The following is a 115,343-nucleotide window of genomic DNA, read 5'->3' as shown; positions in this document are numbered from 1 at the left end:
AGCCGATCGCCGAAGACAATCCGCTCCTGCAGCTGGAAAACGTCACATTGCTTCCTCATATCGGGTCAGCAACGGCAAAAATCCGCTTGAATATGTTCAAGCAAGCCGCACAAAACATGATTGACGCCGTATACGGAAAAACACCGAAAAACCTCACGAAGGAATTTCAATGAGATGAAAAATCCCGGCCGTTTCAGCCGGGGTTTATTTTTCACTAGATCAAAAGTACTATTTTAAAATTCTTTCTATTCCTTTCTCTTGATGCTGATACAATGAAAAGGAATCAGCTTCACATGATAAAAATGGGAGGTATTGCTTTGAAAAAACGATTATCGTGGATTTCCGTTTGTTTGCTGGTGCTGTTCTCCGCGGCGGGGATGCTGTTTTCAACGGCTGCCAAGACGGATACATCTTCTCACAAGGCGCACACTGAAGCACAGGTTATCAACACGTTTGACGGGGTTGCGGATTATCTTCAGACCTATCATAAGCTTCCTGATAATTACATTACAAAATCAGAAGCACAGGCCCTCGGCTGGGTGGCATCAAAGGGGAATCTGGCGGACGTCGCCCCGGGGAAAAGCATCGGCGGGGACATCTTCTCAAACAGGGAAGGCAAACTCCCTGCCAAAAGCGGACGGACGTGGCGTGAAGCGGATATTAACTATACATCAGGCTTCAGAAATTCAGACCGGATTCTTTACTCAAGCGACTGGCTGATTTATAAGACGACAGATCATTATAAAACCTTTACAAAAATGAGATAAACACATACAAAAAACGGCTTCCCTGCGGAGGCCGTTTTTTTTGCAGAGAACCTGCGAGCTTCATATAAAATGAGCAGTAAATTTTTCTTCAAACTCTGACCGGTCTATTCTGCTGTTTTCCGCCGTGCCATCGTGTTTTTTTATTGTTATATTGCGTTCAGACAGAACCATGTGCCCTTCCGGTGTCCGCTTTGAAGCAAGCAGGCGTTTGTTGAAAGGAGAGCGTTCATGTTCAAAGATTGTTTGTTTCATAGACTTGAGGTCCTTTTCATCGATTTCTTCAAGCGAAAATGCGTAACCTGTCTGCCAGCCGTCCCCTTTGTTCATTTCAAGCACGTATGCCCCGAATTCCGTCTCTTCTATCCTCACGCGGAACGCTCCGGCCGCTGATACCGTCTCGTCTCCCGACATCGGCACAGGCTGCATGGCGAGATTGAGGCCGAAGCCTGCATCAGCGATGTACTCATTCCCTCCGGCGGAAAGAAGTACGGCCGCATGTGTGCCGGGCAGCGCCCAGCCGTTTTTCCAGACCGTTCCGCGGATCAATTTGACATCCAATCCGGCATCTTTCAGGATGAAATAAAGCAGTCCGTTCAAGTCATAGCAAAGGCCGCCATGAGGTTCCTTCACCATGTGCCGCCACAGTCCTTCTTTCGTGACGTCATATTCTTTTTTGGACAAAACCGCGCGATTTTCAAACGGAAACCGATACGCGAGCGCCTTTAAAAACTCCGGCAGGTTGCTGAAATCGAGGGAATCCTTTTCCCAGCCTATCGTTTGATAACAATCTTTCAGAAACTCATTCATCGTTCCGTCCCCCTTACAAAGTGTTTACACTTCTTCCTGCACATAAGCGGACAACTTTTCCAGCGCTTCCTTTTCATCGTCGCCTTCAGCGATCAGAGTGACTTCCGTCCCCGTACTGACCGCCAGACTCATTAATCCCATAATGCTTTTGGCATTCACTTTCTTGCCGTTTTTCTCAAGAAACACATCTGATGCAAAACGATTTGCCTCCTGTACAAACAATGCAGCGGGGCGCGCCTGCAATCCCGTCTTTAAACGCACTTCCACTTTCCCCTGAACCATAAGATCTCCCCTTTTCTGTACGGTTATTTCAAAGTGATGCTTTGTCCTGTACGCAGCTGTTCTGCGATTTCATCGAGCTTTCTCAGCCTGTGATTGATGCCGGATTTGCTGATTTTCCCGCTTGCAACCATTTCCCCCAGTTCTTTCAGCGTGACCTCCTGATAATCAATCCGCAGCTGCGCAATTTCGCGAAGCTTTTCCGGCAGCGCTTCAAGACCGATCCGTTCATCAATGTATTTAATATTTTCCACCTGTCTGAGAGAAGCCCCGATGGTTTTGTTTAAGTTTGCTGTTTCACAATTGACGAGGCGGTTCACTGAGTTTCTCATATCTCTGACAATCCGCACATCTTCAAAGCGCAGCAGTGAATTGTGAGCGCCGATGACATTCAGAAATTCAGTGATTTTTTCCGCCTCTTTTAAATACGTAATATAGCCTTTTTTCCGTTCAAGCGTTTTGCTGTTCAGATGAAATTCATTCAGCAGCGCGCATAATGAATCGTTATGTTCCTTATAAAGCGAGAAGATTTCCAAGTGGTACGACGAGGTTTCGGGATTATTCACAGATCCCCCCGCCAAAAACGCCCCTCTCATATAAGAACGTTTGCAGCAGCGTTTCGCCACCAGTTCCTCAGAAATATTCCGTTCAAATACAAAGTTCTCTCCGAGGATTTTCAATTCCTCTAAAATCAGCTTTGCATTTTCAGAAAAGCGCACAATATAAACATTATTTTTTTTCAGCCGCATTTTTTTTCTGACTAACAGTTCGACCGATACATCATATTGTTTCTTCAGCAATGTATAAATGCGGCGGGCAATCGCCGCATTTTCGGTTTGAACGTCAAGCACGAGATGGCGGTTTGAAAATGACAGGGAACCGTTCATCCGAATCAGCGCGGACAGCTCCGCCTTGGCGCAGCAGTCCTTCACTTCCAGATTCGTCAGTTCTTTTTTTGTTTCCGATGCAAATGACATATTAGCCACCTCATTTCAAAAGGCCTCTAGTCCCTTAATAAATCGACAAGAAGAGAAGCCACTTTATGTGTATCGTGACGGATTACGCCATTTTTATACGTGATAATCTGATCCCTGATGACCTCAAGCCCCATGGATTTCAGCTTTTCAATATTGAAGTCGACGGGCCGGGCCAGCTCTTTCGCATATTTGCTTTTGATTTCGTCAGGGATCTCCTCATTGTTGATTAAGATCGTGTCGATAAACGGCTGCTCCATATGATCGTTCAGCGCCTTGACATGGTCGGCCGCGCTGTATTGCAGCGTCTCGCCGGGCTGTGTCATGACGTTGCATATATATACTTTTTTGGCCGCAGCCTTGACGACTTCTTCTCCGATTTTCGGCACGAGCAGATTCGGAAGAATGCTTGTGTACAGGCTTCCCGGACCGATAATGATTAAATCGGCCTGACGGATGACGTCAATCGTTTCCGGGAGCGGATCAATTTTTTCAGGCGTAAGAAACACCCGTTTAATCCGCTGGCCGTAAGAAGGGATTGTCGATTCTCCGGAGACGACCTGCCCGTCCTCCATTTCAGCGTGAAGAACGACACTGGTGTTGGCAGCCGGCAGCACTCTGCCGCGCACATTCAGCACCTTGCTCATTTCGGTGACAGCGTGAAAGAAATCACCGGTTATATTTGTCATCGCTGCCAAAATCAAATTGCCGAGCGAATGTCCGGTTAAGTCGCTTCCTTTGTTGAAACGGTGCTGAAACAGATTTTCAACGAGCGGCTCAACATCTGACAAAGCGGCCAGTACGTTACGAATGTCACCCGGCGGCGGAATTTGAAGTTCATCCCGCAGACGGCCTGAACTTCCGCCGTCATCAGCAACTGTCACAATCGCCGTAATATCAACGGGCTTATGCTTTAACCCCCGAAGCAGCACGGACAGACCCGTTCCGCCGCCGAAGATTGCGATTTTCGGCTTCTTATTCATTTCCGGCTTCTCTTTTCAATGTCCCGGTGAGTGACATGAGTATAGAAATCTTTTTTAAAATAGTCAGCCAAATACTCAGCGAGCGTGACGGAGCGGTGCTGGCCGCCCGTACAGCCGATCGCGATGACAAGCTGGCTTTTACCTTCCCGCTTATAAGACGGAAGCATAAAGCCGAGCAGATCAACAAGCTTTTCAATAAACTTTTGTGTTTCGTTCCACTTCATCACATAGGATGACACTTCCTCATCTTTCCCCGTAAGCGGCCTCATGCTTTCAATGTAGAACGGATTCGGCAGAAACCTTACATCAAACACGAGGTCGGCATCTATCGGAAGCCCGTATTTGAACCCGAATGACATTACGTTCACTGTAAATGTTTCACCTTGGTTCGTGGCGAAATGCGCCACGATTTTTTCACGCAGATCACGCGGTTTCATATCCGATGTGTCATAAATCAGCTGAGAGCGCCCTTTCAATTCTTCAAGCAGCTGGCGTTCCAGCGCGATTCCTTCGAGAGGAAGCCCGGTAGCGGCCAGCGGGTGAGAACGCCTCGTTTCTTTGTATCTCGTCACAAGGATGGAATCCTTAGCGTCTAAAAAGAGAATGCGCGGTGTAATCCACGGATTTTCCGCCATTTCATCCAGCGCCTCAATCAGCCTGTCAAAAAACTCACGTCCCCGCAGATCCATGACAAGCGCGACCTTGCTCATTTTTGAACTTGATTCTTTCATCAGCTCCAAAAATTTCGGCAGCAAGGAAGGCGGCAGATTGTCGACGCAAAAATAGCCGAGATCCTCAAAGCTTTGAATGGCGACGGTTTTCCCCGCTCCAGACATTCCCGTAATGATGACGAGCTGAATATCATGGTTTTCATTCATACTCATCTTTCTCCCCCCTGCGGTCTTACTTTTATTTGATAAGCTGCGGATCTAAACGATAGCTGAGCAGCTCGAAGTCCGGCGTATACGTAAAGGTGCCGTGCAAAAGCCCTTGGCCCTTGATCATAAAATCAAGGATATGCCCGTCTCCGGGGGCCATCGGAAGGCTGTGGATATCTTTTACGTCATGCCACTTCAGAACGCCTTCCTCTGATTCAGCGACATTCCGCCCCGTGTACGAGTCGGCGACGAAAGTAAACATCATCCACTCTGACACGATTTGTTCCTGTTCCTTAATAATAAAGGTAAACACGCCTTTTAACTGCGGATTCAGTATATAAATGCCCGTCTCTTCTCTGTACTCTCTGATGACGGAATCTCTGACGGACTCGCCGCTTTCCATCTTCCCGCCGGGCGCGACCCACCAGCCCCGTCTCGGCTTTTGGAGAAGGAGAACCTGATCATCTGTCTGCAGCACACAATTTGTCACTCTTTGCACAAGTACGTCACCTAACCTTCTCAACAAATCATCGTCTCTTCATTATACCGTTTCGGCATGTCTCTCACAATGCAGAGACACCGACATCCTTTTCTTTTATTTGACAGAAAACAGAAAATCGCAAAAAAAGGGCACGGATACTGGAATCCGTGCCAAAGTGTATTCATTAAAAAGGGGGTCAATTACTACATTCATCTTAAAACATCAGTATTTCACCCGTGTTACAGCGTAATTAAAACACAGTAACGATTCAAAAACTGAACATTACAGTGATTATTTAACGGTTTTGAGCGTTTCCTCAAGCTCTTCTACATAATGCTGAACGCTTTGAGCCGCAATACTTCCGTCGCCTGTCGCCGTTACGATCTGGCGGAGTGTTTTTTCACGGATGTCTCCCGCGGCGAAAATGCCCGGAACTTTTGTCTCCATTTGAGCGTTTGTTTCAATGTAGCCTTCTTCATTTGTGATGCCCAAGTTTTCGAACGGTTTAGAAAGCGGAAGCATACCGATATAAATAAAGACGCCGTCAGCTTTGAATTCTTCCTCTTCTCCCGTCACGGTATCCACAAGAGTAAGTCTGCCGACTTTTCCGTTTTCCTCATGGATTTCTTTTACGGTTTTGTTCCATTTGAAGTCAATTTTCTCATTGTCAAAAGCACGCGCCTGAAGAATGCTTTGCGCCCGCAATTTGTCACGTCTGTGAACGATGGTGACTTTTGAAGCGAAGCGTGTCAGATAGACGCCTTCTTCAACGGCGGAGTCTCCGCCGCCGACAACGACAAGCTCTTTATTTTTAAAGAACGCGCCGTCACAAACCGCGCAGTACGATACGCCGCGGCCGCCCAGTTCTTTTTCGCCGGGAACGCCGATCTTTTTGTATTCCGCTCCGGCAGAAATGACGATGGCGCGCGCTTTATATTCTTTTGAACCGGCTTTGACCGTTTTATATTCTTTGCCGTCAACGATTTCTTTAATATCGCCGTACGCATATTCCGCACCGAATTTTTTCGCATGTTCAAACATTTTATTAGAAAGTTCAGGGCCGAGAATGCTTTCAAAACCCGGATAGTTTTCAACATCCTCCGTGTTGGCCATCTGGCCGCCCGGAATTCCTCTTTCGATCATTAATGTGGATAAGTTCGCTCGTGATGTGTAAACAGCAGCGGTCATCCCCGCCGGACCCGCGCCGATAATGATCACATCATAAATTTTTTCTTCTGACACCATGATTCACTCCTTTTCGAAATGGGGCGCACCCTATATGGATAAGAATCCCCATCAATCGTATTCCTTACCCATATCCTATTAAATCTGAGGGCAATTCGCTATTTTTTTGCTCATTTTTCTGAGAAACCATGATTAGTCGGCTCCTGAGCGGGTATACAAATAAAGAAAGAGCCTTCCGGGATAGAAGGCCCTTGTCTTATTCATTATTGCACGACACGTCTTACATTGCCGTTGAATGCTTTCTTCCAGTAAGGATTGCTCATAGAATCAATGGATACACCGTGTGATGTATTATCGTTCAGGAACGTTCCGTTACCTAAGTAGATGCCGACGTGGCCGTTTGTTTTATACGTATTGAAGAATACTAAGTCTCCGCGTTTCATGTCAGACGCGCTTACTGCTTTACCTCTTCCGATTAATGTATCTGTGTTTGTGCCGCTTGCAGGTCCGAGGTTAACGCCTGCGTTAGCATAAGCCCAGCGTACGAATGAAGAGCAGTCAAAAATACGGTTGTTAATATCAGATTGAGTGCGTCCGCCGCCGAATTTGTACGGGGATTGACCCACAAGGCTTGAACCTACGCTGATCGCGCCTTCAATACCGCCTGAATTTGAAATAACAGATCCGCCGTCAGAATCATCTGAACCGCCGCTGTTATGAGATGATCCGCCTGAAGTGCTCTTCGGTTTGCTTGAGCTGTCAGATGAATCAGATGATGCTGTTGAAACAGCCGCTTTTTTCACAGTTTTAACCGCCGGTGCCGGCTGGCTGTCATCTTTTTGGTTTTGGTCTTCAGAAGCTTTTTGCGCTTCTTCCTGTTTTTTGATCAGGGCAGCCGCTGCAGCCTGCTCAGCTTTAATGCGCTTCTGTTCTTTTTCAGTGTCAGCTTTTTCGTTTGCAAGCTTTGATGCTTCTTTTTTCAGATCAGAGATAGCGGAAGCCGCTTTTTTCTGTCCGTTTTTCGCTTCGTCAAAAAGCTTGTCTTTCTGATCAAGCTGTTTATTCAGGTCTTTTTGCATAGACTCGAGTTTCGCAAGATCATCTTGAACTTTTTTCAGCTTCACGTTAAGTTCAGCTTCTGCGTCTTCGAGTTTCGCTTTATCCTGCTCCTGCTGTTTGATCAGCTCTTTATCCGCATCAACGATAGAAGATACCGCAGTCGCACGGGAAATGAAGTCTCCGAAGCTTGTCGCCCCTAAAAGAACATCTATGTATCCTTGAGAACCGCCGTTTTCCTGTAAAGAACGAACGCGTTTTTTCAGGATTTCATTGCGTTTTTCAATACGCGCTTCTGTTTCTTTGATTTCTTTTTTCAAATCAGCGATCTGCTTTTTCGTTTTTTCGTTTTCAGCTTTTTTATCTTCGATTTTATTGCTTGTATCCAACGCTTTAGCGTTAATGTCTTTCAGTTCTTTTTCAATCTTAGCCTGCTTGTCCTGAAGCTTAGACAATTCTCTTTCTTTTGCTTCAAGGCTTGAAGCCACCTCAGATTGCTTGCTTTCGATTTTTGCTTTTTTGCTGTCTAATGTTTCCGCCGATGCAGTTTTTGTAAACGGGATCAAAAAACTGCTTGTCCCGATGACGGAAGCCAAACCAAGTGTTAATAAACTCTTTTTCACTTTTTCTTTCCTCCCTTTTACTTTAAACCTGTTCTCATTTGGAATTCTATTATGAACATCAAAGTTACGCTCCCTCACATACCCGTGAGGCTGATGATTTTTATGTATGAATCTTTAAATCTTTTAAATTGGTATAGATTATACAGCACATGTAAAATAAACTAATCTCTTATGTACGAGACTCATTATACCATCATGTTTCGACAATTTTTATTACAGTTATATTTCAATGTGATTGCAAATCTCATATTTTGCAAAATAAACGGTGATTACAGCCCGATTTCGATTCAAAAAGCAAAAAAATACGTATGAATACCTCTTTTTTCGGCGGTAAAGTTCTGTTTTGCCCCTTTCTGATAAAAAAAGAACCGACTCTTTATATAGAAAGAATCGGTTTTATTCTAATATATCATCTATTTGTCTGATGTATTTCGAAAGTGTTGCCGGCGTTATACCGTAAACGGCGGCCGTTTCTTTTTTCGTCGTTTTTTCGCCGTTTGCTTCTTTCCATACATATGCGATGGCTGCGGCCCATGCCCGCTCATTCTGTACGGCAGCGGCGGCGCGGATGTGCTGAATGACGTGAAAAACCCAGCAGCTCATGACGTCAGTTTTTAAACTGTCGGCTTCCGCTTTCTCCAGAAGCTTGACCGTCCGATACGTGAACAGCGCATCACCGGAAACGCCTGAAGCGCCTTTTTCACCGGAAAGCAGCAGTCTGACGAAATCTTGTTCAAACGGTGAAACGGCGCGTTTTGCCGTCAGAACTTTTTCAAGCTGGTTCCGCTCTCCTTCAGCGCTGCTGATATAATAGGCGGCAAGCCGCTGTTCAAGTGAAGCAGGCAGCGGTTCCTGCCGCTCCGCCCAAGGCGCGGGCCGGTCTGATTCGGGAAATTCGGCTTCGGCCTTTTTCCAAATGGTTTCCGCAAATTCTGTGCGGCCTGTCCCGTAGGCTGAGGCGGCAAGCCAGTAATAAAACGTGTCGTCGCCTTCGAACCCGCTTTTGTAAAGAGAACGGAGCCATTTATAACCGAGATCATGTCTGCCGACAAGCGCTAGCGTCGCTCCCAGCTTATAGCGCTGTTCGAATAAAATCGGATACACGTTGGCGAGTTTTCCGCTCAATTCTCCGACTTTTTCATCTTCCCTCTCGTAATAGCAGAATACAAGGAGGTTGCACAGGGCATGGAGATTGCCTTCATTTTTCTCAAGCACTTCGAATACCGTTTGTTTCGCTTTTGTGACATTGCCTGAGTAAAAGTAAGCGAGCGCCAGGTTGTTGTATGCAGACCAAAGCTCGGGGTAATCGGCCGTAATCTCTTCAAGCATGACAACCGCTTCATGAAGCTGGCCGCTCTCAAGAAGCGTTTTTGCCCGATCCTGCCTGATCAGCAGCTCATCCTGGTCATAGAGCGATTCGTTTTCACCCGCTTCGCCGAAATCCAAAAGCTCCATCAGATTTTCAATCTCTTCGCTGAATTCCCCGTCCGGATCGGCGTCGGAATAAGCCGCTGCTTCTTTGTATGCTTCCTGAAAGAGCCCCAAATGCGCGAAATTATTCGCTTTAAAGTAATGACACTCGGGCATTTCTTCTTTCAGGTTCACCAAAATAAAGTCGAACAGCTCATTTGACTGCTGGTAGTGGCCCATTTCAGAATAAATGACGGCCAGCCGGGACAGCATTTCGGAATCATTCGGCTCGAGGTGGACGGCCCGCTGAATCAGTTTGCTGGCCCGTTTTAAATTCCGCTCTTTATATGCTTTTAAGCCTTTATGAAAAAAATATTGTCCATCCTGAAGCAGCTGGACAATTTGCGCGTGCTTTTTCTGTTCAGAAGTGTGTTTTCCCACAAATATCCTCCGTTTTATACGTATTACCGTCAGTAGTATACCATAAAACGGTTTCGCCTCAATAGTTCAAAAGACAGGATCGGCTTCGTTTTTTACTGGCTGGTTCGACCAGATTTTAGCTGTTTTTTTCACGAGGCTCGGCTGGAAGAATGACGCGGAAAAGGGTTCCTTCGCCGCGCTTGCTCTCAATCTCTATCGAACCGCCGTGCAGCTCTGCGATTTTTTGGGCGATGGACAGACCGAGCCCGCTTCCCCCTGCGTTTCTCGCCTTGTCCGCTTTATAAAACCGTTCAAATACACGCTCCGCCTGTTCAGGCTCCATTCCGATTCCGTCGTCGGCGATTTCGACAGCCGCCGCTCCCGGCAGATCTGCAATTTTAACGGAAATGCGGCCGCCTTCACCGGTAAATTTTACGGCATTGTGAATCAGATTCATCCATACTTGGCTGAGCAGCGCTTCATCTCCGTACACATACGACTCCTGTAAATCAATGAGAAACTCAATCTGTTTGGCGGACCATTCAGGCTCACAGGTCAATATGGTGCGCCGCAGCTGTTTGTCAATGCGGAACGGTTTTTTTTGTATCGGTTCGGTTTGGCGTTCAAGCGCAGTGAGCTTCAGCAGATTTTCACTGATTTTTGATAATCGTTCTGTTTCTGTTTCGATGATGTGTAAGTAGCGCCCCCGCTCCTCATATGATAAATCCGGTTTTTTCAGAAGATGCGCGTAGCCCTTTAATGAAGTGAGCGGGGTTTGGATTTCATGGGAAACGTTCGAAATAAATTCTTGTTTCAGTTTTTCCATTTCACTCAGTTCCGCGGCGAGTGTCGACAGTTCATCAGCCAATTTCGTCACGGGGTGGTTCCTCTCAATCTTCTCCATTTTCCGGGAAGCGGCCGCTGTGAAGTTGCCGCTCGACATTTGCTTGATCGTGGCGGTCAGCGAATCCCAGATCGCATGATGTCTTTCACGTGCTGACTTTGAAAAAATAAACATCGTTACAAACAGCAGGCCGAAAACAAGCCAAAGCGTCAGAATCTGCTCGGCGTACGGCACAAGCAAAATCGGCCATATGAGACCGAATCCCTGAACGATCAGGTGAGCCGCCAGCCATAAGAATGCGGTGACGGTGAGAAGGATGATGATTTTCCCAGCCGTTCTGAAGATCCGTTTCATCCTGTCACCACAAACCGATACCCGAGCCCCCGCACCGTATGGATGGCAAACGGATAGTCTTTTTCCGGAAACCGTTCTCTCAGCCTTTTAATATGCACATCAACGGTCCGCTCGTCACCTTCATAATCAAAGCCCCAAATATCTTCTATTAATTGTTCTCTTGAAAACGTCTTATTCGGATAACCGGCGAGCTTAAATAAAAGCTCAAATTCACGCCGGGGCAGTGTCAATCCCGCTCCGCCGCCGCGCGTTACGGTGCGGGATTGCTTATCTAATGTGACCGTTCCGATGGTCAGCAGTTTTTCAGCGGTGATCCGGTACCGTTTCAGCAATGCTTTGACCCTTGCTTCCAGCTCAAGCGGCTCAAACGGTTTGACGAGATAATCATCCGCTCCGGAAGTAAAACCTTGCACTTTGTCCAGCGTTTCGCCTTTTGCCGTCAGCATCAAAATCGGAATGTCCGTAAAGCTGCGGACGGCTTCACTGACTTCAAACCCGTCCATTTTCGGCATCATCACATCCAGTATGATGAGATCTATAGGTGCTGATTCGATCAGCCGCACCGCCGCTTCCCCGTCTTCCGCTTCTGCGACGTCAAAACCGCTCTGCTCCATCATAAGGCGGACAAGCTCACGGATATGGCGGTCGTCATCCGCAACCAATATGACAGCCATGAAAATCCCTCCTTCTGCTTTTTTCTTTTCATGAATCGACATGATGTCTATAAACCGAATTTTTTCATTGTCTCCTGTACCGGCATACACGCTTATGGCTTGGCTCTTCATCGTTACCGACCGTACACCCGTATGAACAGGATTCCGGCTGCAAAATAAAAAGCAGCTTTTTCAGCTGCTTTTTATTCATAAAGTCTTGCTTTACACAGCTTTGTTTTCTAAGTCGGCATTCAGCTTCAGCTGCTGCTCCGCAAAATCGCGGTACAGCGAATGGGATGCCATTAATTCATGGTGTGTGCCCCGTCCGGTGATTTCACCCTGTTCGACAAAGAGAAGCTGATCTGCATCCACAACCGTGGATAAACGGTGGGCGATCACGATGGTGGTGCGGCCTTCCATTAGAACTTCCAGCGCCTGCTGCACCCATTTTTCAGATTGGCTGTCCAGACTTGATGTCGCTTCATCAAGCATCAGAATGCTCGGGTTGCGAAGGAGCGCTCTGGCAATAGCGATGCGCTGGCGCTGTCCGCCTGACAGCATAATTCCCCGCTCACCGACCTCGGTTTCAAATTTCTTCGGTAAGTCTTCAATAAATTGCAGGGCGTAGGCCATGTCAGCCGCTTGCCTCAGTTCCTCATCAGTCACCTCGCGTTTTAATCCGTAGCAGATATTGTCGCGGATGGTGCCTGACATTAACGGGCTTTCTTGCGACACGTAGCCGATATGCTCCCGCCATGACTCAAGGGAATACGCATCAATCGGTTCATTTCCGAGCAGGATGCTGCCCGCAGTCGGATTGTAGAATCGTTCAAGCAGCTTAAATAACGTTGTTTTTCCGCCGCCGCTCGGTCCGACGATCGCGGTGACTTTGCCGGCCTCAATCGTAGCCGTAATGTCTTTTAAGATGGTTTGATCTGTTTTGTAGCCGAATGAGACTTGTTCAAGCTTAATCGGCTGATCCGCGTTTTCAATGGCTTTTCCGGTTTGGATATCTTCTTCTTTTTCTGCAAGAATATGAATCATCCGCTCCGTTGCGCCGACGGATTTTTGAAGCTGTGTGAAAAATGAAGTGATCTGGCCCATCGGCATAATGATCTGAAACAAATACAGGATAAAGGCAACGAGTGCGCCGGCTGTCAATTCACCGGATGACACCTGCATCCCGCCGTACCCGATGACAGCGACCAGCGCCGCCATTAATACAAGTGTAATAAGCGGGCCTACGAGCGACTGCACCTTCGCTTCACGCAGCCCGAGTTTAAAGAGCGCCATAATGCCTGCTTTTCCGCGTCCGTATTCCGCTTCTTCAGCGTTTGACGCTTTTACAAGCCTGATTTCCGGGAGGATGTGGTTTAATAATCCGGTGAATCTCGCCGTTTCATCCTGTGTTTCCCGAGAAATTTTAAACATTTTCCGGCCGATCGGCACTAAAATCACCGCAGCCAGCGGCACGACGATCAGCACGAGCAATGTGAGCTTCCAGTTCATGAAAAATAAGATCGTCAGTGACCCGATAACGGAAATGATTCCGGTAATAAATCCGCTGATATTGTTTGTGATCAGCTCTTTTACCACCATTGTGTCATTGGTGACACGGCTGATCGTTTCTCCCGTGGCGTTTTTGTCAAAGTAAGAGACGGGCAGTTTAATTAATTTCTGCCACAACAAATCACGCAGTCCCGAGATGATTTTCTGGCCGCTGTAGTTCAGGGCGTAGGTGGCGTAGGCGCTTAATGCGGCCTGTACGATAAACACGGCTGCGATGATTCCGATCTGCACGCCTGACAGCGACGACATGGAAAAGCCGTCAACGAGCTGCTTTGTCAATAGCGGAATCAGCAGGCTGACGAGCGTTGTCACAATACTGAGAGACAGCGCGAAGGCCAGCATACCGTATGATGGTTTTGTTTTTTTGACTAATGAAAAGAATGAGCTGAATTTCCCTTTAGGTTTTGGTTGTTTATTCGGCATATGTTTTCCTCCTATATCACTGTTTATACTATAACGGATGTGCATGAACGGAATATGAACAAAACGTACATTTTTGACAAAAACCAAAATAAACTCTATTAGTCAATATTATCAAATTCATCTGCCTCCGGTTGCGGAAATAAGGAATATTTAATTGAATGTTTAAGTTTGACAGATTAAAAACCTCACGGATCTCTCCGTGAGGTTTGTTTTACTCAGATGCTGAATGGCGTTTCGCAAGGACGTCAAGCACGTCGTCCAAAGGAAGCGACTGCTCACGCAGAAGAACGAGCAAATGATACAGCAAATCCGCCGCTTCCCATTTTAATTCTTCATGGTCGCGGTTTTTCGCGGCGATAATAACCTCTGCGGCTTCTTCGCCGACTTTTTTGAGGATTTTATCGACGCCTTCCCGAAACAGATACGTTGTGTAGGCTCCGTCAGGCATCTCCGCCTGCCGTTTGGCGATTACGCTTTCCAGTTCGTTTAAGATGCCGAAACGACCCTGCGCGTCCGCTTTTTCCGGAGAAAAGCAGCTGTAACTTCCCTTATGGCATGCGGGTCCTGAGGGCTCCGCAAGCACGATGAGGGCATCTTGATCGCAGTCATAACGGATGGCTTTCACCTTTTGGGTATTCCCCGACGTCGCTCCTTTATGCCACAGCTCCTGCCGTGAACGGCTGTAAAACCAGGTTTCTTTCGTTTCTATCGTTTTTTCATAGGATTCACGATTCATATAAGCCAGTGTCAGCACTTCTTTGCTTGCCGCATCCTGTACGATGGCGGGAATCAGTCCGGCCTCGTCAAACCGCAGTTCATCTGCCCGTTTCATCTCACATTCACCCCGTGTTTCTTCATATAATCTTTCACTTCTTTTATAGATGTCTCTTTGTAATGGAAAATGGAAGCTGCAAGCGCGGCGTCCGCTTCACCGATCGTGAAGGCTTCAAGCATATGGCGCGCGCTGCCGGCTCCCCCTGACGCAATGACGGGCACCGGGACGGCACGTGTGACAAGCTGTGTGAGCGTATGATTAAAGCCTGTTTTCTCTCCGTCAGCATCCATGCTTGTCAGCAGGATTTCGCCCGCTCCCCGGCTGACGGCTTCTTTTGCCCAGGCCGTGACTTCCCAGTCGGTTTTCTGTCTTCCGCCGTGTGTGTACACTTTATAGCAATCCGAATCTTCGTCATACTTTGCGTCAATCGCCGCTACGATGCATTGCGAGCCGAAAAAATCCGCTCCTTCCGTAATCAGCTCGGGGCGGAGGACGGCCGCTGTATTAACGGATACTTTATCAGCGCCGGCGCGAAGCATTCGTTTCATATCGCTTAATTGATTAATTCCGCCGCCGACCGTAAACGGAATCGCCAGTTTTGCCGCAACCTGTTCTACGACGTCTGTCATCGTCTTGCGGCCTTCGTGAGAGGCGGAAATGTCGAGAAAAACAAGTTCGTCAGCGCCCTCCCTGTCGTAAGCTTCGGCCAGCTCGACAGGATCGCCCGCATCTTTCAGCCCGAGAAATTGAATGCCTTTGACGACGCGTCCTTCTTTCACATCGAGACACGGAATGATTCGTTTCGTGATCATGCGTCCTTCACCCCGCTGAGCGCTTCAGCCAATGTAAATTGTTTTGTATACAGCGCTTTTCCGATAATCGCTCCCGATACGCCGGCGTCTTTGAAGCGGGCCAGTGCTTTGAGGTCGGCGACTGAGCTGACTCCGCCTGAAGCGATGACGGTTTTTCCCGTTGCTTTTGCGAGCTGAACGGTGCTTTCGATGTTCGGTCCTGACAGCATGCCGTCAGTTGCAATATCCGTGAAAATGAAGGTTTCCGCTCCTTCGGCCGCCAATTCACGGCCCAGATCGGCCGCTCTTACCGAGGATGTTTCCAGCCAGCCTTCCGTCGAGACATATCCGTTCCTTGCATCAAGGCCGATCGCGATTTTGCCGCCGTATTGTTTCAGCATGCTCTTCACAAATGCCGGATCGGAAACGGCCGCGCTGCCGAGAATGACGCGATCAACGCCTTGTGATAAATAACCGTACACATCCGCTTCAGAACGGATCCCGCCGCCGATCTCGACTTTGACATCAAGCTGACGCGCAATGTCAAGAACATGCCTGTCGTTTACTTTCCTGCCTGCTTTCGCGCCGTCAAGATCCACGAGATGAATCCATTCGGCACCTTCTTGTGCAAATTGCGCCGCCATGTCTAAAGGAGAGTCACCGTATATCGTTTCCTTGCCGTAATCGCCTTGGATGAGGCGGACGCATTTGCCGTTTCTCATATCAATTGCCGGATATAATGTAAAAGCGTTCATTTCTTCACCTTCTGTTCCGCTGCCATTTTTGTAAATTGCGTTAAGATCGCCATTCCGGCCGTACCGCTTTTTTCCGGGTGAAACTGGGCACCGAAGACATTGCGTTTCCCGACGATGGCCGGAACACGAACGCCGTACTCAGCGCTTGCCAGAAGATCGCCGTCTTCCATCCCGTCTATATAATAGGAATGGACAAAGTAAACGAAGCCTTCTTCCGCTTCCGAAAGCAAAGGAGACGTTTGGTGAAACGTCAGCCGGTTCCAGCCCATATGCGGCACCTTCAGCTTTTTTCCTTCGGCATCTCTGTCTTTGAGTCTCACAGCTTTTCCGGCTAATAAACCAAGTCCTTTTGCAGAGCCGTTTTCGGTGCTTTCTTCGAAAATGAGCTGCATGCCGAGGCAGATGCCGAGGAGCAGCTTCCCCTCGTCAACCATACGGTGTATGAATTGATCAAGCTTCGTGCTGCGTAAATTGTCCATGGCGTCACTGAATGATCCGACACCGGGAAGAATAAAAGCATCCGCTTTTTCAAGCTCTTCCGGCCGGTCTGATACGACATACGGGACGCCGACGCGTTCCAGCGCCTTCGACACGCTGAATAAATTGCCCATACCGTAATCAATTACACCGATCATTTACAGCATTCCTTTCGTAGACGGCACACCCTTGACGCGCGGATCAATGGATGACGCTTCATCAAGCGCTCTGCCAAGCGCCTTAAACACGGCTTCTATCATATGATGGGTATTCGTGCCGTAATGAACGATGACGTGCAGATTCATTCTCGCTTCCAGCGCCAGTTTCCATAGGAATTCATGTACCAGCTCGGTATCAAACGTTCCGACTTTCGCTTGCGGAAATGCAGCGCGCATCTCAAGGTGCGGCCGGTTGCTCAGGTCTACGGCGACTTGGGCGAGCGCTTCGTCCATCGGCACAAGCGCTGATCCGTACCGTTTGATCCCTTTTTTATCACCGAGCGCCTCCAAAAAAGCCTGCCCTAAACAGATGCCGATATCTTCAGTCGTATGGTGATCATCTATCTCCGTATCGCCTTTTGCGTCAACAGTTAAATCGAATTGCCCGTGCTTTGTGAACAAATCAAGCATATGAGTCATAAACGGCACATCCGTGCTGATATCGGCTTTTCCTTCTCCGTCTATTTCGAAAGCCAGCTTAATATCGGTCTCATTTGTTGTTCTGGCGCGTTCCGCTTTTCTCATCGGTCATTCCTCCGTTTCTCGCTTCAATCGATCTTGCGTGCGCTTCAAGCCCTTCCAGTCTCGCGAAGGCGGAAATGCTGTCTGCGTGCGTTTCAAATGCCTTCCGGCTGTAAGAGATGATGCTCGATTTCTTTTGAAAATCTGTTACATTCAACGGGCTTGAAAACCGCGCCGTTCCGTTTGTCGGCAAAACGTGATTCGGTCCGGCAAAATAATCGCCGACCGGTTCAGCGCTGTATCGTCCTAAGAAAATCGCTCCCGCGTGTCTGATGCTTCCAAGCAAAGCCTCCGGCGAATGCGTCATGATTTCTAAATGCTCGGGCGCCAGCGCATTCACCGTGTCCACTGCATCTTCCATCGATTCCGTAATATAAATGCGGCCGTGATCCTTGATCGACGCTTCGGCGATTTCTTTACGCGGCAGGGTCTGAAGCTGTTTATTCACCTCATCTGATACGGCTTCGGCAAGCTTTCGTGAATCGGTGACAAGCACGCTTGAGCTGAGCGTATCGTGTTCGGCCTGTGAAAGCAGGTCAGCGGCGACTTCTTTGGGCACCGCCGTATCGTCTGCCAGAACCACGATTTCACTGGGCCCGGCAATCATGTCAATATCCACAACGCCGAAGACTTCGCGCTTCGCGAGCGCTACAAATATATTGCCGGGGCCCGTGATTTTATCAACAGGCTGTATCGTTTCGGTTCCGTAAGCGAGCGCGGCAATCGCCTGCGCGCCTCCAACTTTGTAAATTTCCTTTATGCCGAGCTCAGACGCCGCCGCCAGAACGCCCGGCGAAAGGCGGCCGTCTTTTCCCGGAGGACTGACGAGAACGATCCGTTCCACTCCCGCAGCGAGAGCGGGGATGACATTCATTAAAACGGAAGACGGATAAGCGGCCGTCCCGCCCGGCACGTATACGCCCGCGGAATCGAGCGCCGTTATTTTCTGCCCGAGCATCGTGCCGTCTTTGCGATGGTAAAACCAAGAAGATTGCAGCTGGCGTTCGTGATATTCTTTCATATTGGCAATCGCCTGTCTGATCACTTCCAGCAGCTGATCATCAAGCAGACGGTACGCCTCGGTGACTTCCTCTGCGCTCACGGCCATTTGATTCAGGCTGATGCCGTCAAATGTTTTTGTATAGGCCAAAACGGCTTTGTCACCGTTTTGTCTGACGTCTTCAATAATCCCCCTGACGGTTTTCCGCTGCTCTTCGGTTCCGCTGTCGATGGAACGCTTCAGTGAGAACCGCTCGCTTCTTTTTACTGCGGTTATTTTCATTGTGCCGTTTCTCCTTCCACAACCCTGGCCAGCCTGGCCGCCATTTCGTCGATTACATCATCCTTCATGCGGTAGCTGACCGGATTGACGATAAAACGCGATGTGATGTCACAAATATGTTCTGATTCAACGAGACCGTTTTCCTTTAATGTCCGCCCGGTTGATACGATATCGACGATTCTGTCAGCAAGGCCGATTAAAGGCGCCAATTCAATCGAACCGTTCAGCTTAATGATTTCCACCTGCTCGCCCTGCTCTCTGAAATAACTTGACGCAACATTCGGATATTTCGTCGCAATCCTCGGGGCGACCCCGTTCCAATCCACTCCGGGAAGTCCCGCAACGGCGAGATGGCATTTGCTGATTTTCAGATCGAGCACCTCATACACGTCACGCTCTTCCTCAAGCATGACATCCTTTCCGGCAATACCGGCATCAGCGACGCCATGCTCGACATAGGTCGTCACATCCATCGGCTTTGCCAGAATAAAGCGGAGATTTTCTTCAGGAACGTCAATGATCAGCTTTCTCGATTCTTCAAACTCCTCGGGCAGCCTGTATCCGGCCTGCCGCAGCAACCCGGCCGCTTCTTCGAATATCCGTCCTTTTGGCATTGCCATTGTGAGTACCTTACCCATTCCGCTCTTCCTTTCTGGCACCGATAAAGTATGTGACGTTTGCGAATGATTTTGTCATATGATCGATATTTTCAATGCCCGCCAGATCCTGCAGGACGACTTTTCTGCCTCTCGCCCTTTCTTCCTCCGCGAATAAAATGGCCTGCGCCCGCTGCTCCTTGCTGAAAATCACGGCGTCCGCTTCACTTGTTTCTTCCTGGATGCCGAGCGCTTCAATCAGCCTGTCGATACGGAGCCCGAAACCCGTGGCGGGAGCGGGACTGCCGAAATGGCCGAGAAGATTGTTATAGCGTCCGCCGCTTCCGATGACGAAACCGACATTTGCCGCGTACACTTCGAATAAAATTCCCGTGTAATAACTCATATGGCTGACCATATTCAGATCAAGGCGAATATGCTCGGCACACCCGTAATCCTCAAGAACGTCCCACAGGTCTTCCAGCTCCTGAATCAAGCTTTGTCCGGAGATGCCGATGATCTCCTCCGCCTTGGCGCAGATCTCTTTCCCGCCTCGCAATTCCAGAAGTGCGAGCAGCCGGCTTTTGTCTATTGAAGAAAGCGGAAGCGATTTGACATGTTCCCTGTATCCCACGTAATTCTTTTCAAAGAGAAAGCGCCGCAGAACATCCGCCCGCTCGGCATTGCCCAGAACCTCGACAAACAGCTCATCAGCGAGTCCGGCATGGCCGATCGCGATTTTAAACCGGTGCAATCCCGCGTTTTTCAAAGCGCCTGCCGCCAGCGCAATCACCTCGGCGTCCGCGCTTGTTGATCCGTCGCCGATCAGCTCCGCGCCGACCTGTTCGAATTCGGCCGGACGTCCGCCTTCCCGCTCCTGAGCGCGATAGACGCTTGCCGCGTACCCCGCTCTGAGCGGATGATTGTGTTTGTGCAGCTGAGACGCCGCCACCCTGGCAATCGGCCCGGTCATGTCAGGCCGAAGCACAAGCGTTTTTCCGTCCTGATCGAGAAGCTTAAACAGCTGCTGTTCTTCAATAGCTGACTGGACGCCTACTGTTTCATAAAATTCAAGGGTCGGCGTCTCCATAAACTGATAACCCCATTTATCAATTAAATCCGTCAGTGTGGAACGGACTTTTTTCTTGGCTTCGTATAAACCGGGCAGCGTATCTCTCATGCCATGCGGTTTCTCAAACATAAACATTTGCCTTTTACACCTCCGCTTTATCTGAAGGAAAATTCGGAATCCTTTAGTTCGCTAATATGATAATATGTTAGCAGATAAAAGAATGAATTGCAACGCTCAATGTCCGCCTATTCTTTTCCATAAACATGGCTAAAGAATGAACAAACCTGTAAACATACCGGAACGATCGAATCATATTGAGCAGAAGTGCTATAATACATAGAATAGCTTCATCAGAAACAAGGGAGAGTAATAATGAAGACGCTTGGAACATTATGTGTGCTGATTCTGACAGCCATCCTTGTCTATCTCGGGTATAACATCTATACAAACGATATTCATTTGAATTTTTTTAATCAGCAGTCCGACGAGCCTGATGAGAAAACACCGTTAAAAGGGAGCGCGTCACCGCTGAATGTCGTTCTGTACAGACAGATGGATTCTCCCAGACTGTACAATGGCTGTGAGGTGACGAGCCTTGCCATGATTTTGAACAATGCCGGATATCATGTGTCAAAAAATACATTGGCGGATAAAATCAATAAAGTTCCGCTCACATACAGCAGCGGGCTGAAGGGAGATCCGAATGAAGGATTTGCCGGAGATATGGAAAACGGCCCGGGTTTAGGCGTTTATCATGAGCCGATTGATAAACTTGCCAAAGAGTATGCGGGAAACAAAGTATACGACCTGACGGGAAAAGACATTTCTTCAGTGTACCGCCAGCTTGAAAAAGGGCGGCCGGTCTGGGTGATTACCACCACATCCTTTAAGCCGGTTGATCATATGCAGACTTGGAATACGCCGAACGGAAAGATCGACATTACGTTCAGCATGCATAGCGTAGCCGTCACCGGTTATGATCACGATTATGTATACGTTAATGATCCTTACGGCTATAAAAACAGAAAAACAGACCGGTCTGACTTTGAAAAAGCCTGGAAGCAGATGGGCAGCCAGGCCATTGTGATCAAGTCATAAAAAAACCCCGCTGACGTTAATCAGCGGGGTTTTCCATTCGTTTTTTCATTTCTTCGTCCGTATAGATCACCTGCATCGGATTTCCTCCGACAAACGCCCCGGCCGGGACATCTTTGTGCACCAGGGTGCCGGCTGATACAACGGCTCCGCTCCCGATGGTGACGCCGGGCAGAATGGTTGTGTTTGCACCGATCATCACCTTGTCACCGATTGTGACAAAACCGGTCCGGTACTCATGTATTAAGTATTCATGAGCCAAAATCGTCGTATTGTAGCCGATGATGCTGTTTTTTCCGACAGTGATTTTTTCGGGAAACATGATATCCGGCATCACCATCAGCGCGAATGACGTCTGTTTTCCGACATTCATTTTCAAAAAGGTTCGGTACAGCCAGTTTTTCACGCTTAAAAACGGCGTATACCTTGCGATCTGAATGATGATGAAATTTTTCATCACCTTCAGAAAGGGAACCGTCTGATAAACATGCCACAATGAATTTGCACCTGCAACCGGATGGCGGTCTGTTTTTCTCACGGATTACTTCACTCCGGTGATGTGCAATAAATCACTCATTTTCTCGAGCATATAATCGGGTTCATAGGCGGAAAGCGCCTGTGCGCCTTTAATCGTCCACGCGACGCCGGCTGTTTTCGTGCCGGCGTTTTTGCCCGCCATGACATCGTGATAATTGTCACCGACCATTATGGCTTCCGACGGATCGCACCCCAGCCGGCTGAGAGCAAGCCGCACAGGCTCGGGGTCAGGCTTCGGATGCTTAACATCATCAAGCGTGACGACAGTATCGAAAAACGCCCCGATGCCTGTCAGCTTCAATCCCATATTCACTGTATCCCTCAGCTTTGTGGTGACAATCCCGAGCTGATAGCCCGCTTTTTTCAATTCATCAAGCGTTTCATAAACCGTTTCGTACTCCGTGACGAGCTCATCGTGCTTTTCATGGTTGAATGCTCTGTACATGCTGATCATCTCATCGCACTTTTCAGCATTAATGCCTGAAAACGTTTCATACAGAGGCGGGCCGATAAACGGAAGCACATCTTCCCTTTTGAACTGCCCCGGGCAATAATGATCAAGCGTATGAAGGTAAGAAGCGATAATCAGTTCATTCGTGTCAATCAGCGTGCCGTCGAGATCGAATAAAATGGCGGTTACACGTTTATCAGTCATCTTATGTCCTTTCCGATTTCAGGCGTCAGTCCGTGTCGGCATACCGCTTATCGGCATACCCCTTCATGCGTCTGAAAATCATTAAAATAATCGCAAGTACAATCAGCACAATGGAAATGACCTGCGCGATCCGAAGCTGGCTCGTAAGCATCAGGCTGTCCGTCCGCATTCCCTCAATAAAGTATCTGCCGATCGAATACCAGATCACATACGTCAAAAACAGATCGCCCCTGCGCAGGTTCACGCGGCGGAGCAGAAGCAGAATCACGACGCCCGCAAAACTCCACAGCGATTCATACAAAAACGTCGGGTGGTAATATTGTCCGTCTATGTACATCTGATTAATGATGAAATCCGGAAGATGCAGACTTTCCAAAAATGACCGGCTGACCGCTTCACCGTGAGCCTCCTGGTTGATAAAGTTCCCCCAGCGCCCGATGGCCTGGCCGAGCAGAATACTCGGCGCGGCAATATCCGCCAGCTTCCAGAATGAGATGCCTCTTACTTTTGAAAAGACAATTCCCGTTGCGATCGCGCCGATTAATCCGCCGTGAATCGCAATGCCGCCTTTCCAAGTTTTAATGATTACCCCGGGGTGTTCCGAGTAATAGCTCCACTCGAAAAGCACATAATATGCCCTTGCGCAAATGATTGCGATCGGGATGGCGAAAAGAACAAGATCAATAAAAATGTCCTTATTCAGCCCCCGCTTTTCACTCTCCCTCATGGCCATCCAAAGCCCTAATAACGCGCCCGCGCCGATAATGATTCCGTACCAGTGCACGGATAAAGGCCCGAGCTGAAAGGCAATCGGATTGATTGGTGTTCCTGCTTCATTCATATTATTGCCAACTCCTATTCGTCTTGTTCGCCGTCCTCAATGACATCCGCCAGCTTATTCGTGAATTGCTCGGCAGCATTCAAGCCCATCCGCTTCAATCTGAAGTTCATCGCCGCAACTTCGATAATAACGGCGAGATTCCGCCCCGGGCGAACGGGAATGGTCAGTTTTGTAATTTCCGTATCAATGATTTTCATTTTTTCTTCTTCAAGTCCGAGACGGTCGTATTGTTTCCCTTGCTCCCAAAGCTCAAGGTCCATGACGATTGTAATTCTTTTATTGCTTCTGACGGCGCCCGCTCCGAACAGCGTCATGACATTTATAATGCCGAGCCCCCTGATTTCGAGCAGATGCTCAATCAGATCAGGCGCGTTCCCGACAAGGGTATCCTGATCCTCCTGCCGGATTTCAACGCAGTCATCCGCGACAAGACGATGGCCTCGTTTGACAAGCTCCAGCGCCGTTTCACTTTTACCGACTCCGCTTTTTCCCGTAATGAGCACGCCGACGCCGTATATATCCACAAGCACGCCGTGAATGGCCGTTGTCGGCGCGAGACGGCTCTCAAGAAAATTCGTCAGCCTGCTTGACAGCCTGGTTGTTTTCAGAGGGGATCTGAGCACAGGCACGCCGTTTTGCTCGGAAGCTTCTACAAGCTCCGGCGGGATCGGCATATCTCTGGAAAGTATGATAGCCGGCGTCACATCGGTGCACAGCGATTTCATCCGCTGTTTCTTATCTTCCTCGGGAAGCTGATCAAAAAATGACAGCTCCGTTTTTCCTAAAAGCTGCACCCGTTCTCTCGGGTAATATGTAAAATAACCGGCGATTTCAATACCGGGCCGTGATAAATCACTCATCGTAATCGGGCGGTTAATCCCTTCTTCTCCGCTGATCAATTCTAAATGGAACTGCTCCATTACGTCTTTGGTCCGAACCTTTGCCAAGATATGTTCCTCCTGTTCTGGGATGTTCCGAGCTTTGAACAGTTATATTTTATCACTTTACCGTCTGAACCAAAACAGATTTATACAATTCCGGCATAACTGGTCTAGATAACTAGTCTGAAAAAGAGTAAAATAAAACTAACAACTAACCAGAAAGGCGTGTTTTAAAGTGGCTGAAAGCTTGTTAATCAGCGGTGCGGACATCGTAACAGAAGAAGAAATCATCCGAAACGGATTTCTCGGTATAAAGAACGGCATCATTTCTTACGCGGGGAAAACAAGACCGCAAGAAACGTATGAGAAGGAATGGAAGGCGCCCGAGGGTTCATATGCGCTTCCCGGAATGATTGATATCCATATTCACGGCGGATACGGCGCGGATACGATGGATGCTGATGTTGCAGCTCTTGATACAATGTCCGCCCGGCTGCCCGAAGAAGGAACAACCTCTTTTCTAGCGACAACGATCACACAGCAGCACGAAAACATTGAAAAAGCGCTCGTCAACGCCAAAAAATGGGCGTCTTCCTCACCGCAGGCCCAAAAAGGCGCTGAGTTGATCGGCATTCATTTAGAAGGACCGTTTGTCTCTCCGAAAAAGGCGGGAGCACAGCCGAAACAATGGATTACTCCTGCTGATGCCGGACTCTTTCAGAAATGGGAGCGGCTCTCGGGAGGGCTGATCAAAATCGTGACGCTTGCGCCGGAAGAAGATCCTGATTTCAGCCTGATCCGTTATTTAAAAAACCAAAACATCATCCCGTCAATGGGACACACAGACGCGGGAGCCGAGCTTTTACAAAAAGCGGCGGATGCCGGGGCGGTGCATATGACGCACCTCTTCAACGCCATGAGCTCCTTTCATCACCGTGAGCCGGGGGGCATCGGTACGGCTCTCGCCTGCGGCCGCATCACGGCGGAGCTGATCACCGACGGCATTCATTCCCATCCTCTGGCCGTTAAGCTTGCCTATTTGGCGAAAGGAAGCCAAAATCTGATCATGATTACAGACTCCATGCGGGCAAAAGGGCTTAAGGACGGAGAATACGAGTTCGGCGGACAAAAAGTCACCGTTCGCGGGGACACGGCGCTTCTCTCTGACGGGACGCTGGCCGGTTCCATTTTAAAAATGAATGAAGGCGCAGCGCTCATACGCAGGTTTACAAACTGCTCATGGCCGGATATAGCAAATATGACATCGGCAAATGCGGCCCGCCGCCTCGGCATATTCGACCGTAAAGGAAGCATCGCCGAAGGAAAAGACGCCGACGTTGTTCTGACGGACGGACAGTGCGGCGTGCTGGTCACGATTTGCCGCGGAAACACCGCATATATCTCAAGGGAGGCTGATTGGACATGAACGTTATCACATGCAGACATTATGAAGAATTAAGTGAAAAAGCCGCATCGATTATCGCTGAAACAGTGAAACAAAAGCCGGATGCCGTTCTCGGCCTTGCGACGGGGGGCACTCCTGAAGGCGTATACAAAGAACTTGTGCGGATGCACCGCTCAGAGGGCTTGTCATTCCGAAATGTCACGACGATCAACCTTGACGAATACGCCGGGCTTTCTCCCGAGGACAAAAACAGCTATCATTATTATATGAATACACATTTTTTTGCACATATCGACAGCCGAAAGGACCGCCACTTTCTCCCTGACGGACGGGCAGACGATCTTGATGCCGAATGCGGACGCTATGACCGATTGATTCAAACACTCGGCGGAGCGGATATACAGCTTTTAGGCATCGGACACAACGGCCATATCGGCTTTAATGAACCCGGGACGCCATTTGAATCCCGAACCCATGTTGTTGAGCTGAATGAAGAGACAAGACAGGCGAATGCGCGGTACTTTCCGTCAATTGATCAAGTCCCTGTAAAAGCCCTGACAATGGGGATCGGGACGATTTTGTCCGGCAAACGGATTTTGATCATGGCATCCGGAAAAAGCAAGGCCCAAGCGGTGAAGCAGCTTCTGGACGGGCGCATCAGCGAAGCATTCCCCGCCTCCGCCCTGCACGCGCATCCGGATGTGACGGTCTTGATTGATGAACAGGCTGCGGGCGGCGATTGAAAGGATTTGACCTATGCAGATTGATAAACAATCTCCGATTCCGATTTACTTTCAGATTATGGAACAATTAAAAACACAAATCAAAAACGGCGAGCTGAAAGCGGATGCGCTGCTTCCGTCGGAGCGGGAATACGCCGAACAATTCGGCATCAGCCGAATGACGGTGCGCCAGGCGCTTTCCAATCTGGTGAATGAAGGATTTTTATACAGGCAGAAAGGCCGGGGAACGTTCGTCAGCAAACTGAAGATGGAACAGCCGCTTCAAGGGCTGACAAGCTTTACGGAAGATATGAGAAGCCGGGGCATGAAGCCGGGGAGCAGACTTGCCGAATACCAGCTGATTCAGGCGACGGAAGAATTATCTTCTATCCTGGGATGCGGCTATCCGGCAACGCTTCATAAAATCATCCGCGTCCGGCTGGCAAATGATATCCCGATGGCGATTGAGGCATCGTACATCCCGTTTGACAAGGCGGGAAAATTGGATACCTCCCATTTTCAATCATCCATGTATGAGCATATTGAAGCGTACAATCAGATGCCGATCTCACGGGCAAAACAAGAGCTTGAACCGGGAGCCGCTTCCGAGGAAGAAGCTGAGCTGCTCGGCATCCAGCCCGGCGCGCCCGTCCTCTATATCAAGCGGACCACTTATCTGCAGGACGGCACTGCCTTTGAGCACGTCAAATCCGCCTACAGAGGCGACCGCTACACATTCGTGCATTATATGGACAGGGTGAAATGAAACATCTCCAACCGTTACGGGTTGGAGATGTTTTTTTGATCTGCCATTTTCAAATCAAGCCGGTGAATGTTCTCTATGACTCTGTCAAAACGAAGAGGCTGGGGTTCCGGTATCTATTTTTATAAAGAAAAGAGTAATAAAATGCTATCCTCTGTTTTGGACAATATACGGAACCTGCTTTGAAATCAGCAGCAGCGGTTCTTTGTTTTTATGAGCCAATGAAAACATGATTGCGCCTTCAATCATCGAGTTGATTGTCATCCCAAGCTTCTCCGCTTCCTCTTGTTCAAACCCATGCTCAAGAAATTTTGCCGCAAACACATCCGTCCACTTCTTGAACACCTCAACACATGTGCATCTTAACGTTTCATTGATCAGAGCGGTCTCACCCGCCAGCAATCCAACCGGCACGCCCTCAATATTCTGCGGATCATTAAACTGTTCAGCCGTTACATGAATAAAGTGCTGAATCGCTTCTACAGGGTCCGCGGATTGAGACATACTATTCTGTATCTGCTTTTCAACGCATCTTCCCGTATATTTGATCGCCGCAATGGCGAGTTCTTCTTTTCCGTTTGGAAAGTGATGATACACTGACCCTCTGGGTGCTCCGCTCTCTTTTATAATTTGATTCAAACCAGTCGCATGGTATCCCTGAATCTGAAAAAGATATGCAGAGGTTTGAATAATTCTTTCTTTTGTCCCGGTTTTACTGTTCATTATGTTTCCTCCTGCATATTACGAAAACCAATCGATTTTAGTATAGAAAAGGGACATAAAAAAGTCAAAAGCACTTATTACAGCAGGGCGCCGCCATTTACGTACAGAAAAAATCCTGCTGACCGTCAGATTTTCTTCTGAGTGATCAGCAGGCTGTATTTTTTTCGTTATGGGTTTGAGGCATGCCTGAAATCAAACTGATCCGGAGCCGGGCGATACGGCGTATTTCCCGTTTTGAACATCCACAGCGGTGATATTGTTTTGCCGTTGTACGGGTCCTTAACGACGGTGTACCAGTAATAAACGGAATCAGGCTGCAGGCCGTCCCAGATCCAATTTGCGGTTTTTCCGCTTTTTACGTGTTTTTTATGACCGAGCAGTTCGTTCGTATAGACGTTGCATTCAAAATAATCGGTCGCAACCCTTTTCCTCTTCGGCTGTAAATCCATTTCTGCTGAGAATTCGTCTTTATCAGCGAACAGATCGGTGTCATAGTAATTGATGTCATCCGTGTACGGCGAGTAGGAGAACATGTGAACCTGATTGGCGGCCTGATCGAATTGCATCATGCGCATAAAGCCCTGTCCCCCTTCCGGACCGTCCTGGTAGTCGGTCAGAATTTGGTGGACGAGGCGGTCCGGTTTTCCGTCCCCGTCATCGTCAAGCGCATCGGTTTTTTTCATGGCGTTATGGTAATGGCCGCTTAATACCATCGCCACATTGCGATTCGGCTTAACGACTTTTCGATAGATCGTTTCCCCGATCGGACTTCGATTTCCGCTCACAAGCAAGTACTCATGAAAGCATAAGATGGCGGTTCGGTCCGGATACCGCTTTAGCACTTGATTGATCCAGTCAATCTCTTGATCCGTAATGCCCCAGCCCATATAAATCATAATAAAATCGTTCCCGCTTGCCGACAGCAGATCATAATGCCCGCGGTTATTTTTGTATGACCCGCCATAATGCATTTTCTTTTCAAAACGGCGGCTCCCGAAGAAATCCCCGAAGGTTCGGTATGTGCCGTCTTTATGGCCGACGTCATGATTTCCGGCAAGCACTCCGTACGGAATCCCCGCCTTGTCGAGTGTCCGCATGGAGTGATCGGCGTTTTTCCACTGTTTCATCACCATCGAATCATCGACAATATCACCGGTATGAAAGACATATTTAATATTGTGCTTTTCCTTATTTTCTTTGATCCACTCCGTCATTTTGTCAAAAATGTGCGGGTGACCTTGTGCGTAATACTGTGTATCCGACATCCAGACAAATGAGTAATTGCCTTTCGCCGGTATTTGATCCTGCACGATGACATTCATTTTTGAGTTCTTCACCGCATCGGCTGCGGACACGGCGGCTTTTAACGTAAACGGCTTTTTATTTTTGGCAAGGACGCTGTCCGCCTCCTGCCAGCGGCTTGTCCGGTAATTCCAAATATACATGGTTACCTTCCGGCCGGGCAGAGAGCTTCCTTTCCAGACCGCCTCGGCCCGATCCGTTTCGTCAATAGACGGGTCAACGGACACTTCAAACCGGTGATAAGGGAAACGCTCCATGTTTTCCGTCGAGACGGTTTTTCCGTCATTTGCCGAGATGCGGTTCATTTCCGGCAGGGTAAACGGCATTTCATTTTCTTTCATGCCTCTCGGCGGTTCTGTCAATGAGGCGTGCTGATACACTTTCACGCTGCCCGGATTCCGCGCGGTATAACGGAAGCCCCGGTAAAATGATACATTCATTTCATCCTTCGTCGGATCTTTTACCCGGACGGACAGCTTCGCTTTATGGGCGCCGGTTTTTTGGCCGGTAAACTCCGGCTGATTCGGCTCCTCCCGTTTGATGTGGAAGGTGCGGACGGATGTTGTTTCATTTCCCGCAAGGTCTGCCGCAGTGATGGTAAGGGTGTGCTTTCCGGGCTTAAGATCGGCTGATGACGTATGATGCGGGAGCGTGATGCTTTCTCCGTCCAAAAACGCTTTCACTTCTTCTACTTTGCTCCATTTATCACGGATGTCCGCTTTCAGCTCAAAGTTACCTTTCAGTGTCGCGCCTTCTTTGATTCCCGGAACAATCTTCGGCCCCGTATTGTCCACCAGCACAGACTGACTGAGCTGCTCTTCACCGTCGCTCACAAAAATGTGGTGATGCCCTTCAGAAAGCTTCACCGTATTCCATGGCAGAAGCCGCGACGTAAACAAATGATCCGGCAGGCTGAATGAGAAGGTCATGCGCTGATTCGCCCGCTTGCCGTCACCGATAAACAGCTGCTCAGCCGGATCCCGCTCCCCGTTTTTGATCACCGTTCCGTCTGAAAGCACCAGGCGGGCATTTTTCACGATAAAATCATCCCGATTCTCCCCTATGTCATACGGAGAAACCTTGGAGCCCGAACGGATGGAGACTTTCTGTGTTTTGCCCCCTTTTTGCAGCAGACGTTCCGGCAGCAGCACCGAGTACGTTCTGTAGCGGTGTGCCGGATCGTCAAAAATGTGCAGCACCTCGTTTTCCATCATGACGGTGTTTTGGAAATAAAGATTCGTTTTCCGGGCATCGAAAGCGAAGTAAACTTCTTTTTCCAGCGCAGGCCGGGTCTCCTGCAGCTTGCCGTCAATCCACAGCTTGATCTTATCAGCGCTGACGTCGGATGTCGCTTTGAGGAGATAGGTGCCGGATATCGTATCTTCGGGTTCAATGTTCATCCTGAGTCCGTGTGATTTGCTCGTCTGTTTAATGTCAATCATCTTGACGGGCGTTTTTGCTTCATTTTCTCCGTCACCGGCTGCGATGTAATACTCAAGCTGATCCTGGCCGAGCAGTTCCGGGGAATAAAGAATGTGACGATATAACCTGTCGTTGCGGTCTTTTTCAGCCAGAATTCGTTTAAATGGTTTTTTCTCATTGGTCCGGTAATAAAACGCGGCTGTTTTGACAAGGTTTTTGTCTTTTATGTCAGCCTTTAATTCAATGCTTTCAGCGGGCCGGACGGGCTTTCTGTCTGTAAGGTCTTCGATGACCGGTTTTTCCTTGTCGGGTTTTATCACCCTTTTCTGCTCCGGGATCTGCGCCTGAAAAACAGAGCCCGGTGACGGCTTATGTTCGCTCGTGGAAATCTTCAGCAATTCTCCCGTTCCGTTCAGCGGATATTTATAAAGCAAAGAAGTCAGCCGGCGGAACGCGTGTTTTCGATAGTGCGCTGAGGCGATGGTTTTTCCGGTATTTGCCGACAGCACCACCGTCCTCGGCCGGTCGTTGGACATTCCGTCCGTCCCTTCGATGACGGCGAGATGTTTTCCCTCCTTCAGGCGTGTCCCGTAATAGCGGTTGAAATCATCTATCGTCAGTTCTGATGCGGCGCGTCTCAGCCAAAACACGTAAGTCCCGCCTGACGGAATGACGGTATCTTCTTTCGGCCTCCATATCATATCTGATTCCGGCCCTTCCTTCGGATAGCGGTAGCGGATGTGATAGTCTTTAAAATGAATGGGCCTGTCCGTCGTGTTATACACCTCGATAAATTCATAGGCATCAGCGCCGTCTTCATTTTTCGTATCAACCGCAAGCTCCGTAATCATCAGCTCGGGAATATGATTCAAATCGGCTTGATAGCCGTCCAGCTTCAGCCGCTTTTTCTCCGATTCCGCCCGCTGTCTGCCGTTGGTGAAAACGAGGTAATATTCCAATTCTCCATTCCAGATATCCCGTTTTGAAACCTGGGCCGTAAACAGCCGGATTGCGCCTGGCGCGGGCTCCATCGGCACCATTTTAAACCCCAGCTCATTGCTTTGTTTATAAAAAAGAAACGCCGAAAACGCTTGATAGTCAGCATTCCGTACATGAGCCTGTATGAACAGGTTTCTTTTCATTTCCGCCTTTACTTCGATTTGGGGAGGATTCTCCAGAAGCGGTATGTAATGAGGCGGCTGTCCGAATTCCTGCTGATTCACGGGGATTGCCGGTTCTTTGCGCGCCGCATCCGCAGAAGGACTTACACAAAGCAAACAAATCAGAAAAAAGAGCGTCATCACAAGTTTCATCTCATTACCTCCCTATGCATTATGTTGCGTCAGGAGGCGGCCGCTTATGTACCGCACATAAAAAAGCTGCCCCCCTTGGGGACAGCTTCTTTTTTTATCTTTTTCTAAGCGGCTCCAATATGCCTTTTTGAATCAGCAAGTGGAAAACGGACAGCACGACGGATGCCCAAATGGCGGTGCCGAACCCGTCAATCTGAAAGCTGTCTCCCATCAAGGCAGCGGTCATCATCAGCGTGATGGCGTTGATGACAAACAGAAAGAGGCCGAGGGTTACAACCGTGACGGGCAATGTCAATATAATGATGATCGGCTTGATCAGCACATTTAACACAGAAAGAATCACACTGGCGATGACAGCCGCTCCGATACTGCTGATATGGACGGAATCAAAATATCCCGCGATAACGATTAATAATAACGCATTTACTAAAATGCTGACTGCCCATTTGATCATTTATTTCAAATCTCCTTCTAAAGGTACAACAAAACACCAGATAATATATACAATCGGCACGATTCCCGGCATGACAAGCGCTAATACAACGGTGATAATGCGCAAAAGCGACGCATCCATATTGATGTACTCCGCCAAACCGCCGACGACGCCGGCAATTTTACGATTTTTTTCTGAACGGTAAAGTCTTTTCATCCAATCACCTCTGAGTATGCTTGAGCTTAATGGCTCCTGTTAACGATTCTGAGAAAATCGAGAGATGCTGATCATGGCCTTGATTTGATGCCAGCATCAGTTCTTTTTGAATGGTGTCATTCTTTTCCTTTAAAATTTCCGCATCAATCAGCTCATGGCTGAGAGAGCCGAGATTGCTTTTCAGCTCCGCTTTCACCGCCGAATCATCAGGCAGAGCGATCTCCACGTTTCCGGTCGTCGTTTTCGTGTAGATGGAGCGGCAGTGCGGCGCTGTCACGGTAAGCATGATATTGCCGTTAAAGCTTTGAACGTCAATGGATTCACTCGATCCGCGCAAATCAATCAAGCCGTTGATCGTTTCCGCTTCAATCGCTCCGCATTGATGTCCGGCCAGTTTGATTTGTCCGTTAGCTGTTTCCGCCGACGCTTTATCAGCCGTCAAATGAGAAAATGACAGAACGCCGTTTGTCGTTTTCGCCGAGAATTCTTTTACATGTAAATGTTCCCCTCTGATCGGTCCGTTAAACAGCTTCACTCTTATCTTATCGTACTCTTTCTGGGGAACATAAAGCGTGACATTGGTTTTCATCGTTTTCTTTTCCGTGCGGACAAAAAACTTATTGCCCTTCACTTCACACTCAATGTGCTGAAGAAATGCGGTGCGCGCCGCCTCCTGACTGTCCGCCCGGTACACTTTCGCCTGGCACTCCGCTCTGATATCTTCATCCGCCCACGGCACGATATTGACGCTGCCGTTTGCGATCTGCATATCAATGGCCGAGAATTCACTGTCTTTAAATTGAAAAATATGCTGCACTTCGTGTGCGTGGCCGAAATTCAGATCAAGATCCGCTTCCTTCACTTTTTTGACGGCAGAATCAATCCAGTCGAACAGCTTCGCCCCGAGCGACGGCTTTTGGCTTCCTTTTGCCCCGCTTTCGAAATCTTCCGCAGGTTCCTGGACCTCCGCAGATAATGCGGTGATCTGCTCTTCTTTTTCTTTATATTCATGATCCAGTTTTTCAATGAGCGTCAGTGCTTCCTGCGCCGTCAGCATGCCGTCTTCCACAAGCTTTAAAATCCGTTCTTTCTCCTGTTTCATACAAAACTCCTCCCCCGACTTTTCTTACACCTGGCGTAACACCTTAATTCCCTGCACGATATTCCAAATGACCATTCCGATGAGGATCAGAAAATAAACAGCTGCTCCTGTTATCATAACAAAAACGGGCACCATACTCTCCCCTTGAGCCGTAATCAATCCGCCGACAACACCCGCGGTCACAATCAGCAATCCCGCAAACGGAATGATATGGGAAATCAGAGCGCGCATGGCATGCCGCTTCGTCTCTTTTTCATCGACGACAAAGTAAGCCACAATCGGAAGAATGAGCGGCGCGAGAAACACGCTGAAATAACAGATTGATGCGATAATCGCTTGATTTCGGTTCAATAAAAACACTCCCTGTGCCGTAATGTAAAAACCCTTCCTTATACATACGTATGACGAATGGGCGGGTTTCATTTTCATGCTAAGGACATGCTTCGTTATACGTAATTTTTGATTTCAGAGATTTCACTATAGAATCTTTTCCCCGAACCGATTACAATATGTAACAAAGCCTGACCGTATGCAAGGAGGACATACAAATGGAGAAAGATCCCGAAAACGCCCAAGTAACGGAAGAGAGTCTTCGAAATTTAATTCGCGAACAGAAAAGAATGAACAGCGAAATGCTGGCTGAATTGGAACAGATCAAAGCAGCCCCTCTTCCCATTTCCCATGATATCCAATATATAAAAGTGCTGCTGGACAGCAGCAGCACCCATATTCTGCAGGACTTAATGCATTTAAGCAGACAGCTTCCCCAACAGAAAAAAAGCCTGTAACAACAACAGCCCAAAACCGATGAGTTTTGGGCTGTTTTTATTGATCTATTACGTGGCTGCCGTTTCTTTTTCGGCCAGCAATGTTTTCATCCGTTTTCTATCACGTTCCATTACCGGTTTCAGATAGCGGCCTGTATATGATTCTTTCACTTCGACAACTTCTTCAGGCGTCCCGGAGGCTACAATCGTGCCGCCGCCCGCTCCGCCTTCAGGTCCCAGATCGACGATGTAGTCCGCCGTTTTAATGATATCGAGATTATGTTCAATGACCAAAACGGTATCTCCGTTATCGACGAGTCTTTGAAGCACAACCAAAAGCCTTGCGATATCATCAACGTGGAGGCCTGTCGTCGGTTCGTCCAAAATATACAGCGTCCGGCCGGTGGAACGCTTATGGAGCTCGGAAGCAAGCTTGACGCGCTGCGCTTCTCCGCCTGACAGCGTCGTCGCCGGCTGGCCGAGCGTCACATACCCGAGTCCGACATCGGCAAGCGTTTGAAGCTTGCGTTTGATTTTCGGGATATTTTCAAAGAAAGACAGAGCATCTTCCACCGTCATATCCAGAACGTCAGAAATGCTTTTTCCTTTGTATGTGACCTCCAGCGTCTCCCGGTTGTAACGTTTGCCGTGGCACACTTCACACGGAACGTACACGTCAGGAAGGAAGTGCATCTCAATTTTAATGATGCCGTCGCCGCGGCAGGCCTCACAGCGCCCGCCTTTTACATTAAAGCTGAACCGGCCTTTTTTATAGCCGCGCACCTTTGCTTCATTTGTCTGCGCGAATACATCGCGGATATCATCAAACACGCCCGTGTAAGTTGCCGGGTTTGATCTCGGTGTCCGGCCGATCGGCGCCTGGTCGATGTCGATCACCTTATCAAGGTGGTCAAGGCCTTTGATTTCTTTATGGCTTCCCGGTTTCGCTTTGGCTTTATGAAGCTTTTGCGCAAGCGCCTTATGCAGAATTTCATTCACAAGCGTGCTTTTTCCGGAACCGGACACACCTGTCACCGCCGTAAAAGTGCCGAGCGGGAATTTGGCGTTCGCTTTTTTCAGGTTATTTTCTGAAGCGCCCTTAATTTCAATGAACCGGCCGTCAGGCTTTCTTCTCTCCGGAGGCATCGGGATGAATTGAGCCCCTGACAAATAGCGTCCGGTCAGAGAGTCCGCATCATTCATCACTTCTTCAGGCGTCCCCGCCGATATGACGCGGCCGCCGTGAATGCCGGCACCCGGACCGATATCTATCAAATAATCGGCAGCCATCATCGTATCTTCATCATGCTCCACGACAATCAGTGTGTTGCCGAGATCCCTCATGTTTTTCAGCGCGCTGATCAGACGGTCATTGTCACGCTGGTGAAGGCCGATGGACGGCTCATCAAGAATGTACAGGACGCCTGACAAACGGGAGCCGATCTGCGTCGCAAGCCTGATGCGCTGGGCTTCTCCGCCTGACAGCGTTCCCGCCGCCCGGCTCAGCGTCAGGTAATCAAGACCGACTTTATCTAAGAAGCTGAGCCGCTCCACAATCTCTCTTAAAATTAAATCGGCAATCTGCATATCTTTCTCAGACAGCGTCAGGTTTTTGAAAAATTCCAGCGCATCGCCGACGGAAAGCTCGGTAATGGTCCCGATATGGCGCCCGTTGACCAAAACGGCAAGCGCTTCTTTCTTCAGCCGGTAGCCTTTGCACGTCGGGCACGGCTTCTGTGACATGTACTGCTCCATCTGTTCACGGATATAATCGGAGCTTGTCTCCTTATACCGTCTCTCGATATTGCGCAGCACACCTTCAAATTCAATTTCATTTTCGCGCACTTGTCCGAAATCATTCTCGTATTTAAAGTAGATCCGTTCATCGCCGCTGCCGTACAGCACTTTATCAAGCTGATGCTTCAGCAGGTCTTTGACCGGAGTCTCCATATCAATGCCGTAATGGCGGCAGACCGCCTGAAGCAGCTGCGGATAATATTGTGAACTGATCGGCGTCCACGGCGCGATGGCGTGTTCTTTTAATGACAGCTCAGGATTGGGAATGACGAGCTCAGGGTCCACTTCCAGCTTCAAGCCGAGACCGTCACAAGTCGGGCAGGCGCCGAACGGGCTGTTAAACGAAAACAGCCGGGGTTCAAGCTCTCCGATAGAAAAACCGCACAGCGGACAGGCATGATGCTCGCTGAACATCAGCTCCTCCTGACCGATGATATCTATCATGACACGGCCTTCCCCTAAGCGGAGCGCGGTTTCCAGTGAGTCGGAAAGCCGGGCGGCAACCCCTTCCTTGACGACAATCCGGTCAATGACTACTTCAATGGAATGCTTTTTGTTTTTTTCAAGTTCAATATCGTCGGAAAGCTCGGCCATTTCTCCGTCAATCCGCACCCTTACGTAACCTTGCTTTCTGATTTGGTCAAGCACTTTGACATGGGCGCCTTTTCTGCCTGAGATGATCGGCGCAAGCACTTGAAGCTTCGTCCGCTCCGGATATTCAAGAATCCGGTCAACCATCTGTTCAATCGTTTGCGACGTAATTTCAATGCCGTGCTCCGGGCAGTGCGGCTTCCCGACCCTCGCGTACAGCAGCCGGAGATAATCATAAATCTCCGTTACCGTTCCGACGGTTGACCGCGGATTGCGGCTTGTTGTTTTCTGGTCAATGCTGATCGCCGGAGAAAGCCCTTCGATCGCATCAACGTCCGGCTTATCCATCTGCCCTAAAAATTGGCGCGCATAGGCAGAAAGCGATTCAACATACCGCCTCTGTCCTTCCGCGTAAATGGTGTCAAAGGCAAGGGATGATTTTCCCGATCCGGACAGGCCCGTCACGACGACGAGCTGATCCCGGGGAATCGTTACATCAATGTTTTTTAAATTGTGCGCCCTTGCGCCTTTCACCTCGATCCGGTCAATTGCCATGTGTTCATCATCCTTCCGCTTTAAGCTCTAACAGTAAATCACGAAGCTCTGCCGCCCGCTCGAAATCAAGCGCTCTGGCCGCTTCTTTCATTTCGTGCTCCATTTGCTCAACGACTTTCTGGCGTTCTTTCTTCGTCATCTTCGCCAGTTTAGGCGCGGCTTTTGTTTTATATTCTTCTTTATCCTCAGCGGCCTGCGTCGCGCGGATCACATCGCGGATTTCCTTATTGATCGTTTGCGGCGTAATGCCGTGAATTTCGTTAAAGCGCTCCTGCTGTTCCCGGCGGCGCTTCGTTTCATTAATCGCGATTTCCATCGAATTCGTGATTTTATCGGCATACATGATGACGCGGCCTTCCGCGTTTCTGGCCGCCCGTCCGATCGTCTGAATCAGCGAACGTTCAGAACGGAGGAAGCCTTCTTTATCCGCATCGAGAATGGCGACAAGTGACACTTCCGGAATATCAAGCCCTTCCCTCAGCAGGTTGATGCCGATTAACACATCATGTTTTCCGAGGCGGAGGTCACGGATGATTTCAATCCGTTCAAGCGTCTTAATCTCGGAATGCAGATAATTGACCTTGATGCCGATTTCCTTGAGGTAATCGGTCAGATCCTCTGACATTTTTTTCGTTAAAGTCGTCACGAGAACGCGTTCATTCCGTTCAATCCTCGCCTGAATCTCGCCGATCAGATCATCAATCTGTCCTTCGATCGGACGGACGTCAATGAGAGGATCGAGGAGTCCCGTCGGTCTGATGATCTGCTCGATCATTTCCGGCGTATGCTCAATTTCATACGGTCCCGGAGTCGCCGACACGTACACGATATTGTGCATATGTTTCTCAAATTCCTCGAATCGGAGCGGACGGTTGTCAAGCGCTGACGGCAGGCGGAACCCGTGATCGACAAGCACCTGTTTTCTCGCCTGGTCACCGTTGAACATGCCGCGCACCTGCGGAATCGTCACATGTGATTCATCAACGACAATCATAAAATCATCCGGAAAATAATCAAGCAGCGTATACGGCGTAGAGCCCGGCGGTCGGAGCGTCAAATGTCTTGAATAGTTCTCGATCCCTGAGCAAAAACCCATTTCCCGCATCATTTCAAGATCATATCTCGTCCGCTGCTCAAGCCGCTGCGCTTCAAGGAGCTTGCCGTTTTCGTGCATCACTTTCAAGCGCTCCTCAAGCTCCTGTTCAATATTCAGAATCGCTTTTTCCATCTTTTCCGCCCGGGTGACGAAGTGGGAAGCCGGGAAAATCGCGACATGGTCACGGTCGCCGAGAATTTCTCCGGTCAAAGCGTCGACCTCTCTGATCCGCTCAATTTCATCTCCGAAAAATTCCACTCTGATACAATGTTCGTCACGGGAAGCCGGGAAGATTTCCACAACGTCTCCGCGCACGCGGAACGTCCCGCGCTGAAAGTCGATATCATTGCGGGCATACTGGATATCCACAAGCTTTCTCAGCAGCTCGTTCCGCTCAATCTCCATTTCCGGTCTGAGCGACACAACCATTTCCCGGTATTCTTCAGGCGAACCGAGACCGTATATGCATGACACACTCGCGATAATAATGACATCTCTCCGTTCAAACAGAGAGGATGTCGCGGAGTGTCTCAGTTTATCAATTTCATCATTAATGCTTGCGTCTTTCTCTATAAAAGTATCCGTTTGAGGCACGTACGCCTCCGGCTGATAGTAATCGTAATAGCTGACAAAATATTCGACAGCGTTGTTCGGGAAAAACTCCTTAAACTCGCTGTACAGCTGTCCGGCAAGGGTTTTGTTATGGGCAATGACCAGTGTCGGTTTATTCACTTCTTTAATCAGATTGGACACGGTAAAGGTTTTGCCCGTCCCTGTCGCACCCAGGAGAGTCTGGTGTTTTCTGCCTTCCTGTATGCCTTTGACAAGCTTCTCAATCGCTTGCGGCTGATCTCCCTGGGGCTGATATTTCGAGACTAACTCAAAACGATCTTTCACAAAAAAGCCTCCGTTTCTTTACGAAATCTTCCTATTGATATAGTAACACAATGACGGGCAAAATCACTAAAATACGAACTAAAGTTCGATGGTTTGTTTTTACCAAGTCAATTTTTGTATAAAAAACCTGCTTTTATGGCGTAAAAGCAGGCATTCTATTTCATATTCACCATGTCAGGCATTGTCTTTCTTTTTGTCTGCTTCTTTTTTGGCCATGTACAGCCCTCCGGCCACCAGCGATACGACATCCAATCCAACGATAAAATACGTTTCGGTGTAACCCTTTAAATAGGATGCGAAAAGCAGTGCGGCTGTGAGAGCGATCGCCACATAGTGGTTAAACGTGACGCGCGTAAAAAGGACGACCAGCATAAAAGGGAAACATAATGCAAAAACGGCTTTTGTAATCACAAAAACCCTCCTCGGGAATTCTTCATCTCATCTGATTATAGTAAAAAATGAAGAATCGGACAATCATTCCCCTGCTATCACAATACCCTTTTTCAGCAGTCTTCAATCATCTGTCAAAAAAATTGTGAATATAAATCCATTGAACCATTAACCAGATGAATCGAATTACCTTTCTTCAGCCGAAAGGATGAGAAGGTTTAGGTCTTTGTATCTTTGACAGTTTCTTCCTCCCTCTTTACAATGTAATGATAGTGTTTACTATCATTTTCTTGGATGAGGAAAAAAAAGGGGGTCATACCGCATGTATTCAGTGCGATTTCAAAAAGCGGAAGAATCGAGCCGCTCTGCAGGAGCAAAAGGAATGAACCTGATTAAACTGACGAAAAACGGGCTGCCCGTTCCCGGCGGTTTCATCATTCAGACGAATGCCCTGACACGTTTTATGGAAGACAACGGGCTTCAAGCAGATCAGGAACAGATGGAGCGCGCCATTATGAACGGCACGTTTTCAAAAGAGCTTCGGGAGGAACTGACCGCGTTGTTTTATGAATTGAGAGAAACATACGCCTCTGTCGCCGTACGTTCCTCCTCCGCGTCTGAAGATCTTGAAGGCGCTTCTTTCGCTGGCCAGTACGAAACCTATTTAAATATCAAAACAGAAGAAGAGTTTCTCGGAAAAGTGAAAGAATGCTGGGCTTCCTTCTTCTCGGCGCGGGTCAGCGGTTATAAAGAGAAAATGAACAATGACACCGCAGAACCGTTAATGGGCGTTGTCGTGCAAGGTCTCATCAATTCCGAGGTTTCAGGAGTCATTTTCAGCCGCAACCCCGTCACACATGATGACGGAGAGCTGATGATCAGCGCGAGCTACGGTCTCGGAGAAGCAATCGTCTCCGGCAGCGTGACGCCCGACACATTTATCGTCAATAAAGACACATTTCAGATTGAAAAAGAAATCGGCTTAAAAGAAATGTATATCGTTTCTAAAGACGAAGGCGTGACGGAAAAAGAGACGACCGCTGACATGAGAAACCGCTTCTGCCTTGATGACGAGAGCGTCAAAGAGCTTGCCATGCTGACGATAAAGACGGAAGAACTGTACGGTTATCCCGTGGATCTCGAATTCGGATTTGCCGAAAATAAGCTGTATCTGCTTCAGGCCAGGCCGATTACAACAATCGCGCAGGATCAGAAAGCGGCAGACGAAGAACGGGAATTTATCATGACGCCCCGGGATCAGAAAGATTTTTGGCTCAATATGGAGGCCAATATTGAAGGCCCCGTCAGCCCGTTATTCGCCTCACTCATTGTGCCGGCTTTGGAATACGGCCTCAAAGAGAGCACAAAGGCATTCCCAGTAATGGGCATCGAAATCGAGCGTGTCAAACTTCATCAGGGCCGTGTTTTTTCCAGACAGCATAAGACGGACGACAAGCTGCCCGCAGAACAATTAGAAGCGCTTTTCCCCGTCTTGGCTGACCGCATGTACGATATTATTCAGGAAACCTTTCTGCCTTTTTATCAAAAGCTGGACGAACTGGCGCATACAGACCATACGCCGGAGACTGCCCTTGATGCGTTCCGAAACCTGCAAGACTTCTATTTAAAAGGATACGCAGAACATTTCAATATTGTCTTTCCGCAGGTTGCGTTAAACATGATACTGGAATCCATGTACGGACAGGTTGAGAAAGAAAACACCTCCCTTCTGTACGAAATGCTGGCTGGCGTCATGAATAAGTCATTGGAGACCGACAGACAGCTCTGGCTGCTTTCCGGACAAGTAAAAGACAGCCCTGAGCTGCGGCGCGTCTTTACGGTTTCTCATGCCGATGAGCTGCATCAGACGCTTCTGCAATCAAATGAGGGAAAACGCTTTCTCGAACAAGTCGGTCAATTTTTACAGGAATACGGCTGGAGATCCGTGAAAAGCCATGATCTCATTGAAGAAACTTGGGCGGAAAACCCTTATTTCGCTTTGGCCAACATTCAGAACTATGTCCGGAACGGATACGATTTTGACAGTGAGTTTCATAAAACGATAGAAAAACGAAAACAGCTCTACGCCGACTTTATGGATAGAATTGAAGATGACGGCTTCCGGGAGACGTTTGACCGCTATTATCAGTGGACATTGTCTTCATCCGTCATCAAAGATGATCACCATTTTTATATTGATGCGATGCTGGACGCCAAAGCGCGCCTTTGCCTTCTGAAAATCGGCGAGCTGCTTCAAAAACAAGGCGTAATCGATGATCGGGAGGATATGTGGTACTTATACAGCGATGAAGTCGAGAAAGCGCTGGTGTCGCCGGTTCCGATGCAGGAAAAAGCCGCTGAACGAAAACAGCTCTTCCAGCAATATCAATTGCTTGAAGCCCCCGCTTATCTCGGGACTCCGACTTCGGAACAGCTGAAAACGGCTGAACAGATTACCGGCTCCATCACAGAAGATGAAAAAAACACTGAACATCAAATTTACGGACTTGCGGCGTCAAGCGGAATCGCAAGCGGCCCGGTGAAAGTCATTCGTGACGCAAGTGAATTTTCCCGTTTTTCAACAGGAGACGTGCTTGTCTGCAAAATGACGACACCGCTGTGGACCAGTCTGTTCCAGGATGCAAAGGCCGTCATTACGGACACGGGCGGCATCCTGTCACATGCGGCGATCATCGCGAGAGAATACGGGCTCCCGGCCGTTCTCGGCACACGTGCCGCGACTGACAGGCTCAACGACGGAGATATCGTCACGGTGGACGGGACAAACGGCAAGATTACGATTGTCAAACGCGCTTCATGCTAGGTTTCCCTCTTTATTGACGGGCAGGGCGGGTGTATACTTGTCCTGCCAGTATTTACGCGAGGTGAAACATGTTGAGAACGACGAACAAGAGAATTATTGACGCCGCGATGAATCTGATCATCCAAAAAGGATACCGCGCAGCGACAACAAAAGAAATCGCAGAAAAAGCAAAAGTAAGCGAAGCAACGATTTTCCGTAATTTTAAAAACAAACAAGGATTAATGAAAGCCATGATTGAACAGCAGACGCCGGCTCCGGAAAGCATGATCACCAAGGCGGAAGGCGATCTGTATGAGGATCTTCTTCATTTCGCCACGACCCTTCTGCAACAATTGGAACAAAAAAAAGAAGTGTTCCGCATCTGCCTGCGCGAACCGGAACTATTCGAAGACGTCCTGCAGGATATTGTCGTATATCCGCAATCCGTGAAAAAGCATTTAATCGTTTACTTTAAGGAGCTGACAAAGAAAAATATGATAAGCCCCGGCAGCGAAGAAGCTAATGCAGACGTCTTTATGACGATGATTTTCGGTTATTTTATACACCGGCTGCAGCTGGGGAAAAGAGTCATTACTCTCTCTGAGGAAACGATGCTGAAACACAGCACTGAGATTTTCATGAAAGGCATTACCGGCCGGTCACTTTCCGGCTCCAAGGAGGATGAAGGATGGGTTCAAAGAAAGAATGGGCGCTGATCGTTTCGCTTTTGCTGGGAGCCATACTCGTTCCCATCAATTCTACGATGATCGCAGTCGCCCTTTCGTCCATTTCCCGCTCATTCAGCGAATCAATTGCCAGCATCACATGGGTAGTGACCGTGTATTTAATCGTGATGGCCGTGACACAACCCATTGCCGGCAAACTCGGTGATATGTACGGAAACAAAAAAATGTATTTATGGGGTGTCGGCCTTTTTCTCATCGCATCATTGGGGTGCGCCCTCTCGCCAAGTCTTTTCTTATTGATTTTCTTCCGGGCGCTTCAGGCTGCCGGCGGCGCTTTGCTTACGCCAAACAGCATCGCCATCATCCGCCATGTCGTGTCTGAAAAACGGCTTCCGAAAGTATTCGGCTTTTTCGGCCTCGGTGCCGGGCTGGGCGCGGCTCTCGGTCCGTTTATCGGCTCTCTTTTAATTGAGAGCTTCAGCTGGCATTCGATCTTTTGGGTCAACATTCCGTTTCTTGCGATCGCACTCGTGACGGCATTAGTGATGTTTCCTAAATATAAAGAAGAAACGTCTGACGCTCCGCTTGATATCATCGGGTCCGTTTTGCTTGCCGGAAGCATTGTATCTATAATTCTTCTGACGAAAAATGAAAGCTCTTTGGGCTATTGGGTGTACGCGCTGCTCATTCTCGTATTTGTTCCGCTATTTTTCAGGCGGGAGCTGCGCACGAAACATCCGATTATTGATTTTGATCTGTTTAAAAATACGACCTTTACGAGCGCCAATCTGTCGGTTCTGTTAAGCAATTTAATGATGTACGCCGTGTTATTGATTATGCCGCTCTTTATGACCGGCCACTTCAGCATGAATACGTCGCACAGCGGCATGGCGCTGTCAGTCTTTTCTGTTTTCATGTCCGCCAGCAACTGGGGCGGAGCTCAGCTGCATCAGAAATGGGGCGCGCGAAGAATGATTTTTCTGTCCTTCGGGCTGATGGCTGTAGCCAATCTCTTATTTCTGCTTTTGGTTTATTCCCATTCCGTTCCGTTTCTTATGGCATCGCTTATTGTCGGAGGCATCGCGTCAGGTGCGGGGCTGACGAGCATGCAGGTATCTTCTCTTGCGACGGTAGAACCGGGCATGTCCGGCATCGCATCCGGGATTTTCTCCACCTTCCGTTATTTCGGAAGCATTATTTCTTCAGCGCTGATCGGTTTAATCTCCGGGTTTCATATTCTGTTTATCATATTGATCGGAGTTTCTGTGATCGGCTTGTTCGTATCACTTGGTATCAAGTCCAGGGAAACCGTTCAGACGAAAAAAAGCCATTCGGCATAACGAAAAAGGTTCCGTAAGCATCTGCTTTCCGGAACCTTTTCTAGTTTTAGAATCTTTTTATTTAAAAGAGAAAAGGGAAATGTAAATCGCTAAGAGCTCAGATCAAGTTCGGCCGCTTGCGCCGTAATCCGGCCGTGAAAAAAGCCCGGCCGCCGTGTTGTTAGCGGCACCGGGCTTAAAACTGAAAGCTTATTATTTCCAATGTTTTTTCTTAATTTTTTCCATAATTCTCCTTACTAAAACCTACCTAAAACAATTATTGAATATTACTTTTATAATTAAGCAAAATTAAGTAACAATCATTGAAGGATTCTCAGACTGATAAAATTTATTTTAAATATAATATTTCAAAACACATTCAAACTGTACAAAGAAAAGAAAGTCTAAATTTTTATTTTTGGAACTTGATTGGGACAAGAAAGTCTAAACCAAAATCTTTTTAGATTTATATAATAACACGTCTGTCGATTATCTAAATTCTACCAAAAAATGAATGCGAAAGAGAGATTCCTCTTGTACAATGTAAGTTACCACACCAACATTGACGAAACGAGGAATCTCTCATGAACAAGAATAAGTCTCTGTATCTTTAACAATAGTATTTACAATATCATTAGGATACCGATTTAAAAAAAAATGTTCTCCTTTAAACTTATGAAATTTCACGTTTCCTTCAACAACTTCACTCCATTTATGCATTTCATTGATATGAGTCGAAAAATCGCTATCCGCATAAAAAACGCTTACTCCACAACTTATTTTTTCTGCTTTGGGCTGAAACTTATAATTGTCCAAAATTATAAAATCTGCTCGCAAAATCGGAAGAAACATATCCATAATCTCTTTTGTATAAAACTCCTCTGGTATTCCCCCATATTGTTCCACCTTTGTCAAGAAAGTTTCATTAGTCATATTTTCAATGTCTTCTCTCTTTTCAAAAATATGTGGAGCATCTCGCCCAGAAAAAAACAGATGCCTTGGTTCCTTAGTTCCCATTTGCTTAAGTTTATAATATATCTCATAAGTCAATAAGGCTCCCATGCTGTGTCCAAATATAACATATTCATCGTCATATTCTAATTGTTCACTTATTCTTTTGGCGATATCTTCACTTGCTTCACCAACAGACTGGTAACAAGGCTCTGTGAATCGAGTTCCTCTTCCAGCCAATTCACATATACACAATTCATATCTATCCGGCAGTAGTTTTTTCCATTCATAATATGCATTTACCGACGCTCCAGCATATGGAATAGGAAATACTTTTATTTTATTTATTTCACTCACTCCTATGTTCAACTTGAGCCCACTATCATTACTATATAAACCTATAAGTATTCAAGATACATTTAATTGTACTTCTCTATCTCTCGCTGCTCTGCCAGCAATAAATTCACCATATCACTATAGCTATTCAAACCGTCTGTCTGATTATTTGCCTTCAGATATACGTCATTTACATTTCTTGAAATACTTGAAATAACACCCTCATACTTATCCCGGTACTGCTCATTTTGTTCTATATCATGCCGCACCGCTTTGGACAGACTGGACATTATATCAGACGCCTTATCTGGATCCACTTTCTTTAGCTCAGATATAGAATAATCAAATGCCAGAAATAAACCACTGTATAGTATCATTGGATCATCCTGCTGCTTACATGCCAGATAAGCTATAAAATTAGCCTCATCCTCATGCATGAAACCACTCTGATGTGCCAATTCATGCGCCATAGTAGCAGGCACCAAAAAAACTGGCACATTAACATTGATATTGGATTCATAAGTAAAAGGGACAAAAATACCATGTATCCCTGCATGCGACATTAGTTTTGACATCACCACTGGTTTTGGTGTTGAATATGAATGCTCCAAAACAGGATATTTCTTTGATAACATTTGCATCGAGAACACTGCGTGTTGTGCATAATAATCAAAAACCTCTGGTACATGAGCCAAAAGATCAGTATCCGCTAACTTTTCCCTTGCCAATTCCATTTCAACGGCAAGTGACTTACTCAATTTGACCAGTTCCTCCTTGCTGTAGTTCTCTTCTTTATATTCGGTATAAGACAAAAAAGAATATCTGTAATAGTTTATTCCACCCAAAATAGTATAACAAAAATATATCACGCTACAGATCGTAACGATTCCTAGAGCACCACGATAAACTACCATCCTACGTGCACCTTTACTCATGATGACCTTGCGCACATAATAAACGATATAAAATAGAAATAGTAACACAACCAACACTACGAGCCATTCACTAACAGAAAATGTGACCCAAGAAGGTACAAGTCCTACTGTTTTTGACAATAACGGATATACAGACCTACTGTATTTCTCCGCCCAATCCTGATGGTTCTGCGTGTATTTTGTCAGTATATAAGCTATAACTCCAAGTGAGATCAACGGCAATCTCTTAAGTAAAAGCTTTTTTATAATGTACTCCTCCTATCCAACATAACGATTATAATCAGTTATTCTTAATATATATCCTGCTAAAGATTCATCTTCTAAAGGTTTTGGAGTTAGCAATAACCTTTCCAATAAGCCATACCTCTCCTTCATTTATTTTTTTATTATTTCAAAATAAAACAGCTAAGAAAATATAATTTTCTTAGCTGTTTTACTTTCTAGCTGATTTTGAAATCTAGTTTAGGAGTTCTTGAAACTATTCCGAATAATTATGAAAAATCACATTATAATGCTGTCATTTCTTCGTGCTCGTGTTCATCCTGCACGAATAAAATACCTAATTCATGATGTTCGCCTTCATAGGACGCGCGCTGATCAAACCGGATCTCACCGTTCAGGCCGATGATCTCCATTTTTACAAATGCGCGGTTTTTTTGAAGTGCTTCATAAAAATCCGATACATGCTTCACGGGGATGCCGTTTACTTTCGTAATAATCTCACCGATCTTCAGCTCAAGATCGTCCGCGGGTGTGTTCGGAATGATGCCGAGCACCATTAAGCCCTGATCCCGCTTAGAGAAATAAAACGGAGCCGCGTTATCGTTCAGCCGCTGTCTCAATGATAAAAACAGGCGTCCGAGCACCGCAATACAAGCGGCAGCTCCGGCAAGCGGAGTCCACCAAAGGGCCGCTGCCCCGAATACGGCCACGATAATCCCGAGAATCATGACACGTTTCGCCGTTATCCTTATGCTGACTTCCGGAAGTGACCCCTGCACACGCTGTCCGAAGCCGGCGATATAAGGAATCCAGATCAAATGGAAAGAGCCGCCCGGCACGGTAAAGACAGGCCACCAAGAAAGGTGGGACTCAAGCCCGCTGCCCGGCACCAATAAGAAAAGCGGAAGCAGCCATGCGCGATTCGCCAATTGTCGGCCGATGGGCAGGCCTCTGCTGCTGACGACAAGCGCCGGAGATGTTTTCAGATGCGCTGAACGGCAGGCAGCCGCTCCCTCCGTGATAATCAAAAGGCCCATAAACACGGCCGCCGACGCCCAATTCACACCGAATGCCTGCGGAAACCGATCCGCAAACGGCACTGTGTGGGTATACTGAAGGATAAACGCAATGAACATGCCGGCGCTGACAATATAAGCTGAGGACAGCCAATTCATACGGAACGTCAGCGAAGCCAAAGCCGTCACGGCCGCGATTATGCCGAGAAGACCGAATGGAATCGAAATTCCCAGTCCAAAAAATAATATGGAGAGAAGAATACCCGGTATAAGTCCTTTTATGTATGTAAAGATAAGCTCGTCATACATATCCGCGATTTTTGTATGAAACGTATGGCGTTCACGTTTGATCCGCAAATATCCGCATGCGAGACTTATGATGATAAAAAACCAGAACATCGGGTGCAAAAAAAACAGACCGATACTTTTCAGAAGTTCAATTCCCCATTGAACAGACACTGCTTTCACCGCCTCAAGCCAAACATTTTAATTCTATTCTACCAAATAATCATTGGCTTGAATATCTCAAACGTCTATCTCTCTTCCGTCATCCACAGCGTTACATTTGAGAGAGAGAAATCTTTCAGATAGTGGTCAACCTCCACCTCGATCACGCCGCTGATCAGAAGCATGGACCGCTTAATATCCGTCAGATTGATTCCTAAACGTTTATGGTTTTTCATTAAGTAAGTGAAATAATGCTTCGCACACTCTTCATTGATTTCGTGAACGCATTCAACATTTGTGTAATTGACCAGGTATCTGCTGAACAGCATAAGAAGACTTAGTGCTTTTGTTGATGAAAATGTAACGTCTTTTGTTCTGTCTTTTAGTTGTTCCACTAATTCATAATATTTTTTTTCACGCACAATACTTGCCCTCTTCAATTGTGAACCCCCATTTTTTTATCCAGATAAGCACGGGTGATTACAGCTGCCGTGCTGAAGCGCCGCAAACACTTCTGCTTTCGATACTGAAATGCAGCTGCCAAACTAAAACTGTTCTCTATTAGAACCTTCTTTTATTGTAAGAACTAAAACTGACTGAGGCAACTTTCAAAAGTTTCATTTTGAATACATATTAACTCGGCATAAAGTCTCTCTTCTCTATAAATATCGGGTAATGTTTGTCCTTTATAAATGTTTAAATGTGAAAATTTTTTTAATATCTTGTCAAAACCGTCATAATTATATGTCTTTTGGTTCATTTTTTACGAATGACAAAAGAAATAGGAGACGCAAAAAACGCCTCCTTTTCATTTATTTTACAAATAATGATTTTAACGCCATTTGCAGCTGCAAATCATTTTTTTCGTCAGATTTCTTCTCATTCATCAGCTGATTCATTTTTTCCGCTGTCTTTTTATCAATGACTGCTGTTTTATCAAGCTTGTACCGGTCTTGAAACGCCAGAACGGCTTTTTTCATTGTTTTGCTGAAATAGCCGTCCGCTCTGCCCGGGTCGAAGCCTAGGCCTTTCAGCAGGATTTGGGCGTGTTTGACATCCGCGCTGTTCATATCAGGCTGAAGCGGCCGTTTCAGCTGAAGCGGTCCCGCCGCAAAATAATCCGGCTGGCTCACGGCGATTGTCGGAGCAATGCCTTTTTTGTGAATCCAATTGCCTTTCGGTGTCAGCCATTTGTAAAGCGTCAATTTAATGTTGCTCCCGTCTCCCATAGGCACGGCCTGCTGAACCGTTCCTTTACCGAAAGAAGTGTCACCGACAACGTCATAATGTCCCGCTTCTTTTAACGCGCCCGCAAGAATTTCTGAAGCGGAGGCGCTTCCTTTATCTGTTATAATATTGACGGGATACGGCTTCTTATGTTTTAAGGTTGAGAAATATTGTTTTTTATCGCCGTTACGCTCCGCAATTTGGATATACGGCATGTCTTTTGTGATGAAATGCTTTAAAATTTGTTCGACGCTTTGAAGGTAGCCGCCGGGATTCCCTCTTACATCAAGGACGAGACCGTCAATCCCTTGTTTTTCAAGCTTTTTCAGCGCCGCGGCGAAGTCCTGGGCGGTATGCTCGGAAAATGTCGATATGCCGATGTAGCCGACATGATGACCGCCTGATTCTTTGCGGGAAGCAAATACGGTTTCAAGCGGGATTTCCGCTCTCTTAATCCGGAATGACAGCTGTTTATCAGTACCCGGACGCTGTATTTTAATAGAAACCTTCGATCCTTTTTTTCCTCTGATTTTCAGCACGGCTTCGTTTAAACCTTTCCCGTTCATTGACTCGCCGTTTATGCTGATGATTTCATCATTCGGCTTGAGTCCCGCTTTTTCCGCCGGAGATTGCTTAAACGGTGATACGATAATGATTTTATTGTCTTTCATACCGACTTCAGCGCCGATCCCTTCGAAAGAAGAATCAAGAGAATCGGAAAACTGCTTAGCTGTCTGCTTGTCCATATAAACGGAATAAGGGTCGTTTAATGTAGACAGCATCCCCTGAATCGCTCCTTCAAGAAGCTTTTCGTTATCTACATTTTCCACGTATTCGTTCGAGATCAGCTCATATGCTTTTTCGATTTTTTCCATTGCCCGGCTTCTTTCTGCGTCTGATGAATTCGGCTGTGCCGCCCCGGCAATATGGGCTCCGCCGCACATGATGCTGACGGCCGCTATCACTGCGATCATTTTCTGCTTCATCGTTTACCTCCTCTTAGTCCTTTTACGAAAACCTGGAGATAGTATGTGTAAATTGCAAAGAATTCATGTAACGGCAACAAAAAAATGAAAACGCGAGATTGTTTCATATATATGGGTAACGTATAATATTTTGTATGCAATTCATTAAATATACAGGAGAATGCGAAATGAAAATAAAATTATCGATTTTATCCGCGGCGGTTCTGGCCGCAGGCATTACCGCCTTTGTCTGGCCAAAAACAGAGGCCAATGAAAAAATGCAGACGGACGCCCTGTATGTTTCTCCGGCAGGCAGCGACCAAAATGAAGGAACGAAAGAAAAGCCGTTCCGCACATTAAAACATGCGGCTGAAAAGGCAGAGGCCGGGACAACCGTATTGATTCGGGAAGGGACGTACGATGAAACGTTTGAAGTAAAGCACAGCGGCACGGCCGAAAAGCCGATTACATTTCGGAACTATCAGAATGAGCATGTCTCAATCAGCGGCAAATCTGCGCCAAAAAGCGATTCTGAAACTCCGTTAATTCAAATCCGCAATAAAGAGTACATTACCATTCACGGCGTTACGCTTGAGAATCTCTCCGTATCATCAGAAGATGCAACGGCCATGGGAATCTTCGTCACCGGATCAAGCAGTCATATCAACATTGACGGCAACCATATCCGAAACATTAAAACCACGGCTGATGAGGGAAATGCACACGGCATCGCATTTTACGGCACAGGCGCCATGAAGGATGTCAGCATCACAAATAATACGGTTGAAAAACTGACGCTCGGCGCAAGCGAAGCGGTCGTGCTGAACGGGAATGTTGACGGATTTAAGATTGCCGGCAATACCATCCGGGACAATAACAATATCGGGATTGACGTGATCGGATACGAAGGAACGTCCAAGCAAAACGACTATGCACGAAACGGCGTCATTGAAAACAATACGGTGAGCCATAACTCTTCTTACGGAAATCCCGCTTACGGAGATGAATATTCAGCGGGCGGTATTTACGTTGACGGCGCAGAACATGTGGACATTAAGAATAACACCGTTTACAACAATGACCTCGGCATTGAAGCCACTTCCGAACATAAAGGGAAATACGCGCGAGATATCCGGATTACGGATAACAAGGTGTACGGCAATGCTTACACCGGTATTTCAATCGGAGGCTATGACACGAAACGCGGCGGCACCATCAATTCGGTGATCGCTCATAACATTATGTATCGAAATGACACGAAGGACCTTGACGGCGGCCAGCTGCTGCTGCAGTACGGCACAAAAGGGAACACGATCGAAAAAAACATCATGACGGCAAGCGGTTCACGGATTTTTATCGCAAATGATTATACGAAAAACGAAGGCAATACCGTTAATCATAACGTCTATCACAAAGAAGCGGGAAAAGGCGGCATTTGGAATTGGAAGAACAGAGAATATGATTCATTCACAGCGTACCAAAAAGGAACGGCAAACGATTCGGATTCCATTTATGCGGACCCGATGTACCGTGACGAATCGTCTTATGACTTTACATTAAAGCCCGGATCACCGGCCCTGCCCGTCATTCAGTAACGAAACCATTTAAAAAAGCCAGTCTATATCAGACTGGCTTTTGTATTTATACACGAAGGAATTTCCGGATGGAAGTCAGACTTCCCCATACTCCGATAACCGCGCCGATCAGAATGAGCACAAGTGATACTTGGAACACAAACGGGCTGTACGGCAGAAGTGAAACAAATGAGCCCTGAACTTTCGGGGCCACCCAAGCGACCATCGACTGGTACGTACTCAGCACGAGAGCGATCGGTATGATAGAACCGAATACCCCCAGCAGCAGCCCTTCCAGGAAGAACGGCCAGCGGATAAACCAGTTTGTCGCGCCGACAAGCTTCATGATTTCAATCTCTTTTCTTCTGGCGAAAATCGTGATTTTAATCGTATTTGAAATTAAGAACATCGCCGTGAACAGAAGGCCGATGATTAACGCAATCCCGATGTTGCGTGACACCCCGACGATCTTAAACAGACGGCTGACTTCTTCTTTCCCGTATGTCACTTTATACACATGATCAAGCTTCTCAATTTTTTTCGCGACTTTCGGCGTATCATGCGGATCTGTCGTTTTGACGATAAACGCGTTGTTCAGCGGGTTTTCCTGATCTTGCATTTTCATGGCCTTTCCGCTGTCGCCGAAGCTTTTGACCAATTGATCAAGCTCTTTATCTTTAGATGAAAACTCTACGCTTTGAATTCCCGAGATGTCTTTAATCTCATTCTGCAGCGTATCCTGCGTTTTCTTATTGGACGTCAGATCGATTAATACTTTAATTTCCACTTCTTTTTCAGCATTTTTAGCCATGTTGTTTAAATTCAGCATAATGACTAAAAACACGCCGACCAAAATCAATGTAACGGTAACGGCACTGATGGATGCAAATGTCATCCATGTGTTTCTTCCGAGAGATTTAAAACTCTCACGCAAATGGCGCCCGAGAATTTTAATCATAAGAACCATACTCCCCTCTTGACTCATCACGCACAATAATTCCGTCTTCGATCGCGATGACCCGTTTCTTCATGGTGTTTACTATTTCTTTATTGTGTGTCGCCATCACGACGGTCGTTCCGCGGTTATTAATCTCTTCCAGTGTCTTCATCACTTCCCATGATGTTACCGGATCAAGGTTGCCCGTCGGTTCGTCAGCTATCACGACGTCAGGATTGTTGACGATGGATCTTGCGATGGAAACACGCTGCTGTTCTCCTCCGGAAAGCTGGTCGGGAAACTGCCGTGCTTTATGCTTCAGCTGCACAAGATCGAGCACTTCGAGCACGCGTTTTTTAATGACTGACTGCTGCTCTCCGATAACCTCAAGCGCAAACGCTACGTTTTCAAATACCGTCAATTTCGGAAGGAGTTTGAAATCCTGGAAAACAACACCTATTTTACGCCGCACGAAAGGAATCTCTTTTTCTTTCACAGCCGCGAGATCTTTATGGTTAATCAATATTTGCCCTTTTGTCGGTTTTTCTTCTCTGTAAATCATTTTAATAAAAGTAGATTTACCGGCTCCGCTCGATCCTACGACATATACAAATTCTCCGGGATGAATCATGACTGACAGCCCGTTAATCGCTTTTACACCGTTCGGATAGGATTTATATACTTCTTTCATCTCTATCATGAAATCACCTAATCTTTTATTTATGTCTTGCAGCCATAGAGTTCGCAAACATATAGCGGTTTATGGCCGATTCGTCAGGAAACAGATGAAAAATCTGAAAGTTCCTTTTCCTCAGTACACTTCATTATACGTCAAATTTAGACATATTACTATTACAGTTTCTTTTCATTCCCAGACCGTGAAAAAACCTTGCCCCTATAACAGGCAAGGTTTTTCTGTTATTTTTTCTGTGACAGCCATTTTGCGATCTCAGCGGCTTCCTTATCATTTACAAGATGGCTCGGCATATTGCCGCGTCCGTTTTTAATGATGCTTTCAATTTTAGCTTCATCATACTTCCCGCCGACTTCCTGTAAATTCGGGCCTCCGCCGCCTTCTAAGTCTTTTCCGTGACAGCCGATACAGCTTTGCTGATAAAGCTCTTCTCCTGCTGACGCAGAAGCTTTTGATCCGCCTGAGCTGTCAGAGCTTTCTTTTTTCGATTCATTGGATCCGCCGCATGCCGCCAGCAGGACGGACATGGTCAGAACCAGCGCCAGCAGCGCCCATTTTGATTTCATATGTAAGATGCACCCCTTCGCTATTATAACCCCGTTTACGCGCGTTTGAAACCCTCGCCGAGCACCTCGCTTGCGTCTGCGACAATAACAAAGGCTGACTCATCAATTTGTTTGACGATTTGTTTCAGTTTTGTGAATTCGGTCTGGCCGACGACACACATTAAGATCGGCCGGTCATGTTCCGTATACCCGCCGACTGCGGAAATCTTCGTCACACCCCTGTCGATTTCTTTAAACACAGCCGATCTGACGGCTTCTTCATGCTGCGTAATGATTAAAGCCATTTTGGAACGGTTGAACCCGACCTGCACGACATCAATCGTTTTGCTTGAAATAAATACCCCGAGCATCGCATACAGTCCCTGCTCCACTCCGAAAACGAGCATCGCGCTCAGCACAATTAATCCGTCCATGATGGCAAGGCACGTTCCCAGCGAAAGCCCCGTGTATTTGTGAATGATCTGCCCCGCCAGAGCCGTTCCCCCCGTGGAGCCTTTGCCGAGATACACGATGCCGATTCCCGTTCCGATCCCGACGCCTCCGAAAATCGCCGCCAGCAGTTCATGGGTCGTCGCGGCAGGCAGATCTCTTGTCAAATAGACGGCGAGCGGCAGAACGATGGAACCGACCAGTGTCTTCATTCCGAACTTCCCGCCGAGAATAATCACTCCGGCGATAAACAAAGGGATGTTAATAATCCACTGCACGTAAGCCGGTTCAAAACCAAACGTTTCTAAAATGGTGCTGATCCCGCTTACTCCCCCCGCTGCTATACGGTTCGGCAGCAAAAATACGTTAAACACGATCCCCGTAATCGCCGCGCCGATCATGATGTATATATAATCTTTGATCAGACGGAGCGGCTTATTGTGATTCACATCCATGCAAAATCCTCCGTTCTCCGATTTTCTCTCGATAGCATTTTAAGTCTTCCCGGCTTAGAAGTAAATAACAGCCAAATACCGTATTAATTTGCTAAAGCGCTGTTGTGAAAAATGGAAAAGAGAACGGATAAAAAAACACACCTTGCCACAGGCAGGTGTGTTCCCGGATTACGACAGTTTAGAACGTAAATAGGCGTCAATGAAGATATCGATATCTCCGTCCATAACCGCCTGCACGTTCCCCATTTCCGTATTGGTGCGGTGATCTTTCACCATGGAGTACGGATGGAAGACGTACGAGCGGATTTGGCTGCCCCAGCCGATTTCTTTCTGTTCGCCGCGGATTTCGTCAAGCTCCGCCTGCTGTTCTTCAATTCTGCGCTGATACAGCTTCGCTTTGAGCATTTTCATCGCCCGGTCGCGGTTTTTGATTTGTGAACGTTCCGTCTGGCACGTGACGACTACATTTGTCGGGAGGTGGGTGATCCGAACGGCTGAATCAGTCGTATTGACGTGCTGTCCGCCGGCACCGCTCGCCCGGTACGTATCAACTTTAATATCTTCGGTACGAATATCAATGTCGATTTCTTCATTGAATTCAGGCATGACTTCACAAGACACGAATGACGTGTGACGGCGGCCTGATGAATCAAATGGAGAAATCCGCACGAGGCGGTGTACGCCTTTTTCCGCTTTTAAATAGCCGTATGCATTGTGGCCTTTAATAAGCAGTGTGACTGACTTAATTCCTGCTTCATCTCCCGGGAGATAATCAAGCGTTTCAACTTTGAAACCGCGTCTTTCCGCCCAGCGGGTATACATTCTGAGCAGCATGGAACCCCAGTCCTGGGATTCCGTACCGCCGGCCCCCGGATGAAGTTCTAAAATCGCGTTATTTTTGTCATATGGTTCACTGAGCAGCAGCTGAAGCTCAAATTCATTCAATTCCTTCGTTAATGACTTCAGCTCTTTTTCAAGCTCTTGCTGAAGGTCCTGGTCAGGTTCTTCTTTTAAAAGATCATGTGTCATTTGCAGCTCTTCGTGAGACTCGCTCAGCTGATGATAGGAGTTCACGTATTCTTTCAGACCGTTCGCTTCATTGATGACGGTTTGGGCCTTCTGCTGGTCATTCCAGAATTCCGGTTCCGCCATCTTTTCATCTAATTCTGCAATGCGGGCTTCCTTTGATTCGAGGTCAAAGAGACCCCCTGAAGTCCGCTAAACGAGAAGCCATATTTTCGAGCTCTGCCCTGATTTCTGATAATTCCATTCCATTCACCTCATTAAAAGATCCGGGGCGCCATAAGACGCAGACCCGGTCATGTTCGATGCATACAGTCGTGACTATTCTGTCCGGCCGCAGCAATTTTTATATTTTTTTCCGCTTCCGCAATGGCAAGGCGCGTTGCGTCCGATATCTACGACTTTGCGCACCGGCGCTTTTTTCGCTTGTTTGGCCTCATCGCCGTCCTGCGGCTGGTGAGCCGTCGTTTGGCCCTGAACAACTTCTTCGCGTTCCAGATTGCTTTCAATCTCGGCCTTCATGACGAATTTCGCAACCTCGTCCTCAATGGACTCAATCATGTGCTCAAACATAGCGAAACCTTCCATTTGGTATTCACGCAGCGGATTTGTCTGCGCATAGGCGCGAAGGTGAATCCCTTGACGCAGCTGATCCATCGCATCAATATGATCCATCCATTTTGAATCGACGGCACGCAAGACGATGACTTTTTCGAATTCACGCATCTGCTCTGTGCCGAAATTCTCTTCTTTTTCATTATATTTTGTCATGATGCGATCCATGATCATCTCGTGCATTTCATCCGGTTCTTTTCCGAAGATATCGCTCTTTTCAAGCGCGCCTTCATCAAGATACGTTGTATTCACAAGCTCCACGAGGCCGTCAAGATTCCATTCTTCCGGAAGCTCCTCTTTCGGCGTATAAGCGGCAATTGCACGCTCCAGTGAAGACTTGATCATGCCTTCCACAATGTCACGCAGGTTTTCAGAGTCAATGACTTCAAAACGCTGCTTGTAAATGACTTCGCGCTGCTGACGGAGCACGTCGTCATATTGAAGAAGCTGTTTACGTGAATCGAAGTTGTTTCCTTCGACACGTTTTTGAGACGATTCCACGGCGCGTGACACCATTTTGCTCTGAATCGGCGTGGAGTCATCCATACCGAACCGGTCAAGCATCGCCATCGTCCGTTCAGCTCCGAAACGGCGCATCAATTCATCTTCCATTGAAAGATAAAATTGTGTGATACCCGGGTCTCCCTGACGCCCTGAACGTCCGCGGAGCTGGTTGTCAATCCGGCGGGATTCGTGGCGTTCCGTACCGACGACTGCAAGGCCGCCAAGCTCTTTTACGCCTTCACCGAGTTTAATGTCGGTTCCGCGTCCTGCCATGTTGGTCGCAATTGTGACAGCGCCTTTTTGTCCCGCTTCTTCAATGATCTGAGCTTCACGCTCATGGTTTTTCGCGTTCAGCACCTGATGCGGAATTCCTTTATTCTTCAGAAGTTTAGAAATCAATTCAGATGTTTCAACGGCAACCGTACCGACAAGAACGGGCTGTCCGGTCATGTAGCGCTGGGCGACATCCTCCGCCACCGCCTTGAATTTCCCTTCCATTGAGCGGTAGATCAAGTCCGGACGGTCGTCACGGATGACCGGCTGGTTGGTCGGAATGGACACAACCTGCATGTTATAAATATTGCGGAATTCTTCCTCTTCCGTTTTTGCGGTACCGGTCATGCCGGCAAGCTTTTCATACATACGGAAATAGTTTTGGAACGTAATCGTCGCCAGAGTCATGCTTTCATTTTGAATCTCCAGGCCTTCTTTCGCTTCAATCGCCTGGTGAAGGCCTTCGCTGTAGCGGCGTCCTTTCATCAGACGGCCGGTGAAGGAATCGACGATGACGACCTGGCCGTCCTCAACAACATAATCCACGTCTTTCTGCATCGCCGCATGGGCTTTTAAAGCCTGGTTGATATGGTGGTTCAACGCCACGTTTTTGACATCAAACAGGTTGTCGATGCCGAACGTTTTTTCAGCCTTCGTCATTCCTTCTTCCGTCAGCTGAACGCCCTTCGTTTTGACGTCATACGTATAATCCTGATCTTGCTTGAGTGTGCGGACAAACGCATTTGCCTGCACGTACAGTTTTGTGGACTTCTGAGCTTGTCCGGAAATAATCAATGGCGTTCTCGCTTCATCGACTAAAATGGAATCGACTTCATCAATAACAGCAAAATGAAGCGGGCGCTGCACCATTTGTTCTTTATAAAGCACCATGTTGTCACGCAAATAATCAAAGCCGAGTTCATTATTCGTTGAATATGTGATATCGGCCGCGTAAGCTTCGCGTTTTTCGTCTTTTGACAACGAATTCAGATTCAGGCCGACTGTAAGCCCGAGAAACGCAAAAATTTCTCCCATTTGCTGGGCATCACGGCTTGCCAGATATTCGTTGACCGTTACGATGTGAACGCCTTTTCCCGTCAACGCGTTTAAATATACCGGAAGGGTGGACGTCAGCGTTTTCCCTTCCCCTGTTTTCATTTCTGCGATATTCCCCTCATGAAGGGCAAGGCCCCCCATCAGCTGCACTTTAAACGGGAACATGCCGGTTACGCGGCGGGAAGCTTCACGAACGACGGCAAACGCTTCGACAAGAAGGTCATCCGTCGTTTCTCCTTTTTCAAGCCGCTCTTTAAATTCTGCCGTTTTTTGTTTAAGCGCATCGTCAGAGAGATTTTCATAATCTCCTTTTACAGCATCAATGTCATTCGCTATTTTTTCGTATTTGTTCAGCGCACGTTTGGTCGGATCAAACATTTTATTTAAAATCCCAAGCATCTATAACGCTCCTCTATGTTCACATGCAGATTTTGCATGGAATAAATGATAATTTTCTGTCCATGTATACCTCTCATTATCATAACATACCTTTTGCTATTTCCAAAGAATTTGCAGATAAAGATAGAGAAAAACCTTCCGCGCGTTCACGGAAGGCTGGGTGGGTTTATTCAGTCGGTTCAATTAATCCGTATTTGCCGTCATTTCTGCGGTAAACGACATTTGTGAGATTCGTCTCCGCGTTGGTGAATACGAAGAAATTATGTCCGAGCATATTCATTTGGAGAATCGCTTCTTCATTATCCATCGGTTTTAAATTAAAACGCTTTTGACGGACAATTTCCGGGCTGTCATCTTCAATTTCGTCCTGAACCGCTACGCCCGTATCAGCAGCGCTGCCGTTCTCGAAATAATGTTTCGGAAGACCCTGCTCGCGGAATTTTCGGTTGACTTTTGTTTTGTGCTTTCGGATTTGACGTTCCAGCTTGTTTGTTGCGAGATCAATTGCATTGTACATATCCTCGTTATGCACTTCGGAACGAAGCGCCAGATCAGTCATCGGAATGGTGACTTCAACTTTGGATTCCTTATCATTATAGAATTTCAAGTTGACGTTCACATCGGCATTGACGCTCTGCTCGAAATATCGTTCCAGCTTGCCGATTTTTCTCTCCACATGATCCTTTAACGCAGGTGTAACCTCAATGTTTTCTCCTCTGATATTGTAGTTCATCAAAGAACGCCTCCCTTTATCTAAGGATATGTAACTATTTCTCTTTTACCCCTTCTGATCCCTGCTGAAACGTTAAAATAATGTGTAAATTCGGTGAACGATGACGAATGGTGTCGGTTTTATCCCGCAGCTTCCGGCAGGATTATAAGTATATGCAGAGGACGCAGGCAAAAGACCTGCCGCTTGCAGCAGGTCTAGTGAAGAACATACGGTTTGATGCAGTCGTGCGTCTGCTCCATCCACAGCTTATAATGCGGCAGAAAGATGGTTTTTAAAAACTCCTGAAAAGGGGCGGACGGGAAATCATAATCATTTAACATGCTGAAATCCTGAAAGATGTCGTCAAATGAGCGGATCGCCGTCTCCACGCATCGGCACTCAATGATAGACAGCAGAAGCGCATGAGAGGAATCGAGATGAAAAAAAGCCTGAATCAAATCGTTGTAAATCCGCTCGCCCTCCGTCTTAAAAAAATCATCCTGCGTGTCCAACAGGTAGCAAAGCCCCTCATCAATCGTAAAAAGAAGCTGGTAATAGGCTGACACCAAATGGTAATCGTTCAAACTTCTCAAAACACTCACCTATTTGCGTTTGTCGTAATAACGGCCGTCACTTGTCGTTTGATGATACGGATTGAAATACGTATTATGGTAGATTCGTTTTTTCTTAAGCGTTTTTATTTCATTTCGGATACCATCCTGAATCCGTTTCACTTCGCCGGTAATCAGGCGGTCCATCGCGGCCACCTGCTGAAGCAGCGTTTTTTCTTCTTCGGAAAAAGGCGGCTTTATGCCCGCAAGCATCTCCTCCCTTTTCTCCGTAAATGCCGTAACGCTGCTGATAAGACTGTCGCTTTCCGGGGCGTCCTTCAGCGCGGCGTACATGTTCTTCGTTTCGTTATACAAAGCAAAGACATTGCTGTTCATCAGGCAAGGCCGCCCGCGCCATGGCTGTTTTTCCGTTCACTCTGCATGGCCTGCTTCCACGTGTCGCGAAATTCAGTAACGAGCTTTTCCGCTTCATCTAAAAACTCTCCGTTATTCTGCACGTTCGCGTCGATCAGCCGGCGGCGGATGTAATCATAAATGGATGACATCTGCTCGGAAATCTCAATCTCCCGGTTTAAGGTGATGCTGAGCTCTTGAATGATGTTTTGCGCCTTTACGATATTTTCATTTTTGGCTTCAAGGTTGTTTTGCTTCATCGCCTGCCTTGCCAGCTTAATGAATCGCAGGCAGCCGTTATAAAGCATAAGGGTCAGCTCTTCCGGAGCGGCTGTAAAGACGGATGTCTGCTGATAAGCAGCAAAAGGATTATTTATTGCCATTTTTATAAAACCTCCAAGGTTATGATGTTGAAGATCCTAACATTGACGTGAGATATGAAGATTGGCTGTTCAATTTCTCCAATGCCGTATCCAGTGCGCTGAACTTTTTATAATATCTCGTTTCGATATCATCCAGCTTCGTTTTCATATTGGAAATATTTGTTTCTATTTCATTCAGGCTTTTTCCGATGGCAAAGCTGGTTGATACCGAGCTTTCCGTACCCGCCTGTTTTGAAATTTGAGTCTGCATTTTGTTTAATGTGTCTTTTAATCTCCGGGCAATCCCCTGTTCCTCCGGGTTTTTGGTTTTCGCTGTATCAGGGCTGTCTGCATTAAACAGTTTAGCCACGAGAGCAGGATTCTCGGTAATTTTCTGTTTCAGTTTCGCTTCGTCTTTAATGACAAGCTTTCCTTGATCCGTATAACTATCAGACGTCTCAATTCCGAAATCTGCAAGCTGATATTTTTTCCCGTCAATCGTAACCGTTGAGTACAGATCAAGCCGCATCTCCGCCAAACCGTTCTGCAGCGTGCTGTCGCTCCGTAATAAACCGCTTTTGGCCTTTGCTTCCCACTGCTCAATCTGCTTATCGGTCATCGCTTCTCTTTGTTCATCGGTTAGCGGCTTATAATCACGGTATTTTGATTCCGACGCCTTCTCGTTTACACTTTTAATTAACGTATTGTATTTATCAACGAAATCTTTAATGTTGTCAAAAATGCCGTCCGTATCAGTCGTGCTGTTAATCGTAACCGTTTTATTGCTGTCCGTCACGCTGTTCAGCGTGTATTTGATGCCGTTGATCGTAAAGTTATTGGACGTTTTGGTCATTTCAAGCCCGTTGAACGTAAACTTCGCGTTTTTCCCTTCGGCATTGGCCGTCAGTTCATTTGTTGCATCATCAACGGCAAAACCGAGCTGATCTTTCAGAAAGCTTTTGGTTGCGTCATCACCTGCGGCAAGGGTAAATCCTTCCCCCGTTTTATTGGAAGTGAACGCAATCGTATCCACATAATCCGTGCCGTTGGAAATTTTCTCTTTTAAAGCCGTCACTCCGAGACCCGAGCTGTTCAGTTTGGAAATGACATCGTCAATCGTATCGGTTGCGGCGATCGTGACGTTTACCTCAGTCGGCTTCGTTTCACCCGGATTTGTGACATTGAATTTCAATGTTTGGCCCTGACCCGAAGTGAAATTGATGGCCCCCGATGATTTATAAGTCGTCGGCGTAGCCAGCTGCTGTACAGACATGCTCGTTGAAATATTCTGTTCAGCACTGACGGCCGTCGCGCTGACACTGGAATCCGAACTTGTTACTGTTTTTTTATTCCAGTTTGTAGACATCAGCATATTATTAAATGTAGTAGAATACATGTCGGCAATCTGGGTATTCATTTCCCGATAAGCATCGCGCTTCCATTCAAGCGTCTGCTTTTGCTGGTTTAATTTATTAAGCGGCTGCTTTTCGGCATCCATCATTTTTTTCACCAGAGAATCTACATCAAGACCGGAATTAAGGCCTGTGATTCTTGTGACCATATGTACCCTCTCCTTTTCGGCGTTTAGTCGTAGACGGCTCTATGACAACAGTGAGTTTCCGACTGTTTATCATATCACAGCTCCATAAATGTATGATCTTATTCTTATATCGGTCAGATTATAAGGTTTTCAATAATTTAACTGCAAATTATAACGTTTCATTTTGTCAATAGGGTTCTTTGGCTTGCTGAAGGGGGAGATAGCTGAAGAAATAAAAAAAAGACCCTGGAGAACCAGGATCTTTCCGTCATTAACCTTTCAGCAATTGAAGAACTTGCTGAGGCTGTTGGTTAGCTTGCGCAAGCATAGCTTGAGAAGCCTGAGTAAGGATGTTGTTTTTCGTGTACTCCATCATCTCAGAAGCCATGTCTACGTCACGGATACGTGATTCAGCAGAAGTCAGGTTCTCAGAAGAAGTACCAAGGTTGTTGATTGTGTGCTCTAAACGGTTTTGAACCGCACCAAGTTTAGCGCGCTCGCTAGATACTGTGTCGATAGCTGTTTTGATTGTTGTAAGAGCTGAAGACGCAGCTTTAGCTGAAGAAGAGATGTCGATACCTTTAGATAACTTTTCGCCTTCTTCTAGTTTTTCACTTCCTACTAGAGCACCTTTATCATCATAATAACCAGCTTCTTTTGTAACTTTACCGTCTGTTACTTCTTCATCTGCCCAAGTAGCAGTGCTATTTCCATCACCTGATTTAAGTGTTCCATCAGCTTGAGCTGTATAAGTCGTACCAACATTCAGGCTTTCAGAGTCCATTTTATTGATAGACAAAGTCATGGTTTGACCTTCGTTAGCTCCGATTTGGAACGTAAGATCTTTTGCAGTTCCGTCAAGAAGTTTCTTCGTGTTGAACTCAGTGTCAGTAGAGATTCTTGTTACTTCAGATGATAATTGATCCATCTCTTTTTGAAGCTCAGAACGGTCAGAATCTGTGTTTGTATCGTTTGCCGCTTGTGTAGCAAGCTCGCTCATACGCTGAAGAATGCTGTGAGTTTCGTTCAATGCACCCTCAGATGTTTGGATAAGAGAGATTCCGTCTTGAGCGTTTTTAGAAGCCATGTCTAAACCGCGGATTTGAGAACGCATTTTTTCAGAGATCGCAAGACCCGCAGCGTCATCACCAGCGCGGTTGATGCGAAGACCTGAAGATAATTTTTCCATGTTTTTTGCAGCAGAGTTTGAACCTGCATTCAGCTGACGGCTAGTGTTAAGAGCCGCGATATTGTGGTTGATTCTCATTTTGTATTTCCTCCCTGAATTGTTTTTCGCACGTCCTTGTGCATTTGCGCAGCGTCATTCTGAAGAAAATTTTTCCTCTCATTGGCTACACTATATATATCGGATGGCCGCTTCTATTGTTTATATTGAAAATAAAAAAATCCTCACTTTTTTTGTGAGGATAGGTTAAGTAATAAATCAGTATTAAAAGATACGGCTCTGTTGTTCTCTTCCAGGATCGACAAGTAGATTTCTTTCCGATGAATATCTACGTGCTGAGGCGCTTCAATTCCCAGCTTCACTTGCTCTCCTTCGATTGCGATCACCTTTATTTCAATATCCGGCCCGATCTGAATGGACTCATTCACTTTTCTTGAGAGAACTAGCATGATCCTCCTCCTATCAGATGTTTTGTTTCATAGGAAGCATCATGTAAAATGATTTGTTTCGCCTTCATTTCCTTTTTATTGACGATAATCGGCGCTTTTAAATTGGCGGTCGTGTTTTCAAAAGGCTCTTCCAGCGTTAAAATCGCCATCACTTCGACGTCCTCTATATCTTCAATATGCAAAAGCTCAAGCGTCGCATGGTCAATGTCAAATTCGTACCCTTTAAAGAAAATAAACGGACTGGCGACAATAAAGGCGATATGCTCCTGTTTCACAGACTGCAGCGCCAAAAACGGTGAATCTTCCGACAAAGGAAGAACAACAAATTGAGTCTCGTCATTAAATCCCGGCAGGCCGTTTTCAAATGAGATAATCTGCCCTTCGTCTATTCTGATTTCTCCGTGATATTTTGTTTTAATTATCATGCTTCACAATCCTTTACCACTTTCATCTTTTATTCTGCGTTGCCATCGTCAACCGAAATCGTCACCTTAGGGTCTTGCATCATATCAATCTGAACTTTCCCCGGCGTATAATTCCATACAGGTTTATTGACGGCTGCTTCAATTGAAGGTTTGCGGGCTTCAATATCAATCGTAAGCTTTGAAGGAATGCAGTCAATGTCGACGAGAAACTGCGCAGGCAGAAAGTCGCTGAATTCGCCGAATGGATCGGGCGGACTGACATCTGCTGCCTGCCGGGCCATCACATTGCCCGTTTTCTTTTCGATAGCCGCCATTTCCTTCCCTTCCCTGACTGTTTTGGCAATAAACTCGCTGCAGGCTTCCGCACCTTTTTGGGCGGCTTCAGCGTTCAGCTTTTCAAATGATTTGAGATTCAAGTTCTCCCACGCCCTCGTCTGGTCAATCGTCAGTTTGGCCGGCGTGCTTTCAATGTTCAGCTCTGCCGGCGGCTGCTCGATTTCCAAGTCAGCGGGCGGCTGTTCCATCTCGATTTCTTCCTTTTGAAAGGTTATACCGATTTTAGCAGGCACACTGTCAATAATCAATCTCGGTATCTGCACAGAGATCCCCCCTGTTTATAGTATTTTAGTAAAAAAAGCGATCTCCCTGGTGTGAGTCGCTTTTTTATATATTGAAGACGGTCAGTTATATTATTTCAGAAAGTCAATCAGTGACGGCTGGATGATATTCGCATTCACTGACAGCGCTGCTCTATGAACCGTCTGTTGAGATAAATAATCAACAATTACATCTTCCATTTCTACATCTTCATTATCGGACAATACTTTTTCAGCGGTTGCCGCTTGTGATTCCAATCTTGTCTGAATGAGTTCCAATCGGTTTGTGCGTGCGCCGATATTGGATTTTTCAGCATTCATTTTATCAGTAAAACCGTCAATATCTGACAGAATTTGATCTGAATCTGCTTCGGACAGCGTGCCTTTGCTTAAAGAAGCTTCTAAGGAGTTGAGAAATTCAAATACATTATCTCCATTTTGTGCGACGCCTCCGAAAGCTGAGTTTGGATCAGAATTCACTTTAAGCACTGCTCCGTTTGAGATGTTGATGTTAACATCCGAAGCACCGGTATAATTCTCATAGTTGTACGTATATGTGCCGTCGGCATTTTCAGTGATCGGCGGGACGTCAGAATTTGTTCCGTTAAACAGATAACGTCCGTTTACCTGAGTATTCGCGACAGAAACGAGCTGCTTTTTCAGCTGGCCGATTTCTGTACCGATTGCTTTCAATTCTGTTTCACCGTTCGAATCACTTTTCGCCTGAACCATCAAGTCCCGGATTTTCCCCATAATATCCGTTTCCGAGTTTACGCTTGATTCCGAGTTTTCCAGCCATGTAAAGCCTTGCGAAACATTCCGCTGATACTGGTTTACCTGCGCAAGCTGAGTACGGTACTGCATTCCCTTCATTGCAACGACCGGATCATCAGAAGCTTTCGTGATTTTTTTCCCCGTAGATACTTGCTGCTGAAGCCGATCGAGCTTGTCATAACTTGAGCCGATAAATCGAAGAGAATTTTTTGCGATCATCCCTTGAGTTACTCTCATTTACTTATCTCCTATCTTCCTCCGGTGCCCATACCGTTAATAATTTTATCGAATATTTCATCCTGCATCGTTATGATCCGCGCAGCCGCATTATAAGCGTGCTGAAACTGAATCATATTTGTCATTTCTTCATCTAAAGAAACTGCACTGACTGATTGTCTCCGTTCATCGGCTGAAAGGGTGTTGCTTTCAGAGTTGTTCATAAGATTGGCCGCTTTTTGTGAATTAACGCCCAGCTTTCCGATAAGGGATTCATAAAAGTCATTAATTGTAGTGGTTTCACCGTTAATAGTCAGCTTGCTGTTCTGTACGGCTGCAAGATTTGTCGCGTTTGTGCCGTCACTTTTTTCTCCGTTTAACGACGCTGCGATATTATCAGTAGACGCAAGAATTTTGTCACTGACTTTTATTTTCGCTGCCGCACCTTTTGCCGGCACCGCTTCATCACCGCTGAAATCAAAAAATGCTGCACCCTGTTCGCCTGTATAGGTCTTCCCTTTTTCATGAACTGCATTAAACGCGTCAGCAAAGGATAGTGCCATATTGTCAAGAGCCGTCAGCATTTCAGGATAAAGACCTTTTTCTTCTCCATTTGACATATAGCCGTATGATTCAATAAGACCTAAAAGTGAGCCTTTACCGGTAAATGCATCCGCGTTGACCGTACTGCTGCCGACTGACACACTCGACACGAGGCCGCTGTCCTTGTCGTAGTTGATTTTCATTTCTGAAACTGTTTTTGTGTTACCGTCGAGCAGCGTACCGAGAGAATTGTTGTTCCCGTTCAGCAATTCGACGTTAACCGTGCCCTCAGCAGTCGCCAAGGCATGTCCGCCCGACTTATTATATGAAACTTTTATATTTGCCATAGAAGATAATTGATCAATCAATCTGTCTCTTTGGTCATACAAATCATTAGGGAGCATACCGCTCGGCTCAACTGCCGCTATTTGATTGTTAAGGTCATTCAGCTGATTGAGAATGGAATTGACCTGATCCGCTGTGTTATCCAGGTTCTTTTTAATATCACCCTGAATGTTAGTCAAAGAGGTAGATATATAGTTAAAACTTTCGGCAAGAGATTTCCCCTGCTCCTGCAAAACTGAGCGCGCTCCCGTATTTTCCGGATTCGTCGCCAGATCCTGAAGGGCATTCCAAAACGAACTGAGCGATCCGTTTAATCCGTTATCGTCAAGCTCTTTCATGACGCCTTCCATTTGCGACAATGAATTGGAACGGGCTGTATAGTACCCTAATTTTGTATTTTCAGTTCTGTACTGATAGTCTAAAAAACTGTCTCTGACGCGCTCAACTGAACCGGCTTTTACTCCTGTTCCGATTTGGCCGGCCGTCAGATCACTGTTTTTTGATACTGCGGGATAAGGGCTCGTCGATTGTAATGTGACGCGCTGCCTCGTATATCCTTCTGTATTTGCATTTGCAACGTTATTTGAAACTGTGCTCAATGCAGTCTGCTGCGCACTCAATGCACGCCTTGCTGTTTCGAGCCCCATAAAAGTCGATGGCATTGAAAATCCTCCGTTCTAAGCTTTTGAATCGAATAATGTCAAACGGCTGACAGGCTTGCGCGCCGCTTGCGGCTCTTTATAATTCATATTCTCTTTTTCACCCGGCATGATCATATCGAATGCCCCGGAGATGAATTGTAAAGCCTGAATCGTGAGCTGTTTGTTCATCTCATTCACTTCTTTCAGACGGTCAAGAAGCGCAGACAAAGAGTGAAATAACCCTTCAAGCTCCTGTTTTTCACTGCCTGAAGTTCTGGAGATGCATGCAGCAATTGTATTGTCCTCACCGCGGCTGAGAAACTGAGAAGTTAACCTGATTCGTTCTTCCTCAGTCTGTCCGATTGCCTGAATATACTTTTGCTCTTTGGTCAATATGTTGGAGAGCTCTTTTGTTTTACCTGCTTTCAGCGCTTCCGTTTTCTCCTCAGACAGCGTGAGCAGATGTTCATGCAGTGCGCAAAGTCGCCTCAGTTGATCAATAATTGGCTTTGCTGACATTGGCTTTCTCCTTTTTATTGCTTTTTATAGAAATTCACTATGTTTTCAGCGATGCTGTTTGAATCTATTTTATATGTTCCGCTCTCTATATCCGCTTTAAGCTGAGCGATTTTTTCCTGACGTGTTTTAGTGACCGCATCTGACGCATTTTGAAGCTCTTTTGCATGAGAAGAAATTTCCACTTTGTCCTTCGGCTTTGCAGCCTCTTTTTGTACGGCTTGCTTTTCGTAATTTTTTTGGTATGGATTAACGGATTGTGTTCCGTACTGATTGATTTTCATAGGATTCCTCTCGCTTTCTGTTCGCAGTCTAATTCTTTTATCGACTGCGTTATCAGTTAGTTTAGGGAATCAGGTGTTTTTGGTATTATAGGCATAGTATGTGTCTTTTGTACTGTTTTTTTCATCGAATTCAGCGGCTGTTTTTTGGTTCATATGATCTAATTGCGACTCAATATCTGTCTGACAGGACTTGCAAAATTTCCCCGTCCTGATTGGATTTCCGCACCTTTCGCAAGGATATGCCAAATTTGGAAGCTGGCTGATCTGAATCCTTTTTTGTTTGATAAACTTGAGGATCAGCTCTTCATCCACACCTGTTTCCTCAGTGATCTGCTGCATCGTCGACTGTCTGTTGATCTGCTTTCTCAAAAATTTATAGACGGTTTCAAATGCTTTTTCTTCTTCTTTAATACATGCCTGGCACACGGTCTGCAGGTTCGTTTTAAAAAATAAAGCATTGCATTTTGGACAATTCGCCAATTCACCCATCGTATTAACTCCTATTCCTTCTTTAATCTGCCTTATATTTCTATCAATTATATCGGCAGAAAAAAAGAATGATTTAGCTCCTGATTAAAGTAAAAGAGGAGACCGATGACGCTTTACCCGCTGTCAGCAGGACTTCGGCGGCTTGATGCAGTGTGGCGCCCGTCGTATAAATATCGTCTATTAAGATGACGTTCATACCTTCGGCGGAGTTTTCGGCTGCTGAAAACTTTTTTTCTGCGGACAGCCTTTCTGTTTTGCTCTTTTTGGATTGTTTTTCATTGTTCAGTCGGATGAGGGGGAAAATGACGGGCATTCCGAGCAGAGAGGCCAGCAGCTCGGATTGATTGAATCCGCGTTCCGCCAGCCGTTCGCCGCTCAGCGGAATAGGGATGAGAGTATGTGTATTTGATGGATATGCCGCTTTAAAGCCGGCAGCAAAGTCACGTTCAAATGCTTGAATGATTTTCGCATCACCCCTGAATTTAAACCGGGCCAATGAGTCCTTCATCGCATCATTATACAAATATACCGAACGGTTTTGCCGCAGCAAAAAGCGCTTTTCCGTTTTTGATTCCCGGGCCGCACAATCAGCGCATTTTTCATTTGACTCCCGAGGCCTCCCGCATATACTGCATACGGGACCTTCAATTTTTTCGAATTGGCTGCTGCATATGCTGCATATCTCTTGCTCGGGCGCCAGAGAAAACAGAGATCTCCAAGTCAATGAACTTGAAATTGGTGAGTCACACAATAAACAATTCAGAGATATTACGCTCCTTCCCGAGTTTCACAGAACTCGCTTGGATTAACCGAAACAATCGCCGCTGATTCAGCCAGAATGACAAGCAGCGCCGTATTTTTCTGTTTATCAACTATCTCTGCTTTTGCATAAGCAACTTTCTTTTTATCTGTAACATATGCCGGTTCAGCCCGGTTTAGTGAAAGTGCCAGTACATCATTTTTGCATACCCGGCATGTGCATTTCATATGAAGCTTAGGCATATAGCGGTCGAGAAGTTCCTTTAATATGATTTCTTTAGAATTGACAAGCATGCTGACAGCTCCTCATAGGAAAGTATGAGTATACTGTATCACGTTTTCTGAAATTAACTAGTCCAACAATTTACTTTTTTGTGCCAATTTGTTCATATGTTCTATATGTTTTTTTGCTTTTTTCATTCCGTTTGTAATTCCGAAATGAAACATGACGACATCACCGCTGAAATGTTTATAATGCCTTCCCGTTCTGCCCGCGATCTGTACGAGCGCGCTCTCAGTAAAGATAGGTGCTTCTGCGCCGAGGACACATGTCTGAACTTTGGGCACGGTAACCCCTCTTTCTAAAATCGTAGTCGTTACCAGCAGGTCAAGCCGGCCGTCTCTGAATCGTTTCACTTTATCCTTTCTGAATGTGTCTTCCGCATGTACGCCTTCTGCCCGTATGTTTAATTTCCGAAAATAATCCGTTGTCTTTTTCAATACGTGTACAGACGGGACGAATAAGAAAACCGGCAGCTGTAATTGAAGTTTTTGGCGGACCCAATCCGTTACAGAGCGCGGCAGTTTTCCTTTCTGAAGCTTCTTCTTCCAATTGCCGCACCACAAAAAACGCGGCTCCGGGAGGGGTTTCCGATGATATCTGGCCGGTATGCGGACGCTTTTCAGCAAACCGGCTTCAGCCTTCTTTTTTAATGTGTCTGAAGGAGTCGCCGTTACATAAACAAGGGCGCTGTTTTTCTTCCTCGCTTTATCAACAGCGAATCTTAATGTCTCATCGGCTGAAAAAGGAAACGCATCTACTTCATCTATTATCATGACATCAAAAATGTCTCGGTAGCGCATCAGCTGGTGAGCGGTTGAAATCATCAGCGGAGTCAAGCGGCCTTTGTCCTCGCTGCCGCCGTACAAAGCAGAAACTTCGACTTTCTCAAATGCTTTATTCAGTCTCGGCAGCAGTTCAAGTACGACATCTGTACGCGGAGTTGCGACACAAACGCGCAAACCGTGATTCAGCGCAAACTCGATACCCGGAAACAGCATCTCTGTTTTCCCTGATCCGCAAACCGCCCATACTAAAAGCTCTTGTCTCTCTTTTATCGCATCTGTAAGCGCGGCAGCCGCCCGCTTCTGTCCGTCTGTCAGTGTTCCTTCCCAAGAAAGCTTTACAGGCTCCCAGCTGTTTTCAGGGGTTTGATTCCAAGAATATAATGATGTCAGTTCATCAGCCCTTCCCATCATGACACAGGCACGGCAATAGGTAATCTGCCTTTTGGCAGAGGGCGCCCAAAATGCCGCAAAGCTGGCTTGATCAGACTGACCGCATCGTTGGCAGACGTAACGGTTTTTCCGGCGGATGATTGACGGCTCGGCCGTTATATATTCTTTTTCTGTAAAACGCTTGATACGCTGGTCTGAGAACGGTATCTCAGATCTCAATAAATGCCGGCCGTAAAAGAAATCCCGCACCTCTGAAAATTCTGAAGCACCTTCGGACATCTCCCTGCCTCCTTTCTGCTCAAAGTATGCCTGCCGGGAATTTTTTTGTCGAATCACGAAAACTTAATAATAAAAAAATCTCCGCCCTTGAAAACGGAGATTTTCACTTAGTTTTTAAAGCACCAGCCGATTCCGATGGCGCCTTCGCCCAAATGGGTTCCGATCACGGCACCGAAATAGCTGTTATAGAATTCGACATGAGGATATTTACCGCTTAACTCCTGTATAATATCCGCCGCTTCTTCTTCCCTGTTTGCATGGATGACAGCTGCCCGCATCGGGATTCCTTTACTTGCATCCTCCCCAAACAGCTCAAAAATTCTCGAAATCGCTTTTTTGCGTGTCCGAATCTTCTCAAAAGGAACAATTACCTTATTGTCAAAATGAAGAATAGGCTTTACCTTTAACAGACCGCCGATAAAAGCCTGAGCACTGCTTAGACGCCCGCCCCGCTGGAGGTGTGATAAATCGTCCACCATAAAATACGCACGGACTGTTTTTTTCATTTCTTCCAGCTCTTTTATAATCTCTTCCGGTGAGTCAACACCGTCTTTAATGAGCTGTGCTGCCTTTAATGCATAAAAACCTTGTGCCAAACAGCTGATCTCTGAATCAAAGGGATAAACTTTAATATGATCAACCATAGTGTTTGCCGAGGCGGCGCTGTTATAAGTTCCGCTGATTCCGCTGGACAAATGTATGCTTATGACTGCGTCATATGTTTTGCCCAGTTCTTCGTATAATGCGATTAATTCACCGAAAGAAGGCTGGGACGTAGTCGGCAGCTCATCATGATTTTTTACTTCTTTATAAAAACTTCTCCAGTCGAGTTCTGTTTCTTCGCGGAATGTTTTTTCACCGAAAACCACTTGGAGAGGGATCATATGAATATGATGTTCTTCTCTCATCTCTTTCGGAATATATGCTGTACTGTCTGTTACAACTGCAATCTTCATCACTTTACCTGCCTTATTAAGTACTTAATAAGTATTTTAATAGATATGCAGCTGTAAAAAAAGACTTGCCTTAACAGGCAAGTCTTCTCACACATGGCTAACGCATCTCTACCCAGCCGTTTTTAATGACCACGACAACGGCTTGTGTACGGTCATTAACGTTCATTTTCTGCAAAATATTACTCACATGATTTTTCACTGTTTTCTCACTGATAAACAATGATTCACCGATTCCGCGGTTGCTTTTTCCGTCTGCAAGCATTTGCAGCACTTCACATTCCCGTCTCGTTAATATATGTAATGGTCTCCGGATTTCCGGATAAACCTCATGCTGAGGATGAGCAGAAACTCCGCTTGTCGCAAGACGGCGGAATTCGTTGACAAGATTGTGGGTTACTTTCGGGTGAAGGTAAGAACCTCCCTCGGCTACCACTTTCACTGCTTCGATTAAAGTATCTGCGTCCATCTCTTTCAGGAGATAGCCTCTTGCACCTGTTTTTAAAGCATGAGTCACATAGTTTTCATCATCATGGATGGAGAGGATAATCACCTTAGATTCAGGGTACAGCTCAACAAGCTGTTTAGTAGCCTCTACTCCATTTACATTCGGCATATTGATGTCCATTATGACAACATCGGGATGATAATGCTCGACGATTCGAGCCGCCTCATCTCCATCGTCACCTTCTGCTACCACTTCAAAGGTAGGTTCAAAATCCAATATTCTTTTTACACCCTCACGGAATAGTTGATGGTCGTCGATAATAACAATATTTACTTTAGTCACACGCTACGCCTCCTTATCCTATTGTTCTATATACGCCGCTGTTCGGTCAATATGTCTTTTGGCTCTATTTAACAAATTATAGGCCGAGAGATAACGGAACCTTAATCATGATAAATGTCCCAAGACCTATTTTAGAGTCTATCGTTATCGTTCCTTCAAGCAGATCTACTCTTTCTTTCATTCCCAGCAAGCCGAATGACTTGTTTTTCTTCTGTTTAGCATCCTTAATATCAAAGCCTTTTCCGTTGTCCTTAATGATAAGGACGACAAAATCAGCGGTTACTTCCACTTTTACTGTTATTTCCTCTGATTCTGAATGCTTGAGTGCATTTGTGACGGCTTCCTGAGCGAGACGGAAAAGCGCCACTTCAAATTGCGGGGCAAGCCTTTTGTTCTCCGTGTCTCCGATACACTGAAAATGTATTTTCACCTTTCCGTTGTATTCTTCAGTTGTATAAAGATATTTTCTCAGTGTCGGAATCAGCCCGAGATCGTCCAATGCCATCGGTCTTAAATCATATATAATCCTTCTGACTTCGTAAAGGGCATTCCGCACATTCTGCCGAAGATTTCTGATTTCCTGAAATCCGTCCTCCGTGCCGCGGTCGCGGAAGATCCGTTCAATTAATTCCGATCTCATCATGACATTTGCCAGCATCTGCGCGGGACCGTCATGAATTTCTCTGGAAACTCTTTTTCTTTCTTCCTCTTGGGCTTCAATGATTCTTAAACCGAAATCTTGTTTAGCCTGCGCATCGGCAAGAAGAAGCCCTACTTGGCGAAGGTCTTGATTCAGGTAATTCAGAACGACGGTTATTTGGCTGACCAATGATTCTGACCGTTCAATGATTTCCTGAAGCCCCAAAAGCCGGCGTTCTAAATCATCTCTGCGCTCCCGCAGCTGCTTTTCACGCTGCTGGATCATCGTCAGTTCCACTTGAAGTTTGTGCGCCTTTTCATAGGCGTTGCGAATTTCTTCTTCGCTGAACTTATGGAAATTTCTGCTTACTTCAGACAAGCGGTTTCGTGCGTGCCGCGTATGAACTTCAAGTTTGTCGCCCAGCTCAATGACTTCGTACACCTGCTGTTTGATCTGTTTGAGTTCTTCAACCAGCTGCTCATATTGCTGGCGCGACTGCTCTCCGATTTGAAAAACCTCGTCCTTGCTCCCGTCCACGGTTTTCAGCATTTTCATAAGTATAGAATCCAAAACTTTGGAGTCCATCTTCGATTTATTCATCTGTCTCCCTCCGTAACGGTGTTGTTATGTATTTTTATTATAAATGTAATTGAACTGCAATTTATGTCGAATTATAATGAAAGAATGCGTATATTCTAGAAAAAAACATTTTTATATAGTATCTTACTCTTTCATGATACCAAAATATGCGCAAAAATTCTAAAGTCTGTTCGAATTTGTAGAAACAAGTCTTTTAATGCTTGTCAGGAGGGTCCAGCAATCATGCTGCACAGCTATTTAACTGTTAAAGAAGCGGGTGAACATGAGATTGTGATTGAAAAATCACGTTTTATCTGTCACCTGAGCCGTGCTGCTTCTGAAGAGGAAGCGCAGGAATTTATACAAAAGATAAAAAAACAGCACTGGAATGCGACTCATAACTGCTCAGCTTATCTGATCGGCGAAACCGACCATATACAAAAGGCCAATGATGACGGAGAACCAAGCGGCACAGCCGGCGTCCCCATGCTGGAAGTGCTGAAAAAACGAGGTCTGAAAGATACCTGCGCGGTGGTTACCCGGTATTTCGGCGGAATAAAGCTCGGTGCAGGCGGATTGATTCGTGCATATGGGAAGTCAGTGTCTGAAGGCTTAAATCATATAGGAGTTACGGAGCGGAAGCTGATGCGGATTATGCATACATCAGCGGATTATACGTGGCTCGGCAAGATAGAGAACGAACTGAGAGAATCAGTTTTTTTACTGAAAGATATCCATTATGCGGATCATGTCGAATTTGAAACGTACGTTGAAGAAAAAGACAAAGAAGCGTTTCTAAAATGGATGACAGAACTGACGAACGGCAAGAGTAAGAATACAGAGGGAGAACTGACGTATTTAGAAACAGACGTCAGCCCTAAAGGAGACTAATGTAATGGCTGAACGTGTAAGAGTGCGTGTTCGAAAGAAAAAGAAAAGCAAACGAAAGATCATATTCAAACGGATTTTGCTGCTGCTTACTCTCGTTTTGTTAGTCGCTGCCGGATTTGGCGGATACAAAGTATACAAAACGATCAATGCGGCAGATAATGCATATGATGCCCTTTCCCGCGGAGACAAATCAAAATTGCGGGATAAAGTCATCAATATGAAGAAAAAACCGTTCTCCATTTTGTTTATGGGGATCGAAAATTATGCCACCAGCGGAAAAGGCGGACGATCAGATTCTCTTATTGTCGTTACCCTTGATCCGAGAAATAAAACAATGAAAATGCTGAGTATTCCGCGTGATACGCGGGTGACGCTTGCCGGCGACACAACCGGTAAAAAATCAAAAATCAATGCGGCTTTTGCTAAGGGCGGAGCGGATGAAACCGTCTCAACCGTCGAAGACTTATTAGGCATACCGATTGATAAGTATGTCACTGTCGACTTCAATGGCTTTAAGGATGTTATTGATGAAGTAGGCGGGGTCGATGTAAAAGTGCCGTTTGACTTCGACGAGATGAGTGACGTCAGTAAAAAGAAACGGATCTATTTCAAGAAAGGAAACATGCATTTGAACGGTGAGCAGGCTTTGGCTTACGCGCGGATGAGAAAACAGGATAAGCGCGGAGACTTCGGCCGGAATGACCGCCAAAAGCAAATCTTAAACGCACTGATCGACCAAATGTCCAGAGCTGGAAATATTGCTAAAATTGATAAAATCGCTGAAACAGCGAGCAATAATGTACAAACGAATATCCGAATCACTGAAGGACTCGCCCTTCAGCAGATTTACAGCGGCTTTACCAGCAAAAAGATTGATACACTGACTATAACAGGATCAGATTTATATTTAGGCGGCGGCGGAACCGCGTCTACGGGCGGAACGTATTATTTCCAGCCTGATCCGACCAATCTCGAAAAAGTACGGCAGGAATTGCAGAAACATCTGGATTACCCATCCGGAAGCAGCACGGGAACGGACAGTACGACTGATTCGACTTCCGACAGCACGGGAACAGACGGCACAACCGATTCAACTTCCGGCGGCACAGGAACAGGCGGCACAACCGATTCAACCAACGGTACTGCTGGTGCAAACGGTACGGACAGCACACAGTCCGGCGGCACAACAGGCTATTAAGAGTAAACCCGATCCTTTGAGCAGGATCGGGTTTTTTTATATAATAAGAGAATAGCAGAATCCACAAAAAAAGCAGACCATTCGCATGATCTGCTCTTTTTAATTTTTCTTTACCAATCTTTTGTAAAACTTGGTAAATGGTTTAAATTGTTCATTTACTAACCCTGTGACCTCTGCTATGATTTGCATAAATACAATCAATACAAAAATAATAAACAGCGAAAGCCAAATGGTCGCGCTTTTCAGCAGGATGGCACTGACGCTGAAAATAAAGCCGATTAAATAAATGATAATGACAGCCGTGCGGTGTGACAGCCCGAAGGCCATCAGCCGGTGGTGTATATGTGACTTATCAGGCGCTGAGATCGGCTGTTTGTTTAAAATCCGCCTGATGACGGCGAATGTCGTATCAAAAATCGGCACGCCCAAAATGATGATCGGAATAATGATACTGAATAAAGTAACACTTTTATAAAGACCTAATAATGAGAGTACTGAGATGACGTATCCGAGAAAGAGCGATCCGGTATCTCCCATAAATATCTTTGCCGGGTGAAAATTATAAAATAAAAATCCGAGTGTGCTTCCTATCACGACAAGTGAAAGTGACAGAATAAGGATTTTCCCTCCGGACAACGCCATAACGGCGATAGTGGAGAGTCCGATGACCGACAGGCCGGCAGCGAGTCCGTCCAAACCGTCAATCAGGTTCATCGCGTTCGTAATACCGACGATCCATAACACAGTCAGCGGGTAAGCGACCCATCCCAATTCTAAACGTTCCGTTAAAAACGGTACGGAGAAAAAGTCCATTTTCAGTCCCGTGCTCACAATCATAATGGCCACGGCCAGCTGGACGAAAAACTTTACCTTTGCGCTTAATTGGTATTTATCATCAAGGATTCCTAAAATAACAATAATAAACGCACCCACCGTGATGGCGGTCATTTTCGTTTCATTATATATGCCGGCCGCGAGCACACCCGCCGCTACGCCGATAAAGATGGCCAAGCCGCCCATACGGGGCATTATTTTATCATGTACTTTTCGGTTGCTGGGCTGGTCAACTGCACCTATTTTGATCGCAATTTTTTTTACGATAGGAGTTAGGATTAAAACCGTTAGCAGAGAGACAAAAAACGCAACAACTATGCGAAACATGCGTTCGTCAAGCATAAAGAAGTCTCCTTTGGAATTATATGAAGTCTTTTCTGATATTGAACCGTTCCTTCCATTATAATTCTTACTAGTTATTATAACAAGCATCATCAAAAAGAAACACGCAAATCAAAAATGCGCTTTCCCTTTTAATGGGATTGCGCATTTTTCAATATACCCGTGCATTCGAGCATTCGGCCGAATAAAACATTCCAATCCCGTTTCCGGGCCAATTCACGGCGCAAAGCCTCATATGATCCGCTGCGGTCCGCTGCCAGAAGCGCGTCGCAGGCCGCGATGAAATCTGCGGGGTCACTGCCTTCAACGTATTCATAGACGAAAGGCCTTTTGATTTTTGACGTAGAAGAAAGGTTGCAGCCGACAACCGGTTTCCCGGCGGCTAAAAATTCAAAAAGCTTAAGCGGAAATACCGCGTCATTATAAGGTGAATTTTTATACGGCATGATGCCGATGTCGACAAGCTGCATATAGGACGGCACTTCATTCGGCGCGGCAGGTCCCGTCCAGATGACATTCGGACGGTCCAAAAGCGACTCGAAATCCGGATCGTCCTGAGCCGTGTTCGGGCCTACCAATAAAATCGTCCAATCAGGCCTCACATCTGCCGTTTCCGCCATAAGCGCAAAATCGAGCTTCGGTTTGATTCCGCCGATAAAACCGAGAACCGTTCCGTTCCGTCCCCGTAAAATGTCTTCATCCGGCTGTTTATTTTCCCGTGAAAACAGGTCATATTCCACTCCGTTTTCAATGGTGAACACTTTCTGGTGCGGATTCTCCAGCTTTTTTCCGACCTCTTGGTGCAGACAGTCAGATGTACACGTAATGGAATCGGCACGCTGTATGATTCTCATTTCCGCTTGTTTAATGATGTTTCTTCTAACATTTGACAGAACTCCGGACCGGCCGCTGATCGGAGCGGCCCACAGATCACTGCAATCGTAAATCACTTCATCCCAAGGAAACAGATCTGCCAGCAGCGGAAAACCGGGGAAGGTGTACCATAAGCAGCAGCGGGCCCCTTCTCCTTCTTCCTTCAGCATGTTCAACAATGGTGAAAGCTTATGCCTGTAGCACATGTCTGTATACCTGCCGAAGCGGAAAGCTTTTTTCTGCATGAGATCCTTTACAGTGAACTGCCGGATTCCCTCGGCGATCCCGGCCATCTGACCATCATTGGCTCGCGGAGACGGGCATACCCAAATGACGCTTTTCGTTTCTTTTTGCCGGGCGAGAAATTCAGCCAGCCGGTGCCGTCTGTATCTCAGCCGGTCATGCCCCCATTCCGCCGCTCCGACGATTACGTGAATAATCGGTTCCACCTTCATCACCCAGCTCCTCTGACGCCTACAGTCTTTTCAAGACCGCGTTTTTCGCATATTGCATAAAACACCACGAAGCCTTGATAAAATGCAGGCGCTCAATTTCTCTATAAACAAACCACGTTTTTTTTGCGGCTTTCCACTTGTTGCTTGAAATCGAATTCTGCACAAGCCTGTATTCTGAAAGGCACTCATTCAGGCCGTAAGCCGTAAATCCCCTTTTCAGCAAGGAAAGCCATGTCGCTAAATCCTGCCGCGTTCTGATATCAGGCATTTGAATCTGCCCTGTCTGCTCTCTGTCAATCATGACCGTTAAACAGCCGATAATCGTGTTTTTTAAAGCTTCATCATATGACAGGCTTTCAGGGGCTTGAATCGTTTTGTCCGTCGGCGTTCCGTCCTGCTCCATGACGCTGTAGCCCGTAAATGAAAAAGCGCAGGACCGCTCTGCCATAAACGCAAGCTGTTTTTGAAGCTTTTCCTTTTTCCATCTGTCATCGCTGTCCAGAAATGCGACATAACGGCCCTTGGCATGTTTAAGGGCTGTATTTCTGGCAGCCGCGGCTCCCCCGTTTTTCTCTAAATAAACGACGCGGATCCGCTCATCCTTTTGTTCATATTGCCGTAAAATATCTCTCGTTCCGTCCGTTGAACAATCATCCGCGATAATCATTTCCCAATGCGGGTGGCTTTGATGTAAAACAGACTGAATCGTGTCTTCGATATATTCACTTGCGTTATAAGACGGTGTAATGACAGATACGAAAGGTTTCCAGTTTGTCATGGTCACATCTCCATCGCAGATTTTTACAAGGACTCTCTAAAAAACTCAGGAATGACAATGAACATAAATGCAACTGCAATGCCGATTAAAACGCCCAGAACCGCTTTCTTTTTCGGCGGCATGCCTTGTCCCGCCGTTTCATTCATCGGCTCTGAATTGATGACGCCGGCCGCTTTCAGGTTCAGCTGCGTATTTTTCAATTCGTATAAAAATCGTTCCTTATCCACTTTGGCGTCCGCGCTGACGGTTTCTCCTTCAAGCGCAGCAATACTCTGCCGCACTACTTTTGCCCGTTTTTCAAACAGGTCCTGGTCATTCTTCAGAAAAGTTTTTATGACGGCTTGAAACACCGATTCGGTCTCCTGTTTGTTTTGGCCGCTGTAGCTGACCGTGATCAATGAATCTGATTGTGTTTCGACAGTCAGTTTACTTTTCACGGCCGCTCTTTCTTCGTCTGTTTTATCAGGCAAAGCCTGCTTTAAAAAGGCATCGCTCGTCAAAAGGAGCGGGATTTCTTTTGTATTGTTATAAAGCGGATGATCATAATTTCCCGCGGCGATCGCGGCTTCTGATGTAAAACTGCTGTTTCCGCTGATTTTTGACGGCAATACATATCCCGCCGCCCCTAACACAACGGGCAGCGCAATGATCCAAATGATATTCTTTTTGATACGCCGGGTTATTCTTGTCAACATATCCTTCATCTCGCATCTCCCTGTTTTTCATAGTACGCCGTGACGGCAGGCTCCTTTTGTAAACGCCTCAATATATTGACCGCCGCGATCACGAGCGAGAGAAATACCCAGTGGAAAAATAAATTTGATACGGAGCTTGGGCTGATGCTGCTTACCAAAAAACCGGCCATCGCCGTGATAAGTCCTTCTGTGACCAGTCTTGACTGATTTTCCGATTTTCTTTCATGACATTTATAAAGTGTCCAAAAAAGGAACAAATAGACTGTCAGGTAACCGAGCATCGTAAGCACGCCGAAGTTCGCCATAATCTCGACGAGCCAGTTGTGCACCTCAACTACGCCGCCCGTATCATAAACGGGCTCCGCTTTTAAATAGTAAGAGACGTTTCCGGCACCCACTCCGAACCCCCAGGAATCAATCACATAGTGAAAGGCGTTCTTTAAAAGATTCGCCCTCGCGAGGTTGGAAGGAAGCGGTTGCTGTCCCGGCATCGCCTGCGGAGCTGAAAACAGATTCAAGACGGCATTGGTGATACGGCCCGCAAATAAAACCGCAAACAGCGCCGCACCCGCTCCCGCAGCGTACAGCGCGAGTTTTTTCAACAGGGAAGGCAGCAGGATGAAGACGTATACAGCCGCCCCCGCGCATATGCCCAGCAGACTCGCGCGCGAACCGGTCAAAATGATTAAATACAAAGCGCAGATCGCAAAGAGCAGGCTGACGGCCTTCACATAGCCGTTTTTCATATTTTTCACCGCCGCCGCATACAGAAAGAAACTGATGCACAAAAACGTCGCGAAATCATTTTGATTAAAGAAAACGGACGTCGGATAATGCTGTTTGTACTGCGGGCCGTTATAAAGCGTGGAGCTCGGCAGATGGTGGTGTGTAAAATGGTTGTAAAAGCCGATCGCCATCACAAAAATGGTCATCACAAGCCATATGCCGTAAAAAACCATCAGCTGATCAAAGCGCTGAATGAACATGACAATAAGATAAATCAGAAACATGCCCATTCCCATTAAAGCTAAATATTTAATCCCGTACGTCACGGATTTTGCCCACAATAACGATAGGAGACCGTATGTAAACCATAAGGCGAAAAACATCAGAATCCCTTTTACATTCACCCGATTCCATCTGTCAATATGATAACGGTTTGTCAGGATGCCGGCGATGTGAAGGGCGCCCGCTCCGATTAATAACAGCCGGTATATAAATAAGCTGAAAAATCCGAGATGGACCGCAAAGAAGGCCTGGTTTAAAAATGTACACGCGATCAGTACATAAATGAGCCCCATAAACATCTGACCGTTTGTTGTAAAGGCGGATAGCAAAGCAAGTCCGGCAATGCCGATCATGGCGGCAAGCAGCAGCACGGTGATTTTTCCGAAGCCGGCATCCGCCCTGACCGCCTCCAGCATGATGAATCCTCCTGTAATGAGAGCGGCAAGCAGCACAAGAACATGTGCCGCTGAACATTTGATACTCACATGGCAAACCCCTTTCCAAAACCGGCAGCCGAGCCGGGCTGCCGAGAGCCTGAAGACAAATCTTTTTCTATCTTGCCAGTTCTTTTATTTGCCGATCGGCATGAACCGCCGGACGTCCGACGGAATGATAAGTGAATCCTGAAACCCTCATATACTCCAGCGGAAACATATTTCTGCCGTCAATGATGACCGGCTGTTTGAGCAGCTGCTTCACTCTCTGAAGATCCATCTCCTTGACTTCCGGCCAATCTGTTGTAATCAGGCATGCGTCCGCGTTTTTGATGGCACTGTACAGCTCTGTGTGATACTCAATGCCGCCGTCTCCTAATATCGCTGACGCTTCGGGAATCGCGATCGGATCATACGCTTTCACGTGAGCGCCCTGCTCTTTAAGACTTGTGATGATATCAAGAGCCGGGGCGGAGCGGACGTCATTTGTGTGCGGTTTAAAGGCCAGCCCCAGTACGGCCACGGTTTTCCCTTTTAAGGGCCCGATGGCGCGGTTCAATTTTTCCGTAATACGGACCCGCTGCTTCTGATTGGTTTCAATGACGGCTTCCATCATTTGAAACGGATAGCCGGCGGCGTTTGCGATATGCAATAAAGCCGTTGTATCCTTCGGAAAGCAGGATCCGCCGAATCCGATGCCCGCCTGCAGAAATTTATTCCCGATCCGGCTGTCAAGACCGACGCCTTCTGACACGTGGGAAATGTCCGCCCCGACACGTTCGCAAATATTGGCGATATCGTTAATAAAAGATATTTTGGCGGCTAAAAAAGCATTTGCGGCATACTTAATCATTTCCGCGCTTTCAAGATTGGTCTTTACGATCTTCGTACGGAACGGCTTATGAAGCTCTTCAATGACCGAAGCGGCATGTTCGCTTGTGGCGCCGATAACCGCCCGCTCCATCTGCATCGTATCCCGCACCGCCGAACCTTCGCGGAGGAATTCAGGATTTGACGCGACATCAAACGGATATTTTCCCTTTGACGCTTCGCTGACGATTTGGTAAACGAGCTTTCCCGTCCCGACCGGAACAGTGCTTTTGGTGACAATGATTTTGTATCCGTTCAGCTGTTCTCCGATTGTTTGCGCCGCTGCCTTAATGTAGGTCAGATCGGCTTCACCCGTCTTTGACATCGGCGTACCGACGGCGATATAGATGATATCAGCGGCTTTCACAGCCGGCTCAATATCGGCCGTAAAGGATAACCGCCCGGCACTGACATTTTTTTCGGCTAATTCCTCAAGCCCCGGTTCATATATCGGGATGACTCCGTTTTGCAAGCTTCTGATTTTCGCTTCATTGATGTCACAGCAAGTCACATGATGGCCGATTTCCGCAAAACAAGTTCCAGATACAAGACCTACATACCCTGTTCCTAATACAGCGATTTTTTTCACAGCTTCATCCCTCTTTCGAAAGGTTCTCCTCTTGCCCGGCCCGGTTCATTACGGATCGGTATTTCTCTTTCAGCGCTTCCGCGTTTTGGCTTGCGTCAAAATACGTGCGGACGGTTTGATAAAGTTCCTCGGCTGTTTGCGGCGTCCAAGCCTCTCCTCCGTCATATCGCAGAATCGATTCTGCCAGCGTCTCAGGTGAACCCGGCTTGATCAGCAACCCCCGGTGTTTCCCGAATAAAGAAGCCAATCCTCCGACATCGGTGCAGATTACCGGCACCTTCAGAGCGAGCGCCTCAATGACCACAGTCGGCATGCCTTCGCTGTAGGACGGCAGCGCCATTACATCCGAGGCCAGCAGATAGTCCTGTACCTTGTCGTTCGGCACTTGCCCCGTGACGATATGAGCGGCTTCACGCAATGAAGATGCGGCGGGACCGTCACCGACAAAGACAGCTTCATAATTTTCATCCAATGACTGAACGGCTTTTGATAAGTCGAAAACACCTTTCTCTTTGACAAGCCTGCCGATGAACACGATCAGTTTTTTATCCGGAGGAAGGCCGAGCCGTTTTCTGACGGCTTCTTTCGTCTCGTTCCTTTTTCGGAAGGCGTCAAGCGTGATGCCGATCGGAAGCACGCTGCACTCCGCTTCGATGAGCTTTTTCATTTGTTCCCGCAGACTGCCGCTCACAGCGTAAATATCGGCTGCTTCCCGCACCGCAAATGTAAATGCGCGATGAGCGCTTTTGCTGTAATGCGGATAGACATTGACATCACTGCCATGCAAGGTCAGCACATACGGAATGCCTAAAGCCTTTGACACAATGGCGGCCGCTCCGCCTGACGGCATGGCGAAATGCGCGTGAATCAGATCGGGCTTCAGGCCATGATTTCTAATCGCGGAAAGAACCGATGCCGCCATTCTTTTATGCGGCTGCGCCCATTTCAGCTGCCCGGGAACCGCCTGATAAAACGGCCGGTGGACGGACACGCCTTTCCGCCATTCATGCGCCGGCCTTATATCCTTTTGCCGATACGTCTTTTTCAGCACCCGGAATGGCGCGGCGAGTTTCGGCCGCGGACAAATGACAGTCATCTCCGCGCCAAGCTTTCTCAGTTCTTGGGCCTGCGTCTCATGAAAAACCCCTTCTCCCGGCTTCTCACTGCTCGGATATACACTTGTCATCCACAATACCTTCATAGCAAACGTCCTTTTCTTAATTTACTTTTCATATGCGGATAAGCTTTTCCTAACAGGAATAAATAACACAACGCGCCGCAGACTACAGAGATTGCCAGACGCAGCTTGACATCAAGGCTGATCCGCTCCGTGCCGAAGCTGGCTGTAAAGGCGATGACACCCATTGCCGCCGTAAGCAGAAACGGTTTGGCCACGGCTTTGAAGTAAGCCGACAGACGCAGCTTAATGACATATGCCAACAGCCAGCGCCCGATCAGGAAATTCAGGATGCTGATGAAAGCGTACGTCCAGGCTACCGTCAAGAGATTTCCGGACAGCACGGCGGCGTACAAAGATGCACCATACAGCAGCATCACCCCGGCGTCCCAATAAAACGCCAGATCGGCCCGCCCTTTTGCGAGCAGCACAGATCCGTTCGGATTCATCAGAACCCTTAAAATCCCGACGATGGCGAGAACGTTTAAAACCGGGACAGCCGCCAGCCATTTTTCTCCGAATACCGAAGCCACGAATGCATCCGACACTGAAACCAAACCGAGCAAAAGCGGAAAGGATATCAGCGCGAGTATTTTGGTCATATTGAGAAATCCTTCTCTGATAACGCTGTTTTCATGCTTGTTTTTCGCAAAGACGGGAAACGCGACTCTCGTAATGATCGGATTAATTTTTAATACCGGAAGCGTGACAATCTGGTAGGCCAGATTGTAAATGCCGAGCGCCTCGGCGCCGATAAAACTGCCGATCAGAATCATATCAATATTCGCCCCGAGCCGGTTCACAAGCCGGGAAGACAGCTGAAAGGCCCCGAAAGAAAAGAAGCCTTTCATTCCTTTCAGATCAAAAACCAACGCCGGTCTCCATGTTTTTCTGCAGGACATCCAGTACAGAATGCCTTTTGACGATTGCAGCAGCACCTGAGAAATCACATAGGCGAGAATCGGGTCCGTATAAAAAACCGCGGCCGCCAAATACACGAAGGACAGCACATTTGAAAAGATTTCAATCTTGCTTAACGTGTTAAATGCCAGCGCTTTTTGCAGCATATACTGGTATTGCTGACCGATCGGCGCGATTAAAAACATGACGGCCAGCACGCGGATTAAATAGACAAGCTCCTCCCGCCGATAAAAATCGGCGATGAGCGGACTGCTGAAAAACAGCAGCGCAAACAGCGCAAGCCCCGTTATGATATTCAGCCAGTACAAGGCAGACATCTGTTTATCAGTCACATGATCTTTTTGAATGAGCGCGGCGCCAAAACCCATATCAAGCGCAATTTGGGCAAACACCACTACCGTTGTGATCATGCCGACAAGACCGAATTCAGCCAGTGACATGACCCGCCCGAGCAGGGCGAATTGGATGATTTGAATGACCGTAATACACGCTGTCGAAATACTTGTCCATTTGGCGCCGCTCAAGATTTGATTTGTAATACTAGGCATCGTTTTCCCTACTTTTTTGTCTGCTGACCAGAATTTTTATCGCGCCCCGTCACCGGTCCAGATCACTTTGCACGTTTTGAGCATAATCTTCAGTTCCAATGAAAAGGTCAGGTTGCGGATATAGTATAAGTCAAACATCAGTTTTTCCCTCGGTGTCATGTCATATCCCCCGTTGACCTGCGCCCACCCGCTTAATCCCGGCTTAACGGCCAGCCGCTCCGTAAACCCCGGAATCTCAGCCTGAAACTGTTCCGTAAACACGGGACGCTCGGGACGCGGGCCGATCAGGCTCATTTCTCCCCGAAGCACATTTACCAGCTGAGGCAGCTCATCAATACGGGTCCTTCTGATAAAAGCGCCGACCTTTGTCACGCGGGGATCCTTTTTCAGCGCCCAGACCGCCCCCGATTTTTCAGCATCTATTTTCATAGAGCGGAGCTTATACAAATAAAACGGCTTCCCGTCTTTGCCTACCCGCTCCTGCTTATAAAAAGCCGGGCCGGGGGACTCCAGACGAATCAGTATGGAGAACAGGCCCACCACCGGGAGCGCCGCCAAAAGCCCCGCAAGCGCAAACACAATGTCCATGAATCGCTTAAAAGCCAAATAACGGGCCGTTCTTTCCGTAACGGCAGCGGAAGTCCCCTGCCGCACTGCATAGTTATTATTTACATTCATGCTTTTCTCTGCTCCCACTGACACACACCTCACGATTTGTTGGGATGTTTGATGACCTATGCCGTGAGTTTAGCAGATGGATGTTAATTGGAAGTAAAGGAAGCGTTAATGTTTATTAGAATGTTTTGATTATTGTTTTTTTATTGTAAATCTATTCATATCCATAAACGGCCGCTACTATAATTGAAAAGGATCATTATGAGCGGAAAACAACGAAAAAGCCTGCCGATCAATTTTGACCAGCAGGCTCGTACACAAATATATAAAAGTTTTACTTATAATAAGACACGATTCCATCATTGATGGCTGCAGCTGCCTTTTCCTTATAGGATGCTTGCTTTAATTTACTTGCATCAGACGGATTCGTAATAAAAGCCGTCTCTACTAATACACTAGGCATTTTGGAATACTTAATGACATAGAATGGCGCTGTTTTAACCGCTCTGTCTCTTGTTTTTAATGCATTAACAACCTTAGGCTGAATTTGTCCTGCCAGGCGTTTGCTTGCAGCGGCTTGATATGTCTCATCATAGTAGGTCTCAGTTCCGTTTGCAGAAGTTGCATCATTTGCATTGCCGTGAACGCTGATGAATAAATCCGCTCCTGCGGTTGCACCTTTATTTACCCTTTCCTGCAAGGAATAAAATGTATCATTAGACCTCGTCATGACCGGCAGAGCACCTGAAGCATTTAATTTTGTATTCAGCCTTTTAGCGATATCAAGATTGACGTCTTTTTCTAAAATGCCGTTACCTATAGAACCGGAATCTTTCCCTCCATGACCCGGATCAATTAAAATTGTTTTTCCCGCTGCCGGATTTTTCAGCTGGTTTGCAACATTTGAGCTGACAGCCGGGGTATTCCCAATAATGGTAAAGCTGCTTAATTTTTTTCTCCCGATAAAGACTCTTGTTTCTTTTGAAAGATTGCTGCCGTTTGTCAGAATGATAGATTGTTTTTTCTTTGCAGCAAGAGCAGCACCCGCTATGGAGTCTGCATACCCGAAACCATTGCTGACGAATACATTGCCTGTCGGAAGATTTAATTGCTGAACTAGATTGGCCGCAAGTTCGTATCGATTGCTTCCGCTGATTCTTTTTGGAGAAGGGAGTTTCTTAAAGACAGAGGCATTTATGCTCCCGGTTCCCCCTGCTACAATAGAGCTTTTGATCCCCTTGCTTTTTATAGCTCCTGCTGTGGCACTGTTGATAGCTGTTTTATTCGTAAACAAAATTGGATATCCGTTCTTTGCGGCATATGGAATTGCAGCTATTGCGTCAGCATATAAAAATCCGTTTGCAATAACGGCTTTTGAGGCGGCAGGCATTTCCTTTGCTACTTTAGCTGCCGTATCATATCGGTTGCTTCCTGAAATTCTCTTAACACTGATGCCGAGCGCTTTGATTTGATTTGCTGTATTTGCTGACACAGCAGGCGTTCCGCCGACGATAATGACCGTTTTTGTTTTTAATTCTTTCAGACGGGTTTTCGTCTCTGATGACAAATTATCTTTGTTTGTGTAAAGCAGCGGCGCATTTTTCTGATATGCCATCGGGGCAGCGGATATAGCATCTGCATACGAACCTCCGCCGACGACAACAGCTGTACTCGCTGTTGAATACACCTGCTTGGAAAGCGCAGCAGCCGTACCGTACCTGTTGCTTCCCCCTACTCTTTTAACCGCGTTGTCAGCTAAGGCTGACGGGATAAATAAGATGAGTCCCAGCATAGAAATGATCAGGACTTTAAGATAAGAACGCAATTGCCTTCCTCCTGCTCTTGTTTATTTAATAGTCAGTCAATGTAGTGCCCGGATAATAAAATTTTAAAATTGAACTATATGAATCTCCTGAATCCGCTCTTGCCTTAGCGCCGTATTGGCTCATGCCGATGCCGTGTCCATATCCCTTTCCGCTGATTGTAAAAGCAGAACTGTTTTGACTGACGGTCACATAAGTGCTTTTAAACACGGAGGCTCCGATCATCGTTCTCAATTCAGTCACCGGCACAGTCATTGCAGATGTTTTATTTGCCTCGTAATTTCCATTGTTTTGTTTGACAGCGTAATTCACTTTCAAAGTTGCTGTTTTAGCCCGCTGTCCTTTAGTTGTTCCGCTGAATGTAAGATCTTCTATTTTTAAAATTTTAATGGCGGAAGCGCCTGTTTCCTTATTTTTCAGAATCCAATTTTTAATACCGCTCAGTTGAGCTGCATTTGTCTCATTCTTTGAAGCAAACCAAGAGGCCGGCTTATTTACATCAATTGAATCCGGATTGATTTGCTGCTTAGAAAGCGTCAGACTCCAGGCAGTTTGAGGATCTTTTGTGTCTTTTTTCGCAGTTAAATAAGGAACGCTTGAACCCCATACTTCGTCGCTTGATTCTGTATAACCGCCATTACTCGATGAATAAGCCGCCGTAATTAAATTCCCTTTGTAAGTCAGCACCTTATTTTTTGTCTGCTGCACCGCTTTCGTTGTATTGGCATTCCAGCTGTACCCGCCATATACTTGAAAAGCAGTAGTATCAGCAACAGTGCTCCCGGTCTTCGTAATTGAGTATGTTCTTGCCGCAACCGTTTGCGCCTTCAGCGCTTCAAGAGACCAGCTTGCAGGCATTTCATTCGGTACGACACCTTTTAAATAATCTTCAAAAGGAATGTTTTCATTTACAGGTCTGATATATTTGCCTGACTCTATTGAAAAATTAACCGTCCCCAAGTATTCTTTTCCATTCAAACTGATCCGGTTGGATTCATTGTACGTTTCCGGTTTTATTCTCAATGAATTCCCATATGTTTTAATATGATTAAGATTTAACTTTCCATTATTGATTTGTAAGTTGTATGTGCTTCCGCCGGCTAAGTAAAAATGGTTTGAAAGCTCATTTTCAACCCCGGCGGAAATGGAGCTTGTACTTCCGATAAAGTCGTATGCATACGACGCCTTCTCTTTTGTCACTGATTTAGCTGCTGAAGGAACATCATCTTGTTTGATATATAATATTTGGCTGTTTTTTTTGGCGGCTAAAGAAGCGCCAACCAGGACATCAGCATATTTCGTTCCATTAGTCATGACGGCTTTATCAGCCTTCAACTTTAGCTGATTAATGATATTAGCAGTCAATTCATACCGTGTTGATCCGGGTATTCGCTGCACAGTTGAAGTTTTTTTAATTTGATTTTCTACAGCATCACTCACGCTGAACGAACTCCCGATAATTAAGACTTGCTTCGGAAGATCATAATCCGGCAATTTATCCTTTTCAGTCAGTAGAATGGGATAGCCGTTTGCAGCGGCATACGGAGCAATGGCTAAAGCGTCTTGAAAAACATTACCTGTTACAACAATTGCTTTATCGTAATTTCCCATTTGTTTTGCAATGTTTTCTGACAGAACATAACGGTTTTTCCCGCTGATTCTTTTCACAGCTCCATAAGACTTAAGCTTATTTTCAACGTCCTTTGAAATACTTTTAGCCCCGCCGATGACCAGAATATTATCGGGATTGAACTTAGCAATCTGTTTTTCTGTTGTTTTTGTCAAAGTGTCCGGCTGTGTAAATAACACCGGCGCATCCAATTTTTTTGCCAGAGGAATTACTGGTAATGCATCGATAAAAACATCACGATTGACGAGAATAACGGTTTTAGGATTCGTCCATTGGGAGTCAGATGCAAGAGCCGCCGTCTCATATCGGGATGCCCCCGAAAAGCGGTTGGTTACAGACACATGATCACCGGTAACCTGATAAAAACCGGTTGGAGATAAAGAAATGCTTGATTGATTTCCTATGTAATTTGTCAGCTTAACAGATATATTTGAATCTGCCGCAAAGGAAACCGCCGGTATAAGCAATATAACAACAGCTAGAGTCAGTCCTATTAAATGTTTGCAAGTTTTCAAGATTACAGCGTCCCCCTGTTCATTAATTTGCCGGTTCGATATCCTTCAGCATAAGCTGTCCCTTGCTATTTTTTTGATATTTTACTGTCACTTTGTCGCCATTATCCAAATTCTTAACATCGTCGGCTGATTCTTCAGTGATATCAAAACTTACCGGTTCATGATCCACAGTGACTTCTATTGTATGAGTATCCGCCAGTCCTACATAAGTGCCCTCTTTCGTTACCAGCTTTTCACCCGCATCCTCGCCCTGAGATTTTTCATTATTAACTCCGCACCCGGCGAGAAGCAGTATAAAGAACAAACATCCGAAAATTTTTTTCATTTTTTTCACCTCATTATGGATTATCGACAATATATTATCTATTTTAAAGAAAAATTAAGAAACATTGAAACTTTTTTCGATAACATTCGACTATATTAGGATTTATTGTATTCTATTATAAAATATTTCATTTACTGGAAGTTCGATTTCCAATTTAAAACAGATGGGGTGTATTGAGATGAGAAGTAAACGAAGAAAAAAGAAAAAGACTTTGTTACTGGTCTTTCTGACAATCATCGGCATTTTTATTTTAGTTTCCGGCGGCTTTACATACTATCTATGGCATAAAGCGGCATCAACCGTCGCCAGTATTCACGAAGACATTAACAAATCGAATAAACGCAGCACTGAGGTGAAAATAAATAAACAAGAACCGTTCTCTGTCTTGATCATGGGAGTGGACGAACGTAAAAATGATAAAGGAAGAGCCGACTCGCTCATTTACCTTACTGTCAATCCAAAGACAAAAACAACGGAAATGGTCAGTATTCCGCGTGACACTTATACAAAAATTATCGGCAAAGGCACGATGGATAAAATCAATCATTCATATGCATTTGGCGGTACGCAAATGGCAGTAGATACTGTGGAGAATTTCTTGAACCTTCCTGTAGATTATTTCATTAAAGTAAATATGGAAAGCTTTAAAGATGTCGTTGACACTTTAGGAGGCATCACTGTCAACAGTACATTCGCTTTCAACTATGACGGTTATTCCTTCAGCAAAGGCAATATTTCATTAAACGGTGATGAAGCCCTCGCTTACTCACGAATGAGAAAAGAAGATCCTAAAGGGGATTTCGGGCGCCAAGACAGACAGCGGCAGATTATAGAGGGTATTATCAATAAAGGGGCAAGTATCTCTTCTGTCACGAAATTCGGAGATATGTTTAAAGTAGTAGAGAACAATGTAAAAACGAATTTAACCTTTGATGATATGTGGGATATTCAATCCGGCTATAAAGATGCCCGCAAGAAAGTGATTCAGCATGAGCTGAAGGGTGACGGCACTAAAATCAACGGAATTTACTATTATAAAGCAGATGAAAACGGTCTTGCTTCCATTACTAAAGAATTGAGAAGCAGCCTCAACCTTTAAACTAATGCAGAAAAAGCAGCTTCGCATACATTATGCGGAGCTGCTTTTTTGTTACACCTCGAAAGAATCAGGACGCTCTGAACGCAGTCCGAATTGATAGAGCAGCCCCTCAGCAATCCTTCTTGACGCCATGCCATCTCCATAGGGATTAGATGCCCGCGACATTTTTTCATATTCCTGCTTGTCTGTCAGCAGCTGTTTTGCCATCTGATAAATCGTTTCTTCATCAGTACCGGCTAATTTCAGAGTGCCCGCCTCCACTCCTTCGGGCCGTTCAGTCGTATCGCGCAATACGAGAACCGGCTTTCCTAAGGAAGGAGCTTCCTCCTGAACGCCTCCTGAATCAGTTAAAATAAAATACGACCTTGACGCAAAATTGTGGAAATCAATCACTTCAAGAGGTTCAATTAAATGGACGCGCTCCGAATCACCAAAGTGCTTATCAGCAGCTTCACGTACAGCGGGATTCAGGTGTACCGGATAAACGACTTGCACATCGCTGAATTCATCTGCGATCCGGCGGATGGCTTTAAACATAAGTTCCATCGGCTGACCTAAATTTTCCCGGCGATGCGCCGTCAGTAAAATCATTCTGTCATTGCCGATTTTTTCAATAATATTATGGGAGTATTCAGAGTGAACCGTTGTATGCAAAGCATCAATCGCTGTATTTCCGGTAACAAAAATGGAGCTTTCTTTTTTATTCTCATTCAACAAATTTTGCTTCGCTTGCTGAGTCGGAGCAAAGTGGATATCAGCAAGCGAGCCAGTCATTTGGCGATTCAATTCTTCCGGAAAAGGTGAATATTTGTTGCCCGTGCGCAATCCGGCCTCCACATGTCCGACTGCAATCTGGTGATAGAAAGCTGCAAGGCTTCCGGCAAAGGTTGTTGTCGTGTCACCATGAACAAGAACAATATCAGGTTTGATTTCCTTAAACAGGCCGTCCAGTTTTACCAGGGCGTTTGAAGTAATTTCAGCCAGCGTCTGTCGTTCTTTCATAATATTCAAATCAAAGTCAGGCTTAATTTGAAATGCGTGAAGAACTTGATCCAGCATTTGTCTATGCTGGGCAGTCACAGTGACATATGATTCTATTTCAGGGCGTTTTTTTAATTCGAGCACAAGGGGCGCCATTTTTATCGCTTCAGGCCTTGTACCGAATACCGTCATGACTTTAAGTTTTTTCATATCTCTTTCTCCTGTATCAAGTTTGTGATCATTTTTCATTATCAACCCATTTTACACGATATGATCCGCCAGTTAAATATCTTGTATTATTTTTCCCATAAATGAAAAAGGATATATCATTAAGGCTTTACGGATAAAACTTGTTTAATAATGGTTTATCTTATATCATTAAAAGTGTTAAAAATGAAATATCGGGTATACAGAAAATATCAGCAAGCCTGAGTCTGTATAGATATCTTAACTTATATTTAAGTGACGCTAAGGAAGGTGCTTTAAAGTGAAAAAAGTACGCAAAGCCATAATTCCCGCTGCAGGTTTAGGGACACGCTTTCTGCCGGCAACAAAAGCCATGCCGAAAGAGATGCTTCCGATTGTAGACAAACCAACGATTCAATACATAATTGAAGAAGCGGTTGAAGCGGGTATTGAAGACATTATTATTGTTACGGGAAAAAGCAAGAGAGCCATTGAAGACCATTTTGATTACTCACCAGAGCTGGAAAGAAACCTAGAAGAAAAAGGGAAAGTCGAACTCTTAGAAAAAGTCCGAAAAGCCTCTAATCTTGCTGACATTCATTATATCCGGCAAAAGGAGCCAAAAGGTCTTGGACATGCCGTTTGGTGCGCACGTAATTTTATCGGTGACGAGCCATTTGCCGTCCTTCTCGGAGATGATATCGTTCAAGCTGAAAAACCAGGGCTTCGCCAGCTGATGGATGAATATGAAAAAACACTTTCTTCTATTATAGGGGTTCAGCAAGTGCCTGAAGAAGAAACCCATCGTTACGGAATTATTGATCCGCTGACAAGTGAAGGCCGCAGATATCAGGTGAAGAACTTTGTTGAGAAGCCGGCTCAAGGGACTGCTCCGTCCAATCTGGCAATACTGGGACGTTATGTCTTCACTCCTGAAATCTTCATGTACCTTGAAGAACAGCAAATTGGTGCCGGAGGAGAAATTCAGCTTACAGACGCTATTCAAAAGCTGAATGAAATCCAGCGGGTTTTTGCTTACGATTTTGAGGGCAAAAGGTATGATGTTGGTGAAAAACTGGGTTTTATTACCACTACATTAGAATTTGCGATGCAGGATCGTGAACTGCGTGATCACCTTATCCCTTTCATGGAAGACCTGTTAAGAAAAGATGAATTATAAGAAAAAAAGCTGTTGGATTTATTCCAACAGCTTTTTATTTTATAATGCAGGTTAAAGTTTGATTATCGTTATTGATAATAAAAGCGTATTTATCATTTGCCGCAATAAATTGCCGATCACTGCTGCCCTTTATAACATCTTTATTATTCAGGGATAGATCTGCCGGAGTAATAGCTGATATTCCTCTGAAAACAAGCTGCTCGGCCTTGCCATTATTCACTACATAACTGACCTCGCCATTTTTAAGATATAGCATCTCCCGGCCGTTCACTACTTCTTTCTGCAGCTCTTTCATTTCTTGCTGAATATCATTAACGCGCTCACCGAGATGTGACACAAGTTGATCAGTATCACCCTGCTTTACATACGGAGAAAAAGCGGATGCTTTCACATTTGAACTTTTTTCGTTATAGACCGCTGCATTTTCCGGGATATAGTACGTTTTATTATTGACCTCAATCTTTGTTGATTGCCTGTCTTCAGATACCACTTTCACCTGAGCACCGAACGGAATAAGGAATTCCGCCTTTTTTTTCAGCTCTGTATCTTTATAGGCCTGCGTCTGGTCTTTTAATACGAAACCTTTTTTGTTCACCAATATCTGGTCTTTCCCCTTGTTAACATCATCTTGATATCCGATCTTACCGAAGGAAGCGATAGTACGAAGCGGGGCGCTGAAAAACATGGTTCCTGCCATAAACACAAGCAGTATTGATAAAATAGCAATTTGAATAGCATTGACTGCTGATCCGGATTTACTATTTTTCTTTTGTTCCTTCACAATTGCCTGCTGCTCAGGCGATTCTTTTTTACGTTCAGCAACCTGATCTTTCTTATATTTCTCTTTGTCTTTTTTGGAGAGTTTATTAAACCAATCGATAAATGCTTTGTACTCTTTGACGACGGTTTCAGTGTCGTCGAACATTCTTAATTCACCATAGTGCATCCAAGCCACACGGTCACACATTTTTTCAATCTGACCAATGGAATGACTCACAAAGAAAATGGTTTTTCCTTGTTCTTTAAATTCCTGGATCCGGTCAACACACTTCTGATAAAATGTCTGGTCTCCTACGGAGAGGGCTTCATCAATGATTAAAATATCCGGATCTATATGCACGGAAATAGCAAAACCAAGGCGGGACTTCATACCGCTTGAATAGTTTTTCACCGGCTGATTAATAAAATCACCGATCTCAGCAAACTCAACTATGCTTTCATACATCTCATCGATTTCTTTATTTGTCAGCCCCATCATTAAACATTTAAGTCTTATGTTATCCCGGCCCGTCAAAGCATTATTTAAACCGGCTGCAATCGCAATCAGCGACGGCTGGCCGTTCATTTCAATTTCACCGCTTGTCGGCGGTATCACTTTTGCAAGCAGATTGGACATCGTCGATTTACCCGATCCGTTAATTCCCACAAAGCCGATTGTCTCCCCTTCATATACATCAAAGGAGACATTTCGCACAGCGAAAAAACCGTTATCTTTAGCAGGGAAAAACAAACCTTTTATTTTATCCGACTGTTTTTCATAAAGATGATACTGCTTTGAAACATTTCGAAACGAAACCTTTAGTTTCATCGTACAATCTCCTTACGTATTAAAGAAAGTCAATAAACTTATCTCTGAATTTCATGTGTAAAACAGAACCGACTGTTAACAAAAATAAGGTGAACAGCCAGAAATACAGTGTATATTTCACATCTTGAAAGAACCACTGACCATCTAATAAGCTGTTCCTGAAACCGTCAATTATATAAAAAAGCGGATTCAGCTTCAAGACAGGAACCAATTCCGGGTGAGCTGCCCCCAGCTTTGAGTTAATATCCCAAAAAACCGGCAGGAGGAAAAACAAAAGTCTTGTCACTGCCTGCAGAAGAAACTGATAGTCTCGGATCAGCACGCTGATTGTCGAATTAAACAAGCTGAACGAAAATAAGAAAGCCATCAGACAAACAAAATAATAAATATATTGAAGCCAATGAAGGCTCGGATAGATTCCGCTGGCGAGCAATGCAATGATATAGATCACCATCATAATTGCATAACTGAACAAATTAGAAGCGATGGCGACAGACGGCAAAGAACTGATTGGAAAATTCATTTTAGCCACCATTTTAATTCTTTTAAATACACTATTTGATCCGTCTAATATTGTCGGACTTATAAAAAACCACGGTATCAGACCTGCAAGCATCCACAAAATAAAAGGCACTTCTCCGGCACCTGTAGCCATCGGCCCCCCTTTTCTGATCCCCAATCCAAAAACAAACCAATAAGCAAGCATTTGAATAAGAGGATTTAAAAACTGCCATAAAACGCCTAAATAATTCATTTGATATTTAGACTTTGTTTCGTAGGCTGCTAAACGCATGATTAAAGGAAATGATGTTACTTGCTCTTTTAGTATTTTCACTACAGCATTCATTTTAATCTTCCTTAGGTTGATTTGATTTTATAAAGCATCGCTGATAATTGTACCAGAAATCAAATTTTTTTTCACTTTCAAGCCGCATGCAAATGCTGCTAAAAGGTTTGTAAAGCATAATAGAAAAACCCCTTGATACAAAGGGGTTTTTCTATTATTCAGATTCAAACACAATTTTCACGACTTTCTCAGAAGAATGTCCTGACTCAAGATAACAGAATTTGTCATAAAAAGGTTTGAATGAAACCGGGTGCCGATAATCCGGTGATGAAATATGTTTGATTGCCTCGATCGTTTCCTCTGTCGTTTTCACTAACGGACCAGGAGCATCTTTCTCAAAATCGAAATAAAACCCTCTGAGTTTATCCCGGTATGTTTCAATATCGGGAACAAAAAACAGCATCGGGCGTTTCAGATTTGCAAAATCGAAAAATACAGAAGAGTAATCGGTAATTAACAGATCTGAAATCATATACAATTCCCGAATATCTTCGTGTGCAGAAAAGTCGTAAGCAAACCCTTCAAACGGACCGAGGTCAAAATTTTCGGCCACAAGATAATGCATTCTCAGAATAACGAGATATTCATCTCCGAGCTCTTCCCTTAATTTATGCAGGTCTAAATCAAGGTCAAATTTATAACGGCCTTTAGCATAAAACTGGTCATCTCTCCATGTCGGCGCATAAAGAATGATTTTCTTATCCTCAGGCAGGTTTAACCTTCTTTTTATCGCTGTGATTGTCTCATTATTATTATCATTATGAAGAAAATCATTTCTCGGATAACCTGATTCAATCATAGTTTTATCGAATTGGAAGGCGCGCGCAAATATCTCAGACGAGTAGGCATTAGGAGAAATTAAATAATCCCAATTGGATGCCTCTTTAATAAAATTCTTTTTATATTTTTTCGTATTAGTACCCGGCATATGAACTTCTTCCATATCCATTGCAAGTCTTTTTAAAGGCGTGCCGTGCCATGTTTGAAGATAGGTTGTATGTTCCGGCTTTGGAATCCATAAAGGCAGACGGCTGTTGACGACCCAATATTCTGCCCGCGCCATAGCAAACAGCCACTTGATAGAAAGCCTGTTAATGTATTGAATGCCCTTCTCTTTAAAAGGCGCTGCATACTGTTTATTTACGCTCCAATACATTTTATATTCAGGATGATTGATTTGCATGTATTCATAAATGGCTCTCGGATTACAGCTGTATTGTTTGCCGTTAAAGCTTTCAAAAATAATGGTCTTGCTTTTAACAGGCATTTTGCTCGCCATTCTGAAAACAACTTTATAACCTTTCGTAATAAGGGAATTTCTGCGTTTTTTCAGTTTTTTCATTTTGGAAATGAAACGTTTTTTCTTCCCTTTTATGAAGTATCTCATCCTTGTTTTCAGGCTGTAGTCGTTCACACGGATACAGACAGTCTGCTTTTTCTTCTTTTTATATACCTCATACCTGACCGGTCCGCTGTCTTTATTCACAACGCTTATGAGGCCTTTCAGTTTATTTTTTCTGTCTCCGAGCACAAGCGGAGTGCTGCTGAGAACAATAGGTTCAGCTTCGTCGTTTTCACAATGAAACTCCATAAACATACGGTAGACAAATCGTTTTTCCAGAGAATAAGGAATATCTTTTAATGGAATTTTTATTTGGAAATCAAAAATTTCAGGGGTGAATGCATCTTCCCGAAGCTGTTCAATATTCTCCGTTTTTTTCGTCATTTTAATAGGGAAATGTTTCTCTACGGGATCTTCTCCCCCTTTTTTAATGACAAATTGCAGGTTTTTAACTGAAAGCTGATTCTCCGAACTTAGATATCCTGCATACCCTGAAATCATAATCTCTTCTGCCTTCAGCTGAATCTCATCAAACTTCACAATTTTCGCTTCTCTTTTTACCTTTAAAGAGAAATTGCCCTTATCGGTTGTATAAGGTAAAATTAACAGCTCAGTCGTATGATCAAGGTGGTAGGCACGCTCAATCGCTTCAGCTTCCACGGTTAAACGCACCTGCTTCGGCTGTTCTTCTTCCGCTGCCGGTTCCCCCAGTACCACATAAAAATCATAAGTCTGTCCCATTTCTAAAGGTTCAGGAAACGAGTGAATATTAATTGATGCACTGTATTGAGCCGGGCTCTCTTTCTCTAAAATAACAACATCCTCGGCTCCGGAACGCCGTTCTTTTAATTTTAAATAACATTTCACTTCCTCAGCTAACGGTTCTTCGCTTTCAAGTGAAATAGAGAGTGCCAGGTCTCCCACATTATTTTTTAAGCTTTTCAAAATACATTTGCTCACGGTATTTTCATCCATACTTATTTTCTGCTCCTCTGAATTAAAGCTCTTCACTTAACCGATTTCACTTAATCGATGTGATCCTTTTTGTTTAATTTAATAGAGAAATTCCCTTTCACAGTCGTATAAGGTTCGAAAGTATATCCGTTATTCATAAACCGATCTTTTTCGCCGAAATTGACTTCACGGCTGGATACCCTTCTTAGAATACGGATATGGTCAGCTGTTATATATTGAATGTAAAAGTCAAGAACCGAAGTATGATTTGCGTCAATTTTTTCTTTTTGGATGTTCTTTTCAAGATCTATATAAAATGGCTGAGCCGGTTGATCAGCGGATACGGATATGATTTCAGATTTGTTTTTCCGATCAATCCCAACCATTCGGACTTTTTCAAATGCATCATTCTGGTCAGACACTGAAACGCTGATCGCTAATCCGTTGGCATTTTTTTCAAAAGATGTGATCGGGTGTTCTTTAGAACCGACTTTTTCAGCAAGCCGTTCCTTTTCTTTTCTCACTTCAACCATTTTGAAAAGAGCATATGACCAATTTTTAATATAGTTTGGTTTAGAGTATTTCTCCGCCATTTTAAAGGCTAGACGTGAAAATTGTTTGTGAGTGCTGTCATCTCTCATTAAAGAGATAATGGCCTCAGCCAGCTTTTCTATATTATATTGTTCAATTACATAGCCGTTTACTCCATCTTCTACCAAGCTTCTGGCACCGTAATCGTAATCGTAAGTTACGACCGGGCATCCATTGCTCAATGCTTCCATATTGGACAGACCGAAGCCTTCAAAGTGAGAAGTTGAAATTGTCAGCCACGCTTTTTGAAACTCGTAATCAGGGTTGTTCGTGTAGCCTTTCAGCAATACATTATTCTTGAGGTTTTGAGCTTTTATTTCCTTTTTGATTTTCTCTGTTTCTCCTCCAGAACCGAATATTTCCAGTTTCGCATCCGGGATTTCATTTACAACAAGTTTGAACGCTTTAACGGCATGCGTCAGGTTTTTCATTGGTACAATCCGAGAGATAATAACCGCTTTATTTCGTTCGCTCGGAACTTTCAAAACCTCTTCATCGAGCGGTTTATTAATCGTATGCGGTGTAAAAAAGAATGTCTCTTTTTCCCCTGAAATCAAACTGAAATCTGCAATCTGCTCCTCAGTGATAAAAAATACGGCATCAAGGTTATTTATTTGGCCGAAAAGTTCTTTATAGCGTCCTTTGATCTGGAACTTATTATCACCATAATGTTTATTGTGAATAATCGCAGCATAATAAGATGACGGCGCTTTTTTCACTCTGAAGACATGTTTATCCTGTAGTCTGCTGTCGACCAGAAATAGTTTAGGCCGATCGTTCTCTTTTTGGAGAATATCAATCCAATGCCTGCGCAACTCAAATTCATCTTTAAATGTTAAAGGGTTTTCTTCTGAGTACCAAGTAAAATGTGTGAATTTGACTGCTTCATTTTGGTCATCCCACATGAAGTGCTTTTCCAGATAAACGACATTTTCGCTGTTGATAAACTCCTGAAGGAAGATTTGATTCGTCTTTGTATCAAAATGAGAGACAATGACGGGTTTTCCTTCTTTATTGTATTCTTCCCTTTTGATTACTTGTTTTTCATCATTCAGGTAATCTACGTAACGCACGTCGTCACTGCCTGAATAATAGGAAAGATTATAATCGTTTGATGATTTTCCGAACATTTTTGAGATAGTTTTGCTTACTTTCCCCTTGCTGACATGTTTTTTTATTTGATTCAGCTCAATTTTCTCCGAATAAATCCGCTTGCCTTTTGTTCTTTTACTTAAAAAGTCATCATACATGTTGATAACTTGTGTATATTGAGGGTCGGTTTTCTTTCTTTCAAAGAGTTCGTTTTTTTTTCTCCGAAATTCCAAATCAAATTTAAAAGTAAGAAAGGCGGTATTCTTTTGACTCTCTTCTCCGAATAGTTTAGAACGCAATAATAGTGATTTGGTCAGACCTCCGTAATCATCCGGGAGGCCTCCTGAGATAAAATAATACATCATATCGGGAAGCTCATTATTATCGTTAATAGGCTGATTGGACAAATTTTTTCTCCCTTTCACCATATGGAATTTAGTAAAACACTGCAAAATAATACTATTCCCTCAGATTATTATAACAAACCTATTTAAGCATCAAAAAGTACTCCTTATCAGCAAATAAGAAGTACTTTGAACAGTTCATGCATTCAATAATTCCGTATTACACCCCGGCAATTTCTTTTTTTATCTGTGTGGTGGAAATGCCTTCGGTTCTAGGGAGGTAGATGACTTCGCATTGATCTTTAAGGAAATCGAATTTGCCTTCCCAATCGTCTCCCATTACGAACACGTCGATGTTGTGATCCGCTACGTCACGTACTTTTTGATCCCAGCTGTTTTCCGGAATGACTTCGTCGACATAACGGATCGTTTCCAGAATCAGCTTTCTGTGTTCATAGCTGTGGTAGGCCTTTTTTTGTTTTTGCAGGTTGAACTCGTCTGTTGAGATGGCAACAACAAGGTAATCTCCAAGCTGCTTTGCGCGCTCAAGCAGTTTAATATGACCCCAATGCAGTAAATCAAACGTTCCGTAAGTAATGACCTTCTTCATGAAACAAAAGCTCCTTTCTATCATCATACGTATAACAAGCAACTGCTCTGAAATGCTGCGCAGCTGTATCCTTAATCACTAAAGTGCCAATTTCGTACTCATGGAACCTCATTATATCACATAGCCCTGAAAAGGTTAAGCCAATGTAAAACGAAGTTAAGTTCCACTTATTAACAAATGTTATTACAATAGGAGTTTAGCAGGGTTTTTGCGCCTATGATTAAAGAAATTGTTATCTTATTTATATTTTTGTAAAACTATTGTTAAGTTTAACTGAAGGTATTATGTTAAAATAAAGCTTAGCCTAAGTCACGAAAAAGTGAAAGAAAATCCCGTACAAAAAGGAGGACGGCAGATGCAGACTGAAATGGTGCACAACCTTTCTTATGTTAATGGAAATTTACAGGAGTTTATTTCATATTTAGACACTTATTATATCGCACAGAAGCAAGGAGCCGTTATTGCGACGGTCAATCCTGAGATCGGATACGCTGCGGCGAAAGACAAAGGTTATCATCAAGTCATTTCTTCCGCGGATTTCGTCCTGCCGGATGGTATCGGCGTCGTGTTAATGTCACGTTTGATGCAGCACCCGCTGAAATCAAGAATTGCGGGATTCGATGTGTTTCTTGCGCTGCTCGGCCTCGCAAACCGGCAGTCTAAAAAAATATTTTTATACGGAGCTAAACAAGACGTGCTTGACGCCGTTTTGAACCGGATCGGCAAAGAGTATCCGAATATTGAGGTTGTCGGAGCCAGCAACGGTTATGAAGCGGATAAACGCTTCGTCGCCAAACAGATTTCCCGGGCGAAACCCGATCTCGTATTTGTCGCCTTAGGATATCCCCATCAGGAACAATTTATTTATGAACACAAACATCTTTTCCCTCAGGCTGTATCGATCGGTTTGGGCGGAAGCTTTGATGTGTTCAGCGGAACGGTGAAACGCGCCCCTGAATGGATGATCAAAACGAATCTGGAATGGCTGTACAGACTGGTGACGAATCCGTGGAGATGGAAAAGGATGCTGAACATTCCGAAGTATGCTTTTACCGTTTTGAGAAATAATAAATCAAATAAAAGCCTGTATTCCAAGCAGGCAGAAGATCAAACGAAACAGCTTTAAACAAATAAAACAGCAAAAGAGATTGGTAATCTATGAACTTGCGATCTTTATTCGCCGCTTTTTATTCTATATATCTGTCTGTTCTCGGCGTTTTGTTCAAGCCTGTAAAGCCCAAGAACCATCTGACCCTGCTGGTATCTTTTGAAGAGAATGCGCAGGCTCTCATCCGTTCTTACAAAGCGCACGCTGAATCGCTTTCTTATGAAATGACGGTTTTGTATACGAGACACGCCGTCAGTCTGAAAAAAGAGCTGGAAGGTGTCGGCTCTTTTTATCTGAACGAAAAACATCCGCTGCATCTTTTGAAGGCTGTTTTGGTCCTTTTTAAAAGCAAAGTGGTGATAACGGATAACTATTTCCTCATGACAAGCGTCTTAAACCGCCGGCCGCAAACGACATGCATTCAGGTGTGGCATGCGAACGGCTCTTTGAAAAAGTTCGGCCTTGAGGATGTGACGAATCAAAATCGTCCGGCATCAGATATCAGCCGTTTTAAAAAAGTGTACCGCTCGTTTGACTTTGTTACCGTCGGTTCAGACGCCATGGCTGACGTTTTTAAAAAGTCGTTCGGCATACGGGACGGCCAGCTGTTAAAAACGGGTATCCCCCTGACTGACGTCTATTATGAAGAACACAAGCCGGAACTGAAGCACAAATGGCCGAAAAAAATCATCTTGTACGCACCGACATTCAGGGATTATGATATGCAATCCTTTCGGCTGCCATTCACCGAAGAACAGCTCACAAACGCGTTAAACGGAGAGTATATGCTGCTTGTAAAGCTTCATCCTGCCGTTTTGCATCATATTTCGGCTTCGTTTGAAAGCGAACTGATCAAGAACGTGTCTGACATGCGTCTTCATGATCTCTTGAAAGCGGCTGATATTTTAATTACGGATTACTCTTCCGTGCCTTTTGAATTCGCGCTCTTAAATAAACCGATTTTCTTTTTCACGTATGATCTGGAGGAATATGATCGAAAACGCGGTTTAATCGACAATTATACGTCCGTCATTCCCGGAAAGGCTTGTCATGACAGCGAAGCCCTTCTGGAGGAAATGACGAAAAAGCCATTTCGTGCAGAAGAAATGAAGCGGTTCTCGGACAAATGGAATATGTATTCAGATGGGAATTCGAGCAGCAAACTGCTCCAATTTGCAGAAGAACAAATAACATACAAAAACACCTGTTCACACAATTGAACAGGTGTTTTATATATTTATATTGCCTCCATAGTGCTTAAAAATAATCGTACAAACAAAAAGACATCTGTCCAATTTAATATTGAAAAAAGCTCGGAAGTATGACTCCGAGCTCTTTAACACGTTTATTTATAGACAGGAATATCATAGTAAAGCTGATAGTTATCTAACAGACTATAGAGACTGTACATTCTATTTACCTGCTTATACGCCCAACCAATATCAGATGCATATTGGTGGCTTACAGAAGGCTCCCATCTCATTTTATACAAGGTATCTTGGTTGTATACGGCATTGTGTATATAACTCTGTCCGATAAATTTGGCCCCTCCAGTAATCGCTGCTTCAGGACTGAACCATCCTTGGTTATATGCATATTGGGCACCCTTGTTCACAGCGTCTCCGTCATATGCACCTATGCCATACATGTTATATACCTTTTTCCCATTATAGGTCACACCGTTTGCCAGCTCTGAGGTACCGTTTCCGGTCTCTAATAAAGCGTGAGAAATCAGGTAGAGCTCATTAATACTGTTAGATTCAGCTGCCTTAATAAAAGCTTCACCTTTTCCTTCAAGAATTCCTTTCCCTTTTAAAATCTTTGTATTGACTTCTGATGCTGTCAGTCCTGCATATTTCGATAACTTCAAAAACTGAAAATAACTTTTATCTGACACAGAAAAGTTTGCGGGGTTTACATAGTAGGAAACTTCTTCCTCGCTTGCTTTCCGCCAACCCATTTTAATTTTTGCCCAGTTATTCTCTACACTAATGATATTAACCTTATAACCTTTTGTCACTGTTCCTATAATATTATTGCTCTTTACCTCTGGAGTAGACCTGACATTAAGAAAATCTGCGGTTACGGTAGAATTTGCACTATTAATATAAGATAGAGATACGTAGGCACTTGAATCCGTCTGCGGGTTCGCTTTTAACTGCTTCGCGACCATTTCACTCATCGTAATATTATAATTTGTTTCCATTATTTGAGGACCGCTTTTCACCTCAACACTTGAAACTGCCCACCCATAAAGCTGCTTCACTTTGCTTGCAGCCTTATCAGCATTGCTTTTTCCTGTAAATTGTTCAGTAATCACTATACTGTATATTGGATTGTTTTTAGTAGTGTAGCTTGCTGATAAGTTCTTTGCCTTAAAGAAACTCAGTCCTTTGTTTAAAGCCGACGATGTGCTGATTTGATCTGTAACTAATTTATATTGCGTGTATGTGCTTTTGCCATTTTGTTTGGCATTGCCTTTCGCATTATTTGTTTTAAAAAAAGTTAACACACGATCTATATCTTTTTGATTTAATAAGTCACTAACAGTGACTTGATATTGCGTATAAGCGGATTTACCGGTTTTTTCACTTACTGCCGTTAATTTTTTTGTCTTGAAGAAAGATTTGACTTGATTAATCTTAGCTGTGTCCAGCAAGGCTTCTGTCTTAATTTTATAAGTTATTCCTTTTGGTTGTTTTATAGATTTGGCAGTTGCATTAATACCGATTTTCTTTAAAGAGTTTAAACCTTTTGTTACTTTTGTTTTGTCAGCAGTCTGTTGTGATAACAGTTGATATTGATTAGCAGCTGTTTTTCCTGAATTTGATTTTGATGATTTTAATTTTTTTCTGCTAAGAAAATTTACTGCTTTATCCGCCTGTGCGTTTGTTACAGCATTTGTTATCACTTGATAAGTTGTTTGGGTTGAAGTTTTCTTTACAGCTGTATAAGTCATATGCCATCTTTTCTTCTTAAAAAAAGCTTGAAGACTTTTTAGTTTTTCCGGGCTGACATCCTTCATTTTCACAACATAATTACTTGTAGCACCAACTTTTTGGTAGGACCCTTTAACTCCTGTGTTATTTATTATTTGGCTGATCGAATTTTTAACCATGCTCAGCCCGTTAAAATAACCCGTTTCTATATTATACGATGTGATAGTTTTTTTATTATTGATGGTTTTGTAACTGCTTTTGACGCCTGTGCTTTGTTCAAGCTGTTTGATAAGACTTTTCGCCTCATCTGCTTTATTGATCAAAGAATTCGTTGTAACAATGTAGTAAGACTGGCCTTTATCAGTCATGTTTAACGTGGCATTCAGCCCAGAATCTTTTTGAAAACTGCTTTTCACTTGGGATGCTGTTTTCTCTCCTTGAATTTTTCCGGATTGAATTTGAATGATCTCCGGTTCCTGTTCAAGTTTTTGATAATTAGCATTGACTCCAGTCTGCTTCTTTAACTCTTGAATAGCAGACTTTGCACCGGCCTCACTTGTCAGCTCAGATGTAACAATGCTTATATAAGGCTGCTTCACACCATTCGGTTTAACAGTACCGGTTAATCCTGTTTCCTTTTTCATTTTATCAAGCAAGTTATTAGCCTGCTGTTCACCTGAAATAGTTCCGGAAACTGCAGTATAATAGGGCTGCTTACTGCCCGTCGGACTTGATGTTCCTTTAATGCCTGTCTGCTTCGTAAAATCGCTTAGTACGCTTTTAGCATTCGTTTCGCTTGTCAGACCTGAAGCAGATATTTGATAGTTCTTAGACGTTCCGCTCTTTTGATAGTCTGCTTTCCATCCGGTATCTTTTTTCAATTTTGTAACTGCCTGAGAAGCCTCACTTTCAGAAGCAAACTTTTGTGTTGTTTCTAACTGATAAATGGAATTGTCAATATAAGCTGCCTTTACTGAGTCTGTTATCGTGAAAAATTCAAGAGTAACCGCTGACAATAACATTGCGGCAGCCAAACTTTTTTTCATTACTTCTCCTCCTTCTCTATATTTATCTATCACACTATTATTTTTATCGGAAAGTGCTTTAATTTTTAAAGTGAAATATATATATAAAAAAACTTAATCCCAGAGCTGGGATTAAGTTTGGTTTTATATATGAGAAACGATGAGCGTGCAATCTCCGTTTATCGTAAAGTCAGGCATCTGATCCGGCAGTATGAAATGCGCGCCTTTTTTAAGCTCGGCGGACTTGCCTCCACAGATGATGGAGCCGCTTCCTTCTGTGACGCTGCACAGCATAAACGGAGCATCCTGGGTCATTTCCGCCGTCCCGCTGATATCCCATTTGTATACAGAAAAATATTCTCCCTGCACAAAGGTTTTGATGGTGACGCCTTTTCTCGTTTCAGTTGATTCATCTAAAAATCCGTCCACATGAGGAACGGTCGCGGCGTTGACGGCATCGCGGATATGCAGATCACGCGTCCCGCCGTTCTGATCTGTACGCCCGTAATCATATATCCGGTAGGCGGCCTCTGAATTCTGCTGTGTTTCAAGCACGAGCGCCCCCGCGCAAATGGCATGGATGGTTCCGCTCGGCACATAATAAAAATCGCCGGGTTTGATCTTCACGCGGCGCAGCAGGCCTTCCCAGTCACCGCTGTTAATCATGGTGACAAGTTCCGCTTTCGAACGGGCCGTGTGACCGTATATGATTTCCGCGTTTTCTTTACAGTCAATAATGTACCAGCACTCAGACTTCCCCATTTCACCCTGTCCATGCTCCTCGGCGTCATAATCGTCAGGATGGACTTTAACAGACTGATGGTGTTTGACGTCCAGTATTTTCGTCAGCAGCGGAAACCGGTCCCCTTCCGTTCCGCCGAATAATTCTCTATGCTGATCCCACAGTTCCATCAAGGTTTTCCCTTGATACGGACCGCTTTTGACCGTGCTCATTCCGTGCGGATGGGCTGATATCGCCCAGCATTCGCCGGTTGTTTCTGAAGGTATGTCGTATCCGAATCGTTCGCGTAATAACGTGCCGCCCCATATTTTTTCTTTACATACAGGCTGTAAAAAAATCGGCTCTTGCGTCATGTTCGTTCCCCTCCCCTTAAAAAGCGGCTCATATCCCATTCCCCCTGTGTCTTTTTTAAAACACGGAGGGAGCCGCGGTTAAAAACAATATGTATAAAATGGCTGACCTGCTCATTATACCATTCGGATGGGGCGGAATGCTCAGTCATTTCCTATTCCAGAATAAAATGCCTTGTTTGTCGCAAATTAAAATAACTGATGGAAAGGGGGGAACATTATGACGATACATGCGGAGCTCGGCAAAAACCTTGAAGCGCTGAAAAAACGGTTCGGCCAAAGCGATGACATGATGTTTTATTCGTTTACGTACGGAAACGGCAAATGTGACGCCTGCCTTATATATATAGACGGACTGACCGACAATCAATTGCTTGCGGAATATATTATTTCGCCCGTGCAGGCGGCCGCCCTGCATCAAGAGGAACCGGCTGAAATACCGCCGTCATCCATCTCTTTCGGCTATCGTCACACCCGGCTTTCTTCACTTAAGGACGCGGAGGCAGACATTTTTTCCGGCAAATCGGTTTTGCTGGCGGAGGGATGGGAGGAAGCCCTTTCGTTTGAAACGGAAACATTTAAAATGCGTGATATTGAAGAACCGGCTTCAGAAGTGCTTGAACGGGGGCCGAGGATAGGTTTTGTCGAAAAGCTCCGAACGAATACGGCGCTTTTGCGCGAGCAGTCCGGTGATCCCAACCTCCAGATCAAAGAGATCACACTCGGCGAACGGACAAAAAAGCGGATCGCCGTTGCCTACATTCGGGATATTGCGCCTGATGATGTTGTAAAAGAAGTGATGAAAAGACTGGATTCGATCACCATTGATGACATTCCGGAATCAGGAACGATCGAGCAGCTTATTGAAGATAACACGTATTCCATTTTCCCGACCGTCTTGACGACCAAACGGCCCGACCGGGTTATGGGCGCTCTTTTGGAAGGAAGGGTCTCCATTCTTGTAGACGGAACGCCTTTTACCCTTTTGGTGCCGGCTACCATTGATGAATTTATCCACTCACCTGACGATTATAATCAGCGGTGGGTTCCGGTTACCTTTCTCAGGCTGCTTCGGTATACATGCATTTTAATCACGATTTATTTACCCGGCCTTTACATATCGCTCGTTACGTTTCACACGGGGCTTTTGCCGACGAGAATGGCGGTGACGATTGCCGGAAGCAGATTGAATGTTCCGTTTCCCCCTTTTGTTGAAGCGTTTATTATGATTTTTACGATTGAGATGATCAGAGAAGCCGGACTCAGGCTGCCGAAGCCGATCGGACAGACGATCGGCCTGATCGGGGGCGTGGTGATCGGGCAGGCCGCCGTTCAGGCGAACATCGTCAGCGCGATGATGGTCATTATCGTATCCGTTACGGCATTGGCTTCTTTTACGGCGCCCTCCTATGCGTTCAATTTTCCGCTGAGACTCATCCGTATTTTTTCGATGATTTTGTCGGCGATATTAGGTTTATACGGACTGATCATGTGTTATCTGCTTGTCGTCGGCCATCTGATGCGCCTGAAAAGCTTCGGCCAGGACTATCTTATTCCGATCATGGCGCAGCCGGGACAGGACTTAAAAGATACGATCGTCAGACTGCCGACGCCTCTTTTGAAAAAACGGCCGACCAGAAAAGAGACGAAAGATAAAATCAAGCAAAGGTGATCACCATGAAAAAACCGGAAGACAAGCTGTCGTTTATGCAGACACTTCTCATGGTAAGCGGAACAATGATCGGAGCGGGCGTGTTAACACTGCCGCGCTCCGCCGCAGCAGCGGACAGTCCGAGCGGATGGATCATTATTCTTGTGCAGAGTCTCGTGTTTATCGGCATCGTCCTGCTCTTTATGCCGTTTTTGCAGAAAAACAGCGGGGAAACCATTTATGAGCTGAATCAAAGCATCATGGGACGCGCCATCGGTTCTCTTCTGAATTTATTCATCAGCTGTTATTTTGTCGTCACCGTCTGTTTTCAAGCCCGTTTTCTCGGTGAGGTCATCAATTACTTTTTACTGAAAAATACGCCGATGGGTGTCGTTATATTCATCTTTCTGGCGGTCGGCATCTACCATGTGACCGGCGGGGTGTATCCCATTTCAAAACTCTATGCTTATCTCTTTCCGATTGCGATCGTCATTCTGATTGTGCTGCTCATATTCAGCCTGAGACTGTTTAAGCTGGATTTCGTCCGCCCGGTCTTGGATGGGGGCTACAAAAGCTTTTTTGAGCTGTTTCCGCGGACCCTTCTGTATTTTTCAGGACTTGAGGTGATTCTTTATCTGGTGCCGTTTATGAAAAATCCGAAGCAGGCGAAAAAGGCTGCCGTCTTCGGCATCGCATGCGCAGGCTTATTTTACAGCTTTACGCTGCTTGTCGTCATCGGCTGTATGTCGATCGCTGAAGCCAAAACGGTGACATATCCGACCATTTCCCTGATTCACGCCTTGGAAATCCGCGGTATTTTCATCGAAAGGTTTGATATCTTTCTTTTAATTACGTGGACATGCCAGCAGTTCACCTGTATGCTCGGTTCTTTTAAAGGAGCGCATCTCGGGTTAAACACCATTTTCAGACTGAAAAATAAAAACAATGCCTGGCTGCTGGGGGGCTTATTGGCAGTGACATTCGGCCTTTCAATGTACCCCGATGATATCAACAGTGTGTTTGCATTCGCGAATATTCTCGGATATGCGTTTTTTGCCGTCATTATGATTCCTTTTCTCATCTGGTTTGTCAGCTGGATGAAAAAAATAGCCGGGAGGAAACAGACGTCATGACACTTTTCATCAAATGGGCGGCGGCGCTTTTCATACTGATGACGCTTTCAGGGTGCTGGGACGCGAAGGAAGTCGAAAAGCTATCTTTCGCCCGGGGACTGGCGATAGACGAGACGAGTGACCGCCGATATAAATTAACCTATCAAAACCTGCTGCCCCAAAGTGAAAACAGCCAGGCTTCCGGCCGGCCCGTGTTTGTCAATGTGACGTCGCGGGGGGATACCATTCTTGAAGCCGTCAGTGAAGTCGCTTTAAAAGATCCGCCCGTTTACAGCGATCATTTAAAAGTGCTGATATTCAGCGACAAATTGCTGGCCGACCAAAATATACTCCAGATGATGAATCATTTTATCCGTGATGATGAATTAAGGCGGAGCAGCTATCTCTTCGCGGCGAGAGGCAAAGCGTCCGATATTCTGACAGAGCCGACGCCGAATCAGCAGCAGCCCATGCCCGCGGAAAAGCTGATCGACCTTACGAACAACGGCGGCTACAACGGGAAGATTTTAAAACCGCTCCGAATCGGGAGAGCTTCGATTTACTGCCATAATAAACTCAGTTTTCTCATTCAGGCCGTCAGCAATCAAAAAGGAAAAACGGTGTATGACGGAGCGGCCATTATCAAAAACGGAAAACAAAACAGATTGGCAGGCTTTCTGTCATCATACGAAGTACAAAGCCTGAATTGGCTGACGGGGACGATACAGGGCGGCGTGCTGCCCGCTTTGGATAAAGGAGGGCACCCGATTACCTTCGAGATCAAAAAATCAACATCCTCCATCACCCCCCTGCTGAAAAACGGGAAGCTGTCATTTCACGTAGCGGTGAAAACAAAAGGACTTTTGTCAGAGGATCAATATGCCGGAGAAGATTCATTCGATCAGCACTATTTAAACGGGCTGGAAAAGATTTTCGAAAAAAAACTGAAAAGCGATATGAAAGAAGTCATCGATAAGCTGCAGAATCAATATGAAACGGACCCTGTCTTCTTTTCTGACAGAGTCCGCATTCAATATCCCGACTATTGGAAGAAAGTGAAGCATCACTGGGATGAAACCTTCTCCGAAGCGGCCTTTGACTATGATGTTTCCATTCAGATTACCAACTTCGGAACGATGGGGCGGTAGCCTTCAGCGTGTTTTTTCGACACGAAGGAGAATCTGATAAATCCGGCTTTGTTCGGGCAGCTGTGTCACCGGAAATTGCATCGATTGCGCCATTCGTGTGATTTCCTGTAAAAACAGCTGCACCCGCTCATCCACGTGAACATACGTATAGGACTGCTTTTTCACGTCAAATGTCTCTTCCGGAAAGAGCGTGCGCACCGTCTGCGGCGTAAAAAACCGCAAGTGGGTGCGGTCGAGAATACCGGCGTCTCTGTATGTCCAGTCACCGAGCAGAAGCGGGAACAGCGCTTCGGCGTGGGAAATATTCGGAATGCTGCAAACGATTGATCCGGCAGGCGACAAATAGGATGAGTACGTTTCAATGACGCGCCACGGGTCTTTTAAGTGCTCAAGGATGTCCGCGAAAATGATGCAATCAAAAAAGCCTTCCGGATAAGGCAGCTTCACTTTTTCGACATCTTCCTGCAGCACCGCTTCATAATGTCCTTTTGCCGCTTGCGCCGCCAGCGGGTGCAGTTCTATTCCGTACAGTTCGCAAGGCTGTCTGTTTTGAAGTTCCAGCCCCGTAGCTCCCGCACCACAGCCGACATCAAGTATCCGTTTCGCCTCCCGGGGAACGAGCTCCGCAATTTCCGGTCTCGGATGAGTAAAGTACGTAAAATCAGTGCCCCATTTTTCCGTAAAACGCTGGCGGTTCTCCGAATATAACTGATTGATATTGATATCCTGATTAGCCGTAAACGTCGCATGCCCGTGGTGATGCACAAAGGCATCGAGAGCGATGTGCAGGCTGTATCCTTTTTGCAGGGCGCGCAGACATAGGTCATCATCTTCAAAAGAACCGTATCCGAATTGCTCATCAAACGGGCCGGTGTCTTCAATGACGCTTTTTTTCACCAGAAGACAGAAGCCGACAAGGCGCAGCACCCGCTTTGTATGATGCTTTTCCCGTGCGCAATACGCCTCCGCGAATGATTCCAGCTCATCAAGCGATTGATATGCGTCATGGATCATTTGCGCGCCGCTGACATAGTTGCTGACGGGCCCGACCATACCGGCTTTTTCAGAATGATACAGCACCCTCAGCATGGAGGTGAGCCAATTTTTCGTGACCATCGTATCGTTGTTCAGAAACAGCAGATTTTCTCCCCCTGCCGCTTCGATACCCTGGTTGCACCCTTTGGCGAACCCGAGGTTTTTTTCATTTAGGATGACTTTGACGTCAGGCAGATTTGATATGTATTCTCTCGTTCCGTCTGAGGAACCGTTGTCAACTATAATCAGTTCAATCTTATCTTTGTCGGTGTATCGTTCAATGCTGGCCAGACATTTTTTCGTCAGCTCAAGTTCATTATATGTAAGGATAATAATACTCGTTTTCACCGGCATCCCCGCCTTTATCGTGACTTTATACAACGTATGACATATCCCCGTCATTTATGTGACCGGGCGCCCGCTCGGCATCCGTTTTGAGGGGCCGGTGAATAACCGCCCCCCTAAAACTGAATATTACGGATGAACTGTCCGCCGATTTGATTCTGATCCCGAGCCTCCGTTACGGCTTTTCAGATCCTGCTCAATTTCTTCAAGGCTTTTCCCCTTCGTCTCGGTCACTTTAAACCGGACGAACAGGAATGCCAGTATCCCGATCGCGGCATAAATGAGAAATAAATAGCTGATGCCGACTGCTTCCATTAACATCGGATAGGTTAATGAGACAATCAATGTTCCGGCATGCAGCATCAAAGTGGAGACACCCGTCCCGATACCCCGGACATGCAGCGGGAATAATTCAGGAAGCATGACCCATACGGCAGGCCCCCAGCTGACCGCAAACACAATGATAAACAGGCCTAAACAAATCACCGTTGTCCATGATGCGGCTGCTGAATGTTCAAAGAAAAGATTGACCGCGGCCAATACGAGCAGACTGATGACCATGCCCGCATTTCCGGCCAGCAGCAGCGGCTTCCGGCCGATCTTATCAATGACTTTAATAGCCGCAAGCGTCATGATGACATTGACGGCGCCGATTCCGACCGTTCCCAATATAGACGCGGAATTGCCGAACCCGACACTGGTAAATGTTTTCGGGGCGTAATAAATAATTGTATTTGTCCCGATGAATTGCTGCAAAAAGGCAAGTCCGAGGCCGGCAATCAGCGCGGGTCTCACCCACGGCTCAAACAATTCTTTCAAGCCGCCTTCGTTTTCCTTTTCCGCTTCTTTCATCTGATCAATCTCATCATCAATATTCTTCGTTCCCCGCAATAATGAAAGGATTTCTCTTGCTTTCTCTTCTTTGCCGATCGTAAACAGCCAGCGCGGGCTTTCCGGCATAAATAAGATTCCGATCAGCAGAATGACTGACGGCACAACCGCAAGTCCAAGCATCCAGCGCCAAGCGCCTGCATCGGCAAATATATAGTTCACGATATAAGAAACGAGGATTCCGACCGTAATCATCAGCTGATTCAGCGAAGAAAGCGCCCCCCGTTTATGCTTCGGAGCCAGCTCCGATAAATAGAGCGGAACGATCGTTGTAGATGTTCCGACAGCCAGTCCGAGAATGATCCGGAAAAGAACCATCACCTCTGTATTCGGGGCAAAAGCGACTCCTAAACCGCCTATACAAAACAGCAGCGCCGCTCCCATGATGGCCTTCCGCCTGCCGAACCGGTCGGTCAGTTTGCCGGCGAATCCCGATCCGAGAATCGCCCCCGCCAATAACGAACTGACGACGAGGCCTTCTGTAAAGGCGTTCAGTCCCAGTTCTTTTTTCATAAATAAAATAGCTCCGGAAATGACTCCGGTATCATATCCGTATAACGCGCCGCCGAGTGCGCCGAAAAAATAGAGCCATTTATTCGAGTGTATGCTTTTCATGTTATATAGACTCCCTTCATCCAACGCTGTATCCGCGCGGAATTGTTCTACTGCTTCTTTTGCCTGTTTCCGATCGTTTCAAACCTTCCGCACCGTTAATATCCATTATTTTACTGATTATTTTTTACAAAGCGCCGAAACATTTCCCGCTTCCTGCCGTCCAATATAATGTGAACCTAATGCAAAAATAACAGTAGATGTTGTCGAAATAGAGAGAAAGATTTGGAATTTTCTCATTTGAAGAGTTGCTCCAAGTCAACAATTATGGTACGCTTCACAAAGAATAGAAACGAGAGGTAATGATATGGAAGAACGATCTCAACGCAGAAAAAAGAAAAGACGCCTCAGAAAATGGGTGAAATTTGTACTGGTATTCGCCGCTTTCTTATTGGTGATCGCCGGTTCCGTCGGCACCTA

107 protein-coding genes (2 of these 107 running past the window's edge) are annotated in these 115,343 nt (G+C 45.7%); 21 read left to right on the top strand and 86 right to left on the bottom strand.

The genetic code is table 11. From position 1 onward, the window contains the following. Both OVA33_RS07675 and OVA33_RS07670 read left to right on the top strand, forming a co-directional pair. Positions 1-173, top strand: the 3' end of a protein-coding gene (locus OVA33_RS07675) for a 2-hydroxyacid dehydrogenase (protein ID WP_012118532.1). Its footprint begins 793 nt before the window's first position; 173 of the gene's 966 nt are visible here — the last part of the coding sequence; the start codon falls outside the window, past its left edge; the stop codon is at positions 171-173. 204 nt (positions 174-377) lie between these two features. Next, positions 378-767: a ribonuclease gene (locus tag OVA33_RS07670; RefSeq protein ID WP_223204413.1), complete on the top strand. Its 390-nt coding sequence runs from the start codon at positions 378-380 to the stop codon at positions 765-767. Positions 768-827: 60 nt separating this feature from the next. Here OVA33_RS07670 and OVA33_RS07665 read toward each other — a convergent pair whose 3' ends face one another. From OVA33_RS07665 to OVA33_RS07570, 20 genes are all read right to left on the bottom strand, one after another. Further along, the gene (locus OVA33_RS07665; protein ID WP_017418847.1) at positions 828-1,574 is read right to left on the bottom strand and encodes an arylamine N-acetyltransferase family protein; all 747 of its coding nucleotides are present in this window, start codon (positions 1,572-1,574) and stop codon (positions 828-830) included. Between the two features lie 24 nt (positions 1,575-1,598). After that, a complete protein-coding gene (locus OVA33_RS07660) occupies positions 1,599-1,856 on the bottom strand; it encodes an HPr family phosphocarrier protein (RefSeq protein WP_003151495.1) in 258 nt (85 codons plus the stop codon). 23 nt (positions 1,857-1,879) lie between these two features. After that, positions 1,880-2,830: a DNA-binding protein WhiA gene (gene whiA / locus OVA33_RS07655; protein WP_007407421.1), complete on the bottom strand. Its 951-nt coding sequence runs from the start codon at positions 2,828-2,830 to the stop codon at positions 1,880-1,882. A 26-nt stretch (positions 2,831-2,856) separates the two neighbouring features. Beyond that, positions 2,857-3,810 carry a gluconeogenesis factor YvcK family protein gene (locus tag OVA33_RS07650; protein WP_014418964.1) on the bottom strand — a complete coding sequence of 318 codons (954 nt, stop codon included), beginning with the start codon at positions 3,808-3,810 and terminating at the stop codon, positions 2,857-2,859. Further along, positions 3,807-4,694 carry an RNase adapter RapZ gene (rapZ, locus tag OVA33_RS07645; RefSeq protein ID WP_012118535.1) on the bottom strand — a complete coding sequence of 296 codons (888 nt, stop codon included), beginning with the start codon at positions 4,692-4,694 and terminating at the stop codon, positions 3,807-3,809. The genes OVA33_RS07650 and rapZ overlap by 4 nt, the downstream gene beginning before the upstream one ends. A gap of 25 nt (positions 4,695-4,719) precedes the next feature. Then, positions 4,720-5,187, bottom strand: a complete 468-nt coding sequence (locus tag OVA33_RS07640) for an 8-oxo-dGTP diphosphatase (RefSeq protein WP_003151491.1) — start codon at positions 5,185-5,187, stop codon at positions 4,720-4,722. Positions 5,188-5,460: 273 nt separating this feature from the next. Next, positions 5,461-6,411 (bottom strand): thioredoxin-disulfide reductase, encoded by a 951-nt coding sequence (trxB, locus tag OVA33_RS07635; RefSeq protein WP_007407423.1) that lies wholly within the window; start codon positions 6,409-6,411, stop codon positions 5,461-5,463. A gap of 206 nt (positions 6,412-6,617) precedes the next feature. Further along, positions 6,618-8,033 carry a peptidoglycan DL-endopeptidase CwlO gene (locus tag OVA33_RS07630; RefSeq protein ID WP_025649330.1) on the bottom strand — a complete coding sequence of 472 codons (1,416 nt, stop codon included), beginning with the start codon at positions 8,031-8,033 and terminating at the stop codon, positions 6,618-6,620. A 396-nt stretch (positions 8,034-8,429) separates the two neighbouring features. Further along, on the bottom strand, positions 8,430-9,884 hold the full coding sequence (locus OVA33_RS07625; protein ID WP_128974126.1) for a tetratricopeptide repeat protein: 1,455 nt from the start codon (positions 9,882-9,884) through the stop codon (positions 8,430-8,432). Between the two features lie 115 nt (positions 9,885-9,999). Beyond that, positions 10,000-11,061 (bottom strand): sensor histidine kinase, encoded by a 1,062-nt coding sequence (locus tag OVA33_RS07620; protein WP_128974127.1) that lies wholly within the window; start codon positions 11,059-11,061, stop codon positions 10,000-10,002. Continuing rightward, positions 11,058-11,735, bottom strand: coding sequence for a response regulator transcription factor (locus OVA33_RS07615; protein ID WP_012118540.1), 678 nt, complete (start codon positions 11,733-11,735; stop codon positions 11,058-11,060). The genes OVA33_RS07620 and OVA33_RS07615 overlap by 4 nt, the downstream gene beginning before the upstream one ends. Positions 11,736-11,936: 201 nt before the next feature. After that, positions 11,937-13,706 carry an ABC transporter ATP-binding protein gene (locus OVA33_RS07610; protein WP_007407428.1) on the bottom strand — a complete coding sequence of 590 codons (1,770 nt, stop codon included), beginning with the start codon at positions 13,704-13,706 and terminating at the stop codon, positions 11,937-11,939. Positions 13,707-13,917: 211 nt separating this feature from the next. Then, the gene (gene hisIE, locus OVA33_RS07605) at positions 13,918-14,538 is read right to left on the bottom strand and encodes a bifunctional phosphoribosyl-AMP cyclohydrolase/phosphoribosyl-ATP diphosphatase HisIE (RefSeq protein ID WP_025649333.1); all 621 of its coding nucleotides are present in this window, start codon (positions 14,536-14,538) and stop codon (positions 13,918-13,920) included. Further along, a complete protein-coding gene (gene hisF, locus OVA33_RS07600; protein WP_014418971.1) occupies positions 14,535-15,293 on the bottom strand; it encodes an imidazole glycerol phosphate synthase subunit HisF in 759 nt (252 codons plus the stop codon). The genes hisIE and hisF overlap by 4 nt, the downstream gene beginning before the upstream one ends. Then, positions 15,290-16,027 (bottom strand): 1-(5-phosphoribosyl)-5-[(5-phosphoribosylamino)methylideneamino]imidazole-4-carboxamide isomerase, encoded by a 738-nt coding sequence (gene hisA / locus OVA33_RS07595; RefSeq protein ID WP_025649334.1) that lies wholly within the window; start codon positions 16,025-16,027, stop codon positions 15,290-15,292. The genes hisF and hisA overlap by 4 nt, the downstream gene beginning before the upstream one ends. Continuing rightward, the gene (hisH, locus tag OVA33_RS07590) at positions 16,024-16,662 is read right to left on the bottom strand and encodes an imidazole glycerol phosphate synthase subunit HisH (protein ID WP_017418839.1); all 639 of its coding nucleotides are present in this window, start codon (positions 16,660-16,662) and stop codon (positions 16,024-16,026) included. The genes hisA and hisH overlap by 4 nt, the downstream gene beginning before the upstream one ends. Beyond that, the gene (gene hisB, locus OVA33_RS07585; protein WP_014418974.1) at positions 16,663-17,247 is read right to left on the bottom strand and encodes an imidazoleglycerol-phosphate dehydratase HisB; all 585 of its coding nucleotides are present in this window, start codon (positions 17,245-17,247) and stop codon (positions 16,663-16,665) included. Further along, positions 17,213-18,526 (bottom strand): histidinol dehydrogenase, encoded by a 1,314-nt coding sequence (gene hisD / locus OVA33_RS07580; RefSeq protein WP_128974128.1) that lies wholly within the window; start codon positions 18,524-18,526, stop codon positions 17,213-17,215. Before hisD ends, hisB begins: the two co-directional genes overlap by 35 nt. Beyond that, positions 18,523-19,164 (bottom strand): ATP phosphoribosyltransferase, encoded by a 642-nt coding sequence (hisG, locus tag OVA33_RS07575; RefSeq protein ID WP_017418837.1) that lies wholly within the window; start codon positions 19,162-19,164, stop codon positions 18,523-18,525. The genes hisD and hisG overlap by 4 nt, the downstream gene beginning before the upstream one ends. Further along, entirely contained in the window at positions 19,157-20,329 is a 1,173-nt protein-coding gene (locus tag OVA33_RS07570) for an ATP phosphoribosyltransferase regulatory subunit (protein WP_017418836.1), read from the bottom strand. Before OVA33_RS07570 ends, hisG begins: the two co-directional genes overlap by 8 nt. 237 nt (positions 20,330-20,566) lie before the next feature. Between OVA33_RS07570 and OVA33_RS07565 the strand changes: the two genes are divergently transcribed. Continuing rightward, entirely contained in the window at positions 20,567-21,292 is a 726-nt protein-coding gene (locus OVA33_RS07565; RefSeq protein ID WP_025649337.1) for a C39 family peptidase, read from the top strand. Between the two features lie 16 nt (positions 21,293-21,308). Here the strand turns inward: OVA33_RS07565 and OVA33_RS07560 are convergent, their stop codons facing one another. Genes OVA33_RS07560 through hprK form a run of 4 tightly spaced genes read right to left on the bottom strand, consistent with a single transcriptional unit; the run spans position 21,309 to position 24,269 of the window. Next, the gene (locus OVA33_RS07560; RefSeq protein ID WP_014418977.1) at positions 21,309-21,827 is read right to left on the bottom strand and encodes an acyltransferase; all 519 of its coding nucleotides are present in this window, start codon (positions 21,825-21,827) and stop codon (positions 21,309-21,311) included. Positions 21,828-21,830: 3 nt separating this feature from the next. Continuing rightward, positions 21,831-22,481 (bottom strand): pyrophosphatase PpaX, encoded by a 651-nt coding sequence (gene ppaX, locus OVA33_RS07555; RefSeq protein ID WP_102422861.1) that lies wholly within the window; start codon positions 22,479-22,481, stop codon positions 21,831-21,833. Between the two features lie 25 nt (positions 22,482-22,506). After that, the gene (gene lgt / locus OVA33_RS07550) at positions 22,507-23,322 is read right to left on the bottom strand and encodes a prolipoprotein diacylglyceryl transferase (RefSeq protein ID WP_014418979.1); all 816 of its coding nucleotides are present in this window, start codon (positions 23,320-23,322) and stop codon (positions 22,507-22,509) included. A gap of 14 nt (positions 23,323-23,336) precedes the next feature. After that, entirely contained in the window at positions 23,337-24,269 is a 933-nt protein-coding gene (gene hprK / locus OVA33_RS07545; RefSeq protein WP_003151456.1) for an HPr(Ser) kinase/phosphatase, read from the bottom strand. 169 nt (positions 24,270-24,438) lie between these two features. Here hprK and nagA point away from each other — a divergent pair, with 169 nt between their 5' ends. Genes nagA through OVA33_RS07530 form a run of 3 tightly spaced genes read left to right on the top strand, consistent with a single transcriptional unit; the run spans position 24,439 to position 27,096 of the window. After that, positions 24,439-25,629 (top strand): N-acetylglucosamine-6-phosphate deacetylase, encoded by a 1,191-nt coding sequence (gene nagA, locus OVA33_RS07540; RefSeq protein WP_128974129.1) that lies wholly within the window; start codon positions 24,439-24,441, stop codon positions 25,627-25,629. Continuing rightward, complete coding sequence (gene nagB, locus OVA33_RS07535) at positions 25,626-26,351, top strand: glucosamine-6-phosphate deaminase (protein WP_017418833.1); 726 nt, start codon at positions 25,626-25,628, stop codon at positions 26,349-26,351. The genes nagA and nagB overlap by 4 nt, the downstream gene beginning before the upstream one ends. A gap of 13 nt (positions 26,352-26,364) precedes the next feature. Then, positions 26,365-27,096 (top strand): GntR family transcriptional regulator, encoded by a 732-nt coding sequence (locus OVA33_RS07530; protein WP_071182011.1) that lies wholly within the window; start codon positions 26,365-26,367, stop codon positions 27,094-27,096. 144 nt (positions 27,097-27,240) lie between these two features. On the opposite strand, the gene OVA33_RS07525 is transcribed toward OVA33_RS07530, so the two are convergent. From OVA33_RS07525 to OVA33_RS07500, 6 genes are all read right to left on the bottom strand, one after another. Beyond that, the gene (locus tag OVA33_RS07525; protein WP_014305913.1) at positions 27,241-27,816 is read right to left on the bottom strand and encodes a TetR/AcrR family transcriptional regulator; all 576 of its coding nucleotides are present in this window, start codon (positions 27,814-27,816) and stop codon (positions 27,241-27,243) included. A gap of 167 nt (positions 27,817-27,983) precedes the next feature. Continuing rightward, entirely contained in the window at positions 27,984-31,853 is a 3,870-nt protein-coding gene (locus tag OVA33_RS07520) for a metallophosphoesterase (protein ID WP_128974130.1), read from the bottom strand. A 94-nt stretch (positions 31,854-31,947) separates the two neighbouring features. Next, positions 31,948-32,307 (bottom strand): phage holin family protein, encoded by a 360-nt coding sequence (locus OVA33_RS07515; protein ID WP_013353752.1) that lies wholly within the window; start codon positions 32,305-32,307, stop codon positions 31,948-31,950. Continuing rightward, entirely contained in the window at positions 32,308-32,502 is a 195-nt protein-coding gene (locus OVA33_RS07510; RefSeq protein WP_014418985.1) for a PspC domain-containing protein, read from the bottom strand. Positions 32,503-32,506: 4 nt separating this feature from the next. Beyond that, positions 32,507-33,604 (bottom strand): DUF4097 family beta strand repeat-containing protein, encoded by a 1,098-nt coding sequence (locus tag OVA33_RS07505; protein ID WP_007407448.1) that lies wholly within the window; start codon positions 33,602-33,604, stop codon positions 32,507-32,509. A 24-nt stretch (positions 33,605-33,628) separates the two neighbouring features. Then, a complete protein-coding gene (locus OVA33_RS07500) occupies positions 33,629-33,955 on the bottom strand; it encodes a hypothetical protein (protein ID WP_003151444.1) in 327 nt (108 codons plus the stop codon). Between the two features lie 197 nt (positions 33,956-34,152). On the opposite strand from OVA33_RS07500, the gene OVA33_RS07495 reads away from it, so the two are divergent. Further along, entirely contained in the window at positions 34,153-34,392 is a 240-nt protein-coding gene (locus OVA33_RS07495; protein WP_003151443.1) for a hypothetical protein, read from the top strand. A gap of 48 nt (positions 34,393-34,440) precedes the next feature. On the opposite strand, the gene uvrA is transcribed toward OVA33_RS07495, so the two are convergent. The 3 genes from uvrA to OVA33_RS07480 form a co-directional block, all read right to left on the bottom strand. Then, positions 34,441-37,314: an excinuclease ABC subunit UvrA gene (gene uvrA / locus OVA33_RS07490; RefSeq protein ID WP_128974131.1), complete on the bottom strand. Its 2,874-nt coding sequence runs from the start codon at positions 37,312-37,314 to the stop codon at positions 34,441-34,443. Between the two features lie 7 nt (positions 37,315-37,321). Next, positions 37,322-39,307 (bottom strand): excinuclease ABC subunit UvrB, encoded by a 1,986-nt coding sequence (gene uvrB, locus OVA33_RS07485; RefSeq protein ID WP_003151439.1) that lies wholly within the window; start codon positions 39,305-39,307, stop codon positions 37,322-37,324. Positions 39,308-39,481: 174 nt separating this feature from the next. Beyond that, on the bottom strand, positions 39,482-39,718 hold the full coding sequence (locus OVA33_RS07480; protein WP_003151438.1) for a CsbA family protein: 237 nt from the start codon (positions 39,716-39,718) through the stop codon (positions 39,482-39,484). Between the two features lie 301 nt (positions 39,719-40,019). Between OVA33_RS07480 and OVA33_RS07475 the strand changes: the two genes are divergently transcribed. The 3 genes from OVA33_RS07475 (at position 40,020) to OVA33_RS07465 (ending at position 44,526) form a co-directional block, all read left to right on the top strand. After that, a complete protein-coding gene (locus OVA33_RS07475; protein ID WP_128974132.1) occupies positions 40,020-42,521 on the top strand; it encodes a PEP/pyruvate-binding domain-containing protein in 2,502 nt (833 codons plus the stop codon). Between the two features lie 71 nt (positions 42,522-42,592). Then, positions 42,593-43,216, top strand: coding sequence for a TetR/AcrR family transcriptional regulator (locus OVA33_RS07470; RefSeq protein ID WP_183083370.1), 624 nt, complete (start codon positions 42,593-42,595; stop codon positions 43,214-43,216). Continuing rightward, a complete protein-coding gene (locus OVA33_RS07465; protein ID WP_017418828.1) occupies positions 43,189-44,526 on the top strand; it encodes an MFS transporter in 1,338 nt (445 codons plus the stop codon). The genes OVA33_RS07470 and OVA33_RS07465 overlap by 28 nt, the downstream gene beginning before the upstream one ends. Positions 44,527-45,087: 561 nt before the next feature. Here the strand turns inward: OVA33_RS07465 and OVA33_RS07460 are convergent. The 5 genes from OVA33_RS07460 to ctpB all read right to left on the bottom strand — a co-directional run bounded on the left by OVA33_RS07460 (position 45,088) and on the right by ctpB (position 50,583). Next, on the bottom strand, positions 45,088-45,825 hold the full coding sequence (locus OVA33_RS07460; RefSeq protein WP_014418991.1) for a thioesterase II family protein: 738 nt from the start codon (positions 45,823-45,825) through the stop codon (positions 45,088-45,090). A 50-nt stretch (positions 45,826-45,875) separates the two neighbouring features. Further along, entirely contained in the window at positions 45,876-46,943 is a 1,068-nt protein-coding gene (locus tag OVA33_RS07455; protein WP_110085555.1) for a DUF3810 domain-containing protein, read from the bottom strand. A gap of 290 nt (positions 46,944-47,233) precedes the next feature. Further along, a complete protein-coding gene (locus OVA33_RS07450; RefSeq protein WP_063636490.1) occupies positions 47,234-48,424 on the bottom strand; it encodes a cell division topological determinant MinJ in 1,191 nt (396 codons plus the stop codon). Between the two features lie 74 nt (positions 48,425-48,498). After that, on the bottom strand, positions 48,499-48,852 hold the full coding sequence (swrA, locus tag OVA33_RS07445; RefSeq protein ID WP_014305920.1) for a swarming motility protein SwrAA: 354 nt from the start codon (positions 48,850-48,852) through the stop codon (positions 48,499-48,501). Positions 48,853-49,224: 372 nt separating this feature from the next. Then, positions 49,225-50,583 (bottom strand): carboxy-terminal processing protease CtpB, encoded by a 1,359-nt coding sequence (ctpB, locus tag OVA33_RS07440; protein ID WP_406807564.1) that lies wholly within the window; start codon positions 50,581-50,583, stop codon positions 49,225-49,227. Between the two features lie 209 nt (positions 50,584-50,792). Here ctpB and OVA33_RS07435 point away from each other — a divergent pair, with 209 nt between their 5' ends. Beyond that, entirely contained in the window at positions 50,793-52,199 is a 1,407-nt protein-coding gene (locus OVA33_RS07435; RefSeq protein ID WP_017418825.1) for a right-handed parallel beta-helix repeat-containing protein, read from the top strand. Positions 52,200-52,245: 46 nt separating this feature from the next. Here OVA33_RS07435 and ftsX read toward each other — a convergent pair whose 3' ends face one another. From ftsX to degS, 26 genes are all read right to left on the bottom strand, one after another. Continuing rightward, positions 52,246-53,136, bottom strand: a complete 891-nt coding sequence (gene ftsX / locus OVA33_RS07430) for a permease-like cell division protein FtsX (RefSeq protein ID WP_007407464.1) — start codon at positions 53,134-53,136, stop codon at positions 52,246-52,248. Then, positions 53,129-53,815: a cell division ATP-binding protein FtsE gene (gene ftsE / locus OVA33_RS07425; RefSeq protein WP_017418824.1), complete on the bottom strand. Its 687-nt coding sequence runs from the start codon at positions 53,813-53,815 to the stop codon at positions 53,129-53,131. Before ftsE ends, ftsX begins: the two co-directional genes overlap by 8 nt. A 218-nt stretch (positions 53,816-54,033) precedes the next feature. Then, a complete protein-coding gene (cccB, locus tag OVA33_RS07420; protein ID WP_007614074.1) occupies positions 54,034-54,375 on the bottom strand; it encodes a cytochrome c551 in 342 nt (113 codons plus the stop codon). 35 nt (positions 54,376-54,410) lie between these two features. Beyond that, positions 54,411-55,259 carry a YitT family protein gene (locus tag OVA33_RS07415; RefSeq protein ID WP_012118565.1) on the bottom strand — a complete coding sequence of 283 codons (849 nt, stop codon included), beginning with the start codon at positions 55,257-55,259 and terminating at the stop codon, positions 54,411-54,413. Between the two features lie 168 nt (positions 55,260-55,427). Then, positions 55,428-56,529, bottom strand: a protein-coding gene (gene prfB, locus OVA33_RS07410; RefSeq protein ID WP_096034905.1) for a peptide chain release factor 2 whose coding sequence is annotated in 2 segments (ribosomal slippage) — positions 55,428-56,456 and positions 56,458-56,529 — 1,101 coding nt in all. Because the reading frame shifts where the segments join, the coding sequence is not laid out codon by codon here. A gap of 74 nt (positions 56,530-56,603) precedes the next feature. Continuing rightward, the gene (gene secA / locus OVA33_RS07405; RefSeq protein ID WP_017418822.1) at positions 56,604-59,129 is read right to left on the bottom strand and encodes a preprotein translocase subunit SecA; all 2,526 of its coding nucleotides are present in this window, start codon (positions 59,127-59,129) and stop codon (positions 56,604-56,606) included. Positions 59,130-59,295: 166 nt separating this feature from the next. After that, positions 59,296-59,862 carry a ribosome hibernation-promoting factor, HPF/YfiA family gene (hpf, locus tag OVA33_RS07400; protein WP_003151413.1) on the bottom strand — a complete coding sequence of 189 codons (567 nt, stop codon included), beginning with the start codon at positions 59,860-59,862 and terminating at the stop codon, positions 59,296-59,298. Positions 59,863-60,056: 194 nt separating this feature from the next. Beyond that, on the bottom strand, positions 60,057-60,434 hold the full coding sequence (locus OVA33_RS07395; RefSeq protein ID WP_017418821.1) for a DUF8042 domain-containing protein: 378 nt from the start codon (positions 60,432-60,434) through the stop codon (positions 60,057-60,059). 9 nt (positions 60,435-60,443) lie between these two features. Further along, entirely contained in the window at positions 60,444-60,788 is a 345-nt protein-coding gene (gene fliT / locus OVA33_RS07390) for a flagella biosynthesis regulatory protein FliT (RefSeq protein WP_014419003.1), read from the bottom strand. Continuing rightward, positions 60,788-61,189 carry a flagellar export chaperone FliS gene (gene fliS, locus OVA33_RS07385; RefSeq protein WP_003151407.1) on the bottom strand — a complete coding sequence of 134 codons (402 nt, stop codon included), beginning with the start codon at positions 61,187-61,189 and terminating at the stop codon, positions 60,788-60,790. Before fliS ends, fliT begins: the two co-directional genes overlap by 1 nt. Before the next feature lie 19 nt (positions 61,190-61,208). Beyond that, positions 61,209-62,729 (bottom strand): flagellar hook-associated protein 2, encoded by a 1,521-nt coding sequence (locus tag OVA33_RS07380; protein ID WP_025649348.1) that lies wholly within the window; start codon positions 62,727-62,729, stop codon positions 61,209-61,211. A 250-nt stretch (positions 62,730-62,979) separates the two neighbouring features. Next, positions 62,980-63,975, bottom strand: coding sequence for a flagellin N-terminal helical domain-containing protein (locus OVA33_RS07375; RefSeq protein ID WP_017418819.1), 996 nt, complete (start codon positions 63,973-63,975; stop codon positions 62,980-62,982). A 143-nt stretch (positions 63,976-64,118) separates the two neighbouring features. After that, a complete protein-coding gene (gene csrA, locus OVA33_RS07370) occupies positions 64,119-64,343 on the bottom strand; it encodes a carbon storage regulator CsrA (RefSeq protein WP_003151402.1) in 225 nt (74 codons plus the stop codon). After that, on the bottom strand, positions 64,337-64,768 hold the full coding sequence (gene fliW / locus OVA33_RS07365; protein ID WP_007407475.1) for a flagellar assembly protein FliW: 432 nt from the start codon (positions 64,766-64,768) through the stop codon (positions 64,337-64,339). The genes csrA and fliW overlap by 7 nt, the downstream gene beginning before the upstream one ends. A 29-nt stretch (positions 64,769-64,797) precedes the next feature. Next, positions 64,798-65,367: a DUF6470 family protein gene (locus OVA33_RS07360; protein WP_017418818.1), complete on the bottom strand. Its 570-nt coding sequence runs from the start codon at positions 65,365-65,367 to the stop codon at positions 64,798-64,800. Positions 65,368-65,457: 90 nt separating this feature from the next. Then, positions 65,458-66,375, bottom strand: a complete 918-nt coding sequence (gene flgL / locus OVA33_RS07355) for a flagellar hook-associated protein FlgL (protein WP_007407477.1) — start codon at positions 66,373-66,375, stop codon at positions 65,458-65,460. An 11-nt stretch (positions 66,376-66,386) separates the two neighbouring features. Next, the gene (flgK, locus tag OVA33_RS07350; RefSeq protein ID WP_014419008.1) at positions 66,387-67,904 is read right to left on the bottom strand and encodes a flagellar hook-associated protein FlgK; all 1,518 of its coding nucleotides are present in this window, start codon (positions 67,902-67,904) and stop codon (positions 66,387-66,389) included. A gap of 15 nt (positions 67,905-67,919) precedes the next feature. After that, positions 67,920-68,402, bottom strand: a complete 483-nt coding sequence (locus OVA33_RS07345) for a flagellar protein FlgN (RefSeq protein WP_022553865.1) — start codon at positions 68,400-68,402, stop codon at positions 67,920-67,922. 14 nt (positions 68,403-68,416) lie between these two features. Then, entirely contained in the window at positions 68,417-68,683 is a 267-nt protein-coding gene (gene flgM / locus OVA33_RS07340; protein WP_003151393.1) for a flagellar biosynthesis anti-sigma factor FlgM, read from the bottom strand. A 69-nt stretch (positions 68,684-68,752) separates the two neighbouring features. Next, a complete protein-coding gene (locus tag OVA33_RS07335) occupies positions 68,753-69,172 on the bottom strand; it encodes a TIGR03826 family flagellar region protein (RefSeq protein WP_014419009.1) in 420 nt (139 codons plus the stop codon). A gap of 73 nt (positions 69,173-69,245) precedes the next feature. Further along, on the bottom strand, positions 69,246-69,935 hold the full coding sequence (locus tag OVA33_RS07330; protein ID WP_199803302.1) for a phosphoribosyltransferase family protein: 690 nt from the start codon (positions 69,933-69,935) through the stop codon (positions 69,246-69,248). 5 nt (positions 69,936-69,940) lie between these two features. Further along, positions 69,941-70,225, bottom strand: a complete 285-nt coding sequence (locus OVA33_RS07325; RefSeq protein WP_022553866.1) for a late competence protein ComFB — start codon at positions 70,223-70,225, stop codon at positions 69,941-69,943. A gap of 57 nt (positions 70,226-70,282) precedes the next feature. Continuing rightward, the gene (locus OVA33_RS07320; RefSeq protein ID WP_063636495.1) at positions 70,283-71,668 is read right to left on the bottom strand and encodes an ATP-dependent helicase ComFA; all 1,386 of its coding nucleotides are present in this window, start codon (positions 71,666-71,668) and stop codon (positions 70,283-70,285) included. 107 nt (positions 71,669-71,775) lie between these two features. Next, positions 71,776-72,624 carry a DegV family protein gene (locus OVA33_RS07315; protein WP_003151387.1) on the bottom strand — a complete coding sequence of 283 codons (849 nt, stop codon included), beginning with the start codon at positions 72,622-72,624 and terminating at the stop codon, positions 71,776-71,778. Positions 72,625-72,721: 97 nt separating this feature from the next. Then, the gene (gene degU, locus OVA33_RS07310; protein WP_270777843.1) at positions 72,722-73,411 is read right to left on the bottom strand and encodes a two-component system response regulator DegU; all 690 of its coding nucleotides are present in this window, start codon (positions 73,409-73,411) and stop codon (positions 72,722-72,724) included. 76 nt (positions 73,412-73,487) lie between these two features. Then, the gene (gene degS, locus OVA33_RS07305) at positions 73,488-74,651 is read right to left on the bottom strand and encodes a two-component sensor histidine kinase DegS (RefSeq protein ID WP_003151385.1); all 1,164 of its coding nucleotides are present in this window, start codon (positions 74,649-74,651) and stop codon (positions 73,488-73,490) included. Between the two features lie 222 nt (positions 74,652-74,873). Between degS and OVA33_RS07300 the strand changes: the two genes are divergently transcribed. Together OVA33_RS07300 and OVA33_RS07295 are read left to right on the top strand one after the other, a co-directional pair. Continuing rightward, on the top strand, positions 74,874-75,521 hold the full coding sequence (locus OVA33_RS07300) for a YigZ family protein (protein ID WP_060657503.1): 648 nt from the start codon (positions 74,874-74,876) through the stop codon (positions 75,519-75,521). Positions 75,522-75,525: 4 nt separating this feature from the next. Then, positions 75,526-76,719, top strand: a complete 1,194-nt coding sequence (locus OVA33_RS07295; RefSeq protein ID WP_128974134.1) for an LCP family protein — start codon at positions 75,526-75,528, stop codon at positions 76,717-76,719. 99 nt (positions 76,720-76,818) lie between these two features. On the opposite strand, the gene OVA33_RS07290 is transcribed toward OVA33_RS07295, so the two are convergent. From OVA33_RS07290 to OVA33_RS07235, 12 genes are all read right to left on the bottom strand, one after another. Then, positions 76,819-77,895, bottom strand: a complete 1,077-nt coding sequence (locus OVA33_RS07290) for a glycosyltransferase family 4 protein (RefSeq protein ID WP_003151382.1) — start codon at positions 77,893-77,895, stop codon at positions 76,819-76,821. A 131-nt stretch (positions 77,896-78,026) separates the two neighbouring features. Next, positions 78,027-79,223, bottom strand: a complete 1,197-nt coding sequence (tuaH, locus tag OVA33_RS07285) for a teichuronic acid biosynthesis protein TuaH (RefSeq protein ID WP_071182023.1) — start codon at positions 79,221-79,223, stop codon at positions 78,027-78,029. Positions 79,224-79,242: 19 nt separating this feature from the next. After that, a complete protein-coding gene (gene tuaG, locus OVA33_RS07280; protein ID WP_012118576.1) occupies positions 79,243-80,001 on the bottom strand; it encodes a teichuronic acid biosynthesis protein TuaG in 759 nt (252 codons plus the stop codon). Between the two features lie 23 nt (positions 80,002-80,024). After that, positions 80,025-80,705 carry a teichuronic acid biosynthesis protein TuaF gene (tuaF, locus tag OVA33_RS07275; RefSeq protein ID WP_017418812.1) on the bottom strand — a complete coding sequence of 227 codons (681 nt, stop codon included), beginning with the start codon at positions 80,703-80,705 and terminating at the stop codon, positions 80,025-80,027. Beyond that, a complete protein-coding gene (gene tuaE, locus OVA33_RS07270) occupies positions 80,702-82,189 on the bottom strand; it encodes a teichuronic acid biosynthesis protein TuaE (RefSeq protein ID WP_061890856.1) in 1,488 nt (495 codons plus the stop codon). Before tuaE ends, tuaF begins: the two co-directional genes overlap by 4 nt. 67 nt (positions 82,190-82,256) lie before the next feature. Then, positions 82,257-83,597, bottom strand: coding sequence for a UDP-glucose 6-dehydrogenase TuaD (gene tuaD, locus OVA33_RS07265; RefSeq protein ID WP_017418810.1), 1,341 nt, complete (start codon positions 83,595-83,597; stop codon positions 82,257-82,259). A gap of 4 nt (positions 83,598-83,601) precedes the next feature. Then, positions 83,602-84,798 carry a teichuronic acid biosynthesis protein TuaC gene (gene tuaC, locus OVA33_RS07260; protein ID WP_128974135.1) on the bottom strand — a complete coding sequence of 399 codons (1,197 nt, stop codon included), beginning with the start codon at positions 84,796-84,798 and terminating at the stop codon, positions 83,602-83,604. After that, positions 84,795-86,243, bottom strand: coding sequence for a teichuronic acid biosynthesis protein TuaB (gene tuaB / locus OVA33_RS07255; protein WP_017418808.1), 1,449 nt, complete (start codon positions 86,241-86,243; stop codon positions 84,795-84,797). The genes tuaC and tuaB overlap by 4 nt, the downstream gene beginning before the upstream one ends. 36 nt (positions 86,244-86,279) lie before the next feature. Then, positions 86,280-86,939: an exopolysaccharide biosynthesis polyprenyl glycosylphosphotransferase gene (locus OVA33_RS07250; protein WP_017418807.1), complete on the bottom strand. Its 660-nt coding sequence runs from the start codon at positions 86,937-86,939 to the stop codon at positions 86,280-86,282. A gap of 253 nt (positions 86,940-87,192) precedes the next feature. Then, complete coding sequence (locus tag OVA33_RS07245) at positions 87,193-88,683, bottom strand: N-acetylmuramoyl-L-alanine amidase (RefSeq protein WP_021494104.1); 1,491 nt, start codon at positions 88,681-88,683, stop codon at positions 87,193-87,195. A gap of 25 nt (positions 88,684-88,708) precedes the next feature. Next, positions 88,709-90,826, bottom strand: coding sequence for a SpoIID/LytB domain-containing protein (locus OVA33_RS07240; protein WP_021494105.1), 2,118 nt, complete (start codon positions 90,824-90,826; stop codon positions 88,709-88,711). 22 nt (positions 90,827-90,848) lie between these two features. Continuing rightward, the gene (locus tag OVA33_RS07235; protein WP_017418804.1) at positions 90,849-91,151 is read right to left on the bottom strand and encodes a membrane protein; all 303 of its coding nucleotides are present in this window, start codon (positions 91,149-91,151) and stop codon (positions 90,849-90,851) included. Positions 91,152-91,329: 178 nt separating this feature from the next. Here OVA33_RS07235 and tagU point away from each other — a divergent pair, with 178 nt between their 5' ends. Next, positions 91,330-92,250 (top strand): polyisoprenyl-teichoic acid--peptidoglycan teichoic acid transferase TagU, encoded by a 921-nt coding sequence (gene tagU / locus OVA33_RS07230; protein ID WP_017418803.1) that lies wholly within the window; start codon positions 91,330-91,332, stop codon positions 92,248-92,250. A 51-nt stretch (positions 92,251-92,301) separates the two neighbouring features. Here the strand turns inward: tagU and wecB are convergent, their stop codons facing one another. Beyond that, positions 92,302-93,441 (bottom strand): non-hydrolyzing UDP-N-acetylglucosamine 2-epimerase, encoded by a 1,140-nt coding sequence (gene wecB, locus OVA33_RS07225; protein ID WP_021494107.1) that lies wholly within the window; start codon positions 93,439-93,441, stop codon positions 92,302-92,304. Between the two features lie 277 nt (positions 93,442-93,718). On the opposite strand from wecB, the gene galU reads away from it, so the two are divergent. Beyond that, the gene (gene galU, locus OVA33_RS07220) at positions 93,719-94,597 is read left to right on the top strand and encodes a UTP--glucose-1-phosphate uridylyltransferase GalU (protein WP_015240700.1); all 879 of its coding nucleotides are present in this window, start codon (positions 93,719-93,721) and stop codon (positions 94,595-94,597) included. A gap of 34 nt (positions 94,598-94,631) precedes the next feature. On the opposite strand, the gene tagH is transcribed toward galU, so the two are convergent. The 5 genes from tagH to tagD form a co-directional block, all read right to left on the bottom strand. Next, positions 94,632-96,185, bottom strand: coding sequence for a teichoic acids export ABC transporter ATP-binding subunit TagH (tagH, locus tag OVA33_RS07215; protein WP_017418801.1), 1,554 nt, complete (start codon positions 96,183-96,185; stop codon positions 94,632-94,634). A gap of 19 nt (positions 96,186-96,204) precedes the next feature. Next, positions 96,205-97,032 (bottom strand): teichoic acids export ABC transporter permease subunit TagG, encoded by an 828-nt coding sequence (gene tagG / locus OVA33_RS07210; RefSeq protein ID WP_017418800.1) that lies wholly within the window; start codon positions 97,030-97,032, stop codon positions 96,205-96,207. Positions 97,033-97,186: 154 nt separating this feature from the next. After that, positions 97,187-99,349 carry a teichoic acid poly(glycerol phosphate) polymerase gene (locus tag OVA33_RS07205; RefSeq protein WP_017418798.1) on the bottom strand — a complete coding sequence of 721 codons (2,163 nt, stop codon included), beginning with the start codon at positions 99,347-99,349 and terminating at the stop codon, positions 97,187-97,189. A 50-nt stretch (positions 99,350-99,399) separates the two neighbouring features. Continuing rightward, complete coding sequence (locus tag OVA33_RS07200; protein ID WP_017418797.1) at positions 99,400-101,418, bottom strand: alpha-glucosyltransferase N-terminal domain-containing protein; 2,019 nt, start codon at positions 101,416-101,418, stop codon at positions 99,400-99,402. A 157-nt stretch (positions 101,419-101,575) separates the two neighbouring features. Then, positions 101,576-101,965, bottom strand: a complete 390-nt coding sequence (gene tagD, locus OVA33_RS07195) for a glycerol-3-phosphate cytidylyltransferase (RefSeq protein ID WP_003151361.1) — start codon at positions 101,963-101,965, stop codon at positions 101,576-101,578. A 355-nt stretch (positions 101,966-102,320) separates the two neighbouring features. On the opposite strand from tagD, the gene OVA33_RS07190 reads away from it, so the two are divergent. Together OVA33_RS07190 and OVA33_RS07185 are read left to right on the top strand one after the other, a co-directional pair. Next, positions 102,321-103,091, top strand: a complete 771-nt coding sequence (locus OVA33_RS07190; RefSeq protein ID WP_017418796.1) for a WecB/TagA/CpsF family glycosyltransferase — start codon at positions 102,321-102,323, stop codon at positions 103,089-103,091. Positions 103,092-103,123: 32 nt separating this feature from the next. Further along, the gene (locus OVA33_RS07185) at positions 103,124-104,293 is read left to right on the top strand and encodes a CDP-glycerol--glycerophosphate glycerophosphotransferase (RefSeq protein WP_017418795.1); all 1,170 of its coding nucleotides are present in this window, start codon (positions 103,124-103,126) and stop codon (positions 104,291-104,293) included. Positions 104,294-104,418: 125 nt separating this feature from the next. Here the strand turns inward: OVA33_RS07185 and OVA33_RS07180 are convergent, their stop codons facing one another. Together OVA33_RS07180 and manA are read right to left on the bottom strand one after the other, a co-directional pair. Then, positions 104,419-107,058: an N-acetylglucosaminidase gene (locus OVA33_RS07180; protein WP_017418794.1), complete on the bottom strand. Its 2,640-nt coding sequence runs from the start codon at positions 107,056-107,058 to the stop codon at positions 104,419-104,421. A 123-nt stretch (positions 107,059-107,181) separates the two neighbouring features. Continuing rightward, on the bottom strand, positions 107,182-108,132 hold the full coding sequence (gene manA, locus OVA33_RS07175; protein WP_017418793.1) for a mannose-6-phosphate isomerase, class I: 951 nt from the start codon (positions 108,130-108,132) through the stop codon (positions 107,182-107,184). A gap of 217 nt (positions 108,133-108,349) precedes the next feature. On the opposite strand from manA, the gene OVA33_RS07170 reads away from it, so the two are divergent. From OVA33_RS07170 to OVA33_RS07160, 3 genes are read left to right on the top strand one after another with little or no spacing between them, the layout of a single operon-like run. After that, positions 108,350-109,801, top strand: a complete 1,452-nt coding sequence (locus tag OVA33_RS07170) for a spore germination protein GerBA (RefSeq protein WP_017418792.1) — start codon at positions 108,350-108,352, stop codon at positions 109,799-109,801. A 5-nt stretch (positions 109,802-109,806) separates the two neighbouring features. After that, positions 109,807-110,913, top strand: coding sequence for a GerAB/ArcD/ProY family transporter (locus tag OVA33_RS07165; RefSeq protein WP_063636504.1), 1,107 nt, complete (start codon positions 109,807-109,809; stop codon positions 110,911-110,913). Then, positions 110,910-112,040 (top strand): Ger(x)C family spore germination protein, encoded by a 1,131-nt coding sequence (locus tag OVA33_RS07160; RefSeq protein WP_063636505.1) that lies wholly within the window; start codon positions 110,910-110,912, stop codon positions 112,038-112,040. Before OVA33_RS07165 ends, OVA33_RS07160 begins: the two co-directional genes overlap by 4 nt. A 3-nt stretch (positions 112,041-112,043) precedes the next feature. On the opposite strand, the gene OVA33_RS07155 is transcribed toward OVA33_RS07160, so the two are convergent. Next, positions 112,044-113,456 (bottom strand): bifunctional glycosyltransferase family 2 protein/class I SAM-dependent methyltransferase, encoded by a 1,413-nt coding sequence (locus OVA33_RS07155; protein ID WP_017418789.1) that lies wholly within the window; start codon positions 113,454-113,456, stop codon positions 112,044-112,046. 93 nt (positions 113,457-113,549) lie between these two features. Then, positions 113,550-114,926, bottom strand: a complete 1,377-nt coding sequence (locus OVA33_RS07150; protein ID WP_017418788.1) for a sugar porter family MFS transporter — start codon at positions 114,924-114,926, stop codon at positions 113,550-113,552. Positions 114,927-115,230: 304 nt separating this feature from the next. Between OVA33_RS07150 and OVA33_RS07145 the strand changes: the two genes are divergently transcribed. Next, positions 115,231-115,343 carry the 5' portion of an LCP family protein gene (locus OVA33_RS07145; protein WP_014419036.1) on the top strand. It continues 874 nt past the right edge of the window, so 113 of the gene's 987 nt are visible here — the first part of the coding sequence; its start codon is at positions 115,231-115,233; the stop codon falls past the right edge of the window.

Origin of the sequence: Bacillus sp. KICET-1, from assembly GCF_027721405.1 — a bacterium.
Classification (GTDB): Bacteria; Bacillota; Bacilli; order Bacillales; family Bacillaceae; genus Bacillus; species Bacillus velezensis.
This window is presented reverse-complemented; position numbering and strand designations above follow the sequence as displayed.

Bases quoted from the DNA above. Each gene is read 5' to 3' on its own strand.
- flgK (WP_014419008.1), bottom strand. From the start codon at position 67,904: ATGCCATCGACTTTTATGGGGCTCGAAACAGCAAGGCGTGCATTGAGT.
- tuaH (WP_071182023.1), bottom strand. From the start codon at position 79,223: ATGAAGGTGGAACCGATTATTCACGTAATCGTCGGAGCGGCGGAATGG.
- OVA33_RS07150 (WP_017418788.1), bottom strand. From the start codon at position 114,926: ATGAAAAGCATACACTCGAATAAATGGCTCTATTTTTTCGGCGCACTC.
- OVA33_RS07290 (WP_003151382.1), bottom strand. From the start codon at position 77,895: ATGCTTGACGAACGCATGTTTCGCATAGTTGTTGCGTTTTTTGTCTCT.
- ftsX (WP_007407464.1), bottom strand. From the start codon at position 53,136: ATGATTAAAATTCTCGGGCGCCATTTGCGTGAGAGTTTTAAATCTCTC.
- OVA33_RS07475 (WP_128974132.1), top strand. From the start codon at position 40,020: ATGTATTCAGTGCGATTTCAAAAAGCGGAAGAATCGAGCCGCTCTGCA.
- OVA33_RS07325 (WP_022553866.1), bottom strand. From the start codon at position 70,225: ATGCTTGTCAATTCTAAAGAAATCATATTAAAGGAACTTCTCGACCGC.
- OVA33_RS07335 (WP_014419009.1), bottom strand. From the start codon at position 69,172: ATGGGTGAATTGGCGAATTGTCCAAAATGCAATGCTTTATTTTTTAAA.
- hisIE (WP_025649333.1), bottom strand. From the start codon at position 14,538: ATGAAACGGGCAGATGAACTGCGGTTTGACGAGGCCGGACTGATTCCC.
- hisD (WP_128974128.1), bottom strand. From the start codon at position 18,526: ATGAAAATAACCGCAGTAAAAAGAAGCGAGCGGTTCTCACTGAAGCGT.
- fliS (WP_003151407.1), bottom strand. From the start codon at position 61,189: ATGGCAATAAATAATCCTTTTGCTGCTTATCAGCAGACATCCGTCTTT.
- OVA33_RS07510 (WP_014418985.1), bottom strand. From the start codon at position 32,502: ATGAAAAGACTTTACCGTTCAGAAAAAAATCGTAAAATTGCCGGCGTC.
- OVA33_RS07570 (WP_017418836.1), bottom strand. From the start codon at position 20,329: ATGTTTATGTTTGAGAAACCGCATGGCATGAGAGATACGCTGCCCGGT.
- OVA33_RS07620 (WP_128974127.1), bottom strand. From the start codon at position 11,061: ATGAAACGGATCTTCAGAACGGCTGGGAAAATCATCATCCTTCTCACC.
- hisG (WP_017418837.1), bottom strand. From the start codon at position 19,164: ATGGGTAAGGTACTCACAATGGCAATGCCAAAAGGACGGATATTCGAA.
- hisF (WP_014418971.1), bottom strand. From the start codon at position 15,293: ATGATCACGAAACGAATCATTCCGTGTCTCGATGTGAAAGAAGGACGC.
- OVA33_RS07180 (WP_017418794.1), bottom strand. From the start codon at position 107,058: ATGAAAAAAAGTTTGGCTGCCGCAATGTTATTGTCAGCGGTTACTCTT.
- OVA33_RS07160 (WP_063636505.1), top strand. From the start codon at position 110,910: ATGACACTTTTCATCAAATGGGCGGCGGCGCTTTTCATACTGATGACG.
- tuaB (WP_017418808.1), bottom strand. From the start codon at position 86,243: ATGCCTAGTATTACAAATCAAATCTTGAGCGGCGCCAAATGGACAAGT.
- OVA33_RS07610 (WP_007407428.1), bottom strand. From the start codon at position 13,706: ATGCCGAATAAACAACCAAAACCTAAAGGGAAATTCAGCTCATTCTTT.
- manA (WP_017418793.1), bottom strand. From the start codon at position 108,132: ATGACGCAAGAGCCGATTTTTTTACAGCCTGTATGTAAAGAAAAAATA.
- OVA33_RS07315 (WP_003151387.1), bottom strand. From the start codon at position 72,624: ATGAAGATTGCAGTTGTAACAGACAGTACAGCATATATTCCGAAAGAG.
- degS (WP_003151385.1), bottom strand. From the start codon at position 74,651: ATGAATAAATCGAAGATGGACTCCAAAGTTTTGGATTCTATACTTATG.
- fliT (WP_014419003.1), bottom strand. From the start codon at position 60,788: ATGAACAGCAATGTCTTTGCTTTGTATAACGAAACGAAGAACATGTAC.
- OVA33_RS07505 (WP_007407448.1), bottom strand. From the start codon at position 33,604: ATGAAACAGGAGAAAGAACGGATTTTAAAGCTTGTGGAAGACGGCATG.
- hisA (WP_025649334.1), bottom strand. From the start codon at position 16,027: ATGAACGCTTTTACATTATATCCGGCAATTGATATGAGAAACGGCAAA.
- secA (WP_017418822.1), bottom strand. From the start codon at position 59,129: ATGCTTGGGATTTTAAATAAAATGTTTGATCCGACCAAACGTGCGCTG.
- lgt (WP_014418979.1), bottom strand. From the start codon at position 23,322: ATGAATGAAGCAGGAACACCAATCAATCCGATTGCCTTTCAGCTCGGG.
- whiA (WP_007407421.1), bottom strand. From the start codon at position 2,830: ATGTCATTTGCATCGGAAACAAAAAAAGAACTGACGAATCTGGAAGTG.
- uvrA (WP_128974131.1), bottom strand. From the start codon at position 37,314: ATGGCAATTGACCGGATCGAGGTGAAAGGCGCAAGGGCGCACAATTTA.
- OVA33_RS07415 (WP_012118565.1), bottom strand. From the start codon at position 55,259: ATGGATGTGAATCACAATAAGCCGCTCCGTCTGATCAAAGATTATATA.
- OVA33_RS07235 (WP_017418804.1), bottom strand. From the start codon at position 91,151: ATGAAAAAAATTTTCGGATGTTTGTTCTTTATACTGCTTCTCGCCGGG.
- tuaC (WP_128974135.1), bottom strand. From the start codon at position 84,798: ATGAAGGTATTGTGGATGACAAGTGTATATCCGAGCAGTGAGAAGCCG.
- OVA33_RS07465 (WP_017418828.1), top strand. From the start codon at position 43,189: ATGGGTTCAAAGAAAGAATGGGCGCTGATCGTTTCGCTTTTGCTGGGA.
- OVA33_RS07650 (WP_014418964.1), bottom strand. From the start codon at position 3,810: ATGAATAAGAAGCCGAAAATCGCAATCTTCGGCGGCGGAACGGGTCTG.
- OVA33_RS07185 (WP_017418795.1), top strand. From the start codon at position 103,124: ATGAACTTGCGATCTTTATTCGCCGCTTTTTATTCTATATATCTGTCT.
- OVA33_RS07615 (WP_012118540.1), bottom strand. From the start codon at position 11,735: ATGGCTGTCATATTGGTTGCGGATGACGACCGCCATATCCGTGAGCTT.
- flgL (WP_007407477.1), bottom strand. From the start codon at position 66,375: ATGAGAGTAACTCAAGGGATGATCGCAAAAAATTCTCTTCGATTTATC.
- hpf (WP_003151413.1), bottom strand. From the start codon at position 59,862: ATGAACTACAATATCAGAGGAGAAAACATTGAGGTTACACCTGCGTTA.
- OVA33_RS07435 (WP_017418825.1), top strand. From the start codon at position 50,793: ATGAAAATAAAATTATCGATTTTATCCGCGGCGGTTCTGGCCGCAGGC.
- tagD (WP_003151361.1), bottom strand. From the start codon at position 101,965: ATGAAGAAGGTCATTACTTACGGAACGTTTGATTTACTGCATTGGGGT.
- OVA33_RS07345 (WP_022553865.1), bottom strand. From the start codon at position 68,402: ATGTCAGCAAAGCCAATTATTGATCAACTGAGGCGACTTTGCGCACTG.
- OVA33_RS07205 (WP_017418798.1), bottom strand. From the start codon at position 99,349: ATGGATGAAAATACCGTGAGCAAATGTATTTTGAAAAGCTTAAAAAAT.
- ftsE (WP_017418824.1), bottom strand. From the start codon at position 53,815: ATGATAGAGATGAAAGAAGTATATAAATCCTATCCGAACGGTGTAAAA.
- OVA33_RS07515 (WP_013353752.1), bottom strand. From the start codon at position 32,307: ATGATCAAATGGGCAGTCAGCATTTTAGTAAATGCGTTATTATTAATC.
- OVA33_RS07295 (WP_128974134.1), top strand. From the start codon at position 75,526: ATGGCTGAACGTGTAAGAGTGCGTGTTCGAAAGAAAAAGAAAAGCAAA.
- OVA33_RS07665 (WP_017418847.1), bottom strand. From the start codon at position 1,574: ATGAATGAGTTTCTGAAAGATTGTTATCAAACGATAGGCTGGGAAAAG.
- rapZ (WP_012118535.1), bottom strand. From the start codon at position 4,694: ATGAGTATGAATGAAAACCATGATATTCAGCTCGTCATCATTACGGGA.
- nagB (WP_017418833.1), top strand. From the start codon at position 25,626: ATGAACGTTATCACATGCAGACATTATGAAGAATTAAGTGAAAAAGCC.
- tuaF (WP_017418812.1), bottom strand. From the start codon at position 80,705: ATGAAGGATATGTTGACAAGAATAACCCGGCGTATCAAAAAGAATATC.
- ctpB (WP_406807564.1), bottom strand. From the start codon at position 50,583: ATGTGCGGCGGAGCCCATATTGCCGGGGCGGCACAGCCGAATTCATCA.
- ppaX (WP_102422861.1), bottom strand. From the start codon at position 22,481: ATGACTGATAAACGTGTAACCGCCATTTTATTCGATCTCGACGGCACG.
- hisH (WP_017418839.1), bottom strand. From the start codon at position 16,662: ATGATCGGTGTAATTGATTACGGTATGGGCAATTTATTCAGCGTGTCG.
- OVA33_RS07375 (WP_017418819.1), bottom strand. From the start codon at position 63,975: ATGAGAATCAACCACAATATCGCGGCTCTTAACACTAGCCGTCAGCTG.
- OVA33_RS07660 (WP_003151495.1), bottom strand. From the start codon at position 1,856: ATGGTTCAGGGGAAAGTGGAAGTGCGTTTAAAGACGGGATTGCAGGCG.
- wecB (WP_021494107.1), bottom strand. From the start codon at position 93,441: ATGAAAAAACTTAAAGTCATGACGGTATTCGGTACAAGGCCTGAAGCG.
- OVA33_RS07170 (WP_017418792.1), top strand. From the start codon at position 108,350: ATGACGATACATGCGGAGCTCGGCAAAAACCTTGAAGCGCTGAAAAAA.
- fliW (WP_007407475.1), bottom strand. From the start codon at position 64,768: ATGATAATTAAAACAAAATATCACGGAGAAATCAGAATAGACGAAGGG.
- flgM (WP_003151393.1), bottom strand. From the start codon at position 68,683: ATGAAAATCAATCAGTACGGAACACAATCCGTTAATCCATACCAAAAA.
- tagG (WP_017418800.1), bottom strand. From the start codon at position 97,032: ATGAATGCTGTAGTGAAAATACTAAAAGAGCAAGTAACATCATTTCCT.
- OVA33_RS07565 (WP_025649337.1), top strand. From the start codon at position 20,567: ATGAAGACGCTTGGAACATTATGTGTGCTGATTCTGACAGCCATCCTT.
- hisB (WP_014418974.1), bottom strand. From the start codon at position 17,247: ATGAGAAAAGCGGAACGCGCCAGAACAACAAATGAGACCGATATTAAG.
- csrA (WP_003151402.1), bottom strand. From the start codon at position 64,343: ATGCTAGTTCTCTCAAGAAAAGTGAATGAGTCCATTCAGATCGGGCCG.
- OVA33_RS07670 (WP_223204413.1), top strand. From the start codon at position 378: ATGCTGTTTTCAACGGCTGCCAAGACGGATACATCTTCTCACAAGGCG.
- tagH (WP_017418801.1), bottom strand. From the start codon at position 96,185: ATGAAACTAAAGGTTTCGTTTCGAAATGTTTCAAAGCAGTATCATCTT.
- tuaG (WP_012118576.1), bottom strand. From the start codon at position 80,001: ATGACAAACTGGAAACCTTTCGTATCTGTCATTACACCGTCTTATAAC.
- OVA33_RS07520 (WP_128974130.1), bottom strand. From the start codon at position 31,853: ATGAAACTTGTGATGACGCTCTTTTTTCTGATTTGTTTGCTTTGTGTA.
- OVA33_RS07320 (WP_063636495.1), bottom strand. From the start codon at position 71,668: ATGTCCGAAGGTGCTTCAGAATTTTCAGAGGTGCGGGATTTCTTTTAC.
- OVA33_RS07165 (WP_063636504.1), top strand. From the start codon at position 109,807: ATGAAAAAACCGGAAGACAAGCTGTCGTTTATGCAGACACTTCTCATG.
- OVA33_RS07530 (WP_071182011.1), top strand. From the start codon at position 26,365: ATGCAGATTGATAAACAATCTCCGATTCCGATTTACTTTCAGATTATG.
- OVA33_RS07300 (WP_060657503.1), top strand. From the start codon at position 74,874: ATGCTGCACAGCTATTTAACTGTTAAAGAAGCGGGTGAACATGAGATT.
- OVA33_RS07190 (WP_017418796.1), top strand. From the start codon at position 102,321: ATGCAGACTGAAATGGTGCACAACCTTTCTTATGTTAATGGAAATTTA.
- OVA33_RS07380 (WP_025649348.1), bottom strand. From the start codon at position 62,729: ATGGTCACAAGAATCACAGGCCTTAATTCCGGTCTTGATGTAGATTCT.
- OVA33_RS07525 (WP_014305913.1), bottom strand. From the start codon at position 27,816: ATGAACAGTAAAACCGGGACAAAAGAAAGAATTATTCAAACCTCTGCA.
- cccB (WP_007614074.1), bottom strand. From the start codon at position 54,375: ATGAAATCAAAATGGGCGCTGCTGGCGCTGGTTCTGACCATGTCCGTC.
- OVA33_RS07495 (WP_003151443.1), top strand. From the start codon at position 34,153: ATGGAGAAAGATCCCGAAAACGCCCAAGTAACGGAAGAGAGTCTTCGA.
- tagU (WP_017418803.1), top strand. From the start codon at position 91,330: ATGAGAAGTAAACGAAGAAAAAAGAAAAAGACTTTGTTACTGGTCTTT.